At 36.3% G+C, this 110,123-nt stretch carries 98 protein-coding genes and 5 tRNA genes (1 of these 103 cut by a window edge); 58 read left to right on the forward strand and 45 right to left on the reverse strand.

What is annotated here, in order from left to right; all coding sequences use genetic code 11:
• The 11 genes from ODR02_RS06315 to ODR02_RS06365 all read left to right on the forward strand — a co-directional run.
• Positions 1 to 1,039, forward strand: the 3' portion of a protein-coding gene (locus tag ODR02_RS06315) for an adenylosuccinate synthetase (protein ID WP_309511864.1). 32 nt of this gene lie to the left of the window's left edge; only the last 1,039 of its 1,071 coding nucleotides appear in the window; the start codon falls outside the window, past its left edge; the stop codon is at positions 1,037 to 1,039.
• 74 nt (positions 1,040 to 1,113) lie between these two features.
• Positions 1,114 to 1,587 (forward strand): macro domain-containing protein, encoded by a 474-nt coding sequence (locus ODR02_RS06320; protein WP_309511865.1) that lies wholly within the window; start codon positions 1,114 to 1,116, stop codon positions 1,585 to 1,587.
• Positions 1,588 to 1,600: 13 nt separating this feature from the next.
• Positions 1,601 to 2,194, forward strand: a complete 594-nt coding sequence (locus ODR02_RS06325) for a DUF4291 domain-containing protein (RefSeq protein ID WP_309511866.1) — start codon at positions 1,601 to 1,603, stop codon at positions 2,192 to 2,194.
• A 20-nt stretch (positions 2,195 to 2,214) separates the two neighbouring features.
• On the forward strand, positions 2,215 to 2,628 hold the full coding sequence (locus tag ODR02_RS06330; RefSeq protein WP_309511867.1) for an ADP-ribosylation/crystallin J1: 414 nt from the start codon (positions 2,215 to 2,217) through the stop codon (positions 2,626 to 2,628).
• 2 nt (positions 2,629 to 2,630) lie between these two features.
• Positions 2,631 to 3,446, forward strand: coding sequence for a TIGR02452 family protein (locus tag ODR02_RS06335; RefSeq protein WP_309511868.1), 816 nt, complete (start codon positions 2,631 to 2,633; stop codon positions 3,444 to 3,446).
• Positions 3,443 to 3,949 carry an O-acetyl-ADP-ribose deacetylase gene (locus ODR02_RS06340; protein WP_309511869.1) on the forward strand — a complete coding sequence of 169 codons (507 nt, stop codon included), beginning with the start codon at positions 3,443 to 3,445 and terminating at the stop codon, positions 3,947 to 3,949. The genes ODR02_RS06335 and ODR02_RS06340 overlap by 4 nt, the downstream gene beginning before the upstream one ends.
• 4 nt (positions 3,950 to 3,953) lie before the next feature.
• Positions 3,954 to 4,640: an SIR2 family NAD-dependent protein deacylase gene (locus tag ODR02_RS06345; protein WP_309511870.1), complete on the forward strand. Its 687-nt coding sequence runs from the start codon at positions 3,954 to 3,956 to the stop codon at positions 4,638 to 4,640.
• Positions 4,640 to 5,605: an ADP-ribosylglycohydrolase family protein gene (locus ODR02_RS06350; RefSeq protein ID WP_309511871.1), complete on the forward strand. Its 966-nt coding sequence runs from the start codon at positions 4,640 to 4,642 to the stop codon at positions 5,603 to 5,605. Before ODR02_RS06345 ends, ODR02_RS06350 begins: the two co-directional genes overlap by 1 nt.
• Before the next feature lie 10 nt (positions 5,606 to 5,615).
• Positions 5,616 to 6,158, forward strand: coding sequence for an RNA 2'-phosphotransferase (locus ODR02_RS06355; RefSeq protein ID WP_309511872.1), 543 nt, complete (start codon positions 5,616 to 5,618; stop codon positions 6,156 to 6,158).
• Between the two features lies 1 nt (position 6,159).
• Positions 6,160 to 6,888 carry a metallophosphoesterase family protein gene (locus ODR02_RS06360; RefSeq protein WP_309511873.1) on the forward strand — a complete coding sequence of 243 codons (729 nt, stop codon included), beginning with the start codon at positions 6,160 to 6,162 and terminating at the stop codon, positions 6,886 to 6,888.
• A gap of 123 nt (positions 6,889 to 7,011) precedes the next feature.
• On the forward strand, positions 7,012 to 8,736 hold the full coding sequence (locus ODR02_RS06365) for a hypothetical protein (RefSeq protein WP_309511874.1): 1,725 nt from the start codon (positions 7,012 to 7,014) through the stop codon (positions 8,734 to 8,736).
• A 59-nt stretch (positions 8,737 to 8,795) separates the two neighbouring features.
• Here ODR02_RS06365 and ODR02_RS06370 read toward each other — a convergent pair whose 3' ends face one another.
• Positions 8,796 to 9,677: a cupin-like domain-containing protein gene (locus tag ODR02_RS06370; RefSeq protein WP_209786552.1), complete on the reverse strand. Its 882-nt coding sequence runs from the start codon at positions 9,675 to 9,677 to the stop codon at positions 8,796 to 8,798.
• A 451-nt stretch (positions 9,678 to 10,128) separates the two neighbouring features.
• On the opposite strand from ODR02_RS06370, the gene ODR02_RS06375 reads away from it, so the two are divergent.
• A complete protein-coding gene (locus ODR02_RS06375) occupies positions 10,129 to 12,840 on the forward strand; it encodes a hypothetical protein (RefSeq protein ID WP_209786553.1) in 2,712 nt (903 codons plus the stop codon).
• A 56-nt stretch (positions 12,841 to 12,896) separates the two neighbouring features.
• Here the strand turns inward: ODR02_RS06375 and ODR02_RS06380 are convergent, their stop codons facing one another.
• Entirely contained in the window at positions 12,897 to 13,394 is a 498-nt protein-coding gene (locus ODR02_RS06380; protein ID WP_309511875.1) for a DinB family protein, read from the reverse strand.
• Positions 13,395 to 13,574: 180 nt separating this feature from the next.
• Between ODR02_RS06380 and ODR02_RS06385 the strand changes: the two genes are divergently transcribed.
• The 11 genes from ODR02_RS06385 (at position 13,575) to ODR02_RS06435 (ending at position 24,315) form a co-directional block, all read left to right on the forward strand.
• Complete coding sequence (locus ODR02_RS06385) at positions 13,575 to 14,474, forward strand: GLPGLI family protein (RefSeq protein ID WP_105682887.1); 900 nt, start codon at positions 13,575 to 13,577, stop codon at positions 14,472 to 14,474.
• A 182-nt stretch (positions 14,475 to 14,656) separates the two neighbouring features.
• Positions 14,657 to 14,944: a hypothetical protein gene (locus ODR02_RS06390; RefSeq protein ID WP_309511876.1), complete on the forward strand. Its 288-nt coding sequence runs from the start codon at positions 14,657 to 14,659 to the stop codon at positions 14,942 to 14,944.
• An 83-nt stretch (positions 14,945 to 15,027) separates the two neighbouring features.
• Positions 15,028 to 15,318: a hypothetical protein gene (locus tag ODR02_RS06395; protein ID WP_209786556.1), complete on the forward strand. Its 291-nt coding sequence runs from the start codon at positions 15,028 to 15,030 to the stop codon at positions 15,316 to 15,318.
• An 81-nt stretch (positions 15,319 to 15,399) separates the two neighbouring features.
• Positions 15,400 to 15,711 (forward strand): hypothetical protein, encoded by a 312-nt coding sequence (locus tag ODR02_RS06400; protein WP_309511877.1) that lies wholly within the window; start codon positions 15,400 to 15,402, stop codon positions 15,709 to 15,711.
• 104 nt (positions 15,712 to 15,815) lie between these two features.
• Positions 15,816 to 16,070, forward strand: coding sequence for a FeoA family protein (locus tag ODR02_RS06405; RefSeq protein WP_105682883.1), 255 nt, complete (start codon positions 15,816 to 15,818; stop codon positions 16,068 to 16,070).
• Positions 16,070 to 18,103, forward strand: a complete 2,034-nt coding sequence (feoB, locus tag ODR02_RS06410; RefSeq protein WP_309511878.1) for a ferrous iron transport protein B — start codon at positions 16,070 to 16,072, stop codon at positions 18,101 to 18,103. Before ODR02_RS06405 ends, feoB begins: the two co-directional genes overlap by 1 nt.
• Before the next feature lie 218 nt (positions 18,104 to 18,321).
• Positions 18,322 to 19,338, forward strand: coding sequence for a DUF4421 family protein (locus ODR02_RS06415; protein WP_309511879.1), 1,017 nt, complete (start codon positions 18,322 to 18,324; stop codon positions 19,336 to 19,338).
• 69 nt (positions 19,339 to 19,407) lie between these two features.
• Entirely contained in the window at positions 19,408 to 20,790 is a 1,383-nt protein-coding gene (gene glmM / locus ODR02_RS06420; RefSeq protein ID WP_309511880.1) for a phosphoglucosamine mutase, read from the forward strand.
• A gap of 46 nt (positions 20,791 to 20,836) precedes the next feature.
• The gene (locus tag ODR02_RS06425; protein ID WP_309511881.1) at positions 20,837 to 21,418 is read left to right on the forward strand and encodes a Crp/Fnr family transcriptional regulator; all 582 of its coding nucleotides are present in this window, start codon (positions 20,837 to 20,839) and stop codon (positions 21,416 to 21,418) included.
• Between the two features lie 335 nt (positions 21,419 to 21,753).
• A complete protein-coding gene (locus ODR02_RS06430) occupies positions 21,754 to 22,725 on the forward strand; it encodes a quinone oxidoreductase family protein (protein ID WP_209786562.1) in 972 nt (323 codons plus the stop codon).
• Between the two features lie 207 nt (positions 22,726 to 22,932).
• Positions 22,933 to 24,315 carry a tetratricopeptide repeat protein gene (locus ODR02_RS06435; RefSeq protein ID WP_209786563.1) on the forward strand — a complete coding sequence of 461 codons (1,383 nt, stop codon included), beginning with the start codon at positions 22,933 to 22,935 and terminating at the stop codon, positions 24,313 to 24,315.
• Between the two features lie 42 nt (positions 24,316 to 24,357).
• Here the strand turns inward: ODR02_RS06435 and ODR02_RS06440 are convergent, their stop codons facing one another.
• From ODR02_RS06440 to ODR02_RS06455, 4 genes are read right to left on the reverse strand one after another with little or no spacing between them, the layout of a single operon-like run.
• The gene (locus ODR02_RS06440; RefSeq protein ID WP_309511882.1) at positions 24,358 to 25,215 is read right to left on the reverse strand and encodes a hypothetical protein; all 858 of its coding nucleotides are present in this window, start codon (positions 25,213 to 25,215) and stop codon (positions 24,358 to 24,360) included.
• Between the two features lie 47 nt (positions 25,216 to 25,262).
• A complete protein-coding gene (locus ODR02_RS06445) occupies positions 25,263 to 26,141 on the reverse strand; it encodes a DMT family transporter (protein WP_209786565.1) in 879 nt (292 codons plus the stop codon).
• Positions 26,128 to 26,781, reverse strand: coding sequence for a leucyl/phenylalanyl-tRNA--protein transferase (gene aat, locus ODR02_RS06450; protein WP_309511883.1), 654 nt, complete (start codon positions 26,779 to 26,781; stop codon positions 26,128 to 26,130). The genes ODR02_RS06445 and aat overlap by 14 nt, the downstream gene beginning before the upstream one ends.
• 58 nt (positions 26,782 to 26,839) lie before the next feature.
• Positions 26,840 to 27,217, reverse strand: a complete 378-nt coding sequence (locus ODR02_RS06455; protein ID WP_105682873.1) for a DUF3127 domain-containing protein — start codon at positions 27,215 to 27,217, stop codon at positions 26,840 to 26,842.
• Positions 27,218 to 27,396: 179 nt separating this feature from the next.
• On the opposite strand from ODR02_RS06455, the gene ODR02_RS06460 reads away from it, so the two are divergent.
• From ODR02_RS06460 to ODR02_RS06510, 11 genes are all read left to right on the forward strand, one after another.
• A tRNA-Leu gene (locus ODR02_RS06460) sits at positions 27,397 to 27,478 on the forward strand.
• Between the two features lie 4 nt (positions 27,479 to 27,482).
• Positions 27,483 to 27,558 (forward strand) — tRNA-Gly (locus ODR02_RS06465).
• Positions 27,559 to 27,564: 6 nt separating this feature from the next.
• Positions 27,565 to 27,648, forward strand: a tRNA-Leu gene (locus ODR02_RS06470).
• Positions 27,649 to 27,770: 122 nt separating this feature from the next.
• A tRNA-Leu gene (locus ODR02_RS06475) sits at positions 27,771 to 27,852 on the forward strand.
• Positions 27,853 to 27,930: 78 nt separating this feature from the next.
• A tRNA-Leu gene (locus tag ODR02_RS06480) sits at positions 27,931 to 28,014 on the forward strand.
• A 400-nt stretch (positions 28,015 to 28,414) separates the two neighbouring features.
• On the forward strand, positions 28,415 to 30,910 hold the full coding sequence (locus ODR02_RS06485) for a hypothetical protein (RefSeq protein ID WP_309511884.1): 2,496 nt from the start codon (positions 28,415 to 28,417) through the stop codon (positions 30,908 to 30,910).
• A 22-nt stretch (positions 30,911 to 30,932) separates the two neighbouring features.
• Positions 30,933 to 31,268, forward strand: coding sequence for a hypothetical protein (locus tag ODR02_RS06490; protein ID WP_309511885.1), 336 nt, complete (start codon positions 30,933 to 30,935; stop codon positions 31,266 to 31,268).
• A 1-nt stretch (position 31,269) separates the two neighbouring features.
• Positions 31,270 to 31,692, forward strand: a complete 423-nt coding sequence (locus ODR02_RS06495) for a hypothetical protein (RefSeq protein ID WP_309511886.1) — start codon at positions 31,270 to 31,272, stop codon at positions 31,690 to 31,692.
• Positions 31,693 to 31,775: 83 nt separating this feature from the next.
• Positions 31,776 to 32,123 (forward strand): YrhB domain-containing protein, encoded by a 348-nt coding sequence (locus ODR02_RS06500; RefSeq protein ID WP_309511887.1) that lies wholly within the window; start codon positions 31,776 to 31,778, stop codon positions 32,121 to 32,123.
• Positions 32,124 to 32,205: 82 nt separating this feature from the next.
• Positions 32,206 to 32,556, forward strand: coding sequence for a YrhB domain-containing protein (locus ODR02_RS06505; protein WP_309511888.1), 351 nt, complete (start codon positions 32,206 to 32,208; stop codon positions 32,554 to 32,556).
• 79 nt (positions 32,557 to 32,635) lie between these two features.
• The gene (locus ODR02_RS06510; RefSeq protein WP_309511889.1) at positions 32,636 to 32,974 is read left to right on the forward strand and encodes a hypothetical protein; all 339 of its coding nucleotides are present in this window, start codon (positions 32,636 to 32,638) and stop codon (positions 32,972 to 32,974) included.
• A gap of 52 nt (positions 32,975 to 33,026) precedes the next feature.
• On the opposite strand, the gene ODR02_RS06515 is transcribed toward ODR02_RS06510, so the two are convergent.
• Complete coding sequence (locus ODR02_RS06515; protein ID WP_309511890.1) at positions 33,027 to 33,647, reverse strand: helix-turn-helix domain-containing protein; 621 nt, start codon at positions 33,645 to 33,647, stop codon at positions 33,027 to 33,029.
• A 166-nt stretch (positions 33,648 to 33,813) separates the two neighbouring features.
• Between ODR02_RS06515 and ODR02_RS06520 the strand changes: the two genes are divergently transcribed.
• Genes ODR02_RS06520 through ODR02_RS06530 form a run of 3 tightly spaced genes read left to right on the forward strand, consistent with a single transcriptional unit; the run spans position 33,814 to position 36,138 of the window.
• Positions 33,814 to 34,182: a hypothetical protein gene (locus ODR02_RS06520; protein ID WP_209786568.1), complete on the forward strand. Its 369-nt coding sequence runs from the start codon at positions 33,814 to 33,816 to the stop codon at positions 34,180 to 34,182.
• 40 nt (positions 34,183 to 34,222) lie between these two features.
• Positions 34,223 to 35,638 carry an aminotransferase-like domain-containing protein gene (locus ODR02_RS06525; protein WP_309511891.1) on the forward strand — a complete coding sequence of 472 codons (1,416 nt, stop codon included), beginning with the start codon at positions 34,223 to 34,225 and terminating at the stop codon, positions 35,636 to 35,638.
• Between the two features lie 14 nt (positions 35,639 to 35,652).
• Positions 35,653 to 36,138 (forward strand): GNAT family N-acetyltransferase, encoded by a 486-nt coding sequence (locus tag ODR02_RS06530; protein ID WP_309511892.1) that lies wholly within the window; start codon positions 35,653 to 35,655, stop codon positions 36,136 to 36,138.
• Between the two features lie 77 nt (positions 36,139 to 36,215).
• Here the strand turns inward: ODR02_RS06530 and ODR02_RS06535 are convergent, their stop codons facing one another.
• The 6 genes from ODR02_RS06535 to ODR02_RS06560 form a co-directional block, all read right to left on the reverse strand.
• Positions 36,216 to 38,069 (reverse strand): LamG-like jellyroll fold domain-containing protein, encoded by a 1,854-nt coding sequence (locus ODR02_RS06535; RefSeq protein WP_309511893.1) that lies wholly within the window; start codon positions 38,067 to 38,069, stop codon positions 36,216 to 36,218.
• 411 nt (positions 38,070 to 38,480) lie between these two features.
• Positions 38,481 to 39,149 (reverse strand): HAD-IA family hydrolase, encoded by a 669-nt coding sequence (locus ODR02_RS06540; RefSeq protein ID WP_309511894.1) that lies wholly within the window; start codon positions 39,147 to 39,149, stop codon positions 38,481 to 38,483.
• Positions 39,150 to 39,156: 7 nt separating this feature from the next.
• Positions 39,157 to 40,311, reverse strand: coding sequence for a TIGR03364 family FAD-dependent oxidoreductase (locus ODR02_RS06545; RefSeq protein ID WP_309511895.1), 1,155 nt, complete (start codon positions 40,309 to 40,311; stop codon positions 39,157 to 39,159).
• 11 nt (positions 40,312 to 40,322) lie between these two features.
• Positions 40,323 to 41,621: a DUF5690 family protein gene (locus ODR02_RS06550; RefSeq protein WP_309511896.1), complete on the reverse strand. Its 1,299-nt coding sequence runs from the start codon at positions 41,619 to 41,621 to the stop codon at positions 40,323 to 40,325.
• Positions 41,622 to 41,630: 9 nt separating this feature from the next.
• A complete protein-coding gene (locus tag ODR02_RS06555; RefSeq protein WP_309511897.1) occupies positions 41,631 to 44,456 on the reverse strand; it encodes a TonB-dependent receptor in 2,826 nt (941 codons plus the stop codon).
• A 552-nt stretch (positions 44,457 to 45,008) separates the two neighbouring features.
• Complete coding sequence (locus ODR02_RS06560; RefSeq protein ID WP_047380002.1) at positions 45,009 to 45,578, reverse strand: helix-turn-helix domain-containing protein; 570 nt, start codon at positions 45,576 to 45,578, stop codon at positions 45,009 to 45,011.
• A 414-nt stretch (positions 45,579 to 45,992) separates the two neighbouring features.
• On the opposite strand from ODR02_RS06560, the gene ODR02_RS06565 reads away from it, so the two are divergent.
• The 10 genes from ODR02_RS06565 (at position 45,993) to ODR02_RS06610 (ending at position 55,414) form a co-directional block, all read left to right on the forward strand.
• Positions 45,993 to 46,700, forward strand: a complete 708-nt coding sequence (locus ODR02_RS06565) for a response regulator transcription factor (protein WP_309511898.1) — start codon at positions 45,993 to 45,995, stop codon at positions 46,698 to 46,700.
• 3 nt (positions 46,701 to 46,703) lie between these two features.
• The gene (locus ODR02_RS06570; RefSeq protein WP_309511899.1) at positions 46,704 to 48,119 is read left to right on the forward strand and encodes a sensor histidine kinase; all 1,416 of its coding nucleotides are present in this window, start codon (positions 46,704 to 46,706) and stop codon (positions 48,117 to 48,119) included.
• 246 nt (positions 48,120 to 48,365) lie between these two features.
• Complete coding sequence (locus ODR02_RS06575) at positions 48,366 to 48,860, forward strand: hypothetical protein (protein WP_209786577.1); 495 nt, start codon at positions 48,366 to 48,368, stop codon at positions 48,858 to 48,860.
• Between the two features lie 32 nt (positions 48,861 to 48,892).
• On the forward strand, positions 48,893 to 49,720 hold the full coding sequence (locus ODR02_RS06580; RefSeq protein ID WP_309511900.1) for a YoaK family protein: 828 nt from the start codon (positions 48,893 to 48,895) through the stop codon (positions 49,718 to 49,720).
• Positions 49,721 to 50,035: 315 nt separating this feature from the next.
• Positions 50,036 to 51,832: a DNA mismatch repair endonuclease MutL gene (mutL, locus tag ODR02_RS06585; RefSeq protein ID WP_309511901.1), complete on the forward strand. Its 1,797-nt coding sequence runs from the start codon at positions 50,036 to 50,038 to the stop codon at positions 51,830 to 51,832.
• 6 nt (positions 51,833 to 51,838) lie between these two features.
• Positions 51,839 to 52,567: a rhomboid family intramembrane serine protease gene (locus tag ODR02_RS06590; protein ID WP_209786580.1), complete on the forward strand. Its 729-nt coding sequence runs from the start codon at positions 51,839 to 51,841 to the stop codon at positions 52,565 to 52,567.
• A gap of 63 nt (positions 52,568 to 52,630) precedes the next feature.
• A complete protein-coding gene (locus tag ODR02_RS06595) occupies positions 52,631 to 53,560 on the forward strand; it encodes an endonuclease/exonuclease/phosphatase family protein (protein ID WP_309511902.1) in 930 nt (309 codons plus the stop codon).
• Between the two features lie 73 nt (positions 53,561 to 53,633).
• Positions 53,634 to 54,605 (forward strand): endonuclease/exonuclease/phosphatase family protein, encoded by a 972-nt coding sequence (locus ODR02_RS06600; RefSeq protein WP_209786581.1) that lies wholly within the window; start codon positions 53,634 to 53,636, stop codon positions 54,603 to 54,605.
• A 4-nt stretch (positions 54,606 to 54,609) separates the two neighbouring features.
• Positions 54,610 to 54,972: a hypothetical protein gene (locus ODR02_RS06605; RefSeq protein WP_209786582.1), complete on the forward strand. Its 363-nt coding sequence runs from the start codon at positions 54,610 to 54,612 to the stop codon at positions 54,970 to 54,972.
• A 31-nt stretch (positions 54,973 to 55,003) separates the two neighbouring features.
• The gene (locus tag ODR02_RS06610) at positions 55,004 to 55,414 is read left to right on the forward strand and encodes a hypothetical protein (RefSeq protein WP_309511903.1); all 411 of its coding nucleotides are present in this window, start codon (positions 55,004 to 55,006) and stop codon (positions 55,412 to 55,414) included.
• Positions 55,415 to 55,484: 70 nt separating this feature from the next.
• Here the strand turns inward: ODR02_RS06610 and ODR02_RS06615 are convergent, their stop codons facing one another.
• From ODR02_RS06615 to mraZ, 16 genes are all read right to left on the reverse strand, one after another.
• Positions 55,485 to 56,999, reverse strand: coding sequence for a GH3 auxin-responsive promoter family protein (locus ODR02_RS06615; RefSeq protein WP_209786584.1), 1,515 nt, complete (start codon positions 56,997 to 56,999; stop codon positions 55,485 to 55,487).
• 105 nt (positions 57,000 to 57,104) lie between these two features.
• Positions 57,105 to 57,515, reverse strand: coding sequence for a BrxA/BrxB family bacilliredoxin (locus ODR02_RS06620; protein ID WP_079243608.1), 411 nt, complete (start codon positions 57,513 to 57,515; stop codon positions 57,105 to 57,107).
• Positions 57,516 to 57,967: 452 nt separating this feature from the next.
• The gene (locus tag ODR02_RS06625) at positions 57,968 to 58,414 is read right to left on the reverse strand and encodes a GatB/YqeY domain-containing protein (RefSeq protein ID WP_209786585.1); all 447 of its coding nucleotides are present in this window, start codon (positions 58,412 to 58,414) and stop codon (positions 57,968 to 57,970) included.
• A gap of 90 nt (positions 58,415 to 58,504) precedes the next feature.
• On the reverse strand, positions 58,505 to 60,415 hold the full coding sequence (ftsZ, locus tag ODR02_RS06630) for a cell division protein FtsZ (RefSeq protein ID WP_309511904.1): 1,911 nt from the start codon (positions 60,413 to 60,415) through the stop codon (positions 58,505 to 58,507).
• Between the two features lie 121 nt (positions 60,416 to 60,536).
• Complete coding sequence (ftsA, locus tag ODR02_RS06635; protein WP_309511905.1) at positions 60,537 to 61,922, reverse strand: cell division protein FtsA; 1,386 nt, start codon at positions 61,920 to 61,922, stop codon at positions 60,537 to 60,539.
• 79 nt (positions 61,923 to 62,001) lie between these two features.
• The gene (locus ODR02_RS06640; protein ID WP_309511906.1) at positions 62,002 to 62,967 is read right to left on the reverse strand and encodes a cell division protein FtsQ/DivIB; all 966 of its coding nucleotides are present in this window, start codon (positions 62,965 to 62,967) and stop codon (positions 62,002 to 62,004) included.
• Between the two features lie 78 nt (positions 62,968 to 63,045).
• A complete protein-coding gene (gene murC, locus ODR02_RS06645; RefSeq protein ID WP_309511907.1) occupies positions 63,046 to 64,416 on the reverse strand; it encodes a UDP-N-acetylmuramate--L-alanine ligase in 1,371 nt (456 codons plus the stop codon).
• 71 nt (positions 64,417 to 64,487) lie between these two features.
• Complete coding sequence (gene murG / locus ODR02_RS06650; protein WP_309511908.1) at positions 64,488 to 65,579, reverse strand: undecaprenyldiphospho-muramoylpentapeptide beta-N-acetylglucosaminyltransferase; 1,092 nt, start codon at positions 65,577 to 65,579, stop codon at positions 64,488 to 64,490.
• Position 65,580: 1 nt separating this feature from the next.
• Positions 65,581 to 66,819 carry an FtsW/RodA/SpoVE family cell cycle protein gene (locus ODR02_RS06655; RefSeq protein ID WP_034694212.1) on the reverse strand — a complete coding sequence of 413 codons (1,239 nt, stop codon included), beginning with the start codon at positions 66,817 to 66,819 and terminating at the stop codon, positions 65,581 to 65,583.
• A gap of 64 nt (positions 66,820 to 66,883) precedes the next feature.
• Positions 66,884 to 68,209: a UDP-N-acetylmuramoyl-L-alanine--D-glutamate ligase gene (gene murD, locus ODR02_RS06660; protein ID WP_209786591.1), complete on the reverse strand. Its 1,326-nt coding sequence runs from the start codon at positions 68,207 to 68,209 to the stop codon at positions 66,884 to 66,886.
• 86 nt (positions 68,210 to 68,295) lie between these two features.
• Complete coding sequence (gene mraY / locus ODR02_RS06665; protein WP_209786592.1) at positions 68,296 to 69,537, reverse strand: phospho-N-acetylmuramoyl-pentapeptide-transferase; 1,242 nt, start codon at positions 69,535 to 69,537, stop codon at positions 68,296 to 68,298.
• 80 nt (positions 69,538 to 69,617) lie between these two features.
• The gene (locus ODR02_RS06670) at positions 69,618 to 71,078 is read right to left on the reverse strand and encodes a UDP-N-acetylmuramoyl-L-alanyl-D-glutamate--2,6-diaminopimelate ligase (protein ID WP_209786594.1); all 1,461 of its coding nucleotides are present in this window, start codon (positions 71,076 to 71,078) and stop codon (positions 69,618 to 69,620) included.
• Between the two features lie 44 nt (positions 71,079 to 71,122).
• The gene (locus ODR02_RS06675; RefSeq protein WP_209786595.1) at positions 71,123 to 73,114 is read right to left on the reverse strand and encodes a penicillin-binding transpeptidase domain-containing protein; all 1,992 of its coding nucleotides are present in this window, start codon (positions 73,112 to 73,114) and stop codon (positions 71,123 to 71,125) included.
• Positions 73,098 to 73,463 (reverse strand): FtsL-like putative cell division protein, encoded by a 366-nt coding sequence (locus ODR02_RS06680; protein ID WP_034693891.1) that lies wholly within the window; start codon positions 73,461 to 73,463, stop codon positions 73,098 to 73,100. The genes ODR02_RS06675 and ODR02_RS06680 overlap by 17 nt, the downstream gene beginning before the upstream one ends.
• 99 nt (positions 73,464 to 73,562) lie before the next feature.
• Positions 73,563 to 74,456, reverse strand: coding sequence for a 16S rRNA (cytosine(1402)-N(4))-methyltransferase RsmH (gene rsmH, locus ODR02_RS06685; protein WP_309511909.1), 894 nt, complete (start codon positions 74,454 to 74,456; stop codon positions 73,563 to 73,565).
• 48 nt (positions 74,457 to 74,504) lie between these two features.
• A complete protein-coding gene (gene mraZ, locus ODR02_RS06690; protein ID WP_209786597.1) occupies positions 74,505 to 74,963 on the reverse strand; it encodes a division/cell wall cluster transcriptional repressor MraZ in 459 nt (152 codons plus the stop codon).
• A gap of 272 nt (positions 74,964 to 75,235) precedes the next feature.
• Here mraZ and ODR02_RS06695 point away from each other — a divergent pair, with 272 nt between their 5' ends.
• The 3 genes from ODR02_RS06695 (at position 75,236) to ODR02_RS06705 (ending at position 77,125) form a co-directional block, all read left to right on the forward strand.
• Positions 75,236 to 75,997, forward strand: a complete 762-nt coding sequence (locus tag ODR02_RS06695) for an alpha/beta fold hydrolase (RefSeq protein WP_209786598.1) — start codon at positions 75,236 to 75,238, stop codon at positions 75,995 to 75,997.
• A 62-nt stretch (positions 75,998 to 76,059) separates the two neighbouring features.
• Positions 76,060 to 76,683, forward strand: coding sequence for a ribosome biogenesis GTP-binding protein YihA/YsxC (gene yihA / locus ODR02_RS06700; protein ID WP_105683392.1), 624 nt, complete (start codon positions 76,060 to 76,062; stop codon positions 76,681 to 76,683).
• Positions 76,676 to 77,125: a GNAT family N-acetyltransferase gene (locus ODR02_RS06705; RefSeq protein ID WP_105682839.1), complete on the forward strand. Its 450-nt coding sequence runs from the start codon at positions 76,676 to 76,678 to the stop codon at positions 77,123 to 77,125. Before yihA ends, ODR02_RS06705 begins: the two co-directional genes overlap by 8 nt.
• 234 nt (positions 77,126 to 77,359) lie before the next feature.
• Here ODR02_RS06705 and ODR02_RS23570 read toward each other — a convergent pair whose 3' ends face one another.
• From ODR02_RS23570 to ODR02_RS06725, 5 genes are all read right to left on the reverse strand, one after another.
• Positions 77,360 to 77,635, reverse strand: a complete 276-nt coding sequence (locus ODR02_RS23570) for a DUF6232 family protein (RefSeq protein WP_408915155.1) — start codon at positions 77,633 to 77,635, stop codon at positions 77,360 to 77,362.
• 171 nt (positions 77,636 to 77,806) lie between these two features.
• Complete coding sequence (locus ODR02_RS06710) at positions 77,807 to 77,971, reverse strand: YegP family protein (RefSeq protein ID WP_309511910.1); 165 nt, start codon at positions 77,969 to 77,971, stop codon at positions 77,807 to 77,809.
• A gap of 127 nt (positions 77,972 to 78,098) precedes the next feature.
• The gene (locus ODR02_RS06715) at positions 78,099 to 78,764 is read right to left on the reverse strand and encodes a response regulator (RefSeq protein WP_309511911.1); all 666 of its coding nucleotides are present in this window, start codon (positions 78,762 to 78,764) and stop codon (positions 78,099 to 78,101) included.
• Between the two features lie 12 nt (positions 78,765 to 78,776).
• Positions 78,777 to 80,462 (reverse strand): tetratricopeptide repeat-containing sensor histidine kinase, encoded by a 1,686-nt coding sequence (locus tag ODR02_RS06720; RefSeq protein WP_309511912.1) that lies wholly within the window; start codon positions 80,460 to 80,462, stop codon positions 78,777 to 78,779.
• Between the two features lie 64 nt (positions 80,463 to 80,526).
• Complete coding sequence (locus ODR02_RS06725) at positions 80,527 to 80,691, reverse strand: hypothetical protein (RefSeq protein ID WP_309511913.1); 165 nt, start codon at positions 80,689 to 80,691, stop codon at positions 80,527 to 80,529.
• A gap of 364 nt (positions 80,692 to 81,055) precedes the next feature.
• Between ODR02_RS06725 and ODR02_RS06730 the strand changes: the two genes are divergently transcribed.
• Entirely contained in the window at positions 81,056 to 81,895 is an 840-nt protein-coding gene (locus tag ODR02_RS06730) for a hypothetical protein (protein WP_309511914.1), read from the forward strand.
• 74 nt (positions 81,896 to 81,969) lie between these two features.
• The gene (locus ODR02_RS06735) at positions 81,970 to 83,760 is read left to right on the forward strand and encodes a metallophosphoesterase family protein (protein ID WP_309511915.1); all 1,791 of its coding nucleotides are present in this window, start codon (positions 81,970 to 81,972) and stop codon (positions 83,758 to 83,760) included.
• A gap of 149 nt (positions 83,761 to 83,909) precedes the next feature.
• Here ODR02_RS06735 and ODR02_RS06740 read toward each other — a convergent pair whose 3' ends face one another.
• On the reverse strand, positions 83,910 to 84,986 hold the full coding sequence (locus ODR02_RS06740) for a phosphatidylinositol-specific phospholipase C1-like protein (RefSeq protein WP_309511916.1): 1,077 nt from the start codon (positions 84,984 to 84,986) through the stop codon (positions 83,910 to 83,912).
• A 330-nt stretch (positions 84,987 to 85,316) separates the two neighbouring features.
• Between ODR02_RS06740 and ODR02_RS06745 the strand changes: the two genes are divergently transcribed.
• Positions 85,317 to 88,361, forward strand: coding sequence for a SusC/RagA family TonB-linked outer membrane protein (locus tag ODR02_RS06745; protein ID WP_309511917.1), 3,045 nt, complete (start codon positions 85,317 to 85,319; stop codon positions 88,359 to 88,361).
• Positions 88,362 to 88,374: 13 nt separating this feature from the next.
• A complete protein-coding gene (locus ODR02_RS06750; RefSeq protein WP_309511918.1) occupies positions 88,375 to 90,135 on the forward strand; it encodes a RagB/SusD family nutrient uptake outer membrane protein in 1,761 nt (586 codons plus the stop codon).
• Between the two features lie 196 nt (positions 90,136 to 90,331).
• On the opposite strand, the gene msrA is transcribed toward ODR02_RS06750, so the two are convergent.
• The 9 genes from msrA to ODR02_RS06795 all read right to left on the reverse strand — a co-directional run bounded on the left by msrA (position 90,332) and on the right by ODR02_RS06795 (position 104,006).
• Positions 90,332 to 90,886 carry a peptide-methionine (S)-S-oxide reductase MsrA gene (msrA, locus tag ODR02_RS06755; RefSeq protein WP_309511919.1) on the reverse strand — a complete coding sequence of 185 codons (555 nt, stop codon included), beginning with the start codon at positions 90,884 to 90,886 and terminating at the stop codon, positions 90,332 to 90,334.
• A 540-nt stretch (positions 90,887 to 91,426) separates the two neighbouring features.
• Positions 91,427 to 92,395, reverse strand: coding sequence for an ROK family protein (locus tag ODR02_RS06760; protein WP_105682818.1), 969 nt, complete (start codon positions 92,393 to 92,395; stop codon positions 91,427 to 91,429).
• 79 nt (positions 92,396 to 92,474) lie between these two features.
• A complete protein-coding gene (locus ODR02_RS06765) occupies positions 92,475 to 93,686 on the reverse strand; it encodes a PepSY-associated TM helix domain-containing protein (protein WP_209786614.1) in 1,212 nt (403 codons plus the stop codon).
• Positions 93,687 to 93,737: 51 nt separating this feature from the next.
• Positions 93,738 to 95,852 carry a TonB-dependent receptor gene (locus ODR02_RS06770; RefSeq protein ID WP_309511920.1) on the reverse strand — a complete coding sequence of 705 codons (2,115 nt, stop codon included), beginning with the start codon at positions 95,850 to 95,852 and terminating at the stop codon, positions 93,738 to 93,740.
• Entirely contained in the window at positions 95,852 to 97,051 is a 1,200-nt protein-coding gene (locus tag ODR02_RS06775) for a PepSY-associated TM helix domain-containing protein (protein WP_309511921.1), read from the reverse strand. The genes ODR02_RS06770 and ODR02_RS06775 overlap by 1 nt, the downstream gene beginning before the upstream one ends.
• Before the next feature lie 41 nt (positions 97,052 to 97,092).
• Entirely contained in the window at positions 97,093 to 99,270 is a 2,178-nt protein-coding gene (locus tag ODR02_RS06780; protein WP_309511922.1) for a TonB-dependent siderophore receptor, read from the reverse strand.
• 151 nt (positions 99,271 to 99,421) lie between these two features.
• Positions 99,422 to 102,496: a preprotein translocase subunit SecA gene (gene secA / locus ODR02_RS06785; RefSeq protein ID WP_209786618.1), complete on the reverse strand. Its 3,075-nt coding sequence runs from the start codon at positions 102,494 to 102,496 to the stop codon at positions 99,422 to 99,424.
• A 123-nt stretch (positions 102,497 to 102,619) separates the two neighbouring features.
• Complete coding sequence (locus ODR02_RS06790) at positions 102,620 to 102,841, reverse strand: DUF2795 domain-containing protein (RefSeq protein ID WP_002662059.1); 222 nt, start codon at positions 102,839 to 102,841, stop codon at positions 102,620 to 102,622.
• Positions 102,842 to 102,977: 136 nt separating this feature from the next.
• Complete coding sequence (locus ODR02_RS06795; RefSeq protein ID WP_309511923.1) at positions 102,978 to 104,006, reverse strand: GDP-mannose 4,6-dehydratase; 1,029 nt, start codon at positions 104,004 to 104,006, stop codon at positions 102,978 to 102,980.
• An 89-nt stretch (positions 104,007 to 104,095) separates the two neighbouring features.
• Here ODR02_RS06795 and ODR02_RS06800 point away from each other — a divergent pair, with 89 nt between their 5' ends.
• Both ODR02_RS06800 and ODR02_RS06805 read left to right on the forward strand, forming a co-directional pair.
• Positions 104,096 to 104,893, forward strand: coding sequence for a DUF2797 domain-containing protein (locus ODR02_RS06800; RefSeq protein WP_209786620.1), 798 nt, complete (start codon positions 104,096 to 104,098; stop codon positions 104,891 to 104,893).
• A gap of 33 nt (positions 104,894 to 104,926) precedes the next feature.
• Positions 104,927 to 107,575, forward strand: a complete 2,649-nt coding sequence (locus tag ODR02_RS06805) for a hypothetical protein (protein ID WP_209786621.1) — start codon at positions 104,927 to 104,929, stop codon at positions 107,573 to 107,575.
• Positions 107,576 to 107,677: 102 nt separating this feature from the next.
• On the opposite strand, the gene ODR02_RS06810 is transcribed toward ODR02_RS06805, so the two are convergent.
• On the reverse strand, positions 107,678 to 108,028 hold the full coding sequence (locus tag ODR02_RS06810; RefSeq protein ID WP_209786622.1) for a hypothetical protein: 351 nt from the start codon (positions 108,026 to 108,028) through the stop codon (positions 107,678 to 107,680).
• Between the two features lie 175 nt (positions 108,029 to 108,203).
• Here ODR02_RS06810 and ODR02_RS06815 point away from each other — a divergent pair, with 175 nt between their 5' ends.
• A complete protein-coding gene (locus ODR02_RS06815; RefSeq protein ID WP_066691102.1) occupies positions 108,204 to 108,398 on the forward strand; it encodes a hypothetical protein in 195 nt (64 codons plus the stop codon).
• A gap of 122 nt (positions 108,399 to 108,520) precedes the next feature.
• Entirely contained in the window at positions 108,521 to 109,567 is a 1,047-nt protein-coding gene (locus ODR02_RS06820; RefSeq protein ID WP_209786624.1) for a PA0069 family radical SAM protein, read from the forward strand.
• The last annotated feature ends 556 nt before the right edge of the window (positions 109,568 to 110,123 follow it).

Genomic DNA, 110,123 nt, shown 5'->3' on the forward strand with positions numbered 1-110,123 from the left:
TTTTGGTGATGAAGGGAAAGGAATTACCACAGATTTTCTGGCTTCTCAGAATCCTGAGGCTGTTGTGATCAGATTCTCAGGAGGTCAGCAGGCAGCACATACCGTAATGATGGATGAAAGAAAACATGTACATTCCAGTTTTGCAAGTGGAGCACTCAGAGGGCTGCCTTCTTACTTCACCGAGCACTGTACGATACATCCTGTTTTTCTCTTCAATGAAAGAGAAGAATTAAAAGCAAAGAATGGAAATATTGAACTGCATATTCATCCATTGGCGAAAGTGACCACTCCTTTTGATGTATGGCAGAACAGAACCAATACCAGAAATCTGGAACACGGAACTTGCGGAAAAGGAATAGGAGCAACGATGAAAAGAAACGAAAGCCCTTATAAACTGTTTGCCATAGACCTGATTGGACCCAGAGAAATGCTGATGGAAAAACTAAAAGGAATCGCTTATTATTATGGCTTTGTCGAAGAGAATGAGATCAGAGAACTTTTGAACCCTTTCTTAGAAGCTATTGATGGGATGGATTGGAAAATAAATGATTATACCTGGCTGGCTTCATTCAACCACGTTATTTTTGAAGGAAGCCAGGGTATTTTACTCGATATGGATCATGGTGTTTTTCCCAATGTGACCTATGCTCATACCACTTCAAAAAATGCATACGAAATCTGTAAGCTTTTAAAAATTGAAGACATTGAAATGTATTATGTCACCAGAAGCTATTCAACCCGTCACGGAAACGGCTGGATGAGCAATGAAAAACAAATGAACCTGAGAAATAATGAAGAAGAAACCTGTACATTTAATGAATACCAGAAAGAATTAAGAACAGGAGAAATAGATTACAGCCTCTTGAATTATGCTTTGAAGTTAGATGGAGCTTATGTATTTCCGGCTAAAAAGAACCTTGTGATTACCTGTTTGGATCAGATGGATGAGAAATTTAAGCTGGAAAACCTGGATATAGAATTTGATGCTGTCTACGGATCTTATTCTCCTTATTCAAAAGATTTTAAGCAGATTTTTTAAATTTTGACGATACAAGTATTAATTTTATACGGGTTCAGAGCCAGGATATTGATAATGAATAAAAGTAAATAACCATGAAAACGATACAATATTTAAAAGGAGATGCTACAGTGCCAGAGGCAAAAGGGATAAAAATTATTGCCCATATCTGTAATGATGTAGGAGGTTGGGGAAAAGGTTTTGTACTGGCAGTTTCCAGAAGATGGGAAGAACCGGAAAAAGAATACAGAAACTGGCACCACTTCAGAAGTAAAAATAATTTTGCTTTAGGAGAAATTCAGTTGGTTCAGGTTGAAAGATATATTTATGTAGCCAATATGGTTGGGCAAAAAGGAATAAAAACCGGAAGTAAAGGGGTTCCTGTTCGTTATGATGCCATTGAAAAAGGTTTGGAAAAACTTGCCAATGAAGCTTTGGAGCTCAATGCAAGTGTTCACATGCCGAGAATCGGGTGCGGACTGGCAGGAGGAAAATGGGAAGAAATAGAACCTATTATTGAAAGAACACTGCTTGCAAAAAATGTAGAGGTGTATGTGTATGATTTTTAATAAATTAACAGTGATGAAAGAATTTGAAATAAGAGCAGATTATAAAAATGATACTCTGGTAGTATACCAGGCTTATAATAAAACAATTGCAAAAGCAGCTATAGAGAATCAGAAGTTTATGGCACCGTTTTCATTGAACAGAATGACCTGGATAAAGCCTTCTTTTCTTTGGATGATGGAACGCAGCAACTATGGACAGAAATCCAATCAGGAATGTACGCTGGCAATTCACATTAAAAGAGAGGCCTGGGAGAAGGCTTTAAGCAAAGCAATACTTACTTCACCAGAAAAAAGAGTCTATCCTGATCCCCGAAATTGGGAAAAAGACTTTGAAAATGCTGAAATTTATGTGCAATGGGATCCTGAAAGAAATATTAAGGGAACGAAACTTAATTACCGTTCCATCCAGGTTGGGATCAGCAGATCACTGATTGAGGAATTTAATGAAGAATGGATTGTGAAAATAGAGGATTACAGCCCTTTGGTTAAGAAGATTTTTACCCTTACCAAATCAGGGGAATTCGATAAGGCAAAGAAACTGCTGCCTGTAGAAAAGAATTATCCCTTATCAGATGAACTGGCCCACAAAATTGGAGCCACAGCGTAATAATAATTAAAAGAAATGCCATGAAAACAAGAACATTATACAGACCAGTAGGAGAAAAAGAAATGATATTGATTATAGAAAGTGGATTTAAAAAATTTCCTCCAAGATTGGATTGGCAGCCCATTTTCTATCCTGTACTTAATGAAGAATATGCTTCCGAGATTGCTGAAAAATGGAACACCAGAGATGAAGCCGGAAACTATCTTGGTTTTGTAACCCAGTTTGATGTATTGGAAGAAGTAGCAGATCAATATCCTGCACAGAATGTAGGGGCAAGAAACCATAATGAACTTTGGGTTCCTTCAGAAGAACTGGAGAACTTTAATAAAGCTATTGTAGGCAACATTAAAATAACCAAAGTATTTATTGGAGATGATTTTGAAAAGACACAAAATGCTGAACTGGAAGAGCTGATGATTAACATTAAAAACTAACCATGACAAATAAAGGAATGGCAAAAGATACCTTAGATATCCTGGCCAAAAAATATTATATCAACGAACACAACGAAAAAATAAATATAGAAAACGAACTGGAAATCAGTAAAAAAGAAACCGTTCTTTTCACTCCGGAACAACTTTCTGAAATGAAAGAATCCCCAATGCCAGAGACAGGTTTTGAAACTCAATTTGAAACCTGGAAATGCAGTTCTTTAAAAGCAATTCTACAATTAGCCGAAGAAGAAAATCAGGAAAAACTCATGTGTCTGAATTTTGCATCAGCAAAAAATCCCGGAGGTGGATTTATCAACGGAGCGGAAGCACAGGAAGAAAGTCTGGCAAGAACTTCCGGATTGTATGAAAGTCTACTTCAGGCTTGGAGCTATTACACGGTTCATCGCGCGATGGAATCCTGTTTTTATACTGATACAATGATTTACAGTCCCAAAGTTCCGGTTTTCAGGAAAGATAAAGGAGAATTGCTTCCTAAGCCTGTGCTGTGTAACTTCATTACCTCTCCGGCAGTTAATGCAGGCGTGGTAAAACGTCAGGAACCGGAAAGAGAACATGAAATCCTTGAGGCAATGGATCTAAGAATGGATAAAATGCTTTCGCTGGCTTTACAGCAAGGAAATGAGGTCTTGATTTTAGGAGCCTGGGGATGTGGCGTTTTCAAAAATGATCCAAAAGAAATTGCAGGATTATTCAGGAAGCATCTTCAAGGAAAATATAAAAATAAATTTAAAAGAGTGGTTTTTGCAGTGCTTAGCAGGAAAGAAGAAATGCTGAAACCGTTTGAAGAGATACAATGAAAATTGAATTAATAAAAGGAGACATCACAAAAATCCAAGCCGATGCAATTGTCAACGCAGCCAATTCATCCTTACTTGGTGGAGGCGGAGTAGATGGAGCTATCCACAGAGCAGGAGGTCCAGTGATATTAGAAGAATGTAGAGAGATTAGAAACAGACAAGGTAAATGCAATACAGGAGAAGCTGTCGTAACAACAGCAGGAAATCTTCCCGCGAAATATGTTATTCATACTGTAGGTCCGGTTTGGAACGGTTATGCAGAAAAAGAATCAAAACTTCTGGCAGACTGTTATCATAATTCCTTAAAATTGGCAGAAAGTCTTGGTGTGGAAACCATTGCTTTTCCTAATATCAGTACAGGTGTTTACCGATTTCCAAAAGAACTGGCAGGAAAAATTGCTGTAGATGAGGTCAGAAACTTTAAGTCAGATGTCATTAAGAAAGTTATTTTTGTTTGCTTTGATGATGAAAATGAATTGATTTACAAAAAACTATTAGATTAAGCCCATGAAAAAACTAACCATATTAAGCGGCGCAGGAATCAGTGCCGAAAGCGGAATAAAAACCTTCAGAGACGGAGACGGTCTCTGGGAAAATCATAATGTAACAGATGTGGCAAGCCCGGAAGGATGGCGAAAAGACAGAGCTTTGGTGCTGGAATTTTACAACCAGAGAAGACGCCAGCTGCACGAAGTACAGCCCAACGAAGCCCATCACTTACTGGCAGAACTGGAAAAACATTTTGATGTTCAGATTATTACCCAGAATATTGATGATCTTCACGAAAGAGCAGGATCTACCAATATCCTTCATATTCACGGAGAATTGTTCAAATCATGCTCATGCAACAATAAAAGTCTGATTTATGAACAAAAAGAAGATATCAAAATTGGGGACAAAGCCGAAGATGGAGCACAATTAAGACCATTTATCGTTTGGTTTGGAGAAGATGTTCCTTTGTATCAGAACGCAAGAGAAATCGTGAAAGAATCAGATATTTTACTGGTTATCGGGACATCTTTACAGGTATATCCTGCAGCCGGACTGATTCATGATATCAAAGATGAATGTCTTTTAATCGTCATCAATCCCAATGAAACAGGATTTGGATACGGACAGAGAGCGGTTGTAATGAAAGAAACAGCAACCCAGGGAATGAAACTGTTGTTTGATAAACTGATCAATCTTGCCTGATGGAAAATAAAATAAAAGCCGGAATCATGGGCGTTTGCATAGGAGACGCGCTTGGTGTTCCGGTAGAATTCAGGAGTAGAGAACAACTTAAGCGCTCACCAGTTACTAAAATGCGTGCTTTAGGAACCCATCACCAACCTGCAGGAACATGGAGTGATGATGGTTCTTTGACACTGTGTCTTGCAGATAGTTTGTGTAAAGGATATAATCTCGAAGACATTGCAATGAAATTTTTGCAATGGTATAATGCAGAAATATGGACTCCTCATGGGCGTGTTTTTGACATAGGTATCGCAACTTCACAAGCTATTTTTAGAATTGGAAAAGGGGTTTCTCCTACTTTATGTGGTGGGAATTCTGAGTTCGACAATGGAAACGGCTCTTTAATGAGGATTATGCCACTCGTATTTTACATCAAGGATTTTCCTATCGAGAAACGTTTTGATATTATAAAAGACGTTTCCTCTATTACACACAGACACATCCGTTCAGTTTTGGCCTGTTTTATTTATTTGGAATTTGCGTTGGAGATTCTAAAAGGGAAAGAAAAGTGGGAAGCATATAGAACAATGCAAAAAACAGTGAGAGAATTTTTGGATTATAATCTTATTTGTTCGCAAAGTGAAATGGATAAATTTCACCGGATTTTAGAATTAAAAGTAGGTGAATATGACTTGGCTCCCCTGCATACTTTACAGGAAGAGGAAATAAGCTCTTCTGGCTATGTTCTTCACAGCCTGGAAGCTTCTCTATGGTGTTTTCTCAACTCAGAAAGCTATTCTGAAGCAGTTTTGAAAGCGGTAAACCTCGGGGAAGATACCGATACCACCGGAGCAATCACAGGAGGTATTGCGGGTATTTATTATGGATTTGAAAATATTCCGGAAGATTGGATTTCAGAGCTGGTGAGAAAGGATGATATTGAGAAATTGTGTGAGAAATTACACCAAAAATTAATGAACTAAAACACAAACGATGAACGAAATAGAAAAGAAAAAAATAAGTAAATTTTTAAGCCTGATCCTACGTCATCAGCCGGAAAGCATAGGACTAAAGCTCGATGAAAATGGTTGGGCAGACATAGAAGAGCTGAGAGGAAAATCAGCCAACAGACGAGTGTATTTCACTCCCGAAGAACTGGATGAGGTGGTAGAAACCAATAACAAAAAGCGTTTTGCTTTTAACGAAAATAAAACCATGATCAGAGCAAGTCAGGGCCATTCTATTGATATAGATCTGGCGTTGGAAACAAAGCAACCCCCTGAATTTCTTTATCATGGAACTGCTGAAGCCAATATCTCTTCCATTTTGGGAAAAGGAATTGAAAAAAGAACCCGTCAGCATGTACACTTAAGTGCTGATAAAGAGACCGCTACAAAGGTCGGAATGAGACATGGTAAACCTGTGATTCTTACCATCAGAACCGGAACAATGTATCAGGATGGATTATCTTTCTACCAGTCTGCAAACGGAGTCTGGCTTACGGATTTTGTAGATGCAAAATACATTTCGAAGTAAAATGAAAAGAACATTAGTAATAGGAGACATTCACGGAGGATTTAAAGCCTTACAGCAGGTTCTTGAAAGAGCAGGAGTGACCCAAAATGATACACTAATCTTCCTCGGAGATTATGTGGATGGATGGAGCGAGTCTTCCGAAATTATTAAATTTTTAATGGAACTTTCCGAAAAACAGGAATGTATTTTCATCAAAGGAAATCATGATGCCTGGTGTGAAGATTGGTTAGCTTTGGGACAAACCCCCGATGTATGGCTTTTCAATGGCGGAAAAAGTACCGTAGAAAGCTACAAAGATTATCTCCCGGAAGATATGGATATCCATCTGGAATTTTTTCAAAGGATGAATAATTATCACATTGATGATCAGAACCGCTTGTTTATTCATGCAGGATATGCTTCCATGCATGGCCCTGAAAGAGAAGTCTATTCCAGCAATTACCGTTGGGACAGAACCCTATGGGAAACAGCCGTAGCAATGGATAAAAAACTGGAAAAGAATTCAGAGTTGTATCCCAAAAGACTGCTTTTATACAAAGAAATATTTATCGGACATACGCCCACTATTGACATTGGAATGACAACGCCCGCCAACAAAGCCAATATCTGGAATATGGACACCGGAGCAGCCTATACCGGATCTTTATCCATCATGGATATTGATTCCAAACAATTCTGGCAAAGTGATCCGCTTCCTGCCTTGTACCCCAATGAAAAAGGAAGAAATTAAGATTATTAGAGAAATAGCCCTCATAGATTTCAAAACCTTTGAGGGTTTTAATTTAAAAACAATTTCGCTTATTCGTCCATTTATAAAAGATGATTAATTTTAAAGTCTGAAAATACGACTTCAATGAAACTGAAATATCTTTTATTCACCCTGAGTTCTACTTTGTTTTTTGCTCAAAAATCATTTCAGACCCCTTTTGAAAAAGGAAATGGCAACCAGACCGTTACCTATGACGAAATGAATAACTACTATCAGGATCTGGCTAAAAACTTCAATACCATTCAGTACCTTAAAAAAGGAGAAGATGACAACGGAAAACCTATTTATGTGGTAGTTTACAATCCTTTTCCTGAAAAAGATCTTGAAAAATTAAGAAAAGATAAAGCCATTCTCTTCTTCAACAACGGCATTCACCCGGGAGAACCGGACGGAATAGATGCTACCATGATGCTCATGAGAGATCTTGCAACCCAAAAGATCAAAACACCACAGAACTTTATCATTGCCGCTATTTCTGCTTATAATGTGAGTGGAATGTTCAACAGAGGATCTTATTCCAGAGCCAACCAAAATGGCCCGGAGCAGTATGGTTTCAGAGGAAATGCTAGGAATTATGACCTGAACAGAGATTTTATTAAAGCAGATTCTAAAAATGCCAGAAGCTTTCAGGAAATCTATCAATGGTTAAAACCAGATGTTTTTATAGATAACCATGTCAGCAACGGAGCAGATTATCAATATACATTCACTTATATTTCAACCTTTAAAGAACGTCTGGGAAATACCCTTGGAGCTTATTTCTATAACGATTATCAGGCTAAAAATCTTGAGGACATGAAAAAATTGGGCTATGAAAGTACACCTTATGTCAATATTCACGGAGATGTTCCTGAAGTGGGATTTGCTTCATTTGAAGACTCTCCGAGATATTCCACAGGATATACTTCCCTTTTCAATTCTTTAGGAACAGTCCCTGAAACTCATATGTTAAAACCTTATGACAAAAGAGTGGATGCTACTTACAAATATATGTGGGTCAACCTGCAGAATTTAGATAAAGATTATCACAAAATAAAACAGCTCCGTATTGAAAACCTGAAACAATATCAGGCTGGGAAACAGTATGGCATCCGTTGGAAAATAGATTCCACCAGGTTTTCTACCATGGATTTTAAAGGCTACGAAGGAAAATACAAACCCAGTGAGGTTTCCGGGAAACCAAGGCTGTATTATGACAGAAACAAGCCGTTTACAAAGAACATAAAACTCTTTACTACAGCTGTTCCAACGGGATATATTACCATTCCAAAATATTACGTGATTCCGCAGTCACAGTATCGGGTTCTTGAAGAATTTAAAAGAAATAACATTCAGATGAAACCGATTCAGAAAGACAGTACTCTGGCGGTTGAGTCCTATAAAATTAAAGATTTTAAAACCGTTAAAAACCCTTATGAAGGGCATTATCTGCATTTTGAAACTACCGTCGACAAGTCCAATAAAAGTATGATGTTTTCCGCCGGAGATTATCTGGTTTCTACCAATCAGTCTGGGGTAAAATATATCATAGAAACCCTCGAGCCTGAAGCACTGGATTCATTCTTCAACTGGAATTTCTTCGATGGGATTCTAGCACAGAAAGAATATTATTCTGCTTACATTTTCGAAGATACTGCTGCTGAATTGCTTAAAAAAGATAAAAAACTGAAAGAAGCCTTTGAATCCGCCAAAGCATTGGATAAAAAATTGTCTGAAGATGGAACTGCACAACTGGATTGGATTTACAGACATTCCCCTTATTTTGAAGAAAAAACATTTAGACAGTATCCTGTTTACAGAGTCTTGTAAAATATTGATTATGAATATTTAAACTAAAAAAAAGACGTTTCAAACGAAACGTCTTTTAGTTATCTTGGTAAGCCTCTTTTCAAGGCCATTTCTGCTCTTTTAATTGCCATTTTCTCTTTCCAGTCCATGTAATTCTTTTTGAAATTGGACTTCATAATGTCGTCAAATTTACGCTGTACTGTAAGATTCCATAAAGAATGAGCCTTTACCGCCCATGATTTGTCCCAGGCCCTTAAAGAAATTGAGAAACTTCCATCCAGATATTTCATCCAGTGCCACCATCCTGTAGGCATGAACAATGTATCTCCATGTTCAAGGTAACATTCAATTCCTTCTACACCATCCAGTGCCGGGAATTTTGTGAAATCCGGGTTTTCAATATCGTAATCTTCCAGCGCATAGGTTGCATAAGGAATCTGATAAAGTCTTTCCCTCCATTTATAGTCAAAAAGAAGAATATGTTTTCTTCCATTGAAGTGAGTATGGAAAATATGAGCCATATCAATATCAAAGTGAAGGAACGTTACAGATCCTTTACCTCCAAAGAACATATTAGGATACTTATCAAGGAAACCTCCCATGAGTTCTTTAGGAGAAATATAATCTTCCAAAAGTTTAGGAGCAAATTTTATAGGATCAAAAAGGAATATTCTGAGATCAGTAGGCTCTCGCTGGATGAGATCTATATAATCTCCAAATTTCATTTTTGCGGCTGAAGAATTAATGGGAGCAGAAGGATCTGCCTTTGAGCTGTCATATAGCGGAACCTCTACATCTCCTACAACTTCCTTCATATATTCCATCGTCCATTTTTGATAAGCAGGCCATTTTTTTGCCATATTCTTGATGACAACGGGCCTTCTTGGCTTCAGATATTTTTCGTAGAATTCTTCTTTCGAAATGTCATCTACAACATCTATAGGCTTTAAAATTATTCCCATTTTGTAAATTTTATGTTACAAAATTATTAAATATATGTTGATGTACTAGTCTTTAATTTTTTTTTAATCTATGATTCAAATCAGATTTTCCTATGTAAAATAATAATCCCCAATAAAATTTTCACTTCTCGTAATATTTGCCCTTTTTCTATTAAATAAGTCAATCTGTATCAGGATTTTGTTACTAATTTTTCAATAGTCAATAATCAGGTTTTTTTAATGAATTTGTATACTCAATATCGTTTTCAAAAATATTTTGAGAGAGATAGTATGAATTGTAAACCACATTAAAATTGATTCAAAATGAACCTGCTTTAAAAATAATTCAAAGGTTAAAAAAAATATCACTATGTTTGTAGTGATAAAAATTTAACTTTTTCCTGTAAAATTCATCTTTATAAAAAGTGTAACAAAAAACTACAATGGTTAACTAATTGAGCAAATAATAAGTATGAAAAAAAATATTTCTTTATTTCTGATGCTTTTCTTTACTGTGCTTACGTTTGCACAGAAAACGGTTTCGGGAAAGATTACGGATGATGATGGGGTAGCCATACCAAGCGCCAGTGTGACCATAGAAGAGCCCGGTAAAGATGCTATTCTGGCTTATGCCATTACCAATTCCAAAGGAGAATATAAAGTAATTTTCACTTCCGCCGAATCTAACGTGGATCTAAAAGTGAAAGCATTCAATCAAAAACCACTTACGAAGCAGATTAATAACAGCGATCAGACGCTGAATTTTAAAATGCAGTCTGAGGCCACAGAAATTAAAGAAGTACAGCTGAAAACAAAAATGATTACCGCAAGAGGGGATACCATTTCTTATGACCTTAAAGCTTTTAACAGCAAAAACGACAGAACCCTGGCGGATGTGATGAAGAAGATTCCGGGAATTGAGGTGAATAATGATGGTACGATTCTATATCAGGGTAATGCGATCAATAAATTCTATGTGAACGGAAAAGACCTTATGGAAGGAGGTTATGGAACCATCAACAACTCTCTTCCAAAAGATGCTGTACAAAAAGTAGAAGTTCTTGAAAACCACCAGCCGGTAAAAATTCTTCAGGACAAAGTGCCTTCAGATCAGGCAGCGATTAATATCAAGCTTAAAAACTCTGTAACGATGACAGGTAGAGGAGAAGTAGGAACCGGTTTCGGAGATCCATGGCTTTGGAATGTAAAACTGACTCCCATGTTTTTTGGACAGAAAAGCCAATGGGTAGTCAATTATAAAACCAATAATATGGGTGAGCAGGTAGAAAATGAAGGGAATATCCTTGCTTTCGGAAGCGCGTGGGAAGGTAGAAGAAGTAATATTTCACAAAACAATTGGTTAAATGTTGAAAATGCTACTGTACCGGATCTTCCGGTAAAGAGATATTTGATGAACAGTGTTCACTATCTTTCAGCCAATTACCTTACCAATATTGATAAAAAGAAAGAATGGGAGCTTAAAGCCAATGCCAATTATACTAATAATGCAGTGGAAAGAGAGTCTAACAGTATTACCAGAGACATTCAGCAGGGAACACAATATAATACAAGGTTCCTGAATAACTTCTATACAGATAAATTAAAAGGGGAATTAATTTTTACTAAAAATGCTAAAAAGGGATTCTTCAAAAACACAACAACATTCTCTCAATTCTGGAATGCTGACAGGGCATTGGCAGAAAGAAATGATAAACAAGGATACAGAATAGGAAACGAAGCTTTAGAATCACCTACAACATCTTTCCAGAACTCTTTAAGCACGATTATTCCTTGGAAAGAAAAGATGGTGAATTTCAAATCCTATATTAGTTATCAGAATGACAAGCAGATCTTAGAAATTTCTCCTGCAAACTATTTACAGTTCCCATACAAAGAACCGGGAAGCAAAGATTTTACAACGATAAACTTTACCCCAGGAAGTACGGCTTTGCAGTATTTCAGAATCAAATCTTTAGATACCTCACATTCTGCAAATATCAGTTTTTCTACGAAAGGATGGACGTTTACCCCACAAGTAGGATTTGACCTTTCAACGGATAAGCTGACAACAAATTTTGATGGAAGTACAGTCGGAAATAAACCGGATTTTGCAAGCTTAGCCTATGAAAATGATTTGAAATTTACGAGAATCAATCCATCTGCCTCAGTGGGAATTAATTATAAATCAGAAGCATGGAGTTTATTCTCAAGCTTCCCTGTTAATTTTAATAATATCAAAGCTGAAGATGCTTTTAGAAATGTTTCCAAATCTTTGAGTAAAGTAACATTTACACCCAATATTTTTGCTCAGTATTCATTCGCTTCGTTTTTCAAAGCAAGTTTGAATGGAGGAATCAGCAATAATTTCGGAGATATTCAGACTGCCTATGCGGGGTATATTCTGACAAGTCCGGCAGGATTTAATGTGATGAATCCTAACAACCCGATTCCTGAAACCAATACTAAAAATGTAGGGACAAGATTGGAATACAGAAATCCGTTAAATAACCTTTTCTTCAATGTAGGCTATAGAATAAGTGATGCTAAAAATAACCTTATTGCCTCAAGTATCGTTAATGAATCCGGATTCAGAGTAACAGAATACCTGGAAAGAGAGAATAAAAGAACCAGCAATACCTATTATGCGGAAATAGGAAAATATTTTCCTAAGTTTAAAACCAACGCATCATTAAGCTATAACAATACAATCTCTAAATCTCAATCTATTAGAAATACCGATGATATTGATAATAAAACGAACGGGAATACTTTTGGAGTTAAATTTAACAACACCTATTTCTCATGGATGAGCGTAGACTTTAACGCCTCTAAAACCTGGAATAAGACCTCTAATATTTATCTTACAGGTAACAAAGGAAAATCTGAAGGATACAGTCACAACCTTAACGTATTTTTCTATCCGTTAGAAAACCATACCATAGGATTTTATTGGGATCAGATCAATTCAAAATCTGCAGATGTAAAATATAACAACGGTTTCTTTGACCTTTCTTATCAGTTCTCATGGGCTAAAAAGAAAGTTGATTTTGAACTGAAGTGGATGAATATCGCAAACAAGAAAGTATTTGAAAGAATAGATATTGATAATACAACGATTACTCAGACGACCATGCAGCTCCGTCCAAGCCAGGTCATGTTAAGTGTGAAATTCAACTTTAAATAAAATAAAAACCAATCCATCCGGATTGGTTTTTTGTTGAGATATACTATATATTAAAATTAAAAACTTTGCTGGTCTGCTGAAGGCCCATAGCTTCCCGGCAAAGGAATATTGTTCAGTCTGTAATATACTCCCAGTTGCGCTCTGTGATGCGTGATCTGGTTTAATGCATGACGGATTGCTCCGTACTTACTCCAGCTTGCCAGTTCATGGCCGTCATTTTTAATCGTCCAGCTGGGATTCAGATCCTCTTCTTTACTGTTTTCTAATGCTTTTATGCCAGCCTGATAATCTTCTTCCAGCTTTTTAAGAAGGTCTTCTTTTGTAGAAAGAACGGTAGGTTTGTAGTCTCCTTTTCCAAAATCAAGTTCAGAAGTGTTTAAAATGGTGTTCGGCCATTCAAAAACTTCTACAAGATGAGTGGCAAGCGGCATCATCTTCATGCTTTTTTCATGCGGAGCAAAGTCGTTTTTACCTTCAGGGAATCGTTCAATAAATTTTTTTGTGGTTTGGAATTCTCCCTCCAGTTCGGATTTTAATTGAGATAAGGTATCCATAATATTTTGTTTTTTAGAAACTTAAAGGTAAGCGTTTTAAAAATGAAACTGTTTTAAGAGAATCATAATTTTTTAATCTGGAAAGACTTGAAAGCAAAGAATACTTTTCCTGAAAATAAAATTTGAAAAAAACTGTAACAAAAGAATAGATATCATTACTAATTATATAAACTTGCTACAATGAAAAAGTTATTCTCCGTATTTCTTATCGCTCTATTTGCTTTTGCAGGAGCTCAGGAGTCAAAGGAAACCGCGAATCGTTTCTTTTATGAACTGACTTTTAAACCGAAGAAAGATTCAGCGAAGCTGGATAAAGTGATTACCATTTTGGATATTACTCCTAAAAAATCTATCTACCAGGATTATACAATGCCTGCCCAGGATTCAATTATTAAAGTTCAGGTAGAAGAGATGGAAAAAACCAAATCCTTTAAGGATATGAGTAAAATGATAAGATGGCCTAAGTTTTCATACAAGATTCTTAAAAACTATCCGGAAATGAAAGTGCAATATGTAGATAAGATTAGTAGAAACTTTTTCTCTTATGATGATGATGTGAAATTGCAGTGGAATATTTTACCAGAAAAACAAAAAATAGGAACTTATAATACACAAAAAGCTACCACTGAATTTGGAGGAAGAACATGGACGGCATGGTTCAGCTCGGATATTCCTTTTCAGGATGGACCTTATAAATTTTATGGACTGCCAGGTTTGATTGTAAAAATTGAAGACGCGGATAAAAATTATTCATGGCTGTTAAGTGGGAATAAAAAAATAGAAAATTACGACGAAGTGTCTTATGCAGATAAGATTAATGCAAAGATGGGAATGTCTAGCAATACGGTAACTCCAACTACAAAAGAAAAATTCAAGAAGTCATTTGATGCCTTTAAAGCAGATCCATTTGCTGAATCTCGTCCCTATATGACTGCTGAGACGATGAGCAAACCAATGCCCGGAACAGATGGAACCATTGGTGATTTTATGAAAAGGATGGAAAAACAGGTGAAAGATTTCTTCGGATCCAATGACAACCCAATAGAAAAAGAACAGGCTTCTGACAAGAAGAAAAAATAAGCTTCATATCAACTAAATTATATTTTGAATCAACCCAGATACAGCAATGTATTTGGGTTGATTTCTTTTTATTAGATAAATTCTATACTTGATTCGTAGAAATTTTTAAATTTTTTCAAAAAATATTTGATTTTGTTTTTTTATTCTCATATGTTTGTTAAAACTAATTTAAAAATTATACCATGAAAAAAACTTTTGTCGCAGTTTTAGTGACAACATCTGCCCTATTGTTTGCAAAAACAGAATCTCCAAAAACTGAGAATCCAAAAACTGCAACAGAAACTGTTTTAGTCGCTAAGAAGACTATCGAAAATACAGATCAACTACAAAAACCTATTACATTATCCACCACCGCAAGAAAGAAGGAATTGACTACAGCAGAAAAATGTGCTATTGAACTTGCTGTAGGTCCTATAATTGCCGGACCTCCTGTTCATTGCTTCCAGCTTGGCGCAGAAGGAATTTCTTAATAAGATTTACCATCAATCCAACTACATTGCGTGTCTGGGCTGATTTCTTTTTTTTGTTAAAAACTAATTTAAAATATTATACCATGAAAAAAATTATTATTGCATCATTATTGATGACATCAGCAGTTGCATTTGCAAAAACAGAATCTCCAAATAAAATTGAGGAGCCTAAAAATACCACAGAAACTGTTTTAGTTGCTAAGAAGACTATCGAAAATACAAATCAACTACAAAAGCCTATTGCATTATCTACAACGGCAAAAGAGAGGGAATTGACTAATGAAGAAAAATGTATTATTGAACTTGCTTTAGGGCCTATTTTCGTAGGACCTGCTGTTCATTGCTTCCAGCTTGAGTCAGAAGGAGTTTCATAATAAGATTTACCATCAACCCAAATACATTGTGTGTCTGGGTTGATTTCTTTTTTGTTAAAAACTAATTTAAAATACCATACCATGAAAAAAATTATTATTGCATCATTATTGATGACATCAGCCGTTGTATTTGCAAAAACAGAAGAACCAAAAGCAAATACAATCGAAACCCCAAAAACGGAAACTGTTCTTATAGCTAAAAAGAATTTTAAGGATGAAAAAGGGGTAATAAAAATGGCAACAGCAAAAAGATTGAATCCTTTCCAAAAATGTGTTTTCAACAATTCAATATCTCTTTCTTTAATGTACATATCCATGGGAATACCTACTGAAGAAGGCTTTGTTGAGGCAGCAGCAACAGCCAGTTGTATAGCTAGTTTTGGAGGTCTATAACTAAATAGTAAAAAAAATTATAAGGTTCAGGAAGTTTTCTTTCTGAACCTTGTTATTTAGATTAAATTTAAATAGCGTATATTTGCAGGACTAAAAATTAGGCTTTGAAAGAGAAAGGATTACATAAATTAAGTGGATTCCCTAAAAACAAAATGGGGAAGATATTGGGGTATGATAACGACCATCTTAAAATGCCCAATAAAATTATTGAAATGGGGCTTCTTCCGGAAACCTCTTTCAGAATTTTGTATCAGGCACCATTCAATGGGCCTATGTATGTGGAGTTTGGAGCAGAAAAAAGCCGGATTGCTCTTCGTGAGGAAGAAGGAGATTACATCATTGTTGAAGAATTGAATTAATGCAGGAAAACAAGAAAAAACAGATACTTTTAGTCGGAAATCCTAATGTAGGAAAGTCAACGGTTTTTAATACGCTTTGTAACAAAAAGCAGAAAACCGGAAACTATGCCGGCGTTACCGTGGCTAGTCATTCGGGGAACTATACGTATAAAAGCGAAGAAGTGGAAGTCATTGATCTTCCTGGTTCTTACAGTGTTTACCCAAGCTCAGAAGATGAAGCTATTTTTTCCAAATACCTTATCGACGAGCAGAAAAACTACGCAGGAGTTGTTTATATTCTTGAAGCATTAAGTTTAAAAAGAGGATTGCTTCTATTTCAGCAGATTCAGGATCTTGGGATTCCAATGATTCTGATTGTCAACCAGATTGACCAGGCGGAAAGAAGAGGAATCACCATAGATATTCAAAAATTTTCCGAAGCATTAGGAATTCGGATTATTCAGACCAACGCCAAAGAGCAGATTGGAATTGATACCGTGAGAGAAGCTGTTTACAACAATGAATTTGTAAAAACAAATACAGTTTCTTTTGAAACCCCCAACGAACACAGAGATTTTATTCAGAAACTGGCAGCACATAAAGGTTTCGATAATGAATATAAAGCCTGGATGAGCCTTTCACTGGGAACAGATCTTGGAAGAATAAGCTCAGTAATGGAACAGCTCAATGAATCTGATTCTAAAAGTCTGGTTCCGAAAAGATTACAGGTTCAGGAAACCGTAAGAAGATATCAGAATGTAGACAAAATACTGGCTGATGTTATTTCTAAAAAAGCTCAGTTCAAAGAATTACTGACCGAAAAACTGGATAAAGTTTTAGTCCATAAATTCTGGGGTTATGTAGTCTTTTTGCTCATCCTGCTGGTTATTTTCCAAAGCGTTTTCTTCCTTGCGGAATATCCTATGAACTGGATCGAAGAAACATTTTCCTGGCTTGCTGCATTTACAAGCGAACATCTTCCGGAAGGACCAATTAATTCACTGATTTCTAACGGAATTGTTCCGGGAATTGGAGGAATTGTAGTTTTTGCTCCACAGATCGGAATCCTGTTGTATTTCCTTTACCTGCTGGAAGATTCAGGATATATGGCAAGAGTCGTATTCCTGATGGACAGATTACTTCGTCCGTTCGGGCTTAACGGGAAAAGTATAGTGCCGCTTGTATCAGGTACAGCCTGCGCTATTCCTGCTGTGATTTCTACAAGAAATATTGAAAACGTAAAAGAAAGACTGCTTACGATACTGGTAACCCCATTTATGACATGTTCTGCAAGACTTCCGGTATACAGTATTATCATCGGACTGATTATCTCAGAAGGAACATTTTTAGGAATAAAATATAAGGCGCTGGTCTTGATGGGAATGTACCTTCTTGGCTTCTTAGTCGCTTTATTCTCAGCAGCAATCCTTAAAAGATTTATTAAAAGTAAAGGAAAAACGTACCTTGTAATGGACCTTCCCGCTTATAAAAAACCACTTTTCGGATATGACTTTAAAATGGTTCTGGGAAAAGTATGGGATTTCATTACCGGAGCAGGAAAAATAATTTTCATCGTAAGTATCATCATCTGGTTTCTGAGTTACTTTGGACCCAGCCAGAAAACCAATGAACTTGTAGCTACAGATGTTCACCTTGACCATTCTTACCTTGCGAAAATGGGTAAAGGAATAGAACCCGTGATTGCTCCGCTTGGCTACGACTGGAAAATGGGAGTGGGAATTCTTACCAGCTTCGTCGCAAGAGAAGTTTTCGTAGGAACAATGTCTACACTTTACAGTTTGGAAGATGATGCTCCCGAAGTAAAAGTAATTGATAAAATGAGAAGAGATGTGAAGCCCAACGGAGAAAAAATCTTCAGTTTTGCTACCGGAATCTCAGTTCTTCTTTTCTATGCATTTGCAATGCAGTGTGTTTCTACACTTGCAGTAGTCTACAGAGAAACCAAAAGTTGGAAATGGACCTGCTTTCAGGTAGTCATGATGACAGGTTTGGCATATTTTGTGTCGATGATAGCATATCAGATTTTAAAGTAATGGATTCATCATTAATTATTCAGTACGTACTTATTGTATTAATTGTAGCATTCGCTTGTTACTCTTTATTTAAAGTACTTAAAAAGAATTTTGCACCTAAAAAATTCAGCTCCAAAAGAACCAACTGCGATAAAGATTGCGGCTGTTCTTAATACTGGGTTGATCGGATAATTGAAAAAAATGTAGTAATTTCATTTTTCTAATGTAAATTATTCGGTTTGAATTTTTTTAAGACAGGATTATTCCTATTATTTTCTTTATCAGCCTTTCAGGTAAAAGCACAGGCAGATACCGCAAATACCAAGTCTTATGCAGACCAGGTAATGATTCGTGTGAATCTTGATACCAATATCGAGAACTATGTTTTTTCTGCAGGAGAAGGTAAGGACGCATTCGAGATGGACTTGTCAATCAACAATAAAACCAAAACATCCTTTTCAGTCGATTATAGAATAATAAGTGCAACAGTATCATTTGCCCCCAGATTTTTAGATGGAAACAATGATGACGAAATGAAAGGGAAAAGCTCCTATACTGATTTAAGCTTCAGGTTTTTTCCGGGAAGATTCATACAGAATGTTTATTATAAAAATGTGAAAGGCTTCTATGTAGAAAACATGAAAGACCTGTGGCCTGAATGGCAGGAAGGAAGAGATCCATACATTCAGTTCCCGGATTTAAGAGTACAAACCTTTGGTGGATCCACTTCCTATATTCTCAATAAAAATTTTTCAGCAAGAAGTATTTATACACAGGGAGAATGGCAGTATAAAAGCAGCGGAAGCTGGGTGCCATTTCTGGATTATGACCTTACTGTTTTCAGAAACACAATTGATGGAGTGAAAAGCAAGGAAACTCAATATAATATTGGTGGAAACATAGGGTATTTCTATAATTGGGTCATTGGAAAGAATGTCAACATCTCACCTTACCTTGCTATTGGAATCGGAGGGAAATTTTCCAGTTACAGAGATTTTGATAATGGAGGAGTAAAAGAAAATGCCCAGTATGCAACCATAAGAATGCATGGTGGGCTTCATATAGGATACAATACTGACCGGTTTTTATTTGGAGGAAAAATGAATTTTAAGACCTATGCTTATGATCAGAAAAATAATCAGACAGTAGAAAATAATAATCTCTATGGATTGTTATATATAGGGTATCGTTTTGCACCGCCGAAAGTTGTAAAAAATACCTATGATAAAGTCCAAAAAAAGATTCCGGTTCTATAAGTTGAAGGCTCTTTTAAGTATCTTTGCGTTGGAAAATTTAGAAAGAACAAAATAAAAGTAAAAAACATCATGTCATTAATAAAATCTATTTCCGGAATTCGCGGAACCATTGGTGGAAAAGTAAATGATAACTTAACACCGCTGGATGTGGTAAAATTCGCTTCAGCATTCGGAACCTGGCTTCAAAATAATAAAAATAAAAAAGATCTTACCCTTGTCATCGGAAGAGATGCCAGAATTTCTGGTCAGATGGTTTCCTCTTTGGTAACTGCTACATTGCAGGGATTGGGAATTAATGTGATAGACCTTGGACTTTCTACCACACCTACAGTAGAAATAATGGTTCCTGAACTTAATGCTGACGGAGGAATCATCCTTACCGCTTCCCATAATCCAAAACAATGGAATGCCCTTAAATTATTAAACGAAAAAGGAGAATTCATCACTGGTGAAAACGGTGCGGAAGTACTGGCTTTGGCAGAAAGTGAAGATTTCAACTATGCAGAAGTTGACGATCTTGGAAAATACGAAACAAGAAATGATGCTTTTGATATCCATATTCAGCAGATCCTGGATTTACCAATGGTAGATGTGGAAGCCATCAGAGCAAAAAACTTTAAGGTGGTTCTGGATGCGGTAAACTCTACAGGAGGAATTGCAATTCCTATGCTTTTGGATAAATTAGGCTGTGAAACAGTCAAATTATACTGTGAGCCTACAGGACATTTTCCACACAATCCTGAACCCTTGAAAGAACATTTGGGAGACATCTGCGAATTGGTGAAAAAAGAAAACGCTGATTTGGGAGTTGTCGTAGATCCGGATGTAGACAGACTGGCGCTGATTGACGAAAAAGGAGAAATGTTCGGCGAAGAATATACACTGGTAGCCGTTGCAGATTACCTGTTGAAACACCAGAATGGGGTGGCAATCTCTAACCTTTCTTCAAGCCGTGCTTTGAGAGATGTAGCACATACCCACAACTCAGAATATTTTGCCAGTGCCGTGGGAGAAGTAAACGTTGTTACTTTGATGAAAGAGAAAAATGCTGTCATCGGAGGAGAAGGAAACGGAGGAATTATCTATCCTGAATTGCATTACGGAAGAGATTCTTTGGTAGGTGTAGCCCTATTTTTAACGCATTTAGCCAAAGAAAACAAAACGGTTTCTGAACTAAGAGCAGGATATCCAAGCTATTTTATGGGTAAAAAGAAAATAGAACTGACTCCGGAGATTGATGTAGATGCTATCTTAAGCAAGATGGAACAGGAATATCAGAATGAAGAAGTTTCCACTGTAGATGGCGTTAAAATAGACTTTGAAAACAATTGGGTTCACCTTAGAAAATCCAATACAGAACCCATCATCAGAATTTATACAGAAGCTCATTCTCAGGAAGAAGCTGATCAGTTAGGTGATTATATCATTGCTAAAATTAAGAGTTTAATCTAAAAATATTTGAAGAACGGACAATGAGTCCGTTCTTTTTTTATCAGGAATGTTTGAACATATCAAAAACAGATTTCCCTTTCCTAAAGAAAAGTGGAGAAAATTTCTGGGCAGCTTTGAACGAATGGAAGTCCCGGCTAAAACTTTGCTTTTAAAAGAAGGAGAGGTTTCCTACAATGCCTATTACATTGAAAAAGGTATGGTAAGAGCCTGGTATAATAATGACGGAAAAGACGTAACATTTCAGTTTTTCCTTGAAAATACAATGTTTTCATCCCTTGAAAGTTTTAAAAAAGGCTTGCCAAGTATGGTTTCATTTGAGACGATAGAACCCTGTATTTTATATAAAATCAACAAGCCCGATGTAGAAGCTTTTCTGGAAGAAGTATATGAAAATCGTGAGCTCAGAAATCTCTTTATGGATGCCCTTTTTGAAAGAGTATTCGATTATATGAAGCATTTCTTTTCATTCATTAAAGATACACCCCAGCAGCGGTACATCAATCTTGCTAAAACCAAACCGGAGATTATTAAAAGAGTTCCCCAGCATTATATTGCTTCTTATCTGGGGATTACGACGGTACATCTTAGCAGAATCAAAAGCAAAATATTGAAAGAGAGACTGGGATAGGCTGGAAGATGGAAGTCAGAAGTTTAAAAAGAAACTGTATAAATTCTGACTCATCTTAAACGTGATGTCCGCAAAGAATAATATGTATTGTTGAAAATGTCCACAAAGGCGTTTCACTCAGCGATTATAACCGTTCTTTGCTAAACGGAGTGCCTTTGCGCCCAAATAATGCATAATATTGTGTCACCTAGCACTCTCTGCGTTTCAAATATATTTCGGGTTTTATAAACGTCCGGCTTCCCTCCTTCCTTTCCCAAACAAATTCCCAAATTCATAACAAATGTTATCGCCCAACAGCATTCATCCTCAATAATTTTGCTTAAAAATTAAAAAGAATGAAAGCAGCAGTAGTATTTGAAAAAGGAAGCATTCCTCAATACTCAGATTTTCCGGCACCTGAAATTATGAATGAAAATGAAATTCTGGTTTCAGTAAAAGCCGCGTCTATTAAAAATCTTGACAGAGCCAGAGCTGGAGGAAATCATTATTCCACAGAAAATCAGGAACATCAACCCACTATTATCGGGACAGATGGAGTAGGATATCTGGAAAATGGAAATAAAGTTTATTTCTTCAGTAAAAAAGGAACGGTAGCTGAAAAAGCTGTAGCAGATAAAAAAATGATCATTCCAATTCCTGAACAACTGGATTTTTCTGTAGCCGCCGCACTGCCAAATGCCATTATGGGATCTGCAATGGCCTTAAAGTTTAAAGCCGGAATACAAAAAGGAAATACCGTTCTGATTAACGGAGCAACCGGAATTACAGGCAGAATTGCTGTTCAGATCGCCCAATTATATAATGCCGGTAAAATCATTGTTACAGGAAGAAATGAAGAATCTCTGCAGTCTTTACGTGAGCTGGGAGCTGATGAAGTTGTTTCACTCAAATTAGCAGATCATGATTTTAAACAAAAAATAAAAGAAATTCATGAAGAAACTCCTATTGATATTGTTTTGGATTATATCTGGGGACATTCTATAGAAATGATATTGTCCGCTTTTAAAGGAGACGGAACCTTTTCCCATAAAACAAAACTGGTAACCATAGGAGGAATGAGCGGAGATACCATCCAGCTGTCTTCACAGATCCTCAGAGGAACAGATATTCAGATCTCAGGATCCGGATTGGGAAGTTGGACAAAAGAAGAATCAGCCCTTCTTTTTTCAGAAATTATTCCTGAAATGTTTCAGGCAGCTGTAGACGGAAAGATTAAAATGGAAACACAGGACGTTGATATTAAAAATATCGAAACTATATGGAATGCTGAGATACAAAGTGGAAAACGTCTTGTAATAAGAATTTAACCCCAATTTCCGTTTTTTTATCCACAATCCTTTTATTGGTTTTCTTTTTTTACTATTTTTATAATAGAAATTTATGAAATGGAAAATTCAAAAAAAAGTTGCAACTTTGCATAAATATTTGAATATCAGTTTCAGATGTATTATTAACTAATCGTTTGCCGAGGTTTGTAAGCAAATTCAGACATCAGGCCGACAAAGAGGACACTATTGGAAGAGTATTTTGGAAATGAACTTGTAAAAAAGTTCGAGGAAATGATGGAAAACAATGACGAATTCTACTTCGATACAGAAGAGTTAGAAGACATTATTGTTTATTATTTGGAGCTTGGTGATTTTAATTACGCTGACATGGCTGTTAATTATGGACTAAAGCTTCACCCTAATTCGTTGGATATTAAGATCAAAAGACTTGAGATCCTTCTGGAGTGGGAAGAGTATAATACGGCGAAAGAACTTATCGATGAATTGAAAGGTGCCTCTATGGAAAGCACTGACTTTTTGGTTTGTTATGCCAAGTATTATTCGAACCTAGGAAATCCCAGAAAATCCATTGAAATCTGTAAAAAAGCTTTGACATTAGAGGAAGAAGAAAACTTTCTCCACAACTTTATTGCGGATGAATATGTGAATCTCGGAGATCCTTTTAACGCTCTTAAACATTATAGAAAAGCACTGAAAGAAGATCCGTTGGATGAATATTCACTGGAAAACTGTATGGTGTGTTTCAGTGATTTGAATAAGAGCGAGGAGGCTATTGCCTTTCTTAATGAATATTTAGATGAATTCTCTTATTCAGAAACCGCATGGTTTGAATACGGACAATTCTATTTCAACAGAAAAAATTATGATGAAGCGATAAGAGGCTACGATTATTTGTTGGCAATCAACTCAAACTCTGTAGGAGTATATGCCAATAAAGCAGCCTGTTATGAAGCTTTGGGACAATACCAAAAAGCAATTGAGACCTATGAAGAAATGCTGGAACTGGAATACACAAAAGCATTTACTTTTTATAAAATCGGATTGTGTAATAAAGCATTAAAACAGCCCATTATAGCGTTAAATGCATTTCAGAAATCATTAAGAGAAGACCCTCAGTTTTATCTTGCAATGATGGAACAGTCTTATCTTTACGAAGAAATGGGCGGGATGTCTGAAGCATTGTATTATGCCAAAGAAGCTACCCAGCTGAATGAAAACAATCTTGATTATCAAAAAAGACTGGCTTTCCTGTTCATTGATTCAGGGAAGTTTGAAGAAAGTCTTACCTGTCTTAAAAAGCTTGTGGATGCAGAACCATCAAGATTCTACAACTGGTATGCCTATTCAGAAGTTTTGATGTTGGTAGGAGAGTATGAAGATGCGGTAACCGTTCTAAATAAAGCGTTAAAAAATCACCACAGAGCAGAACTGTTTTATCAGTTAAGCAATTGTTTTTTTAACCTGAAAGACCAGGATAAGGGAATGGAAGCTCTTCAGAAAGCATTAGATTTGGATCCTTCTTTAGTTAAGGATATGCAGAAAAAATATCCTTTCATTAAAGATGAGGTGAAAAAAGCTAAAGCAAGTAGAGTGAGAAAAAAGAATTAAATTAATTTAAAAACAATAAAACCTGCATTTTTGCAGGTTTTTTTATTGGAAGTTATATTCATAGAAAAATTTATCCGGAGCATTGCTGGTTGCATTTCCATTCATATCAAGAGACTGCCTGCTTTCTTCAGACGGATAGCCTGCAGCATTGAAAGTGGTTGTATACTTATGAGCGGTAGTTCCGGTTGTTGTTCCTCCTCCGGTATTGGTGAATTGCCCTTTATAGGTGCTTAAACTGTTCTTTATATTCGAAAACAGCATGCTTACGCCATCGCTCTCATTTCCGTTAAATATGATTTTGTCGAAACCCTTTACATTTTTAAAAGGATAGTTTTTATCCGTATAAGTGTAGGTCTCATTCTCTGTGTAATTAACCGTATTGCCATTTACGGTTCCGGTTCCTGAACCTATATTACTTACCATATTTCCATTGCTGTAAGTAAGTATACTGTTGATCTTGGATGAACCGGCAGCTCCCGAAGTTGTCTGTTTTTTTACGCTGATTTCTGTATTACTTGTGTAGGTATAAGCAAATGCGACTGTATTCTGTACTGTACCTGTAGTAGAATATTCCTTAGTAACAGCAGACGCCATACGTCCGTTATTATAGCCGTATTCAACCGTACTTTCAAGAATATTATTTTCGTAATGTTTAATATCGGTGACATAGTCGTCCGTATAGGTGAATTCAATTCTTTGCCCATGATTAATATTGTTAATCATACTGATGATTTTAGTTCCGTTGTAATTGATTTTCATTACAATGCCATCCATCGTCATTCTCGTAGGAAGAATTACGCTTTGAGCAGATGGATCGCTGTTGTCAAAAGGAGTGTCATCAGAATTATAGCATGAAATGGTAGATAAGGCCAATAAGCCCAAAAGTAGATTTTTTTTCATAGTTATAAATTAAATCAGCCAAATATAATTTAATTTATAATGTAATTTTATTTTTTTTGATTTGTTCTCAAAAAGATCAGTCCTCCAATGATAATTCCTGCTCCTATAAATTGTAAATACGTTAGTTTTTCGCCATCTAAAATTCCCCAGATAATAGCAACAATAGGCATTACTAAAGTAACTGTGGAGGCAAAAAGAGGAGAAGAAACTTTCAGCAAACGATAATTCATGGTCATTGCCAGACCCGTTCCGAAGATCGATAAGAGGCTGACAAACATAAGCCCCAGCAGATTATCCTTCGAAAAGCTAAATTCCGAAAAGAATCCAGTGGAGGTTAGGGCTATAATGGAGGGGAATAATAACACAAATGAGAACACAAAAGCCGATAAAACAGTAGACGAAACTTCCATAAGCTTCGATTTTACCGTTGTTGTACTCAGTGCATAACATAAAGTGGCCAATAATAACAACAGGATGGGAATCATTTTCAAATCTCCGCTGTCACCACCTCCAAATGCAAGAATACAGACTCCGGTGAAGCTTATTAACGTTCCTATAATCTGCTTTTTTGTCGTTTCGAATTTCCATACCAGTGCACCTACAATAATGACGAAAATAGGCATCATTGAATTGATAATCCCCGCAATACTACTGCTTACTTCTGTTTCTGCAATCGGAAACAAAAACATAGGAATAAAATTCCCTGTAAAAGCTGCTAAAATTAGCCATTTCAGATGTTTTTTAGGAAAGAGCTTATAATTGGAAATAGCAACAGGAAGCAAAATAATCCCTGCAATAAGAACCCTTAAAGATCCTACCTGATACGGATTAAAATGTTCCAGCGATTTTTTAATTAAAATAAAGGATGATCCCCAGATAATACTCAGGATAACCAGAAGAACCCATTTTTCTTTATCTGCGTTCATTATTTTCGTGTAAGATTTTTAGAAATTCTTTTTTAGGAATCATTTTTGCTCCTAAACTTTCAAGATGTTCTGTATGGGATTGACAGTCAATTAATTCTATCTTGTCTTTATTGTTTTCTACGAAGTGGATAAATCCAGCTTTGGATGCATTGCTTACTTTTGCAAACATGCTTTCACCACAAAAGACGTTTCCAATCTGTAATCCGTAAAAGCCGCCTACAAGTTCTCCTTCCTGCCAGACTTCAATACTTTTGGCCAGACCATATTCGTGAAGCTTGATAAAAGAATTCATCAGTTCTTCGGAAAGCCATGTTCCTGACTGTCCTTTGCGGGTCGCCTGCTGACAGTTTCTGATCACTTCCCTGAAACTCTGATTCTCTGAGAAAGTAAAAACATTTCTGTTCAGGATCTTTCTCATTGATTTTGAAACCTTTAACTCTTCCGGAACCAGAACAAATCTCGGATCAGGGCACCACCAGAGGATTTCTTCTCCGGGATTGTACCAGGGAAAAATACCCAGTTGATAAGCAAACCAAATGCGTTCTACAGATAGGTCGCCTCCAAAAGCAACCACTCCTTCATGACCCTCATACAGCTCAGGGTCAGGAAATGAAATCTCGTTTTCGTCTAATCGGACCATTTTTAGAAAAAAAATCCCACTTCAAAAAGCAGGATTTATATTTGATCTTATTCTTTAATTAAAAAGGTAAATCATCATCATCGTCTCCGGCAAAAGGATTCTCGTTAGAAACGGGAGATGCTGATTGTTGAGGCATTGCCTGAGTAGGTTCTGAAGCGTTTTCAAAAACTTTCTCTACTCTCCAGCCTGTAATAGAGTTGAAGTATTTAGTTTCACCTTGAGGAGAAACCCATTCTCTCCCTCTGATGTTGATTCCTACTTTTACGTTTTCTCCTTCTTTAAGGTTATCTAATAAACTGATTTTATCAGATAAAAATTCTATGTTTATCGGCTGTGGATACTGTTCCTGGGTCAAAATAACCATTTCTCTTTTTTGAAACCCGCTCGCAAATGTTTGAGCATCAAAAAGTTTCTTTACCGTTCCTTGTAATTCCATATTGTAAATATTAACGATGTAAAAATAAGAAAATGAAATGTAATAAAAGGTGACGTGAAAAAAAAATATGGAAAATTTAATTTTTTTTCCTGAAAAGTTTGGTAGTAAAGGAAATTGTCCTATATTTGCACTCACAAAAACGAAGCAAGCTCTTTAAAACTTACAGTATAAAAAAACCAGCGGATGTGGTGTAATTGGTAGCCACGCCAGACTTAGGATCTGGTGCCGTGAGGCGTGGGGGTTCGAGTCCCTTCATCCGCACTATGCGAAAATAGCTCAGCTGGTAGAGCACAACCTTGCCAAGGTTGGGGTCGCGGGTTCGAATCCCGTTTTTCGCTCCACACCATGCCCTGGTGGTGGAACTGGTAGACACGCAGGACTTAAAATCCTGTGTCCGCAAGGACGTACGGGTTCAAGTCCCGTCTGGGGTACAAGACCCTCTGTAATATCTTACGGAGGGTTTTTTGTTTTAATTAGAGAGTGTTCTTTAAATAAAATATTTTATATTTGTAAGAAATAAGGTTGAATCTGAAATTCAGATCAGTAAAAATCAGCGGATGTGGTGTAATTGGTAGCCACGCCAGACTTAGGATCTGGTGCCGTGAGGCGTGGGGGTTCGAGTCCCTTCATCCGCACTATGCGAAAAGGCTCTTCACAGAGTCACAGAAAAGGTTGGAACCCTTGGTTCGGATCTTTTTTTTTGCCCACACCATGCCCTGGTGGTGGAACTGGTAGACACGCAGGACTTAAAATCCTGTGTCCGCAAGGACGTACGGGTTCAAGTCCCGTCTGGGGTACAATTCCCTCTGTAATTTGATTACGGAGGGATTTTTGTTTCTGTTAATCACGTAAAATACTAGGAAATCCATAGATATTCCGTTCCATTATTATAAGATAGATATCTTTAAATCATAGTCAAATTAGTTTGTTTCCATTAATATAGTCATCGTTTCAAAATGAAATCCTATTCAATTTAAATTTTAATACGTCAAGTTCTGTCGCTTTCCGCATTGATATTTGTAATAATAAAACACAAATATGAAATTTAATAGCAATGTTTAAGGCGGATATCTGTATCGTATATTTCCTTAAGAATGAGACTTAAATTTTAAGGAACTCTTGACAAAAATTTAAATCCGTACCTGAACCTTGTTTAGATTTTCATGCTGAATTTTTATCAACCTAAAATTTTAAGCAATGAATTATGACAATTATTTTAAAGATTTTGACGACTTAGATGAAACGAGCAAAAGAACCCTGCAGTCTTTATCAAATCATTTGCTGTCCACTGAATCTATTTTTAGCAAAACATTAAAACAACCCACAGATTTACAAAAAGAAACCTCTTTACCAGCTTCGTCTCCAGCTTCAGACATTACAGACTGGCAGACGGATGAATATATCAATCTGGAACTTTTGGTTTCAAAAATTAAATATGCCAACAGTGGTATGAAAGATTATATTCTGGAATATAATCCGATTGACTATCATGCTAATACCCCAAACAAAAGTCTTTCTCTTCCGGGCAGAAATTTCATCAGACTGAAAGCTTATCTGAACTCAAAAGTAGAAAATGTCCCAGTAAAATGGAACCAGACCCAAATAACCCAGGAAATAGACGTTGGCAACGAGAAAATCTATTACAGGATCAATTTTTTCTATGGTCAAAGCGCCGAAAAAGCAATTATTTTGGAAACCTGTTCTTATCAGGAATTCAGAGATTTAAATATCGTATTAGGCTATGGTGATATTGATAACTATGATGATGATTATAAATACTTTCTGAAAAACTTCGCAGATGCGCTCAAAAAGTATGAAAATTCTGAATCCCTGAAATTCATCTACGGAAACATTCCTGAAACTATTTTGTCTGGGCTTTCTGTGCATATTGACAATCTGACGTTTTTTAATCATCTTGAAATTCTTTCAAATGGTGATGATTCGGATATTTTCAAAGATAGCAGTTCGGCAGTGATACAGATTTTCAAAGCCATTGGAGATCCGGTTCCTGTTCTTAAGTACTTCCGAGAAAATCCGGATAAGCTGAACAGGATCTATTACAATTTAGACGGGAGCACGGAGTATGATGGTAAGATGCAAACCAACCGGATGATTCTGGCCAATATCATGATGCTGTTTTCAATGTTTGCCAACAATGACAAGCGGAAAAAAGAAGCAAAATCTTTTACCATTGGGAAAGAGTATACAATAAACAGTGATATTCTGGAAATGGGCATTTTCCAGGGCAGTAATGATCAGTACAGGGATACTTTTTTCTTACAGCAACAAAAAGAGGTACAGCGAAATGTAAAAATTGTCCCGAAAGAAGGAGATCCCAATGCAACAGAGACCGTAAAGGAAGATCTGGATGAAGGGGCACAATTTCATCCTTTAGATATGGTGTATCTTACAGATATCAGCGGAGAAAAGGAAGAAGTATATCTGGTGCCGGCTATTTATCTGAAAGCACTGGCAGACGCAGAAGAATGGACTGTGGTACAGCAGAATATCCGTATTGTAGCTAATCTCCTTGCCATTGTAATTGGTGTTGCCTCGTTAGCAGCCGGAAACCCCTATTTTATTCTACTGGCAGCCGCCGATATCTCTTTGGCGGGAGCTGACCTTACCGTACAGGCGTTTAAGGAAGAAATTGCTAAATGTGAAGGAGGACCAGAATTTCTGGCAGCCTGGGAAGAGATTTATATGGTAGGAGGTGTTGCATTGGCGGGTTTAACTGTTGTAGGCGGTTTTTATACCGGAGCAGCCAAGCTGATCGCAAAAATGGCAGACGGTAGTGCAAAGAATTACCTTAAAACTCTAGTACTAAAAGCAGCTCTGGAAACCAATATTACCAACTTCCAAAGGAATACGATAAAAGTATTGGAACCCAAGGAAATTTTTCACGGCGCAGAATACAGAGCTCTTGGTAATACAATGGCAGAAAACGGAGTCGTTTTTTTATATGGACAAAGGGAAGGGAAATTTTTAAATGCTTATGCTCTTGTGTACAAAGGCGAAGTGATAGAAGAGTTTACCAAAGCAGAAATGCATATGTTCTACAAAAAATGGCGTAATTTACGGGGAGAAAAGTTAGTAGAAGAGCTGGAACATTTGGGCGGGCATGTGCCGCCAGGGAGTTCTATTGTAGAAACAACCGTTGAAGCAGAGGTAAAAGTATTTGAAGAAGGGTTAAAACAATTTTCAAATACCATAATTGAAAATCCTTTTGAAAAAATGAGAGAAGCAATGCCTTATTTTAATCATAAATCGGTAGGCGATGCTGTAAAACAAGTGAGTATGACCAATTGTGGTAATACTGCAGAAGTTATTGTGGAGTTTTTGAGAACAGGAAAGCTACGTTTGGCAGAACCTTCAAGAATGCAAGGAAAAGAATTAGTTGCTGTAAAATGTGGTGGTGGAAGTTTTCAACCTTCAACAATCCCAAGAATAAAAGAATTAATGACAGAAGGAGATGTTGTGGTGATTTATGGCGTTAAAGAAAAATATCGCATAAAAGGAACTTTTGAAGATTCCACAATAGGGCATTATTTTATAGGGATGAAAAAAGGTGGAGAATTGCATTTATTTGATGGTCAAACTGGTGAATATGTGATATATGTAAATAACGAAAAAGCCCGTAACTTTCTTCAAAGAAATTACTTAGAATTTCAATATACAAAAGTAAGAAAATAATAATTTTATAAAATTTGATAACATGTTAACAGATAAAGAAATGCTTATAATAGCAGAAAAATTCATAAGAAGAGTAGTAGATGAAAATATAGAACCAATGTTATATGACGACATTATTAAAAAATCATATGGAAATATTTATTTTTTTAATTCTAAAGAAGCCATTTTAACAGGAAATGATAATAAATCTTTAGTAGGTGCAGGTCCTTTTTTGGTAGAAAAAAAAAATGGAAAAGTGGTTACCTTTGGTACTTCGGGGATATTAGAAAGACAACTAAAAGCCTATGAAAATGGAACGATGACTACAGCTTTAGATACTTATTGGTATCCTGATGAAGATCGATTTGATTACAAATAAAATGAAAATAGAAACAGCAGTGCAATTACTGCTGTTTTTTTATTATTTTTCATACTTCAAAATCACAAAACTGAAAAAAATGATGTTAACAGATAAAGAAATACGAGTTATAGCAGAACATTATTTAGAGAAGCGAAGAGGAAAAAGTAGTATAGAACCAATGATATATGAAGATGAAATTATTAAAAAGCCATATGGTAATATCTACTTTTACGACTCTAAAGAATATATATTAACAGGCAATTTAAATAAATCACTGGCTGGTAATGCTCCATTTTTAGTGGAGAAAAAAACAGGAAGGGTAGTTCAATTTAGCACAGCAGGTATATTAGAAAATGATATTAAAGCCTATGAAAATGGGACATTATCTACATCTTTGCATACTTATTGGTATCCAGACGAAGATCGGTTTGATTACAAATAAAATGAAAATAAAAACAGCAGTAATTTCACTGCTGTTTTTTATTATTTTCAACAACTTAAAAACAACAACACAAAATTGAAAAAATGATGTTAACAGACAAAGAAACTTTAGTAATAGCAGAACGTTATTTACAAAGATTAAGCAAACGAGGTAAGGATATTGAGGTTATGATATACTTAGATGAAATTATTAAAAAGCCTTATGGCAATATTTATTTTTATAATTCAAAAGAATATATATTAACCGGAAATTTTAATAAATCATTAGTAGGGAATGCTCCATTTTTAGTAGAAAAAAAAACAGGGAGAGTGGTTGGTTTCGGTACTTCAGGAAGGTTAGAAGATTATATAACATCTTATGAAAATGGAACATTACCAACGGCTTTAGACACATACTGGTATCCCGACGAAGATCGATTTGATTACAAATAAAATGAAAATAAAAACAGCAGTAATTTCACTGCTGTTTTTATTATTTTCAACAACTTAAAAACAACAACACAAAATTGAAAAAATGATGTTAAAAGATAAAGAAATGCTGCAAATAGCAGAACGCTACTTAAAAAGATTAGGAGAACTGGGGGGAGAAAGTATTGAAGTAATGATACGTTTAGATGATATAATTAAAAAGACTTATGGTAATATTTATCGTTATAATTCTAAAGAATATCTTTTAACAGGAGATTTTAATAAATCTTTAATAGGTAATGCTCCATTTTTAGTGGAAAAAAAAGACGGCAGGGTAGTTACTTTTGGTACGGCAGCAAGATTAGAAGATTATATAAGATCCTATGAAAATGGTACTATGACTCCAAGTTTAGACCTTTACTGGTATCCGGACGAAGATAGATTTGATTACAAATAAAATGAAAATAAAAACAGCAGTGCAATTACTGCTGTTTTTTATTATTTTTAATACTTCAAAATCACAAAACTGAAAAAATATGTTAACAGATAAGGAAATGTTAGAAGTAGCAGACTATTTTATAAATAGAATGGTAAAAAAAGGTATTGAGACAATGATATATACTGATGCTATTATTAAAAAACCGTATGGTAATATTTACCGCTACAATACCAAAGAATTCATTTTAACAGGCGATTTTAATAAATCTTTGGCGGGTGGTGGACCTTTTTTAGTAGAAAAAGAAACAGGAAGAGTGGTTAGTTTGGGCACCATGTCCAGCTTAGAAGATCGTATAAAAGCTTATGAAAATGGAACGATGAATACAGCTTTAGATATTTATTGGTATCCAGATGAAGATCGGTTTGATTACAAATAATAAAAAAATGAAGTGTCATTTAGTGCATTTATTTCTTGCGAACTTAATTAAACTATCCCTTACTTTCCAGCCTCTCCAATCTCTCAAAGATGCCTCTAAATATATTTTGTTCAGCCATTGAAATGTATCCAACAATCTTATAATATTCCTGAGTATTTCTGTTTAGTGTTTGATTATCAATTGTATACTGAAGGTTTCCATTGGTGTGAACTAATAAATTGTTGAAGGGCTCTGTATGTATATCAGCCTTATTTAAAAATAAAACATCGCCGTATTGATAGTGGGCAAGCAGGTGTTTTTCAGGAGTGAATTCATATACGAGATCAACGGATGCTAATATTTTTTGCAGTATTGAGGAGTTGGGATTATTTTTCTCTGTTTTTGTCTGTTCTTCTTTGTTATTCAGGATCTCTAATTCCGGAAAAAGCATAAGCTGATCCGTGTCAGAAACACTTACTAATTGCCCTGCCTGTAAAGATTCAGTCAGTAATTGATCAAGAGTAAGGTTAAAATGATGGGCAACTTTTAATATTGTTTCAATCTTAGGTTCGGCACGGCCTTCTTCATAAGAGCTTATCACACCTCTGTTCAGATCAAGAAGGTCTGCAAATGCTTTTTGGCTTATTCCTTTTACCTGTCTTATTTTCTTAATATTCGTTCCAAAGAAGCTCATTTTGTCTAATACTTTTTGCAAAGATAAAACAGAGAATACAATTTTAGCTAAATATATTTGCATATTGGATCCGGAACGTAAAAATCTGTACCCGTAATATTGTTTAGTTCTGTATCTGTATCCAAAATTAAATACTCCATAATTTTGTTTAGCTAAAGAAGAAAATATGGAAACAACCATTCAACAGCAGAAGCCGTTTCAATATGCTGAAGCGTATATCTCAGATATGGGGATGCTTAAAACTATTTTTCTGGAGATCCAGAATGTGAAAAAAGCAGATCAGAATTTCGGACTTCCTTTTCTTTTGGCTAAAAACGGAAATATAGTAGTTGCTTTTGCCAGCCTTATCATTAATGAAAAAAATGAAATCTCTTTCAAAGTTTATGATAAAAACAAAATGCCAGAAGTAGAGAAAAGAAACTTTTTTTCCCGTGCTGAAAGATATTTAAAAAATAATAATACGCCGAATTTCAAAGATCCGGAACAGTTAAAAAGCAGTATCAGCAGTGTGATTAGCTGGCTGAACCCTGAATAAAGCAGGATAAAATTGTACATTTACTTAAAACCCTGATTCAATGCCTAAAGATGTTCTGTACCTTAAAATAGCCAATTCTGTCACAGAGCAGATTAAAAGTGAAACCCTGCAGTTTGGAGACAGGCTGCCTTCACTGAGGAGTGCCCAAAAATTATACAACGTGAGCCTGAATACAATAAAGCAAGCGTATATGGAGCTGGAAAGCCGTTCTCTTGTAGAATCGCGTCCGAAATACGGATATTATGTAAGCCAGACTTCCCAAAGAAAACTGGCATTGCCTTCTGTAGCACAGATGAAAGTTTCTGAAGGAAAAAATACACCCCAGGATCTTATTGATAAAGTATTTGGGAGTATCGGAGGTACTGATGTGACACAGTTTGCTCTAGGGATTCCAGGGAAAAGTCTCCTTCCGGTTGCCAAAATGAAGAAATGTATGATTGATGTGATGAAAAGGAAGAGTGACAGCGGAACCAATTATGAACCTGTGCAGGGAAGCGAAATTCTGCGTAGAGAAATCGCCAAATGGTCTATGGTAATGGAGGGGAAAATTACAGAAGATGATCTGGTCATTACTTCCGGAGCGATGAATGCCGTTTATAACTGCTTAATGGCAGTGACCAAGCCAGGAGATTCTGTGGCGGTGGAAAGTCCTGTATATTTCGGAATTCTTCAGGCCATTCAGTTATTGGGGCTTAAAGCTGTAGAAATTCCTACGCATCCCATTACAGGAGTGGATCTTGATGATTTAAAAAAGGTACTTCCGAAGCTTTCTGCATGTTGTTTTGTAGTGAATTATAACAATCCGTTAGGGTTTCAAATGCCTGATGAGAACAAAAAAGAACTGGTGAAAATGCTTACCGAGTACAATGTTCCTTTGGTGGAAGATGATGTGTACGGAAACATTTACTTCGGAGCGGGAAGACCAAAGCCGTGTAAGTTTTATGATGAAGCAGGAATTGTAATGTGGGTAGGTTCGGTTTCCAAAACGCTGGCTCCGGGTTTTAGGGTAGGATGGGTGGCTCCGGGAAAATTTAAGGAAAAAATTATCCGTCAGAAACTGGTTCAGACGGTGAGTGGACCTTCTTTGTTTTCAGATGTAATTGCGGATTTCCTTGCGCACGGACGGTATGATCATCATTTGAGAATGTTCAGAAAAAAACTATATGCGAACTACCTTCAGATCCAGAAGTCGGTGATTGAGTATTTTCCTGATAATACAAAGATTTCAGAACCCAAAGGAGGCTTTATGCTCTGGCTGGAACTTGATAAGAGAATTTGTACAGAAGATCTTTATGATATCGCTGTCAGCCAAAAAGTGAACTTTGCTCCGGGAAGAATGTTTTCACAATACAATCAGTATCAGAACTGTATGCGGCTGAACTATGCTCTGGAATGGACTGATAGGGTGGAAAGCGACCTGGAGAAGTTGGGAAAAATGATAAAAAACAGAATTTAATAAACCTTATAGCGATGAATGATATTAAGAATGAAGTAAAAATTACAGCGTATGAACCTCAGTATAAAGAAGCTTTCAAAGCTTTGAATGAAGAGTGGATCAAGACTTTTTTTGTAATGGAATCGGGAGATTATAAACTTCTGGATCATCCGGAAGAAGAGATTTTAAATAAAGGCGGACACATTGCCTTTGCTTTGCTGAATGGAGAAGTGGTAGGAACCTGTGCATTAGTAAAAACGGAGAACAATCTTCTTACTTTTGAACTGTCAAAGATGGCCGTAAGTCCTAAAGCTCAGGGGAAAAAATTAGGATATCTGTTGGGAAATGCCTTGGTGGAAAAAGCGAAAGAATTGAACGCAGAAAAAGTCTTTTTAGTTACCAATTCTATTTTGGTTCCTGCTATTAAACTTTATGAAAAACTGGGCTTTATCCATACACCTATCGGTCATGCTGAGTACGACCGTGCAGATGTGAGAATGGAATTGATTTTCAATAAATAAGCAAAAAAAAATATTAGAACTCGGATAGGAATATCCTTGTTCTAATATCAAAATTTAAATCTAATTGCTTTACTGTTTTATTTCTTGATGAAAGTCTTGGTCAATGATTTTTTACTTCCGTTAATTTTAATATAATATACACCTGCCGGAAGATTTCCAATATTGATTTTTTCATCGTAATATCCTCTTGAAGACTGTAAATGTGATGCTGAAACAATTGCTCCCTTACTGTCGATGATTTCTGCTTTAATATCCTTATCTTCAGATTGATACTGAACTCCGATGAATGTTGAAACAGGATTGGGATAAATTTTAAAATCATCAGCAATTACCTTGGGATCTTTTGCTGCTAATATTTCTTTAGAACATGCCGGAATTCTGTTGACTCCATCAATTCCCCATGAAGCCTGTACCGGAATACAAAGCCAGTTCAGTACGGTAGGAAAGTGATCTGTTTCTCTTGTTGTAGCTGTATAATCATACACTTTAAAATTGTTGACGGTATTGGCATTATAAGTCGGAGAACCTGTAACAGTCATGTTATTGGTGTTTGGACTTGAATCTGCCAATGTATTTCCGGAAGTTCCATTGCATTTCCAATTGGCCACTAACTGAGCATAATAAGGATGTGAAGGTGTAATATCCTGATTAGCCCAATTCACGATAACATCATTGGGAAGAGCAGATTTCCAGATTCTTACATCTTTATAAGAAGCCGCCAGATTGATTCCGTAAGCATTGGTTCCATCCTGATTTAAGGTTAAAGGAAGCCCGGAATCAATATTTCCGATGGAATTCATTTTCGCAAAAGTTACCGGAACACCGTCTTCATACAATGTGACAAGACCATCTCTGTCAAAGCTGGCAGCAATATGTTTCCATTTATTCGTTTCCACTTTTCCTCCAACAAGATCAATTCTGTTGGTTCCATCGCCAATATTCATTTTAAAAGTCTGTCCGGAATACCCTGAAAAAACAAATCCTTTATTTTTTCCGTTAGCCCAGTTTTTATTACTGATCATTACCGGATCACTGGAGTAGGCAGCATTAGGTTTTACCCAAAACTCAATCGTAAAATCCTGATTTGCTCCAAAATTGAAAGGAGTCTGGTTAGATGGTTTTGCATAGGTTCCTGCAGGGAAATTCAACTGATTGAATGTCTTATTGGATTCAAGGATTGTTTTGCTGATTTGCTGAGGAATAAATCCCGGATTGGAATATACCGTAAAAATGTTTCTTTCAGAAAGATTTCCTCCACCATGAGAGCTTTCTATTGCTCCGTGGTCTGTAGTGAGTACTACCAGCCAGTCTTCATTGCTGTAAGAAGGTCTGTTCTTCATAGCAGTGACAATTTCTCCGATATAAGTATCTGTTGTTTTAATTGAAGATACATACTGAGGAATGCTAGATGAAAATCCATAAGAATGTCCTGCATGATCTACATCATCGAAATCTACAAAGAGAATATCAGGGTTGTCATTCTGCAAAGCGGTTATAGCTGCATTTTTCACGGCAAGATCTGTTGCCAGATTGGTTTTTACATCCGCATTCTGTACAATCTTATCGTTAATAGGTGACCAATGTGCCAGAGAAACTGTTCTCAGGCTGGGATTGTAAGTTTCTGCTCTGGTTAAAAAATCAGGATAATTGATGTAGTTTGGACTGGTAAAATTATTGTCCTGAACATTATGCTTGGTATGCCACACGCCGGTAAGCATAGTGCTCCATCCGTTTCCGCTCCAGGTAGTGGCAGCGCAAAGCCCATCAATAGAATAAATCGACTGACTGATAAGATTTTGAATGTTTGGAGTGGGAGTAGACATCATGACATCTGCACGACATCCGTCAATACCGATAAAAAGAACTTTTTTGGTCTGAGCTCCAAGGAAACAGCTCATTACAACAGCCATTGGGAATAGTTTTGTTTTCATAAGGAAAAAAAGTTTTTAAAATAGAAAAGTTTACAAATAGTAATTTATTTTTGACTATTGTAAAATTAGTTTACTATTTGTAAACATGTGTGAACTGTAAATTAATTAATTGATAATTAAAAAGTTCCAGAAAAAAGAATGAAATGGTTAACCACAAAAGTCAGAAAAGTGATTAGCACTGCTTATTTTAAGTTACAAGCTTTATGAATAAAAAATTCACAAAAGATTCCGAAAATTTCCGGTTTTGATCAATATTCAATCGAATGTACGATATTCCCCTCCTCCGGAGGGGTGGCGAAAATTCAAAGAATTTTTGACGGGGTGGTTCAAAAAACACAAACATTTTCAATGGATTAGCATGAAAACATTTGTGTCAAGAAGTAGTAAAAAAAAGTTTTTGAAAAGAAGTTGTTAAAGAATACCTTCTGCTTCAGAAATGGTGTTCAGAATATAATCGGGCGCTGCTTTTTCAAGCTCTGCTTTGCCTTGTGCTCCGGAGAGAACGGCTACTGTAAGTCCGCAACCTGCATTTTTGCCCTCTTCGATATCAATAACAGAGTCACCTGCCTTTAAAACCTTATTGGCTTCCGTGATATTGAATTTCTTCATCGCAAGATGGATCATTTCCGGGCTTGGGCGGCTTTCTGAAACATCATCTGCCGTAATTAAGGCATCAAAATGAATATTTTCTTTCCAGTTGAGTTTATTCAGAAGCTGATGAGCAATTTCAGAAGTATATCCTGTATTCAACACGATCTTTTTGTTTTGAGACTTCATACGGAGCAGGAAGTTTTCCGTTCCGTTAATGGGTTTTACTTCAAGGTTTTGGTAAGACTCTTTAAGCTGATCAGAGAAATTCTCAAAAATAGCAGGAGCATCTTCCTCATTGCCATTGATTTCCCTTAAAAGACTTGTGATGGCTTCCAGTTTTTCCATTCCGGCACAGCTGGATAATACTTTTTCAAGGCTTACCACATAGCCATAATCATTTACAGCGCTGGTAAGTGTTTTATAGACTACATTATCCTCGTCAATTGTTGTTCCGGCCATATCCAGAACTAATAATTCTATATTTTTCATTTCAATTTTATGCGTAAATTTTTTCAATAGTAAACTTGGAGAAGCCACCACTTCCCGTCATTCCTTTCCCTCCGATACCTGTTATGATATGAATATTGGTAGATGGGCTATGTTCAAAAATATCTTTGGTTTTGCACTGGGAATAGATTCCGAACCATCTTCTCTGGATTTCATACGTAGGAAGATCAATAATTTTCTTTGCCTCATGGATCATAAATTCATCGATCTCCATATTAAGATCATAGCCAAGGTCATCAGCATTTTTAGCATCAGCATATTCATGAGAATCTCCTATGATGACAGAACCGTCCAGCGCCTGCTTGAATAAAATATGAACCCCGTATTTCTTTTCAAACGAGTTGGGGTCTTCTAAAGCCTTGATTTTCTGAAAAGAAGGGCACTCACCGAATGATTCATATCTTCTGACCGAAAGGCCAGTAAGAATATTTCCCTGAAGTGAATAAATTCCCTGGGGTTTGGTTTGAAGCATCTGAAGCTTACTGACTTCCAGATCGCTGTTATTGAATACATTAGGGTACAACGTTTTGAACTCATGACCACCACAGATAATGATTTTAGAAGCATTGAATTCTGTTCCCTCTGCGGTTACAGCCGTACATTTCTGATCATCTTCTCTGGTTTCTAAAACGGTTGTATTATAGAAAATCTGCAATCCCATTTTTTCCTGCAGCAGTTTGTGAAGCTTTACAATCATATCAGCAGAGTCTACAGACAGTTCCTGAGGGAAAAATAATCCTCCTTTACAATAATCAGAACGAAGGCCGTCAAACTTTTTGATACAGTCGCCTTTTGATAATAAAACAGATTCATAATCATTGTTTCTGTTGATTTCATAAAGTTCTTCAATCAACTGAAGCTCTTCATCATTGGAAGCGATGTAAACAGATCCGTTTTGTCTGATGGTAAGATCTGCCTGGGTATGAAGTTCGTTATATATTGCAAGACTTTCTCTTCCGAAATTCTGCCATTTAAGATCCATTCCGGAAGGCACTACCTGTCCGAAATTCCTTACTGTAGCTCCCTGAGGAATTGAATTTCTTTCCAGTAAAGCTACCTTAAGATTTTTTTTTAACGCATGATAAGCGTGGAATGTTCCTAAAATTCCACCTCCTACAACGAGTAAATCAAATTTTGTTGTCATTTTACGAGTATTTATAAAATTTTCGACGTATCGAAATTGATGAATTGATTAGAATTAGATTTGGGTTTTGACTTATTTCTGAAAGCCATAAAAGCAATCACTGAAAGGATGAAAACCGCAACGGTGATGATATAATTTAAGTTGATATAAAAATGTAACCATGAAGTTTGAGCCGAACCGAAGTTTTTATACAAAAGAATCAAGACACTTCCAAGGTACCCGAATGAATCTACAATATAAATCAGAAAACCTACATTTCCTTTGATTTCAAAAGCGGCAATCATCCGGTCAAAATAAATTCCGTTGAAAGGAATATAACAGATATACATTCCGAAACCTGAAATCGTCATCCATAAAAAGGGAGATAAAGAACCCTGCTGAAACAGATAAGTAGAAAGTCCTACAGTAATAATCCCGGCAAAAAGAATATAGTGATAATAAGCAAATGCCTTTTTATTGTTCTTTACTTTTACCATAAAGCTTAAGATCAAAAGTACCATTATGGCAATAGGAATTTCTGTTAAGGTGAAAATAGAACTGTCAAAACTAAAATTCAGTCCGTCCCAGATTTCACGGTTGAAATTATCTCTGAAATCCCTTAAAACGGTTAAACAGATGTACAAAAATATAATACATACAATGGGAACAAAGAATTGCTGGATGAGCGCTTTTCTTTCCTTACCATTCAACGGTTCTCTTTTGTTTTTAAGCAAAATATCTTCTTCTGTAGGTTGCGGAATCTTTTCAAGAAGCAATCCGAAAAGAATCAGAGGAATAACGAAAATAAGTCCGGCAGAAAATGGCATCCAGAATTCTGAAATGGAGAAAGTATCCATCAGAAATTTCCCTACAGATTTGGTAAATCCTGAAGAAACCACAAAGCTTGAGCATAAAAACAGACCGATAATTTCCGTGGTCTTCCGTCCCTCAATGTAAGAGAAAACAATTCCCCAGATCATTCCTAACGGAATCCCGTTGATGAACATAAATATAATATTGTATGGAGCAGGAACGGCAGCAAACCCCAGCAAAGCAAGCTCTGCAATAACAATAAAAACAAACAGATAGGTGAGTCTTTTCTGAGGTTTCAGTTCAGAGATAAATTTAATCCCGATAAATTTTGAGATAAAATACCCTACTGCCTGAGCAATGATAATCAGGATCTTATAATCAACTCCCCAATAGGAAAGTCCTTCGAAAGAAGCTACAGTAAAAGGTTTTCGAAAACCGTACATGCAGAAGTAAACACCAAAAGCAGCAAAAGCGGCTTTCAGTGTTACGAGTGTTTTTTTATTGATGGTTCTGGCCATGGTATTGGTTTAGAAGTTCAGTTTTACTCCAAGGTTGAATCGTACTCCATAATATTCTACCTGCTCTGGGCGGTCTTCATTTTTACCAAAGTGATAGATCAGAGGTTTATTCAGAATATTGTTCACATCCGCATATAAAGTCAGGTATTTGGTAAATTGATAAGAACCTCCGAAATCAAGATTGCTGTATTTGCCATAATAAGAATCATTGATGTCTTCTTCAGCATATTCTACCGCATACTTTCCTTTGTAGTTGTAAGCCAGTCTGGCATTGAATCCTTTTTTCTCAAAGAAAAGCTGTGCATTGTACAATTCCTTTGCCTGGTAAGGAAGTGCTACTTTTCTTCCGCTTGGCTTTTCCATTTCAGAAGTCATGAAGGTGGCGTTCAATTGTACTCCAAAGTATTGTAAGAATCCTGGAAGGAAGTCAAAGCGTTTGTTGATTCCCAGTTCAATTCCTCCTAACCATGCTGCTTTTCCGTTGTTGGGAGCTGTAAACTGTACGCCATTCATTCCGTTGTAGCTTCCGATAAAAGAATCCTGAAAAATAGGATCTGTAATTGATTTATAGAAAACGCCACCACTCAGAATCCCTACGTTGGAGAAATAATATTCTCCCATTAAATCAAAATTCAGAGAATAGGTAGGATTAAGATTTGGGTTTCCGCCTTTGAACTCGTTGTCTGCCTCAATATACGTTCCTCCTGGGGTCAAATCTCCAAAATTGGGTCTTGAGAACGTTCTTGTAGCAGCAAAACGAAGATTGGTTTTATCATTCAGCGTATATTTCAAATGAACCATTGGAAGAACAGCCAGATAGTTTTTGGTATTTTCTACCGGAGTAAGTACATTATCATTCACACTGTACCCTCTTACCTTAGTATTGGTATTGGATAATCTGATTCCTCCTAAAATGGTGATCTTGTCATTCAGCTTATACGTTGCCATTCCGTAAGCATCTGCATGTTTTTCAAACACATCAAAGTTTCTTCCTAATGCTTTGTTATACTCCAGGGCTTCGGAATCAGCAGTATTGATCTTTAGATTTCCCTGATTCTGATACCAAAACTGATTCATTCCTGTTGTAGAAAGTACGGGGCCAAAAGTATTGCCGATATGAGCATTCATTTCACTTAAATATTTCGGTCCATTGGGCTGTGTTGTGATATATTGTGAATACTCAGACAGTAGAGGGGCAGTACCAGTGTTCCAGTTGTAGAAAATATCAGAGAACTTTGCATTACGCTCCTTATCCCGGTATTTAAAACCATATTTTAAAATCAACTTATCAGAAGCATTGATCTCATGATTGAATGTGGCTACAATCTTATCTTTTTCCTCCACAAAAACTTTATAGAATTCAAGATCTGTAAATCTCATCTGGGAAGCATCCATTTTAAAGTTGGGATCGCTGTAGAAACCGAACAAAGCGTCAGGGTTTTTATAATCTAATTTACCACCATCAGCTTTCCAGTAAGCTCTGGGGCCATTTCCATGATTGGAAATATAATCTGGATTGATGCCTACACCGGATTGTGTGTATTTGATGACATAGTAAGAATTGTTTTGCTTATCAGGAATATTTCCATACTTGAATTTATTGTCGTAGTAAGATAAATCCCAGTCGATTTTTCCCTTATTTAATTGATGAACGGCTCCCAACGAAACAGAAGTAAGCTCTGTGATCAGTAAGTTGTGGATATTCTGAAGCTCAACTCTTGCTGTATTGTTGGTGCTGCTGAATTTATCAAATCGTATTCTATGTTTGTAGTGGGTTTCATCATCTGATAATGTACCATACATTCCTTTTAAATAGAAGGTTGTTTTTGGTGACAGCACATATTCAAAAGCGGTATTGATTCCCGTTGTCTTTCTAACTCCGTTATAATCACGAAGCTCCAGTCTGAAAACACCTTCGTCACCACTTCTTCTGGCTTCAAAATTATCTGTAGACCAGTTTCTGATGAAGTGAGCAAAATTGAATAAATACCCGAATTTCTTATCCTTTGTTCTTCCTCCATATAAAAATCCAAGGTTGTAAACGCCTTTGTCAGATTTTGCATTATAACCACTTCCTACAGTAGCTTTGAACTCTGTTTTCATTGGTGGTGTTTTGGTAATAAAGTTAACACCACCACCAATTCCGTCTGCTTCCATATCTGGGGTAAATGATTTATTTACATGTACATAGGAGATCAGTTCCGTAGGAAAGAAATCGAAAGCTGTTGCTCTGGAAGTTGTTTCCTCTTCAGCGGTGGGAAGCCTGTTTCCATTGATGGTGGTGGAAGCCCAGAATGGCGGAAGTCCTCTCAGAGAAACAAATCTTCCTTCTCCCTGGTCTCTTTCAATAGAAACTCCCTGTACACGCTGTACGGTCTCTGCAGCATTTCTGTCCGGTAGTTTTCCAATTCCGTCAGAGGCAATGACATTGGTGATATTGATTGCATTTTTCTGAAGGTTTAAAGCTCTTGCTTCTGTATTTTTCAACGTTCCTGTAACTACTACTTCATCAATATTTTTTCGGGGCTGGGAAAGTTTGATGATTCCTAGATCAACAGTTTGGTCTGATTTCAGATCAATAGTAATCTCCGAAGATTCATATCCTATATAGCTGATTTGTAATGTATATTGGCCTTCTTTGATATCATTGATGGTAAATTTTCCTTCAATATCTGTAGTTATATTCTTAGATAAGCCTTTTATTTTGACTGTTGCTCCGGGGAGAGCTTGGCTGTCGTCAAGAACAGTTCCTATAATTAACTGCTTTTGCGCTGAAACAAAGACCATAAAGCAGACAAAAAAAAGGGTAAGTAATTTCTCTAAATTTGTTTTCATTTTTACATATATTAAATTTTTTATGCAAATCACGCCAATAATTTTAATATATATAAATATTTTGTATTAAGTATTGATTAACAAATACGTCTGATTTGTTACGCTATTTTTACTTTAAAAAGTATAAAACCTATCCTTTGAAAATTTAATAAAATGGGTTTTGAAGTACCTGCTTCAACGTTTTTTGTAAATATTTCAAGGGAATAAAAAGAATAGAAACCTGCCGAAAATAGCCGTATTTTTGTTCATATTTCGTTCATTTAGAAAGAAAATGAAAAAACAAAAGTTGCATATTTGTAAACTTTTGTAAAGATTTGGAAATAAAAAATTGAGGAATGATTTATAAAATAGATAAATAAGCGATTATTATTTAAATGCAAAGTTTAATAAGTTAAGTGATATATTTTAAGAGAGCAAAGGCTGCGACTTTGTCGCTGAAGAAACATTTTCATTTGCATACGCTTAGAAAGAATCAATGAAATTGATTCCACTCTTTGCTCGCTTAAAGGTATTAAGGCTTAGTAATAAAGCTTTGCGTTAAAAAAGGTGTTATTATGCAGTATAAAAATAAAGAACAAGCATCACACAGCTTTCATCACTGATGCTTACCGGAACGTGAGGAAATTTTCCATTGAAATATAAAGAATCTCCCTCTTTTAAGATAATTTCTTCATTATCAATCACATATTTCACTTCTCCTTTCAGAATGTATTTGAATTCCCAGGCATCCGTAATTACCTTTTCTCTTTTAGAATTGGGTTCGAGCGTTAACAATACCGCTTCAAAACCCAAAGAATGAAGACTCTTGCTAAAAATATGCATATACTTGAATCCTTCAGCTTCTACCTCTTTTTCTATAACCTGTTGGCTCTCTTTCGGAACATAGATGAATTTGGCATTGGATTTTTTCTCAACACCCTCAAAAAAATAACTGGCATCAATCTCAAGAGACTGTATCAGATCCAGTAAAACCGGAAGGGAAGGAATTGTTCTTCCGTTTTCAATTCTGGAAACAAGACCGTTACTCACATTTGCTTTGAAAGCCAGATCATTAATGGTTAAATTATTCTTTTTTCTAATATCCTTTAATCTCTTGCCGATACCTATTAAAAAGTCGTTCATACGCTATGCAATTTAACCTGAATTATTTATTCATCATTCTATTAAAAACAAAGGTAATATTATTCTATATAGGTTGTATGGTAAAAAGAGGAATTCATAAAAAGGTTAAGTGATACAAAAGTGGAAAAATGAAAACGCAAAGCTAGTAAGTTTATTATACTGTTTTATTTTCGATCGCGAGGGCACTTCGTTCAGCTAAGAATGCGATCATTGCATAGTGAAACGCCCTTGCGATCATTTTATAATTTTATGTTGAAATTCATTGCGGATTTTGCGTTAAATCTAATTCATCTGAACCGAATCATAAAAAGGTCGTAATAGACTCCCATCTTCTAGCCTCCTTTCCTTTCTCTGTTCCAGGTTTGCCCATCCCAGGAAAAATTCCCTATTTTTGTAAAACTCCTTATTTCATTTATGAAAAAAATTATTCTTATCGAAGACGAAACAAGCGTGGTATCCTTTATTAAAAAAGGACTTCAGGAAAACGGATATGAAATTTCTGTGGCTTTTGACGGACGCACAGGAATACAGCTGGTACAGGCTAACGATTTCGATCTTGTTATTTTAGATATCATGCTTCCGGAAATGAATGGTTTGGATGTGTGTAAAGAGATAAGAAAAACCAATCAGAGTGTTCCGATTTTATTTCTGACGGCTTTGGGAACTTCTGAAAATATCGTTCTCGGACTGGAAAGTGGTGGAGATGATTATCTGGTAAAACCTTTTAAATTCATTGAACTGGTTGCCCGTGTGAAATCTCTGCTAAGAAGAAGCAATAACAACGGCCCGCAGGAAGTTACTGAACCAGAACCGGATAATGAACATGTATTTCAGTTTTCTGATCTGATGGTGAATGATTATACAAAGAAGGTAACCCGTTCGGGAGAAGACATTTCCCTGACTTCCACGGAATATAAACTCCTGCTGTATTTCCTGAATAATCCGGAAAAAGTAATTTCCAGAGCAGAAATTCTGGACGCAGTGTGGGGAGTAAACTATGAGTTGGGAACCAATGTAGTAGATGTATATGTAAACTATTTAAGAAAAAAACTGGATAGCCAGGATGATAATAAATTGATTCATACCGTGATAGGAATGGGGTATGTGTTGAAAAAAACATAATGAATGTTTAATAAAGTGATTACAAATCAAACCAAAACGATGGTACTTTTAATGCTGGTTTTTACCGCCATCATTTTGCTGTTCAGTGGTTTGGTGTACTTTTCAATCGTTAATTTTTCACATCAGAGGTTTTATGAACTGCTGAAGATCAGAACAGCTACTATTGTTCAGATTGAAAAGAGCAAAGACCATCTTGACCTTCCGGAAAACTATGTTCTCAGCAGCCTGAATGATGAAGAGCTTCCGATGGAAAAAGACTATGTTTTTGCGGTTCCTACAGACTCCAATTTCAAAAAAATATCCCAGGAAGTCCATATTCCAGCTTACTTCTTTAAAAATATCATCAAAGAAGGGGAATCCAATTATAATGATCAGGAATTCTATTACATAGGGCAGAGTTTCAGATATGATAATAAAGATTATATTGCGATAGCTTCTGCCAAAAACCACTATGTTGTTTACTATCTTGGTTTTTTAAAAAGAACACTGCTTACCTGTATCGTACTATCGCTGTTCTTTAGTATGATCTTTTCGTTTTATCTTTCAAAAACGTTATTCAGGCCAATATTAAAAATTACCGGAAAAGTAAAGGAGATCAGTTCAGAAAACCTTCACTTAAGATTGGAAGCACAGCCTGATAATAAGGAGCTGAATGAGTTGGTAGATACTTTCAACGATATGCTCAACCGTATTGAAACGTCTTTCGAAACCCAGAATCACCTGATCGGAAATGTTTCCCACGAATTGAGAACTCCTTTAACTTCCATTATGGGAGAAGCGGATGTCGCGCTTTCCATCAGCAGAACAGCCGAAGAGTATAAAGAAACTCTGGGGATTATTCTGGATGAAGCTGAAAAACTGGATAAAAAGATCAAAGCGCTCTTAATGATTGCCCAAACCGGATTCGATGGAAAGATCCAGAAGATGGATAAGGTGAGAATTGACCAGCTGCTTTGGGATGTCATTGAAACCCTCAGAAGGATCGATTCCAGAAATAATATTTATCTGGATATCAGTATGCTTCCCGATAATCCGAAAAAATTAAAAGTACAGGGGAATGAACAGCTATTGCATCTTGCAGTGGCTAATATCATCAGTAATGGATGTAAATACTCTAATTTCCAGCAGGTTAAAGTTTCATTAGGCGCTACCAATACAGACGTTTATATTATTGTAAAAGATAATGGAATCGGAATTCCGGAGGTCGAAATGAATAAAATCTACGATCCGTTCTTCAGAGCTTCCAATACCAATAATTACGAAGGCTACGGAATCGGGCTTCCATTGGCCAGAAATATCGTAAGAATGCATCACGGTGAACTGATTGTAAGCTCCCATGAGAATCAGGGAACCACTGTACAGATGCGTTTTCCAAATTTCTATAGTATGATGCAGAAAGGAGAAGAGATCAACAAATAAATATCTTTATCCTGAACTTTATTAAACTGTTTTTACCTTGTTTGTTTTGATAATCAGTGTGTTGTGTAGGTGTGTTCGCTCTTTTCCGATTTTGATTTTTCGTTATATTAACTCCACTTAACAATTTTCTAATCTCATTTTAATCTCTTTAATCACATTTTAATTCTATTCCAAAGACCTTCTAATATGGTCGTTCTAGTTTTGTATCATCAAAAAAGATAAACACGATACAAAATAATAAAGAACATGGCTAAAACAATTTTAATTGCAACAGATTACTCTCTTGAGTCATTGAACATATTGAAAAAAGTACTTAAAGAGAAAGAGGCATCAGAAGATCAGAACCAATATAATATCCTTTTGACTTCCGGGTATGATTCCGGAGATTCTATCAGAGATCTTTTGTTCAGTACCAAAACATCTATTTTCAATAAAATCAGGCCTTCGGAATTCTGTGATGCCTTCGGAATTATCAGTAATAAATATCCTCACCTGGTTAACAAAATCATCTGTGATGTCTTTACAGGAAGTTTCCAAAGAACATTTAACCAGTATGTAAAGGCAGAAAATATTGAGGAAGCCTATTATTCTCCATCTATTAAAAGCAAAGGAAAAGGCAAATTCGATCTGATTCCTTATATCAAAAAATGCAAAGAACTTCAATCTCACGAAATTACAGTTGAGGTAAGAGAAAGGCTTCCGGAAAGAGGAAGACTGGCGGAGATCTTTGTAGAGGTCTAAAAAGAATTAAACACTATTTAAAAAGATAAAAAATGTTAAGAAATTATAGTAACAGCAGGACACTGGGAGACAATATCAGGTTGGGGACGCTGACTGCCTTTACGGCAGGTACTATAAATATTGCTTCCCTATTGATATTTCTCTCTTTTACATCAAACGTAACGGGCCACTACGCTATTTTGGCGGCAGAAATCAGTAAAGGAAACTGGACGCAGGTAGGAGTAGTAGGAGGATGGATCTTTTTGTTCTTCTTCGGAAGCTTTCTGTCCAACTTTATTGTTATCAATTTTAATAAAAAAAGTAAATATTTTGCCCATTCTATGCCTATTGCGCTGGAAATTTTATGTCTTCTTTTTGTAGGAATATACGGGCAGTTTTATTATCAGAAAACATTAGAAGAAACAGAATATTTAGTAGCATTGATGCTTTTCGCTACTGGATTGCAAAACGGATTAACGGCAAGTATCTCCAACTTCTCCGTGAAAACAACCCACCTTACCGGAACAACCACCGACCTGGGAATCCTGGTATCCATGTTTACACAGAAAAAGTACAGAAGAAATGGAGAACTGATTGGCAGAGCAAAACTTCTGATGAGTATCATGCTTGCCTATGTGATGGGAGCAGTATTCTCAGGGTTAACTTACTACTATCTTGAATTCAGAGTCTTCTATGTAATCAGTATATGTCTATTGATTGTAATTGGGTATGATGCCTATAAAATCCATATTCGACATTTCAACACCAAGTACAGATACAGCAGGATTTATAAAAAACCGAATCTTTTTGCTTACCTGTACGATAAAATCCATGGAATTCCTAAAAGAGAGAGGAAAAGAAAACTTGTCTTTGAGGATTAAAATGTAAAACACACTATTATTTTTTTGTATAAACTAGCTGTAAACGCCCTTATTTTATGATGGAATAGGGGCGTTTTTCTGAAAAACTAACTTCATTATTGGTATTTTTATTGTTTTTTGTCCTCTTTCCATGGTCGGTGAAATGAAAGTTTCCGGATGAGACGGATCAACTTGCTAACGCCCTTCATTACAAACATTAAAAAAATCAGTTGGGGATAAATAGGCAAAAATGTTGATAATTAAATATTAAATCACGATTTTAGTATTTTAATTCCCGTTTCCATTGACTATTTTTGTAAGTTGATTTACGTTTTTATGTCAGATATTATTCAGCTTTTACCGGATCATGTAGCCAACCAAATTGCAGCAGGAGAGGTGGTGCAGAGGCCTGCATCCATCGTGAAAGAACTTTTGGAAAATGCTATAGATGCAGATGCAACGAAGATTGAATTGATCATCAGAGATGCCGGGAAAAACCTTATTCAGGTGGTAGACGACGGAAAAGGAATGTCTGAAACAGATGCACGGATGGCCTTTGAAAGACACGCTACCTCCAAAATCAAAAGAACAGAAGATATCTTTAAGATTGCCACAAAAGGATTCCGGGGAGAAGCTTTGGCTTCCATTGCTGCGGTTTCTCAGGTGGAGCTCAGAACAAAACAAAAAGATACTTCCATCGGAACCAATATTTACATTGAAGGTGGGGTTTTCCAATTTCAGGACCCGATTCAGACAGCAGACGGATCAAACTTTTTAGTAAAAAATCTTTTTTATAACGTTCCTGCAAGAAGGAAGTTTTTGAAAAATAATAATGTTGAATTCAGACATGTTATTGATGAGTTTCAGCGGGTTGCATTAGCTCATGAGAATCTGGAATTTTCTCTGTTTCATGATGATGAAGCTGTTTTCAGACTGAGAAAAGGAAGCCAGATGCAGCGTATTGTAGATGTTTTCGGAAGAAAGCTTCAGCCGCTGTTGATACCCATTAAAGAAGATATTATCTGGTGTAAGCTTCACGGTTTTGTTGCTAAACCCGAAGGCGCTAAGAAAGCAAGAGGAGAGCAGTTTCTTTTTGTAAACGGCAGATATTTCAGAAGTCCGTACTTCAATAAAGCGGTTCAGGAAGCTTTTGAAGGATTGCTTCAACCTGGATATGTACCTTCGTTTTTCCTTTTCCTGGAGCTTGATCCGGAGAAAATAGACGTCAATATCCATCCACAGAAAACAGAAGTAAAATTTGAGGATGAGCACCTTATTTTTGCTTTACTGCGTTCAACGATTAAAAGATCTTTAGGAATTTATAACGTGTCTCCAAGCCTTGATTTTGACAGAGATCCTGAATTGGATGAAATGATGAATAAGCCAATTCCAAGTAAAGGAAATGGCGGCGGAACAAGTGGAGGCATTATCAAAATGCCTGAAATTATTGTAGATAAAGACTATAATCCTTTCCTTGAAGAAAAAAATGTAGTGCATCCTGAAGAAATTCAGAACCTTACAGAAATGTATCATCAGAACATAACGGCAGAGCCTTCGAAGATCAACTTGTTTGAAGATGAAGATTTTGACGAAGACCTTATGAGACTTCCCAATGGTTACTGGCTTTTCAATAAAGGAGATGTTACTTTAATGCTGGATTTGGGAAGAATGCACAGGCTTTTGGTTTCTGAGGGAAATAAATCTACCAGAAAATCAAATACAAACAGCCATGCTCTTCTTTTCTCTCTGGAGTACCACATGAATGAAATCGAGAAGACAAAATACAATTCGATCAAAAAATATCTTCCGGAATTAGGGTTTGACATGAAAATTGCTCATGAAAGTGTACTTCGAATAGATTCACTTCCCGAAGGTCTGAAAGAAACCCAGGCTATGAAGTTTCTGGAAAACCTTTTTGAAATCCTGGAATACAAGACAGAAGAAGAATTCATGCTGTATTACCATAACCAATGGAACAAGATGCAGTCGAAGTCAAGATTTGACTTTATTTATAAAAAAGATGCGGAACAGCTTATCAAAGACTTTACAGCATTAGGCTTCCCGGAATTTTTACCGGACGGCAAAAGATGTTTTTATGAAGTTCCGTTTAATGACTTTAAAAACAAATTTTAAAAAATTATGTTTGACAATATACCGCCAATTACAAGGAATATTATTATAATCAATGTTATAGTATTTATTGTTACTTACTTTATGGGAAACCAGATTATTGGTTATCTCGCCGGCTTTTATCCGTTCTCTCCCTTTTTCCATTCATGGCAGGTTATTACCCATATGTTTATGCATGGAAGTATTATGCATATTTTATTTAATATGATGACACTCTTTAGTTTTGGTCCTATTCTGGAACAGACTTTAGGTGACAAAAAGTATTTGATTTTATACTTTGCAAGTGGCTTGGGAGCATTTTTCCTTTTTAATTTATGGAACTTTGTAGAAGTTCAGCAACTTTCCCGCGAATTGGAGCAGCTAGGATTTAATGTCAATGCCTATTTATCTGGTGCAAGTGTTGAATTTGCAGGAAATACAACTTCCGTTCTTAAACAAAAAGAGTTACTTGAAAGTTTAAAAGGTATTGTGGCCACACCAATGGTGGGTGCCTCTGGAGCTATTTTCGGAGTAGTAGCGGCATTTGCAACATTATATCCGGATTCTAAAATTGGTATTATGTTTATTCCGGTTCCGATTAAAGTAAAGTATTTGTTACCCATTATTGTGGTAATTTCAATATATCTTGGATTATCAGGAAACGGAGGAGGAATTGCACATCTTGCCCACGTAGGCGGCGCTTTGGTGGGTTGGCTGCTGGCAAGAATTTGGAAGAAACATTTGTACCGATTCAATTAAAATAATCTTGTGAAAATTTTCCGTCTCATATTATTCATTCTACATCTTGGAATTTTATTTTTGATGCTAGGTACATTATTAAATGCCTATGTTCCCCCAAAGATTTTTCCGTGGTTTAATTTACTGTCGCTGGGATTCCCGATTTTAGTCATTTTATATATTGTGCTAACTATCTTCTGGGTATTCAGCTGGAAAAAGTGGGCTTTTGTATTTATGTTTGCTGGGTTGGCGTTTATAAATCCTGTAAAACGGTGGGTGAATTATTCTGATCAAAAAGGGAATTCTGAAATAAAAGTAGTTTCTTTCAATACCAGAGGTGGAGGAAATAAAGATATTGGGCCTTATCTTAGAACTCAGAATGCAGATGTTCTGCTTTTACAAGAGGACTCGGGTAGAAAATATCAATTTGAAGGGTATCAGAAAACAAACCCTGGCAAAGGTTTAATGCTTTTGACTAAGCATAAAATCATTAAACAACAGATCATAGATCCACAGGATGATAATGTAAGGGTTCCTGGTTTACTGGTTGATATAGAAATTAATGGCAGGGTATATCGGTTTATTGATGTTTATCTTCATCCTTTCCGCTTCGAAAAAGATATGGTGAAGCTTAACGGAAATACAGATACTAATGAACAAAAGTTAAAAGATATTATAAAAAGACTCATTCCAACTTTTAAAAAACATCAGGAACAAGTGGCTCTCATTCGGGAAGTCATTGATAATTCTCCATATCCGGTAATTTTAGCAGGAGACTTCAATTCTGTGCCCAATTCTTATGAGTATTATCATTTATCAGAAGGTCTTGAAGATGCATTTTTAACTGCGGGGAAAGGAAGTGCAACCAGTTTTCACGACTATAAATTTCCAATCAGGATAGACTATGTGTTTTCTTCAAAATCATTAAAGGCAATATCTTATCAAGTTGACCGTTCTGTAAGTATTTCAGATCATTATCCTGTCACAGTTAAGTTTTCTACGGAGGACAAATAATCATAAAAAGAGTTAAAATTGTCTGCTTGGTAGGATTTTTGTTGAAAGAAAACCGTACCAAGACCGTTTTTTCATGAAGTCGAACCAGATATTACTATTTATACATATCGTTGTTGCTGTTTTGCTGTTATGCACATTGGGGAATGCATGGATTCCACCCAATATTTTAGGCAACCTGAATCTTCTGTCTCTTGGTTTTCCTTATCTGATTCTGGCACATGTGATTCTTACGCTGGTATGGATCTTCAAAAAAGAAAAAATTGCGATTGCTTTTGCCTTAGGTACTCTTATTTTCTACAACCCAATCAGACGATGGGTCAATTTTTCTCCTAAAACTGAAAATTTAAAAACAATACGGGATATTAAAGTACTGACTTTTAATGTGAAATACGGAGAATATGGCTGGGATAAAGTAAAAGATTATATCATGGCACAGGATGCGGATATTATTCTTGTACAGGAAAAAGATACAAATCGTGTTATAAAACGTGATCTTATAAAATATCCGTCAGTTATTCTTAAAACTAAACATAAAATTGTAAGACAGGCAGAACTTATTGATGAAAAAGCACGTGGAAATTCATTTTATGCTGATATAGACATCAATGGAAAAGTAATCAGAATTATTAATATTTATCTTGAACCTTTCAGGCTTAATAAATCTATGTTTACGAAACTTGATGGATTAGGTTTTGGAAATATTTCTACATTGCTTTCCCATATGACTCCAACATTCCAGGCTCATGAAGATCAGGTAAAAAGAATCAGAAAAATGGTTGATTTATCACCTTACCCTGTGATTTTGGCCGGAGATTTTAATTCCGTTCCCAATTCATATGAATATTATAATCTTGGAAAGGATCTTCAGGATGCGTTTTTAGTGGCCGGAAAGGGAAGTGCCAGTAGTTTTCATGATTATAAAGTTCCTTTGAGAATTGACTATATCTTTACATCGAAATCAATCATTCCGCTAAGCTATAAAGTAGATCAATCTGTGAAATTATCGGATCACTATCCTGTAATTGCAGAATTTCGATTAAATTAGTTCCATGAAAAATTTACTGTCTGCGATTTTTATTTTTATTATCCTTTTTACTGCCTGTTCCAAGAAAGAATCTCCAGGTTTCGGAGCTGAACAGGAAGTGAAAGTTCGGTATGATACCACGGCTATTGATTCCTTTTCTACAGGAGCTGTTTCAGTGGATATCGCCCGAAAAATAAGAATGTCTTCTCCTCAGTATATTGATTCTGTAAAACAGGCTAAAAAGCTTCAGGAAGAAGAAAATAAGCTAAAAGCAGAGCTGGAAAAAGAAAACAAAGCAAAACAGGAAGAGGAAAAAAAGAAGGTTGAAGCAGAAAAGAAACAAAAAGCTTCAGAAACACCTCCTGCTCAGGACACGAAGGCACAATAAACACTACAAACATCATTAAACAATATACAATATGAAAAAACAAATCTTGGCTGCAGTAACAATCTCAGTATTCACTGTAGCATGCACAAAATCAACAACAAAAACAGAACAGGTAGAAAACCCTGACGGATCTGTTACCACTACCACGACTACTGTTTCAGAGACGCCAAACACCGTTGATACAGCAAAGATCAACAATGCAAAAGAAGATGTGAAAGCAAAAGTAGATGAAGCGGGGAATAAAATTGACAATGCTGCTCAGAAAGCAAAAGATAAAATTGATGCGACAGCTGATAAAACAAAACAGGATCTTCACAAAGCGGGACAGGATATTAAAACTGAAGCGAATAAAGTAGGGCAGGATGCAAAAGAAGCTGCGAAAAAAGGAGCTTCGAAAGTAGAGGAAGCCGCGAAGAAAGTAAAAGAAGATTTAAGCAAATAAATGAAAAAGCCGTAATTCTATTGAACTACGGCTTTTTAGTATACAATTGAGAGTCGGGAATCTTTCTCTCTTATTTATTCATTTCCAGCAAAGGATCAATGTATTCTCTGTCATTGCTTAATCTGGGCACTTTATTTTGTCCGCCAAGTTTTCCTTTAGCTTCCAGCCAATGATAAAACAGATTGCTTTTAGCGATATGTACAATAGGTCTTTTAAGCGTTATATTGTTGTATCTCTTTGCTTCATAGTCTGAATTGATGGTCTTTAAATGCTTGTCAAAAGCATCAATAAAGCTGTCCAGATCATCCGGATGCTGGCTGAATTCAAAAATCCATTCATGAGCACCTCCTTCATTTCCGTTCATAAATACAGGAGCTCCTGTAAAATCCGTGATTTGGGCACCCGTTGCTTCACAAGCCTTTGAAAGGGCTGATTCTACGTTGGTAATCATCAGTTCCTCCCCAAAAGCATTGATGTAATGTTTGGTTCTTCCCGTTATTTTTATTCTGAAAGGATTAACTGAAGTAAAAACAACAGTGTCTCCAATCAGGTATCTCCAAAGTCCTCCGTTGGTTGTGATGACCATTGCATAATTTTTTCCTACTTCCACATCTTCCAGGCTTACGACCTTAGGATTTGAAAAATGGAACTGATCCATTGGGATAAACTCATAAAATATCCCATAATCCAGCATCAGAAGCATCTCATCACTGTCCGGTCTGTCCTGTATCCCGAAGAACCCTTCGGAAGCATTATAAATTTCGTAGTAATTGATGTTTTTTCCGATGATCTGCCTGAATTGTTCCCGATAGGGTTTAAAGCTTATTCCGCCGTGAAAAAACACCTCTAAATTAGGCCACAGTTCAGAAATACTTTCTACATTGGTTTCTTTTAATACTCTCTGCAAAAGAACCATCATCCAGCTGGGTACTCCAAGGATACTTCCTACATCTTCATTCTTTACTTCGGAAGTGATTGCTTTCAGCTTGCTTTCCCATTCACCCATCAAAGAAACTTTCTTGCTTGGTGTGGTGGTAATTTCTACCCAAAACGGAAGATTGTCAATCAAAATAGCTGATAAATCGCCAAATTTTGTATTAAAATCAGCATACAATTCGGAGCTTCCTCCTAAACGTAAGTTTTTATAATTAAAAAGCTGGTTTTCAGGATGGTTGTTGGCGTAGATGGAAACCATATCCTTTCCTGCTTTCATGTGGCAGTATTCAAGGCTTTCTGCAGAGATGGGAATAAATTTGCTTTTCGCATTGGTGGTTCCCGATGATTTGGCAAAATGTTTAATGAGACCGGGCCAGCTTACATCTTTATATCCCTGTCTTGCTTTTTCAATAAAAGGTTCCATTTCTTCATAGGTGACAATAGGAACTTTGTTTTTAAAATCCTGATAACTTGATATAGAATTGAATCCGTATAGTTTGCCATATTCTGTATCCTCCGCATGAAACAATTGAGAAAAGAGTATACCTTTCTGGGTTTCAATGGGATGATCCATGAAATTCTGTATCTGATCAATCCTTTGACGGATGAACCAGTTGACTACGGTATTGAAAAGTGCTTTGGTTGCCATTTCAACAAATATAATGATATTTGAATTTTCAGAAAATTTTTTACGTGATTAAATAAAAAAACCGTTACAAATTTTGTAACGGTTTGATATCTAGTTTGTTGTTTATTAACAATACTCATCGTATGCAGCCTGAAGGTTTGCGGCAATAGCACCTGCCGGGTTCCCTTCGATGTGGTGTCTTTCCAGCATGTGAACCAATTCACCATCTTTGAAAAGTGCTACACATGGAGAACTTGGAGGGAATGGAGCAAGGTGTTTTCTTGCTTCTACCACAGCCTCAGTATCAAATCCTGCAAATACAGTTGTTAAATGATCTGGTTTTTTGTCTCCTGTTAAAGAGTATACTACTCCTGGTCTTGCAGCACCTGCAGCACAACCACATACGGAGTTGATTACCAATAGGGTAGTTCCGGATTGCTTTAAAGCATCTTCTACCTGAGTGGGAGTTGTTAAATCCTGAAAACCTTTATCTGTAAGCTCTGCCTTCATAGGCATTACTAAATCTGTTGGATACATATATTTTGTTTTTTATCTCTACAAAGTTAAGCAATTCTTTGCGTTTGTTCAATATATAAAAACTATCAATTGATTAGTCATATAAAATTAACCAAGTATTAATATTGTAATAATATTCTAAAAAATGTGAATTAAAATTAGGAATAATAAAATATTATTATTAAATTTGAAATGATTCTGAAAAACAAACGACCATGAAAAAAACATTTAAGGCTTTCCCTCAAGCAATCAATCACTTAAATACTCTCTGAAATATGGTAGTAGCTTAATTCTTTTTTCAGTTTAGAATCAAACTGATTAACAAACTTTAATATCCAAAGAAATGAAGCCCGGAACTGAAGAGTTCCGGGCTTCTTTAATCAAATCGATATGCAAAGGTTGTATATCCTATAGTTATGGGTGACACGTGTTTTCAGGCTTTGAAATTACTCTAAGCTTAAACACGGATCACATTAAGAAAGGAGCTTTTTAGCCATCTCGGAAATACTTTTTCCGTCAGATTTTCCGGCTAATGTTTTTGATGCAACTCCCATTACCTTCCCTAAATCTTTAATAGATTCAGCACCGGCTTCAGAAATAATATTTTTAATTTCTGTTTCTAATTCTTCAGCAGAAAGCTGTTTGGGTAAAAACTGCTCAATAATTTTCATCTGAGCGTCTTCTACTTCTGCAAGATCATTTCTTCCCTGTGCAGTAAACTGTTCGTAAGAATCTTTACGCTGTTTTACCATTCTCTGAAGAATAGCAATTTCCTGTTCTGCGCTTACTTCGGCTCCAACGGCTTCAGTTTTAATCAGTAATATCTGTGATTTTACAGCGCGTAGAGAATCCAAAGCCACTTTGTCTTTAGCTCTCATTGCTGTTTTTATAGCTTCGGTTATTATATTTTCTAAGCTCATGTTTATATATTTGGGGCTTTAGGCAATAAGCAGTAAGCTTTTTGATTGGGCTGGAATGGCCTATGGCTTACTGCATACTGCTTATAGCATTTAATCAACGTCTTTATTTAAAAATCTGTTCTCTCTGATCTGCATAGACCCATTGTTATCAGACAAATAAGTGTTGATATTCTGGTCTGATGCATTGTTTCCGTCGATAGAAATATTTTTTCTTTTAAAAGCAGGAATAGATTCGAATTCACTGGTACTGTCAAAATTTTGGTAGCGTGAGTTGAATTCTTTTAATTTATTTCTTCTTTCAATGACTCTGTCCTGATCAATCGTTTTATTCACGAAAGTGAATTCTGATTCTTCAGTTTTTGGAGTTTCAATTTCTGTTTTGTTTTGAAAAGCTGATCTTGTTTCCGCTTTTGGTTCTTCCTGTTTTTGGTAGAATGTTTCAATCTTTTGAGCGGGTTCAGCTACGGCAGCATTTGTAGGTGTATTAAATTCTGCTTTTGGCTGTCCAAAATCTGTATTCGGTTCATTTCTGATAGGCTCGTTTACAAAAAAGCTGAATTCAACAGGTTTTTCATTAGAAAACGAGTTGTTGAATTGAGTTCCGGCTTGCGGCTCATCTTTTTTATTTTCAAAATCAAATGAGAAAGACTGGATCTCAAGATCGTTAGGATCTTCATTCTCCTCATCAATAGAGAGCAAGCTGTATTCCTCTTCTCCTTCTTCTTCGTTTCTCCAGCTTTGTTCAGGTGTATTTATAGCATCTTCCTCTTTATCAAAGAATTTTATTTCAGTTCTTGGCTGCTCTTCTTCAATAATCATTTTTTTTTCGGTAGATGTCACATTGAAAGAAGTATCATGGTCATCATCAAGTCTGAAAAGGTTTTTACCTCCAAAATCATGTGTTGTTTCAGGAGCTACCTCTCTTTCCTCTCTTGTTTTGAAAGGAGAATTTTTGGGAGCTTCAAAACTGTCGTTAAGGCTGATTCTGATTTTCTCTGTAGGCCCTGCAAACTTCTTATTATCGTTAGAGAATCCCGTTGCGATAACAAGAACGCTTACTGCATCTCCTAATTCTTCATCAGCACCCACCCCGAAAATAATATCCGCAGTGTTTCCAGCTTCTTTCTGAATGTGGTCCATGATGATACCGATCTCGTCCATAGTAACTTCTTCAGCACCACTTCTGATCAATAACAGAACGTTCTTAGCACCTGTAATCTTATTATCATTCAATAATGGGGAATCAAGTGCCTTTCTTACGGCTTCTTCTGCTTTATTTTCACCTGAAGCAGTTCCTGTGGACATCAACGCTGTACCTGAATTCTGAAGCACAGATTTAGCATCTCTAAAGTCAATGTTTACATCAAAGTAACCTGTAATAACTTCTGCCATCCCTTTCGCAGCATTAGCTAAAACTTCATCGGCTTTTGAGAATCCCTGCTTGAATCCAAGGTTTCCGAACTGCTGTCTTAGTTTATCGTTATTGATCACAATTAATGAATCAACATTATTTTTTAGTTTATCAAGACCATTTTCAGCCTGATCAAGTCTTCTTTTACCTTCAAAACTGAAAGGAACGGTAACAATACCTACAGTAAGAATTCCCATGTCTTTTGCTACTTTAGCAATGACAGGAGCTGCTCCGGTACCGGTACCACCACCCATTCCCGCAGTGATAAACACCATTTTGGTGTTTTGTCCCATAGCTGCTTTAATATCTTCAATACTTTCGATTGCAGATTTTTCACCAACCTCAGGGTCTGCACCTGCTCCAAGACCTTCTGTGATTGTTGTTCCTAACTGAACTTTATTAGCAACCGGGTTATTATCAAGAGTCTGAGCATCTGTATTACAAATCACGAAATCAACTCCGTGAATTCCTTTCTCGTACATGTGCTTTAGAGCGTTGTTTCCGCCGCCCCCTACACCGATTACTTTTATGATGGATGAATTTCCTTTTGGCAAATCAAATGAAAATCCTTGTGTACCTATATTTTCCATAACTATACTTTTAATAATTGATAAGCGATAGATGATAATTGATGAATGATATTCGTTATTAAATTAATAAATATTAATCTATTTCAGGTATCATTGATCATTAATCTTTTATCATTTATATTTATTCTACTTCTTCAAAGAATTTTTTTACTTTTTCCATAAGCGACTGCCCGAAGGTTAATTTCGCTTTTCTGTTCTCTTGCCTTTCATTTTCGAAAAACTGCTGATCCTGAACTGGCGCTGCCTGCTGTACGGGTTGCACGGTTTCAGGTTGTGCTGCTGCAGTTTCCTGCTTTGGTTGTTCAGCAACAATTTCTATTATTTCATCAGCATTGTGTTTTTTGTCTCTGATTTTCAAACTCTCCATCAGTAACCCGATAGAGGTAGCAAATTCAGGGCCTTTCAGGTACTGATTTTTATCGTTGGCAATATATTCATTCGCAAAACCGATTCTGCTGTCAAAACCAGTGGTATAATTGGCCAGCTGACGAAGGTGTTTCAGGTTTGAACCTCCACCCGTAAGAACGATTCCTGCAATAAGTTTTTTCTTTTGTTCGAAAGCACCGTACGCTTTCAGCTCTGTATTCACCATTTCCAGAACTTCTTCTACTCTCGCATTGATGATCTGGGCTAACGTTTTTAAAGAGATTTCTTTGTCCGGTCTTCCGTGAAGTCCGGGAATAGTTACAAAAGTACTGTCTTTTTCTAATTCAGGAACAGCCGAACCAAATTTTACTTTAAGTTGTTCTGCATGTTTCTCTATGATGGAACAGCCTTCTTTGATATCTTCGGTAATAATTCCGCCTCCGTATGGAATCACACAGGTATGACGGATGATATTATCTTTAAAGATGGCAATATCGGTAGTACCACCACCAATGTCAACAATAGCGACACCAGCTTCTTTTTCTTCTTTTGTAAGAACAGCTTCTGAAGATGCCAATGGCTCTAAAGTAAGGGCTTCCATTTCTAGTCCGGCTTCACGAACACATCTTGCAATATTTCTGATGCTGCCCATTTGGCCTACTACAACGTGGAAGTTTGCTTCTAAACGCTTTCCATGCATTCCGACAGGTTCCTGAATTTCACCCTCGGAATCCACTTTATATTCTTGAGGAAGTACGTGGATAATTTCTTCTCCGGGAAGCATAACCAGTTTTTTCACCTGATCTTTTAATGCTTCGATGTCGTCGTCTGTAATAAATTTATCAGGATGTTCACGCATAATATAATCGGAGTGCTGCAGAGAACGAATGTGTTTTCCTGCAATACCTACCGTAACTTTGCGGATAGGAACACCGGCACTGGATTGTGCTTCGGATACTGCAGCCTTGATTGAATTAATAGTTTGTGAAATATTATTCACAATACCTTTATGAACACCAAGACTTTTAGCTTTTCCTACACCGAGAACTTCTATTTTCCCGTGTGCATTCCTTCTTCCGACAATCGCGACTATCTTCGTTGTCCCGATGTCCAGACCTACTGAATACTCTTGATTTTCCATTTTTATATCGATTTGATTTTTTCTACTTTTTTCTTTGAAAGGATAATATCCTATTTGTGTATTAAATGCCCTGAAGGACTTATTCTATTTTTACTTTTGCCTTAGGCTTGGACTGCGCCTTGACGGGGGGCTTTTTCTCTGCTTTTTTTGTTTCTTTTGTATGTGTTTTCGTCTTTGTATCCTCTTTCGGTTTGGGCGGAGTGGAATTTGCTTTTTTTACTTCTGCCGTCTTGGGCTTAGATTCCGTCTTTTTAGCTGCAGGAGAAGGTACTTTTGCCAGCTCCATTTTCCCTGCTTTTAAAATACTGTCATTTTCTTTAAAATAAGGGTTTAAAGTCGTGACAATCTGATTCTGATATTTCACGGAAACCATACTGTATTTTTGAGGGTCCTGATACACCAGATATTTTTCAACGAAAGTTTTAAATCCTTTTACTTTAAAATCAATATTATCAAGGTCTCCGATCTCTACTCTGTAGTTTCCTTCGCTCGTAAGAAGACTATAGCTTTCTTTGCTTTTGGAGATTCCTATAAAATATTTTTTACTGAAATCATCTTTATCGATCTTTTCTACCAGTTCTGCCAGCTTTTCGTATTCATCGGGCTGTACATTTCCGGTTACCAGCATACATGGATGTGAGTAGGTTCTTGAAATTGGGAATTCAATTCCTTTTTCATCCACATAGAAATCTCTGCCGTCTTTATTTAATCTGAAAACAGGAACTCTTTGCTTGATATCCAGATTCAGCTTTCCATTCAGGTTCAAATAGACGTTGGCACTGTCTACCGCCGGAAGAGAATTTATTCTTTTTTCTAAAGAAGGAATATTAAGATCTCCCACTTTTCCTGAAGGATTTTCTTTTTTTACAATCTCTCTAATATCTTTTTCATCAACAAAATAAACCGGAGTTTTCTCACTCATTTTTACAGAAATCTTATTGTCTGTAATCTGTTGGTGGCTGAATCTCTTCAATGAGAAACTCAGTAACAATCCAAGGATGATTACCGTGACAACAATTTTTAATATTCTGTATTTATTTTTCATATTTTCTGTACAATGTAAAAAGTACAATGTACTTATGTATTTTTATATTAATTTCTTTTCAACTTTACATTGTACATCTTACATTGTACTTTGTATTGTGCTAATCCACTCACAAATAGGATCATACAGGGTATCTATATTTCCTGCTCCCACGGTAAGAAGGATGTCAAAATTTTTTTCTTTTATTTTTTCAAAAGCATCAGATAATGTTGATACTTCTTTTTTATCTAATGTTACTTTTTCCAACAGCCAGCTTGAGGTAACCCCTTCAAAGTTTTCCTGAAGTTCTCTTGCAGGGTAAATATCAAGAAGGATCAGTTCATCAGCCTTGCTTAAACTTTCTGCAAAACCATCTGCGAAATCTCTTGTTCTGCTGAAAAGATGGGGCTGGAAAGCTACCAATAGTTTTTTATCAGGGTAAAATGTTTTGATTGAGCCCATTACAGCATTAATTTCTGTAGGGTGGTGGGCATAGTCATCAATATAAATTTTACCATTCTGATAAATATGTTTTGTGTATCTTCTTTTAATTCCTTTAAAATTAGCAATTGCCTTTTTCAGCGTATCAAAATCTGCGCCTAAATTATGCAGAATAGCCAGTGCTACAGTGGCATTTTCCACATTGTGAATTCCTGGAATTTCCCAGACAAAATCTTTTATCGTTTCAGTAGGGGTATGAAAATCAAAATAGATTTTATCATGATCCATACGGAGATTATCCGAATAGTAGTCTGCGGGCTCATTTACGGCATAAGTTTGATGTCCTCTGCCTATTTCCAGTCCTTTTCTTACAAAAAGCTGTTTGTCCTGAGGTACTAAAGCTGCAAACTGTCTGAATCCTTCTTCAATATGGCTTTTATCTCCATAAATATCCAGGTGGTCAGCATCGGTAGAAGTTACTACTGCCCAGTCTGGCGACAGGTTCAGGAAGCTTCTGTCATATTCATCAGCTTCTACTACAGAATACTTAGAACCATTATACAGGAAGTTGGATTTAAAGTTTTCAGAAATTCCTCCTAAAAAGCATGAGAAAGGAAGATTTGCCTCTTTGCACAGGTGAGCCACGAGAGTAGACGTTGTTGTCTTCCCATGAGTTCCTGCAATAGCGATGCAGTCTGTATTTTCTGTAATTAATCCTAAGACTTTAGCTCTCTTTAAAACTTCAAACTGATTTTGATTGAAATAATCTAAGATTCCAAGCGTTTTGATAGCCGGGGTATAGATTACCAATGTATTTTCTTTCTGAAGGGAAGTTATCTTTTCATCAATAAGGTCTTCAAAAACAATATCAATACCTTCGTTCATCAGATTCTGAGTTAATTTTGTATTGGTTTTATCGTAGCCCAATACTTTTTTCCCGGATGCATTGAAATAGCGTGCTAATGCACTCATTCCGATACCTCCGATTCCAACGAAGTAAAAAGTCTGATATGTTTGTAAATTATTCATTTTTTTGTCTTAATGTATTATGTACAAAGTATAATGTATTTTCTTACTCTTTACATTGTACCTTTTACTTTTTACAGTTTATTAAAAATTTCGTCTACGATCTCTTTTGCGGCATTCGGCTTGGCAAAATAGTTAAGATTGTCAGACATCTCTTTTCTTACATTTTCATTTTCGCAGATTTCTGATAATGTATTCCAGAATTTTTCCTGCATTTCAGAGTCTTTTACCATTCTTGCTGCATTTTTTTCCACCAGGTTCATGGCATTTTTGGTTTGATGATCTTCCGCTGCAAAAGGGAAAGGAACCAAAAGAACCGGCTTTTGGGCTACAGCCAACTCTGAAATGGCAATTGCTCCAGCTCTTGAAACAATGACATCAGCAGCAGAATAAGCCAGTTCCATATCTTTGATAAATTCTTTCAAATGAATGGAAGCTGGAAGCTGGAGGCTGGAAGACAACTCGTTGTAATCCAACTTTCCTGTTTGCCAAATTAACTGATACCCTTTTTCTTTAAGATTTTCAAGATTTTCTTTCCATGCATTATTCAATGTTCTGGAGCCTAAAGAACCTCCTACAGAAAGAATTGTAAGTTTGTCTTTATTTAATCCCATTTTTTCTTTTGCCTGAGCGGTATCCTGCATTCCTGAAATAATATTTTCACGAATCGGGTTTCCCAGAAATTTTATTTTTTCTGCCGGAAAACCTTCTACTTTTGGGTAAGCGGTGAAGACAGCTTTCGCTTTTTTGCTTAAAATTTTATTTGTTACTCCTGCATGAGCATTTTGTTCCTGTATGAAAATAGGAATTCCCATTTTGCTTGCTTCATAAAGAGCGGGCCCGCTGGCAAATCCTCCTGTTCCTACTGCGAAATCGGGAGCGAAGTTTTTAATAATCCTTTTGGATTTTGATAAGCTTTTCAGAATCTTAAAAGGCAGTCCCAGATTGGATAAAAGATTTCCTCTATCGATTCCGGCAATATCAATTCCTTCAATTTTATAGCCTGCCTGAGGAACTTTTTCCATTTCCATTTTCCCATTGGCCCCAATGAACAAAAATTCTGCATCAGGAAATCTCTTTCTGATTTCATCAGCAATAGCGATGGCTGGGAAGATGTGTCCTCCTGTTCCTCCGCCTGATAATAGTATTTTCAATTTTTTGTCCATGTTAAGCGATATCGTTTATTTCTGCTATACTTTGTTTTTTACCCATTCCTTCTTCATCATAAATCTGAATCCTTGAGCTTATATTTAAAATAATACCTAACTGCAAATAGGTTACCAGCATTGAGGTTCCTCCATAGCTGATCAAAGGCAGCGGCTGTCCAGTTACCGGGATCAGATTCACCGCAACGGCTATGTTTACCGAGAGCTGAATAAAGATCATTACCCCGAGGCTGAGCACGAGCAACGATCCGAAAAATGCTGGCATCTTGCTGGCAATCATTACGATCCTTATCATCATGATCAGATATAAACTGATCAGAAAAGCGGCTCCAATCACTCCGTATTCTTCTACGATAACCGCAAAAATAAAGTCGGAGGCAGACTGTGGCAGCATTTGTTTCAATGCACTTTTTCCTGGTCCCATTCCGGTAATCCCGCCATGTACAATGGCTGCTTTGGCCTGCATTACCTGATAGTTTTTCGCTTTTACACTTTCATCATCCACATCAGCTGATTTTGCTTTGCTGGAAGTAAATGTTTCTACACGGCTCATCCATGTGTGAACACGGTTACCACCAATCATATTGGTATTCAGCGCTATTAATAAAAATAGAACAATGGCTACAAATGATGCTGAGATAAACCCTGCAATGTATTTCCAGTGAAGCTGTCCTATGATAAGTACCACTACGGATACCATTAAAATCATTAATGCCGTAGAACCGTTATCTTTGGCTACCAGTACAAAAACAAGAAGGATAGGCCCGAAAATATACATGATATTCTCTATCGGAAGCCTTTCTCTGGTAATTTTTTTGGTTAAATATCTACAGAGATAGATGATTAACATTAAGAAAGCAAATGATGAAGGCTGGAAAGAGATAGGTGTTCCCGGGATTTTTAACCATCTGGAAGCACTGGCTCCATCAATGGTTTGTCCGGTAAACATGGTAACGATCAATAAAACAATCATAAGGCCGAGCAGAATACTACTGAGCTTTCCGATGTATTCATATTTTATTGTTCCTACCAGTCTCATAATGGCTAAACCTAAGACTACAAAGAACATATGCTTGATAACGTGACCTGTTGTAGTTCCGTTATTGACAATATATTCAAGATTTGAACTTGCAGAGTATACGGGGAAAATAGAGAAAATGGAGATCACAAGGATGACCATCCAAAGTACTTTATCGCCCTTTAGAAATTCAAATCTGCTTTCTGTGTTCTGTTCGTCCATAATTTTGTATTGATGTATGATGTACAAAGTAAAATGTACTTTTTACATCTGACATGTTACATTTTTACTTTAATACCTGCTCTTTAAACTGGCGTCCTCTGTCTTCATAGCTTTTGAACAAGTCAAAGCTTGCACAGCACGGAGATAATAGGACGGTATCGCCTTTTTTAGCCAATGATTTTGAAATTCTCACCGCTTCTTCCATGCTTGAAGTATCATAAATAACTTCTTTTTTGTCTTTAAAGAAATCTATGATCTTCTTATTATCTACCCCAAGGCAAACAATTGCCTTTACTTTTCTTTTGACTAAATCTTCAATTTCAGTATAGTCATTTCCTTTATCCAGTCCACCAACAATCCATACGGTTGGTGTTTTCATACTTTCTAAGGCATAGTACGTAGCGTTCACATTGGTAGCCTTACTGTCATTGATGTATTTTACGCTATCAATTTCAGTAACAAACTCCAATCTGTGTTCTACTGCCTGAAATGTCATCAATGAATGTCTGATGCTTTCATTGTTGATTTGTAATATTTTACCGGCAATAGAGGCGGCTAAGCTGTTGGCAACGTTGTGATTTCCCAATAGAGACAATTCATCAACTTTCATTGCGAATTCGTCTTTCATTTTCACCACAATTTCATCTTCATTAATGAAACCTCCTTCAGGTAGTTTCTCTTTGGTAGAGAAAGGAATCATTTTAGCTTTTATTTCAAGCTTTTCAAGAAGGCTTTTGCTCATTTCATCATCCTTATTGTAGATGAAGAAATTATCATTTTCCTGATTTTCCGTGATTCTGAATTTTGCCAACGCATATTCTTCATAGTTGTAGTTGTACTGATCCAGGTGATCCTGAGACAGATTCAACAATAAAGAAATATAGGGTCTGAAGTTCTGAATATCATCTAACTGGAAAGAACTTACTTCCAGTACATAATATTCATGGTTTTCATCTGCAACCTGTTTGGCAAAGCTGTATCCTATGTTTCCTCCCAAACCTACATTCAATCCGTCATTTTTCAGGATGTAATAGATCAGGGAAGTAGTGGTTGTTTTTCCGTTGCTTCCGGTAATGGCAATGATCTTTGCATCTGTAAATTCAGAGGCAAATTCAATTTCAGAGGAAAGTCTGATTCCTTTGTCATGAATTTTGTTGATGATGTCTGCTTTTTTCGGAATTCCCGGGCTTTTTACGATCCAGTCAGCATTTAAAATCCTTTCTTCGTCGTGATTTCCTTCTTCAAATTCAATTTCATTATCGATAAGAAACTGCTTATAGTTATCCTTAATAGCTCCTTTATCTGAAAGAAATACTTCCAGACCTTTCTTTTTAGCCAAATATGCAGCACCACATCCGCTTTCTCCACCTCCTAAAACAACTATTTTCATATTTATTCTTTTGTAAAATGTAAAATGTAAAACGTACAATGTATCTGGTGTCTTTTTACATTAATACTTTTTACTTTTTACAAAATTTATCTCATTTTTAGTGTGATCAGACATACAATAGCCAATATTACTCCGATGATGATCATTCTGTTCACGATTTTACTTTCGTGGAATCCGTCTTTCTGATAATGATGATGTAATGGTGACATTTTGAATAGTCTATTGTTTTGGGCATATTCCAGCCCGTATTTTCTTTTTCTGTATTTGAAAACAACTACCTGAAGCATTACAGACAGGTTTTCAATTAAGAAGATTCCGCATAATACAGGAATCAGCAATTCTTTTCTTAAAATAATAGCTAAAACAGCAATTACTCCTCCCAGCATCAGACTTCCGGTATCTCCCATGAAAACCTGTGCAGGATAGGTATTGTACCAGAAGAACCCGATCACGGCACCTACCATTGCCACGGCAAAAATGGTGGTTTCTCCCATATTGGGAAGGAACATGATATTGAGATAATCTGCAAAGATGATATTCCCTGATAGGTAGGCGAAAAGAGCTAGTGTGAGCAGTATAATGGCACTTGTTCCTGCGGCGAGGCCGTCAATTCCATCTGTGATATTGGCTCCGTTAGAAACAGCGGTTACAATGAAGATCACAATGGGAATAAAGACAATCCATGCCCACTCATGGGCATCTTTATCATTCATCCAGAATAAAATTCCACTATAATCGAATTCGTTATTCTTTGCAAAAGGTACAGTGGAAACGGTGATTTTTTCTGTAGGCATAAAGTTTTGCTCTACATTGTTTCTGTTCACCACTTTAGCATCTGCATATTTTCTTTTAACAGTAATATCCGGGTGGAAATACATTGTAATTCCGACGATTAGCCCTAAACCAACCTGTCCTACAATTTTGAATTTACCACTTAAACCGTCTTTATTTTTTTTGATTTTCTTTAAATAATCATCAAGGAAACCAATTGCACCCATCCAAAACATTGAAACCAGCAGCAGAACAATATACACATTGGTAATTCTTGTAAACAGCAATACCGGGATGATGGTTGCCAAAATAATGATAAGTCCTCCCATAGTAGGAGTGCCTTCTTTTTGTTTCTGCCCATCCAATCCAAGATCACGTACCAATTCTCCCATTTGTTTTGTTCTCAGGTAATTGATTACTCTTTTTCCGTAGACAAGAGCAATAATAAGGGAGAATAATACAGCCATTCCGGCACGGAAGGAAATGTATTTCAACAATCCTAATCCCGGAACGTGAATTCCATGGTTGGTTAGATATTCGTATAGATAGTATAGCATAGTTTCAATTGTTAATAAATAATCATTGATAATTGATGAATGATAAAATCAGTTATTATTAATCAACTATCGTTTATAATTTACTTGCTCATTAATTTCCAGAGCTCATTAATGACTTCTTTGTCATCAAAATGATGTTTCACACCATTAATTTCCTGATAGGTCTCGTGGCCTTTTCCGGCAACTAAGATGATATCTTTAGGTTCTGCAAATTTTATTGCCATCTTTATGGCTTCTCTTCTGTCCGGAATTGAAGTGTATTTGCTGAAGTTTTGAGGTTCAACGCCTGCTTCAATTTCTTTGATGATCTGTGCAGGATCTTCTGTTCTCGGATTATCCGAAGTGATGATTGCCAATGTTGATTTTTTTGTGGCAATATTCCCCATTTCAGGTCTTTTGGAATGATCTCTGTCTCCTCCGCAGCCGAATACGGTGATTAATCTTTCGTTTTTGGTTCTGATATCGTTGATGCTGTCCAGAATGTTTTCCAATGCATCCGGAGTGTGCGCATAATCTACGATAAAGAAAATTCCCCCATCGGATTTGAATGTTTCAAATCTTCCGGAAACTCTTTTTAATTTGCTGATGGCCTGAAGAATTTCATTTTGTTGAAAACCTAGTTCTTCAGCAATTCCGAATACAAGCAACAAGTTGTATACGTTGAATTTCCCTGTCAGTGTCGTCCAGAATTCTTTTCCGTTGAAGTTCAACAGCATTCCGTTGAAATCTACTTCTAAAAGTTTTCCGTGGTAGTCTGCCATAGTTTTCAAAGCATAAGACTTCTTTTTAGCCTTAGTATTCTGAAGCATGACATTCCCGTTCTTGTCATCCACATTGGTGATGGCAATAGCTGTATCTTCCAATTCGTCAAAGAATCTTTTCTTGGTTTTTAAATATTCTTCGAACGTTTTATGATAGTCTAAATGATCATGAGTAAGATTGGTGAACCCTGCAATTTTGAAGTGTAATCCTTCAATTCTGTTTTGGGCAATTCCGTGTGAGCTTACTTCCATGAAAGCAAATTCACATCCTTTTTCCACTGCTTCAGCTAAAATCCTGTTGATCGTAATCACATCAGGTGTTGTGTGAGTAGCAGGGATAATTTCTTCACCAATTCTGATTTCAACAGTGGAAAGTAAAACTGCCGGATAGCCCAGGTTTTTGAAAACGTCAAAAAGAAGGGTTGAAACAGATGTTTTTCCATTAGTTCCTGTAACCCCTATCAGTTTCAGTTTATGAGAAGGGTTTCCGTAGAAATTAGAAGCAAGGTGACCTAAGGCTTTAGATGAATCTTTTACCTTAACATACGTTACATTCTCCGCCAATGTTTCAGGGAATTCTTCGCAAACGATTGCGGAAGCCCCTTTTTCAATAGCAGATGCAATGAATGAATGCCCATCCACTACTGTTCCCCTCATCGCAATGTAAAGAGAGTTTTCTGTAACTTTTCTGCTGTCGATCACCAACTCAGTAACCTCACGGTTGTTGTCACCATGGATTTCCAATACTGGGATTCTGTTTACTAATTCTGTTATAATCATCTTTATCAATAAGGCGTTGCCTTATTTTTGTTTTAAATCCTTATTTAATTTTGCAGAGACAAATAAATTCTCTGGTTCTTACTGATCGTTGTGCCTTCCAGAGGGAATTGTTCTTTAATTCTTCCTACTCCTTTATAATCGACACGGTAGCCTAAATTTTCCAATTGTGGGATAACGTTTTTACCAATTAATCCTACTACATTGGGCATTTGCTTATCATTTACTGCTACTTTGACATTAGGTTCAACCATTTTGTTTAGGTTTACCTTTTTGTCTACAAGCATTTCTTTTTCAATATTTTGAGGTGTTTTCAGGAATGTTTTTCCTGCAATTTCCTTAAACACCGGTGCTGAAACGGAACCTCCATAAAAACCTTTTGCGGTGTTGGGCTCACTAATCATTACATAGCATGTATATTTTGGAGCGTCTGCTGGATAGAATCCTGCAAATGAGGCACGGTACTTCATCGGGCCAGGCAGCCAGTATTCAAATCTTGCGGTACCTGTTTTTCCTGCCATTTTCAGGTTAGGGGTAAAAATGCTTCGTCCGGTTCCTTTTTCCACGGCTTTGGTTAAAGCACTGGTCATCATTTTAATTGCTTTTTCAGATGCCATTTTGTTTACCATGATTTCAGGCTTGGCATTGTACATTACCTTTCCGTCTTTCATGATTTTATCAATGAATAAAGGCTTAAGCATTTTTCCTCCGTTAGCCACTCCGTTGTAGAAGGTGGTCAGCTGCAGCAGGTTGATGTTAGAAGAATATCCGTAAGAAATAGAAGCCAGTGTAGCGGCATTCCATCTTTTATTTTGTGGAGTTACAATTTTCGGTTTTGTGATTCCCGGAAGTTCTATATCCATCTTGTCGAATAATTTCCAACGTTTCAGGTGGTCAAGGAAGATCTGTGGTTTTTCTGCATAATACTTTGTGATCAGTTTTGATGTTCCTACGTTACTGGATTTTGCCAATACATCACTGATATCGTAAGTTCCACCTCCATGGCCATCAGAGATTCTCTGTTTTGCATAGACCCAAACTCCGTTTCCGACGTTTACTGTCGTATTTTCATCGATGAATCCATCGTCCATTGCCGCCAGAAGGGAAATGGTTTTAAAAGTAGATCCAGGCTCGATATTATCTTTCAGAGCATAGTTGTAAGAGTCTTCGTATTCTCCTTCTTCTGTTCTTCTTAAATTAACAAGAGCACGTACTTTTCCGGTTTCAACTTCCATGACAATTACGGTACCATGTTTGGCTTCGAAATTAATCAGTTGCTTCTCGAGAGCAGAGTGTGCAATGTCTTGAATTCTAAGGTCTAAGGTGGTATATACATCTTCTCCGTCTACGGGTTCCTGCACTTTCCAGAAGTCAATAGGTTTCCATTGGGAAGAATTGATTCTCTGTTCTAATCTTTTACCATCAGTTCCGGTTAAATATTTTGAGAAAGCACCTTCCAGTCCGGATTTAAGCTCACCGTTATCCATACCGATGGTTCCTGCCCCGATTTCTGAGGTGGCCAATTCTCTTTTATAGTTTCGGTCAACAATAAATCCTCCTTTATTTTTCCCTTTTTTGAAGATTGGGAATTTTCTGATTCTGTCGTATTGATCGAAATCCAGTCCTTTTACCAAAGTGTAGTACTGGTTTTTCTTTTTCTTCTGCTCGTCAAACTTCTGTCTGAATTCTCCTCTGGATTTTCCAAACATCTTGCTTAGAGAATCTGTCAGTGCACCAATGTTGTTGGAGTACACCGTATCTTTCATGGTTTTGAAATCAAGATAGATGTCATACCGCATTACTGTGGTTGCGAGAATAGAACCGTCAGATGCAAAAAGATTACCTCGGGCAGCCTTTAAAGTGGCTTCACGATAGTTTTTATTAATGTAATCATCTTTAATTTCCTGGACATTGGTATTCTGAAGGATAACAATCCTTGCCAAGAACATTACAAACACGCACAAAGCTACCACTGCAAAGAGGTAGCCCCATCGTAACGTTTTCTTACGTTTATTGTCGTATTCATTTTGCTTTTGCATCTGTACTATCCAGTTTTATTAGCAATTTGTGAGGGTGGTTTTCCAGGGTCATTAATGAATCCCGGGCAACCTCTTTCCCCAGCTCTGATTCCATTTTCACTTTGATCAGCTTACTCTGGGCGTAAGCATTTCTCGATTTGTATTCCTCTGTTTCTTCCTTTAAGGCGTTTACAATTTTTATTTTTTTATTGACGAGATGGTTGGTATAAATCATGGCCATCATTAGAACAAACAATAGGAGAAAATACCTGTAATGTATTTTGATCTCATCACGATTCAGAAAGTTTCCTTTTATAATGTCTATAAAAGTGAGTCTTTTCTGGGGGCGATTTGTTGTTCTTTTTGCCAATTTATTATGTCAATTTGCTTCGCAGTGAATTTACTTCATGTCAATGGTCAATTTTATTTTGTTAAATGATTCACTATTGACGATTCACTCATTCACATTTTATACTTTAATTCCTGTTCTCATCTTGGCACTTCTTGCTCTTGAGTTTTCTTCAATTTCCTTGTCATCAGGAATGATTGCTTTACTCTTTATCAATTCGAATGCCTTTTTATAATTTCCGTAGATATCTCTTGCCGGTTCTCCTTCGAACATTCCGTTTTTCAGGAATCTCTTTACCAAACGGTCTTCCAGAGAGTGGTAAGAAATAACGACCAATCTTCCTTCTGGTTTTAAGACATTGAATGCCTGAACCAGCATTTCTTTTAATACCTCAAGTTCCTGGTTGACCTCAATTCTTATCGCCTGAAAAAGTTGAGCATAGAACTTATTAACCTTGTGAGGCGGGATATAGCTGAACATTTTTTTCAGATCTTCCGTAGTTTCTATACTTTTTGTTTTTCTGTGGTGAACAATTTCTCTTGCCAGCTTTCTCGCTTCTCTTAATTCTCCGTAATGATAGAAAAGGTCTGCAAGTTCTTCCTCTCCATATTCATTGATCACTCTCTTAGCGTCCAGATTCTGCATTACATTCATCCTCATATCCAAAGGAGCATTGCTTCTTGTGGAGAATCCTCTGTCTGCTTCGTCAAACTGATGAGATGACACACCTAAGTCTGCCAAAACACCATCCACCTGCGAAATTCCATACATCAGCAATGAGTTTTCCAGAAATCTGAAATTCTGATTAACCAATGTAAAACGTGGATCATCAATTGTATTTTTAAGTGCATCCAGGTCCTGATCAAAACTGAACAATCTCCCTTTATCGGAAAGTCTGCTCAAGATTTCTCTTGAATGGCCTCCGCCTCCAAAGGTGCAGTCCACATATATTCCGTCAGGATTCGTTACCAAATCATCAACACTCTGCTTCAACAAAACGGGGTTATGATACATGCTTAATTGTGTTTTTTATTTACTATATAATCAATTAATAACCTACAGTTATTCTTCATCGAAAGAGCCCATCACATCTTCGGCAAGGCTTGCAAAATCAGCTTCATTAGTAGCAATTACCTTTTCATAGGCTTCTTTGTCCCAAATCTCGAAGAGTTCTCCTGCACTGGTGATCACAATCTCTTTCTGGAGATTTGCGAAAACCGTCAGGTCTTTAGAGATCTGTAGTCTTCCTGCATTGTCCAATTCTACTGTTTTTACTCCTGCCGTAAACATTCGTATGAAATCAGCATTCTTTTTTATGAATCTGTTCAGTTTATTAATTTTGCCCATCAGTTTGTCCCATGCATTCATAGGATAAACTTCCAGACAAGGTTGGAACACAGATCTTTTGACTACAAACGCCTTATCATCGAAGTCTTCCATCTGTTTGATTAAAGATGAAGGAACTTTTAAGCGGCCTTTGTCGTCAATTTTACACTCATATGTCCCAATGAAATTTTTCATTTGGGACAAATTTATATAATAATTTCCAAAATTTCCCACTTTTTCCCACTTTTTGACTCAATGTTAATAAGTTTTATTAAAGATTGAATTTCAATAATGTAAAATACTGATATGAAGGGACTTGTTGAAAGTGCTATTTATGCCATAATAAAGCCGTTTTGAAAAAAAAAGTTAAAAAGGAGAATATTATATTATTTTTATCTTAAATTAGGATAATCAAAATTTTTTTGAGGTTTAATTTGTATTTTTGCAGGGCTTTATTAAGGCGTTTTATGATATTTAGTACAAAAAAAGAAAAGAAATATTCCTATGTAGAAGCGGGAGAAGGACATCCATTAGTGCTGTTGCACGGGTTAATGGGTGGTTTGAGTAATTTCGATAAAATGGTAGATTTTTTTTCGGATAGAGGCTTCAAAGTATATGTTCCTCAGTTGCCGATCTATGATCTGCCGGTACTCAATACGAATCTTACCACTATCGCAAAATATATTATCAAGTTTATAGAGAGCCATATTTCCGGTCCTGTTACTATTGTAGGAAACTCAATGGGAGGACATGTAGGGCTTATTCTGACTTTGGCAAGACCTGATCTGGTAAAAAATCTGGTTCTTACAGGAAGCTCCGGACTATATGAAAGAACTTTCGGGGACAGTTTTCCGAGAAAGAACGACCGTTCTTACATCAGAAAGAAGACGGAAGAAGTTTTCTATGATCCTACGGTGGCAACAGAAGATCTTGTAGATGAAGTTTTTGCAGTAGTGAATGACAGAATGAAAGGAATCAAGACCGTAATGCTGGCAAGAAGTGCCATCAAACACAATATGCTGAACGATCTTCCGAAGATTGTGACACCTACCTGCCTGATATGGGGTAAACAGGATAATGTAACACCTCCGGAAGTGGCAGAAGATATGCACAAGTTTATTCCTAATTCTGATTTATTCTGGATTGATAAATGCGGGCATGCCGCGATGATGGAAAAACCAGAAGAGTTCAATGAAATCCTATACAACTGGGTAAAAGATAAAGTTTAAAACATATAAATAACCATTAAGAGCTTTTCTTAATGGTTTATTTTTCTAAAATACATTCAAAAATGATTATTAAAACAGCAGCTTTTGTAAAGAGTAGTGGAAAATGGCAGGAATGCCCTGAACCCAATATTCCTGAATATGCTTTTATCGGAAGGTCAAACGTGGGAAAATCATCACTCATCAATGCGATGATGAACCATAAAGATTTGGCTAAAACTTCGGGAACTCCGGGAAAAACTCAGCTGATCAATCATTTTTTGGTGAATGAGAACTGGTATCTTACGGATTTACCAGGATATGGGTATGCAAAGGTTTCAAAAGTTCAGCGAAAGGATTTTGAAAAACTGATCACGAACTATATTCTGAACAGAAGAAACCTTGTCAATCTTTTTGTATTGGTAGATATAAGACACACTCCACAGAAAATAGACCTGGAATTTATCCAATGGTGTGGGGAAAGTGGAATCCCGTTTTCCATTGTATTTACAAAGGCTGATAAGCTAAAGCCGAATGTTGCCGTTAAAAATGTTGAAGATTATAAAACTGAACTTCATAAGAGCTGGGAAGATCTTCCTGAACTGTATATTACCTCAGCAGAAAAGAAAGAAGGAGGAGACAACATTCTTAATTTTATACAAAAGACCAATGAATTTCTAACGAATAATAATATAAGTTTCGATGAGTAATATGGTCTGGAAAATCAAAACGTTTGATGAGTTCACTGTTCCGGAATTGTATTCGGTACTGAAGGCACGTATTGATGTTTTCGTTATTGAGCAGAACTGTCCTTATCCTGATTTGGATAATTATGATCAGAAAGCCGTTCACATCTGGGCAGAAGAAGACGGACAGGTACTGGCATACTGCCGTGTCTTTGACAAAGGAATAAAGTATGATGAAACTTCCTTCGGCAGGGTGCTGACTACAGAGCAGGCGAGAGGAAAAAGCCTGGGAAAACAGTTAATACAATATGCTGTAGAAACCATAGAAAATCGTTTTCATACTTCTGAAATCAAAATATCTGCACAGGATTATCTGTTAAGATTTTATAGTGGATTCGGATTTGTGGATACAGGGAAAAAATATCTGGAAGATGATATTCCCCATACGGAAATGATAAGAAAATAAAAGGTATCTCATTTGAGATACCTTTTTTCGAACTGTATAAAATTATATTGGGTGTTATTAGTTTTTTTTCATCATTTCTTTACTCCAAAAGTAAACCTATTATGAAAATTAGCCTTACGGAAAACCGTAATGGATTAAATAATTCCTTAATTTTTATAAAAAAGGACATAGTGTTACCAAGACTAAAAGTCCTATAAGAAATAGTTTTTTTTAAGGTATTTATTTAATTTTTGTTTATCCTCGATGAATAATTGCCTCATTTAATGCGTTTACAATTTTTTGAATATAATCTCTGTCTTTTGATACGATACTATTAACTTCTCCAGCATTTGTGCTTATTCGGACTGCATATTGATTTTTAATAGTGAAAAACCACCAGAAAGCTAGAATTAAAATTATTATTCCCATCCATAAAAACTCTTTTGAGAAAAGGAGAATAAAACCTATAACAATCAGTAGAAGGGCTTTGTTTTTACTTTTAATAATCTCAAAAATATAAACCGAAGAGATATTCCTTCATAGTATATGTTTTTGAATTTGTTATAAACCTTGACTGTGTAACTTTTATAGAACTGTCATGGTAGAATATCGTTTCATTTTGGGAGTGAGTTTCCATTATTTAATACTTTTAATTATTGTAAGGTTTAAACGAAAGTCTCAATTTTGAGACTTTCGAAAATGCTATCCTGTATATCCATTCAGTCTTGCATTAGCAATACAATCGGATTTATTCACATAGCCTTGGGTTGAAGCTCCAACAATTCTTCCATTAGAAGCTGTTCTTCTCCATCTCCATTTACTTTCGGGATCTTGATAAAATTCCCATTTGTCATTTTGTGAACTCATAAAAAATATTTATTGATTAGCATTCCAAAAGTACCATCCTTTAAAACTCAATCCTTACGGAAAGCCGTAAAACAAAAAAACCTTTCATTTTGAAAGGTTTACATATAAGGGAGATTATAGTAAAGGATTAAATAATTCCCAAATCTTTACAAAAAGCAACAAGCTGTTCATTGCTTGTTATCTGAAGATCTTCCTTCATGCTGTTCAGTTTTTTTTCTACACTGCTTAAGCTATTGGGTTTAATATCATTGTTTTGAAGATAAACAGGTATGTTTTTCTGTAAAACACCCTGAGACAAAAGAGAGACTAAGGTGATATCATAGGTAGAGAATTCATAATTGTTGAGTTTCTTTACCTCCTGTTTAAGATCAAGGGAAAGATAGTTTTCGTCTACATAGGTGGAAGCAATTGCTTTTTTCAGTTCTTTTGAATCATTACGGGCCTTACGAACAAAACCATTAATTCCATATTCATTAAAAAGACTGTCTATTACTCCGGATCTATGTTCCGCAGAAAAGACAATGATTTTCAAAGAAGGATGAAGTTTTTTAATGGTCTTAATGAGTTCTTTTCCATCTTTAAGATTTTGTATATTGTGGTCTTCTTCAAAAGAAAGATCTGTAATTAACAAATCGTAAAGGTCATTTTCACGAATGGATTTTTGAATTTTAGCTAATGCATCATCACAATAATAAACATAATCTGTGTGTGAAATACTAAGGTCTTCCAATGTTTTCTGTACAGAAATACTGCTGCTTTCGTGATCTTCCGCTATTAAAATTTTTTTGAACATTCTTTTTCTTTTTTAAGAAGCAGGAAATGAAATATAAATTTTCAATCCCTTTTCGGTTTCCGTGTCAAAAATAATTTCTCCATGGATAGCTTCAATACGGGAATCCGTATTTGTTAAACCATTTTTATAGATAATTCCTCCCGGAATACCAATTCCATTGTCTGTATACTGAATTTGTATCGTGTTATTTTTTCTTTCAAATTTAAAAGCAACGAGAGTGGCCTGACTGTGTTTTTTCATATTGACCAAAAGTTCCCGCATCACCTGATAAATTTCTTCCCGGGTAAATTCTTTCAGTGAATTCCATATATTTTCGTCGTTTCCGGCAAGATAAGTTTTTACATTTTCATTGTTAAACGAAGCGATAAGGGTAGATACTCTCTGACTGAACTCCGGTTTATTTTCAAGAGCTGTCTTCTCATAGGAAATATCTCTGGACTTTTCATAGACGAACTCCAGCTCATCAAGTACCTTTTCTTTATCAAAGTCCTCCTGGTTTTCAATCTTGGTCATGACCTGATAAATACCGTTGGCTACCACATCGTGTACTTTTTTGGAAAGATGAAGCTGATTCTCCTTTATTCTTAATTCATTTTCCTGCTGCAGTATTTTTTTTCTCCGTTTGTATAGTATCCATCCGCCAATCAGGCTTAAAGACAGTATTCCTAAAACAACATTCTGTTTCAGAATTCTGTTCTGCTTTTGAACTGTAATGATCTTGAGCTTTTGGTTTTCTGCATTCTTTTTTTCTACATCAAACTCTATCAAAGCAAATCTGTTTTTTGCTTTATCCCTTGATAATTGAATGCTGTCATTCAGGTGCTGATATTCTGCAAAATAGTTTTGTAAATGATTTCCGGTTTCATTTTTTACCAGAAATTCGATTGCCTCTAATCTGTCATTGGGATTTTTAATGGCTTTTGCTAAACGATATTTTTCATTATTATGATACAAAGCTTTCGTTTTATCCGTATGTGAATAATACTCAGACAGATGAGAATGACTGGATATGAGACCCGATTTATCGTTGATCTTTTGTCTTAAAGAACAAGCTGCCAGTAAACCATGTTCTGCTTTATAACTGTTGTTTTCAAGCCAGCTGATATAATTATAATTATCTAAAATTCTGGCATAATCAATCTCATGGCGCTGTAAGTTTTTATCTTTAAGCAGAGATTGGTAGATACGGATTCCCTGCGAATAATTTTTCAGTTTTCCGTAGGTGTCTGCAATATTGTTTTTAATAGTGACTTTCTGAGAATGATCTGAACTTACCTGTAGAGCTTTATGATACCAGTTGAGAGCTTCAGTATAATGCTTGAGATTTTTTTCAGATATCGCAAGGTTATTATAAATTGAGGTAAGGTAAGCAGAATCTCTGGGTAGTTGTAAAAAAGACAATGCATCAATGGCTCTTTCATTACTGCTGAGATAATCTCCAATATCATTCAGGATAATAGCCTTGGTGATTAAGCAAGATGCAATATTTGCTGAATCATTCTTCAGTTTATAGATGCTTTCGGCTTTTGAAAGAAGGGTAAATGCCTTTTCATTATCATTATTATACAGAGCAGCAGCATCATTATACATTTTGTCCGCTTCAGTTGAAGGGGCTTTTACCGGAGGATTCCTGTTTTCAGAAAAATTGCAGCTAATGAATAAAAGAAAAATTCCTAGAAATTTAAAACCGGTATCCATGATTGTAATTGATAGCAACTAAAGGTATTAAAAAAAGGACAATTTTCATCGTCCTTTTGTTTAATTATTTTTTTGGTGGCAAAATCTGTCCTGTTTCACCACTTGTATCTTCTGGTGCGGTAGAATAGCTCACCGTTGTGGATGGATAATTATGGTTATCAGTTGCTGAAGTATTGGCATTATTATCTGAAAATGCTAATCCTAATAGCATCATTATAATTTGGATCATTTCCTTTAAAATTTTCGAAGTTGAAACTGTATTTCTTCCTCTCACGAAGTATTTATCGTAAGCTGTACACTGTTAAAATTTCGAAGCGCTTCTTAATTTTTTAGGGAAGTGAACCTTTAAAAACGGAGACGAAACATCTGCTTCCCAATCCGGAGTTTGATCTCTGTTTTCTCTGGTTTTTTTGAAATCAGTTTTTTGTAATGTTTTTCTTGATTTCTAAAGCAAATTTGCGGCAAAACAGAATAGGTTTGTTAGACAAAACACAGACATCAATAGACAGTAAGTGAGCGTGGAGTTATTACGGAAATCCGTAATGTGGTGTGATTGAAATTCATCTACTTTGTAATGCCCGAAAACACTGCTTATGTCCAAGAAAAAACTGCTGATTAATGAAGTATTTGAGCAGGCAAGAAGAGAGTCAGAGAAAACCACAAAAAGTGGATTGGCCTCTTACCTGCATCTTTGTTTTATTGATAACCTGAAATGCTATGATATTTCAGAGAAAACATTCATACGATATTATGAAGACTTTGTAGAAGGCAATAGCAGCAGGAATATTGAGCCTGAGAGACTCAATAAAATGTGCCAGTACATCGGCTATAAAGATTTCACCGATTTTTCAAGAACTTTTATCAGGAATGATGAAAAAAAAAATCTGACCACGGTAAAAATCAGTGTGGATCAGGATGAGGAGATTATATCGGAAAGGCTGTCTAAGATCAACATTAATATCATCAACGAACAGCATTTTAAAATGCCGGAGTTTGTGAGACAAAATAGTTTTGGTCTCGTGGGGATATTTTTGCTCGGAGGATTTTTGATTGGTAATTATTATTGCTCCTCCGGAAACAGAAATGTTAATGAACCATTTAATTTTTTGACTCTGCCTGCGATTGAAAAGAATTGTATGTACTGGGATCAGAATGAATATAAACTGACAGACTGTAATGAAGACAATCCTGTATTGAATGTTGTTCCTAAAGATAATATTCAGATTAAATATTTTAAACGTATTACAAGGAAAGATACCCTTACAGTAGATAATGCCCTGGGAAAAGCATGGTATTCAAAGGTCAATGGAAAAGTTGAATTTTTTACAATGGATGGGATTGATCCGGAAAATAAAAGAGAATTAAAACGGGCTACTGAATATATCATTAGAAAATATTCCGGAAAAAAGCCCGATATGATACAGGCAGATTAGATTTCTTTCACAATTATTTAAAATACAATTAAAACAAATCCTTATCTATTCCTGTAATTTCGTCTTATTTTAAGATGAATAAAATACTATTTTCCGTTTTACTTTTTATATCTGCTCTTTTCTCAGCCCAGAAACCTGTACAGATTGCATTTCTTTCCGATGTGCATTTCCAGGATCTGTATGCAAGTTTTTCGGATCATGATTTTAAAGGAATTATAAATCCTAAAACAGGAAAATCCACCATTTTGAGAACCATGGATTCTCAACTGCATTCTACAAGAATTTTTAATGAAAATTATTTTGCCTTTCTCAAAGCGCTGGATGATATTGCTGCAAAAGGAATTAAGATTGTAGCAATGCCCGGTGATTTCTCAGATGACGGACAGGTTTATAACCTTCGTGGTCTTCATAGAATATTACAAAAATATCATGAAACGTATGGGATTAATTTTTATTTAACTACAGGAAATCATGATCCGGTGGGACCATTTCGGAATGATGGAGGGAAAAGTGATTTTCTTGGAGAGAAGGGAAAGCCGCTAGGAATTTACAGCAAAGAAAATATTGGGATCTCAGCAGATAAGGTGATTACAAATGATATTGCAGAATCCGGATATCTCGAAATTTTGAATGAGTTAAAAGATTTTGGCTTCTCCCCAAAAAAAGAAGATCTGTTTTGGAGTACTCCTTTTGATGATAATTCATTTAAAAATTACTCTTGCAAAAAAGGATTACAGTCTGCAGAGTATTACAAAAGAATGTATGAAGTGACTAAAGGTTTTTCTGTTCCGGATTTGAGTTATGTTGTTGAACCTGTTAAAGATGTGTGGTTGATTGCTATTGATGGTAATACTTATATCCCGAAAAATATCAATGAAAGTTTTGAAAATCCTGCTAACTATAAAGGAGCAAGTATTGGCTATAATAATGTTCTGACCAACAAACAACATTTAATTCAATGGGTTAAAAAACTGGCCGCCGAAGCAAAGAAAAATAATAAAACCCTCATCGCATTTACACATTATCCTATGATTGATTTCAATGATGGGGCAACCAACGAAATTAAAAACCTGTTGGGTGAAAAAAAGTGGCAGCTGGAGCGTGTTCCTCAGGAAGAAGTTGCTAGGGTATTTGCTGAAGCAGGACTGCAGATTCATTTTGCGGGGCATATGCATATTAATGATACGGGAATAAGGAAAACAGGAGACCATATTTTAGTGAATGTTCAGGTGCCCTCATTGGCGGCTTATCTGCCTGCGTATAAAATTCTGACCATACAATCGCCTGATAAGATGGACGTTCAAACCCAGGTTCTAAATGAGGTTCCGAATTTCGATGAGTTATTTCCTTTATATGAGAAAGAATATAATGCTTTACAACATGATACCACCCAAATACTTTGGAATAAAGACATTTTAAAAACAAAATCATATCACGATTTTATGCTTTTTCATTTAAAAGAACAGGTTCGTTTAAGAATGATTCCTGATGACTGGCCAAAAGATTTTATTGAGAAAACCAAGAACCTTAATGGTGAAGATCTTTTGTTGCTGATTCAAAATAAAGATCAGCTGAAAGAGAAAGCAATCAGGTCTGAAGACTTTAAAAAATGGTCTTTTGATGATCTGTTATTGGACGTGTATAAATTTCAATCGGCGGATGAACTGGCAAAAAATGATATTCCTGAGGAAAGGCTGAAGCAGTATGAGATATTGGAAAAACTATACAAAATGCATGACCCGAAAGGGGATTCATTGATTCAGCAATTAAAATCTGTTTTCAAAATTCTTTCATTACTTTCCCATGGAGATCCCACAGACCATTTCGAAATAGATTTGAAAAGAAAAGAAATAATAAAGCTGTAAATTATTATGCTTCATCAACACTCAACTTATGTTCAATAAAATAGTTGTGCTTATTAGTGAAAAGCATTAGTGTTATTTGTGTTTAAACAAAAAGAAAGACTGCCCATAAGACAGCCTCCTCAATTATAAATCTAATAGCAAAAACAGGACTATTTTCCTATTACAGGATTCTTTCTTTCATAGGTATTGTTTCCAAAACTTACCTTATAATTGGATTTGAATAGCTTGCTGGGATAATAATAGTCTGTTGTAATGATTTGGGCACCACTTTCTTTGGCTTTCTCAAACCTTGAATAGTCTTCATTTCGGGCTTCCATGGTATCAGCATCAGCTCGGGTGCGGATGATATACCCTTTTTTTACCAGATCTTTTATCATGGCATCATCCTTCTTGGGTTCATTCATAAACAAAACTGCAGCCTCAGGAGTTCCCGGAACAGAATTCGTAAAAATCATTCTTCCTTTCAATGAAGGATGATCTTTAGCATATAAGTCTCTGTTTTCTACATTATTATCCAGTACGAAAAGAAATTTCCCTTTTACCTCTTTTACTTTTGGCCAGTGTTTGTTTAGAACAGCTTCGTTCAATGTTGTATAAGAGCCTCGGATATCATCCGGTGTAATTATCTTGTCTTTTCCCAGATACTTTTTCAGTTCATGATCCAGATCGTCAAAGAGCTTCGAGGTGTAATGTTCCGGTTCGGTCCCAAATTGATTTGCTTTTCCATCTTTGGGCTCAAGCGTTATAAAAACAGGATCGTGATCAGGATGTTGATCAGACCATTTTTTCAAATCCTTTAAACAGTCTTCTAAGGTATAATACCACGTCTGATAATCAATATCTGTCACATGAATCATTTTGTAACCTGGTTTTTTCATTTTGCCTTCCGGATCAAATGGTTCATAGGTTTTTACCAGATTCAGAATTTTCGGATGGGCATATTTTCCTCCCTGGCTGTCTGCATATACATCAATTTCCAGATTTCTAAGTCCCAGATCCAGTTGCTGGGGAATAGGGATATGCTCATACTGAATCCTTGGTAAAACGTTCAGCGTATCTTTTTGAGATAAATAATGATACACTTCGGGAAGAATGGCTTTTTTATAAGAATTATGAGAGCCAATAACCTGAATTTCATTGATTTTTAACTCATCGAGATGCTGTGATTGTGCCCAAAATAAATTGAAAGAAGATAAACAGATGCCAAGGAAAACAGCCTTTTTCATTTCGATACATTTTGAATACGAAATTACTCACTCTTTGCAGGAGATGATTTATATATTATGTTAAGTAATTTTTAAAATTCTGTGAATGTTGGAAAAATATACGTGTATAAACAGCTGATATTTAGCTTATTTCTATTCTCTCAAATTGAGATATTTATATTTTGTTGACTTTAAGATAATATTATGTTAAAATAGATTTGTGGGAGATCCTTTTACTTTGTATGCCGAAATAAAAACTAACCGTTGCCTGAAAAGAAAACCACTGTTGCGGGAACAACAGCGGCTTTTTGATAAGCAATGTAACGTCTTGCAATTACTTTACTTATTGATATGTACCACAAAATTAATTTTTTTAAGTTTAAAAAGCTAATTCCGATTGCATTAATTTTTTTGGTGACAAGCCAAGCTGATGCCAAAGGATTTACTTCAAACTATCCTGTCTTTTCGCAGGCAAACGAAACCATTTCCGGAACGGTGAAGGATCAGAAAGGAGCTGCTGTTGAAGGCGCCAAAATCACGGTTGTAGAAACCGGAGAAACGGCTTCTACTGACGCTTCGGGAAACTTTACCATTTCAGCCAGTATCGGACAAACCTTGTCTGTTTCTTATGAAGGATATGGAATCCAGATGGTGAAAATCTCCAGTACTTCAGTTACTGTACAATTAGAAACTAAAAAAGAATCAACATCCATCGAAGAAGTAACACTGATAGGATATGGTTCCCAGAAGAAATCTGATTTAACGGGAGCCGTAAGTCAGCTAAAAGCTGAGAATTTTAAAGAAGGAATGAACATTTCCGTTGACAACCTGATGCAGGGGAAAATTGCGGGTGTCCGTATTGTCCAGTCGAGTGGAGAGCCGGGAGCCGGAGTAAATGTGTCCATCAGAGGGATCGGTTCTATCCGAAGCGGGAGTACTCCTTTATTCGTTGTAGATGGAGTTCCTTTGAGTAACGATGCCGTAAGTGCTACAGGCCCGAATATCGGGTTAGGAAATGCACAGGCCAAGAACCCGTTAAACTTTTTAAATACCAGTGATATTGAATCTATTACGGTTTTGAAAGATGCTTCCGCTGCTGCAATCTACGGTGCAAGAGGTTCAAACGGTGTTGTTTTGGTAACAACGAAAAGAGGAAGAAAAGGAGAACCATTGTTTACCTATGATACGTATTTAGGCTTTTCTTCAGTGATTAAAAAATTAGACCTGATGACTGCTGATGAATATAGGTCTGCAGGAATCAACAAATTATATGACCATGGGGGAAATACAGACTGGCAGGATGAAATCTTCAGAAATGCAGTCTCTTCCAATCATTCAGTATCTTTTTCAAAATCTACGGAAACCGGAAATTATTTTGCGTCCATTTCTCACATGGATCAGGATGGTATCATTCTGAATAGTGGTTTTAAAAGAACAACGGCCCGTTTGAATGCAGAAGAATCATTTTTTGATAATAAAAGATTAAAAATTAAACTTAACCTTACGGCAAGTGACATCAAAGAAACCGGAATTCCGAACGGAGCCAATGCAGGTTCTGACGGTCAGGTGATTATCCATGCTTTGATGGCGAATCCTACGCGTTCCGTGTATGATCAAAACGGAAATTATACCAACTTTAATATGAATGCTCATTACAATCCTTTGTATCTGCTGAGTGTTTATAATGATAAAACCAATACTTTCAGAGTATTAGGAAATACAGAAGCTACATTGAGAATCTTACCCGGATTGAATTATAAGTTCAACTTAGGGATTGATAAAACAATGTCTGAGAGAAATACAACGATGTACCCAAACATTACAGACAGAACTCCGAAAGGAATGTATGTTCAGGCAAACCTTGATTCTTATAATGTACTTTTGGAACATTACTTAACCTACGATCTTAGTTTAAATAAACATAATTTCAGCTTGCTAGGAGGTTTCTCTTATCAGAAATTCAAAACTACAGGAACGTATTTCGGGGTGAAAAATATTGCGAATCAGGGAGCGGGAATTCCCCCTGAAATTAATCCCGGATATTCTGGTGAAGCCTTTATTCCGGCAGCAGGATATGCTCAGGAGAATGAATTACAATCTTATTTCGGAAGAGTAAACTATAATTTTGATAAAAAATACTTACTAACGGCTTCATTAAGAGCTGATGGTTCTACCCGTTTTGGTCAAAACAACAAATACGGGTATTTCCCTTCTGTTGCAGTAGGCTGGACGGTTTCTAATGAAAATTTCCTGAAAGATTCTCAGATCATCAATGAATTAAAATTAAGAGGAAGCTGGGGACAAACCGGTAATCAGGAAGTTCCGAATAAAATCACTCAGGCAAGCTCTTCACTGTCACCATCCGGAGGATATTATTTGTATGATAATCTGAACCTGATCAATGGAGTAGTGATCAACAGAACCCCTAATCCTGACCTGAAATGGGAAGTGGTGGAGCAGACTAATATTGGAGCAGACTTTAGTTTATGGAGAAACAAGTTGTACGGATCATTGGAATATTACAACAAAATAACCAAAGACCCGATTCTGAATATTCCTTCCAGACCGTTAAGCCCTACAAGTACAGTATGGAAAAATGTAGATGCAAAGATTGTAAACAAAGGATTTGAATTTTCGTTAGGTTCAGAAATCATCAAAACACAAAACTTTACCTGGAACTTTGATGTCAATGGAGCGACAGTGAATAACGTGGTAAAAGATCTTCCGGTTTCTGCTATCTATTCGGGGGAAGTATCCGGGCCCGGACTTTCAGGAGTTACGGCCAATATTTACAGAAACGGCTATGAAGCAGGATCTTTCTATATGTTGAATTATTTGGGAGTGGATGCCAACGGAAAATATATCTATGAAGATGTAAATGCAGATGGAAGAATTGATCAGAATGACAGAAAGATCTTTGAAGGAGCGATTCCGAATTTCACTTTCGGGATTAATTCATACATGAAGTACAAGAAGTTTGATTTCTCATTCTCTTTCATTGGGCAAACGGGTGGTTACCTGGTGAATAATACGGCATTGGATTTAAATATCAACAACTTAGCGTCAGACAGAAACGTATTGAAAAACTTCTACGAATCCGGAGCCAACTTTACCAATCAGCCTCAATTGTCATCCCTTTATCTTGAAAAATCAGATTTTATACGATTGAATAATGTAAGATTGGGATACACTTTCGATACCAGCCAGTTGAAGTTTTTGAGAAGTATCAATCTTTATGTAAGCGCACAAAACCTGTTGACCCTTACAAGCTATTCCGGTTATGATCCATTGGTGGATACGAACAAACAGGTGAGTGGAAATCAGTCTCTGGGAATCGACTATACAACCTATCCGTCTGCCAAGACTTTCATTTTGGGAGCTACTGTTAAATTTTAATTGAAAAGAAATCATGAAATCTAAATTTTTAAATATAAATACCATTATTTTATCCTTTGCTGTACTGTCTTTAGTGGGATGTACCAATCTGGATGAAAAAGTAATTGATGAGGTTTTGGGCTCTGAAACAGCAGATCCTGAAGCGGCTCTTGCTGCTGCTTACGGACAGCTGGGAGACGGAACTTTTGTAGATCACGGAAATGTTTTTGCTTTACAGGAATATTCTACTGATGAAGCTTTATTACCCACAAGAGGAAGTGACTGGGGGGATGGGGGAAAATGGAGAGCTATGCACGAATTCACATGGGATGCAAGCAATGATGTGGTAAAAACAACCTGGAATTCTCTGAACTTCGGGATTACAAAGTCCCTGACGGCCATCTCAAGTATTGAAAAAAGCAACAGTACAAACAGAGCCTTATTTTTGGCAGAAGCAAAAGGATTATTAGCCTATTATACTTATACCACAATTGATCTTTTCGGGCAGGCTCCTTACAGAGATCCGGGTAATATAAATGCTCCTATTCAAATCCGAAAAGCAGAAACTACCATTGATGCTTTGATTACTGAAGTAGAAGGACTTATTCCCAATCTGGCAGATATTAAGACCCAGAATACCCACGCCGGAAGATTTACCAAACAGGCTGCTTATGCATTTCTTGCTGATATGTACCTGAACAGAGCGGTTTTGAAGAATAAAACGGCAGGATCATTCAACTTTTTGGAGCAGGCGGTGAGTGGTTCAGGAACAGATATGGATAAAGTAATTGAATATTCCAATCTATTGATTAACAATCCGAATTTCAGTCTGGAATCCAATTATTTCCACAATTTTGATATCAATAATGATACAAGCAAGGAGATGATCTTCTCCATCGTTCAGAAAAAAAATACAGATAAAGCTTCAGATAATGACCTGGCGTATATGTCTATGGAAAGAATTCAGAAGCCATCCCCTGATAACAGAGGAACCAATGCATCGTGTATTACCCCGGAATTCTATTATTCCTGGAACGGGAATCATGATGACCCACGCTTTCAGAGATCTTATCAGTATACGGATGGAACATGGTTCAGAAATGACGGAACAGATGTAAGTGTACCTTCATCCAGTAAAGTGGAAGGTACAGGAAAACCATGGTTTCATTTCAACAGAGGGCTGCAGGTGGGACAGCAATATGGGCCTAAGATTCTTGCAGACGGAAATTTTGATATGACTTCAGACGGAAGAATTAAAGTGTATAAATTATTTACAGAAAAAAATACAACACTTGCCGCAGACTTCACTCCTGAGCTGAATTTTGATAACCCTTCTGAATCTGTATTTACTCAGGCTCAGATCAACAGAGGAGTAAGAAACTTTAAGTTTGAATTCGATCCGGGATATGGAAATAACGGAACAAGCGGAATGGATGTACCCTTGTACAGATTAGGAACCATCTATATGATGAGAGCAGAAGCGTATTTAAGAAGTGGAAATATATCTGCTGCCTTGGCGGATGTGAATAAGCTGAGAACAAGCAGAACGAATGATGCTTTAAAGAACAATGCTCCGGGAGTTGCCATTGCTTCTTTGGATGAAAATACACTGTTTAAAGAATCAGGATATGAACTGTATTGGGAAATGTACAGAAGAAAGGCCATGATCCGATTCAAAAAGTTTGATTTACCGGGAACAGCCAAATCTGCTTCTCTTCCTTACAGAAGGATTTTTCCGATTCCTCAGGCAACCATTGATGCCTCAAAAGATTTTACCCAAAATCCAGGATACTAGTTTCTTTATATAAACAATTTTTGTGCAAACAAGAAGCGAAGAGATTTTCTCTTCGCTTCTGTTATTTTATATGGGTTTGTAAATATCCTGCTAAAATTCTGATAATGATATTAACCATCAATAGGAACGGGCTTTAGCCCGTTTAACAAAATATCGAACATTCATCTGGCTTTAGCCAAAACTTAAATATTACGTTTTACTCTGTATTCAACATCCCCAATTCCCCGAAATGCTTTTTGAATTTCTGGATTTTAGGTCCTACCACGGCACTGCAATAAGGCTGTGTTGGGTTTTCATTGTAATATCCCTGATGATATTGTTCTGCCGGCCAGAATTTGTCGAATTGGGTTAATTCAGTTACATACGTTCCAGCCCATCTTCCTGATTCCTGAGATACTTTAATAGCTTCCTCAGCCTTTGCTTTCTCCGCATCATCTTTATAATAAATTACAGAACGGTATTGGGTTCCGATATCATTTCCCTGTCTGTTTAATTGGGTAGGATCATGTAAAAAGAAAAATACATCCATCAACTGTTCATAAGAAATAATTGCCGGATCATACGTGATTTGTACCACTTCTGCATGTCCTGTTTCTCCTGTACAAACTTCCTGATAAGTAGGATTGTCTTTATGCCCTCCTGAATATCCTGAAATAGCAGACTGTATCCCTTTCAGCATATTGAAACAGCTTTCTACACACCAGAAACATCCGCCACCGAAAGTAATCTGGTCTAAATTATTGTTGTCCATTTTTGGTAATTATATTGTTTTATTATTTTTTCCAGATTCGGAAAAGCTGATCAAAAATATGAAAAACTTTTTCATTTGAACATGATTTTACCGCTTAAACTCAAATTACAATGATAGATGTGACAAATGATTTTAAACACGATTATTAACCATTTTATGAATACATATAGGATAAAACCAAAGAGATAATCTCCGTAAAATATTTTAAAGAGGTCAGTATTAGCAATGTCATACTGGGTGGAGTCGAAGCACTTTAATTTTAAACACGAATAGCACCAATGTTTTCACAAATAAGCACAAGGAAAATAGAATGCAATTTCTCTCATTTAATCTCCACAAAATATTTTAAAGCGGTTAGTATTAGCAATGTCATGCTGAGCGGAGTCTAAGCACTTTAATTTTAAACACGAATAGCACAAATGTTTTCACGAATAAACACAATAAAAATACATCCCAATCCTCTGTGAAATCTGCGTAATCTGTGGGAAAAACAAAAGCACCCTAAAAAAGGATGCTCTATATTATTAAAAAAGATTTCAGTTATTTTTCCCAAACCAAAGCACTTGCACCAAGAATAGCTGCGTCTGCTTCGTCAAGTTCACTGAATACCAGTTTTACTTTATTTCTGAAAATCGGAAGAAGGTTTCTTTCCATATGAAGCTTAGCTGGCTTTAAGATAAAGTCTCCCGCTTTGATCACTCCTCCAAATAGAAGAATAGCTTCAGGGGAAGAGAACATTACAAAATTGGCTATTGCCTCACCCAGCTTCTGACCTGTATATCTGAAAACCTCAATCGCAATCGGGTCTTCTTTGATCGCACATTCATATACTGTTTTAGAATTGATCTCGTCTTCAGGATATTGGTTTAGCATAGATTCCGGAAATTCGGCTCTCATTTTCTTTGCTGTAATGGTAATTCCTGTGGCAGATGCATAAGCTTCCAGACTTCCTTCAGAACCTGTGCTCCAGTGCTTTCTTCCGCCTGGTTTTACAATCGTATGTCCTAATTCTCCGGCAAACCCGTCATGTCCATAGATTAAGCTTCCATTAGCGATAATTCCACTGCCTACTCCTGTTCCCAGGGTAATCATGATAAAATCTTTCATTCCTCTTGCTGCTCCGAAAAGCATTTCTCCCAGCGCTGCAGCATTGGCATCATTGGTCACTGTACAAGGCAGATTGAATTTTGCCGTCATCAGCTCAGCGAAAGGAATTACGCCTTTCCATGGAAGGTTAGGGGCAAGCTCTATGGTTCCCTTGTAATAGTTTGCATTGGGAGCGCCTACTCCGATTCCGTCAAAGTGTGCTTCAGTACCATACTTTTCCATCATTGGACGAACATGTTCATATAAAGCATCGATGAAATCTTCTACTTTTTCATAGGCATCAGTTCTCAGATTTCCTTTATCCAGAACTTCCCCACGGTGGTTTACGATTCCGAATTTAGTATTGGTTCCGCCGATGTCAACTCCAAGGGCAACTTGTTTTGATAAATCTATTAATGACATTTCTATTATTAAATTCTAAGGGCTAAAATTATAAAAAAGATTGTATTAATGGATTATTAACTGGGTTTTATTTAATACTTTAAGCTGTTTTTATTGGTTTTTTCTTTTTTCTTCCCCACCAGATCATAAATCCGGTAACCGGAAGAGAGGCGCAGATAATACTTACAATAAAAGCAATAATCTTGGTAGGAAGTCCTAAAATAGCTCCTACGTGGATATCATAATTGGCACTTACTACTTTTTCCCCAAAGTTTTTATCTTTTGGATCATGAGTGTGCAGCAATTCTCCGGAGTTTTCATCAAAGATTAAGCTGCTGCTTTTATGATAAGAATAAGAAAGATGTTTCACGTACACCTCAAAGTTAGGATGTTCGTGGTCATCCATGTGTGGGTGGCCTAAATCTATGGCAAAACCATAGGAGTCAGGATATTTTTCCGTTACGGTATTGATGATTTTATCCAGTGTCCCTTCTGTTCTGAGCTCGATAGGAGCTTTTGTTTTAATGTGGGAAAAATCCGGATACTTTGTTTCCCCACCGGAAAATATCACGTAGATCATGGCCTGTACCACAAAGAATGCATAGAATAATCCGGTAATAGAGAAGATTAAAGCAAATATGGATGCATAAAATCCTAAGACATTATGAAGGTCATAATTTTTTCGTTTCCAGCTTTTGATATTTTTCCATTTGAAGGCAAAACGTTGTTTTCTTGCTGCTTTGTTCTTTGGCCACCATAGAATAATCCCGGAGATCAGCATAATGATAAAAATGATAACAGGAATTCCTACTACATAAGTTCCCCAGTCCTGTTTCAAAAGGTAGCTCCAGTGGATCATTTTTACAATATTGAAGAATCCGTTTTTCTCATCATAAACTCTCAGTACTTTCCCTGTGTATGGGTTTACATAAGCTTGTTTATAGATAGGGAACTCATCAAAATAGTTCCAGGCATCTGTATTATGCTCATACCAGAAGAACATATAGGACATCTTTTTGTCAATAGGAACATTTACCCAGTGAATCGGATATTTTTCCTTCACCTGTTCTGCGACAGCTTTTTCCATCACTCTGATGGGAAGTACCTGTTTGTGTTCAATATTTTGCTCCTGATGGTAGATGACATCTTTTCGGGTGATGTTTTCCACTTCATCCTTAAAAACGTACAATGCTCCGGTAATAGAGATAATAAAGATCAGAAATCCTATTCCCAATCCGAACCAAAGATGCAGTTTGGCAGACCATTTTTTGATAAAGCCCGGTTTCTTTTTATGATGATGGTTTTTCTTCATATAGCAGTAAAAAGTAAAGCAAAGATATGCTTTACTTTTTATTTAGTTTAATTAAAATTTATACTCAATCATGAATGTTCCTCTCAATCCAAGAGCATTCGTGAAGTCACTGTCTCTTGCTGTCCACCATGAAATGGCAGGCTGGTACACCTTGTTGAATAGGTTTTCAATACCTAATGACAGCCTCCAGTTGTTGCTTACCTCATAACTTGATTTGAAGTTGAAAACAGTATATTCAGGAACATATCCTTCACCATACGCAAACAATCCTGTTTTAGCATTAGGCTCGAATCTGTTTTGCTGGAAAGAGTGAAGCATATCAAGACCAATTGATAGAGTAGGGATAGGTTTCGCCTGAACATATGCTAATACTTTAGGGGCAGAAATTCTGCTGTTGTTGATCTTTGCAGAATAATCACCGTCATCTTTTATGGAAGTAATCCCTTCCATCCAGCTGTAGCTTCCCCCAAACTGAATCCATTTTGTGGGGGTGAAATGTAAAAATCCTTCAACACCATATACAATTTCAGGAGATCTCTGAATCATCAATGCTCTGTCCGGACTTTGTACGAATGATGCGCCCAGTTTAGAGGTACTCACGTAAGAAGTTAATTCATAGTTAAGCCAGCTGGAAAGCTGTCCTGTGGCACCTAATTCGTAATTGTTTACAATAATGGGTTTTGTTTCCAGATTTTTGATGGTCTCGGAAGTTGAGGTTCTCAGAATTCTTCCTAATTCATTGATAGAGTAGGCCTGAGAGAAGCTTCCGAAAAGGTTGATATAAGGCTCAATATTATAACGGACACCAATATTTCCTACCAAAGCATTATAGCTCAGTTTTCCGCCGGCTACAGGAATACTTTTGGTGAAAGTTCCGTCACTTTTAAGAGTAGAAAGGGTATTGAAATCATCTACATTTACTTTGATGTTTTCATAACGAAGCCCTCCTTTGATGGTTAATTTTTTGAACAGATCAATTTTTGCCAAGACGAAAGGGGCAATATTGGTCATATTCATATTGGGAGTCCAGAAACGTCCGTCTTCCAGTTTTTGTACGGTTTCATCATTCAGAATATCAGCTCCGTAGATAATTTCTCCCTGAGAGTTGGCTGAGTTCCAAAGTTGGGTATCCAAATTGATTCTGGCTCCTGCTTTTTTTGAAATCACATTAGACTGTCCGCCATTGAAAAAGGTATCGCTATATCCGTAAACAGTTTTGAAATCCTGATAATAAAGATTGATATTTAACGAGGTTCCTGCAAACAGGTTTTTATTGTCATAGCTCACTCTGATGTTATGGTTTTTCGGAGTTCCCTGAGGCGTTGTTTCCAGCCCTTTTCCAATTCCTTCACCAATGGTAGGGGTGATGCCGTATTTTCCTGTTTTAAGTCCTACATTCAGGTCTGATCTTGAAGAATAACCAATGTAAGATGCCTCAATTCTTTGATTCTCGTTGATATCATACCCTACTTTCAATAATCCATTATAGTTGTCCATTTTGGCAATGCTATAAGTAGGGCTTATTAAAACGCCGTCTCCGTCTTTTGTATATCCTGTTCTTTCATAGGCTAGTGAAAGGGTATAATCAAATTTCTTGATTTTCCCGGTTAAAAGCTGGCTGGCTCTTACTCCTAACGTACCACCGTAAGGCTGTCCCGTAAAACCAATCTGAGAAATTCCTGAGATCTTTTTATCTGTTTTGTTTCTTTTTGTAATATAATTGATAATCCCACCATCTGCTCCGTTTCCATAGATGGAAGATGCTCCTTTGATGACTTCAATTCTTTCGATGGCCGAAGGATCAATAGTCCTTAAGTCTCTGGCTCCGTTACGAAGTGGAGTAGACTGTGGAATTCCATCAATCAAAACCAGAACCTGACGACCTCTTAACGTCTGTCCCGTGTTGGAAGTCTGTCCTGAATTGGTTCCTAAACTGGGAACCGTATACTGCAGGATGCTTGTAATGTCTGAGTTAACAGTAAGCTGAGACTGAATCTGCTTTTCTCCTACCACTGTGATAGAGCTTGGAACTTCTTTGATGTTTTCCTTTTTTCGGGAGGCAGTCATAACAACCTCGTCCACATTTTTGGTTTGTAAAGAATCTTTTACCTGGGCAAAAACGGTAGTAGTTCCTAAGCAGGCAGCTGATAAAAGCGCTTTTTTCATTATATTTTCTTTCCTTTTTTCTTTCTTTTTCCCCACCAAACCAGGAATCCGGTTACAGGGAGTGATGTACACATAAGGCCGGCAATAAACCAAATGATCTTTCCAATGATTCCGAAGTAGGATCCGGTATGGATATCATAATTGGCGTTGGAATATTTCTCGGCGGTATTGAGTTTGTGATGAGGTTTGTTGGCCAGTAGTTTTCCGGAGTATTTGTCGAAATTCAGGATGTTTCTTTCACTGTATCTTCCATCCAGTCCGTAAACTGTTACCGGAAGGTTTTTCAGTTCTTTTCCTTTTTTATTCTTTCCATTTAAAGTAATTCTGAAGCTGGATGATTTTGCATACAGTTTTTCAGTCTGTGCTGCAGCGAGATCAAAAACAGCTTCATTCTTTGCCATCAGAGAGTCCGGGGATTTTCTTTCCTTTTCTTTTGGAAGTTCCCATGATCCGGATAAGGCGAAAGTAAACGTGTTTTTTACATAGGGATAGGCAAAATAAAGCCCCGTTACACTTAGAAGAAGAGCAATAAATGATGCATAGAATCCCAGAATATTATGAAGATCGTAGTTTTTACGTTTCCAGTTTTTTACATTTTCCCAATTGAACCAGAAACGTCCTTTTCTGGCGTTTTTATTTTTAGGCCACCATAAAATGATTCCTGTAATCAGCATAATGATAAAAAGAACGGTTGGAATTCCTACCGTATACGGTCCCCACTCTGAGTTGAGCAGAAGTCCCCAATGGAGATATTTCAGAATACTGAATACATCATATTTCTCATTATATACCGCAAGGATTTCTCCGGTATACTGATTTACATAAACCAGTTTATTGATGCGCACCTGCTGAAAATAGTTCCATCCTTTTTTGCTTTTGTCATAATATTCAAACTGATAGGACTTTGTTTTGTCCAAAGGAATTTCTACAGCGCTTACAGGATATTTTTCATTAAGTTCTAAGGATACTTTTTCACGAAGCAGATTGATATACAATGGTTTTTTCCCAATATCCTCTTTCTTCAGGTAAATAGCTTCTTTACGCAGGCTGTTTTGTATTTCATCCTTAAAAACATATAAAGTCCCAGAAAGAGAGACTATAAATACAATGATGCCAACAGACAGGCCAAACCACAAATGGAGTTTTGCGGACCATTTTTTTGAAGGAGCTTTCTTTTTATGGTGATGCTTTTTTCTCATACCAAAAAGTTAACCCCGTGAGGGGCTAACCTTTGATTTTTTTAAAATTTATATCCTATTGATAATCTCCAGTTACGTGGAGCATTGTAGATCCAGGCATATTCGCCGGCATCTCCTCTGTAACCGCTGTAAAGCTTTTTGTTAAGGACATTATTCAACATTAGATTGACATCGAATTTTTTAGCAACATAGGAAACCCCGAAGTTGGTATCAAAATAATCCGGAAGGCTTTGATCTTTCGTGGCATTTACTCCAAACCAGGATTGTCTTCCTCCCTGATACTGGTAGCCTGCTGAAATTCCGAACCCTTTCATAAGACCATTTTCAAATCTGTAGTTTACCCAGGTATTTTGTACATTTTTTGCATTCCCCGGAGACTGAATTCCAATTCTTGTAGGATCTGTGTCTTTGATGGTTTTTGCATCTGTATAAGCATAGTTGATAATAATGTTCAACCCTTTGATGATTTCTCCTTTGATATCGGTTTCAAAACCTCTTGCTCTTTGCTCACCTGAAGCAATCTGAAATGGAACCCCTCCATTTTGTTCTTTAAGTCCTGCTACAAGAATATTTTGTCTTCTGATTTCGTATACTGAGAAAGTAGAGTTCCATTTTCCTCCAAACCAGTCTTTCTTTAAACCGAATTCGATATTCTGTCCTCTGAAAGGATCCGTAATTTTGGTTTTGTTAATTCCTGTTCCGGATTGTGGTACGAAGGTTTTATCATAGATCCCGTAAGCAGAGAAGTTTTCATTAATAGAATAGCTCACTCCAACTCTTGGTGTAAACTCACCAGCTGTATCAGGTACGATAGGAGTACCAGGGCTTAGATTAGGATATGCAGAGTATGTTTTTCCGCTTGTATATCTTCCTGCTAATGTTATTCTTAACTTATTGTTAAACATTTCAATCTGATCTTGAGCGTAATAAGAAGTATATTTTACTCCCTGGTCATTATAAAATGGAGCAGAAGTGTTTAAGCTATAAAAATCAGAAGAAGGAAGTTTTGATGGATCCACTCCATAATTCACATTATAAATGTCAATTGGGAATAGTAAGGTTTCTTTGCCATCTACGATTTTTGAATAAGAAGAAAAGTCAGCAGTGTATTTTCTATCTCCGTAATCAAATCCTGCAATTATTTTATGAACAATGTTTCCTGTATTTAATGTTCCTCTAACATAGGTCTGGAAAATATGATTTTTTCCTTTGGCCTGCCAGTTGCTTAATGTTCTGTTTAAAATATTTTTATTGTTCGGGTCAAAAGTTCCCCACCATGAACCTCCGTCATAGTTCAGATCCATGTAAGCATACTGTGTGCTCCAAACCCAGTCTTTGAATAATTTCTGGTCTAGACTTAAGAATAAACTCTGATCTTTTACCTCTGTTTTTTTGAAATTAGGATCATTAAAGTTGGTATGGACATTCAATGAAGCATATCCGTCATTAGACATCAGATAAGCTCCCGGCTGATTGAATTTTAAATACTGATAGTTATATTGAGCGGTAAATGTAGTGGTCTTTGTAGGTCTGAAAGTAATGGAAGGAGCAACAATAATTTTGCTTGTTTTATCATTTTCAACCCATGAATTATTAGAACTACCCATTAAATTAATACGGTAGTCTAAAACACCGTCTTTTACAAGTACTCCATCCAGATCTGCTTCTCCTCTGAAAAGGTTATAACTTCCCGTAGTGAAACGTACACTGTTGGCAAACTTTCCGGTAGGCTTTTTAGTTACCACATTATAAAACCCGGCTGGATCTCCCATAGAACCCATAAATCCGGCTGGTCCTTTTAGAAACTCTATTCTGTCAATAATAGAGGCATCAGGATTGATTGGCCCCCAGGTTGAAGATACATTCATCCCGTTCATAAAAGTAGCAATACTGGCTCCTCTCATGAAAACATTGGAGTATACATTATCCCAGTGTTCCACCTTTCTTGCTCCACTTACGTTACGGACAATTCCTTCCGACATGTTCAAGGTAATCTGATCAGCAAGAACCTGAGAACTTACAGATTGCACATTTTGAGGAAGTTCAAGAATCGGAGTCTGAATTCTCAATGAACCTGAAACTTCATTCAGTTTGTATTTCTGATAATATCTTCCGTTAACAACTACTTCTTCAATATCGTTGGATTTGATGGTGTCTTTTTTTTGGGCAGAAACCAGCATTGTTCCCAGTGCGGAAGCACAGATCAGTACATTTTTCATGAAAGTCAAATTTTCTGCAAATATATTATTTTTAACTGTTCTAAATAAATAATGAGGTTGATATTTATCATAAAATTATTATATAGTGAATAATAAAAAACCGCTCTAGCCAATGCCAGAGCGGTTTTTGTATGATATTATTAAATTTTTCTTACGCTGGAATTTCTCCTTTGTATAAGAAAGAAATAATTTCTTTGTTTAGTTTGTCAATCATTTCACTGAATAAGTGGAAAGATTCCTGCTTATAGATTACCAATGGATCTTTCTGCTCATAAACAGCTCCTTGTGAAGATCTTCTCAAGTCGTCCATCTCACGAAGGTGAAGCTTCCAGTTTTCATCAATAATTGATAACGTGATGTTCTTTTCGAAATCGTTCACTAAACTTTCACAATGCGTATCGTAAGCTTCTTTAAGGTCAGCTACAATAGTCATTGTTTTGTGCCCGTCTGTGAAAGGAACCTGGATCATTTTGAACATTGAACCTTGATTTTGGTACACATTCTCAATGATTGGGAATGATTTTTCTTTCAATAAGTTCAGCTTCATTGCGTAATCTTCCTGAGCGGCCTTGAATAAGATATTGGTCAGATCCGGAATGGTTTTATTATTAAAATCATTTTGGGAAACCGGAGATTCCATGGTGAATGTTTTAATAATTTCATATTCAAAATCCTTATAACTTCCAGAAGCTTTTCCTTTCGCAACGATAGAATTAGCAACATCGAAAATCATATTCGTAATGTCATATTTCAAGTGGTCTCCGAATAGAGCGTTCTTTCTTCTCTTATAGATTACGTCACGTTGCTTATTCATTACGTCATCATACTCAAGAAGTCTCTTTCTTGTTCCGAAGTTATTTTCTTCTACTTTCTTTTGAGCTCTTTCAATAGACTTGCTGATCATAGAGTGCTGAATAACTTCACCTTCTTTATGACCCATTCTGTCCATCATTTTAGCGATTCTCTCAGAACCGAACAAACGCATCAAGTTATCTTCAAGTGATACATAGAACTGTGAACTTCCCGGATCTCCCTGACGTCCTGCTCTACCTCTCAACTGTCTGTCAACACGTCTTGAATCGTGTCTTTCAGTACCAATAATGGCTAAACCTCCGGCTTCTTTTACTTCTTTAGAAAGCTTAATGTCCGTACCACGACCTGCCATGTTGGTTGCGATTGTTACAACTCCCGGCTGTCCTGCACCTGCTACAATTTCCGCTTCTTTCTTGTGAAGCTTCGCATTCAATACCTGGTGTGGAATTTTTCTTAATTGAAGTGCCTTTGATAATAATTGAGAAATCTCAACAGAAGTTGTACCTACCAAGACAGGTCTTCTTGCTGCTGTTAGTTTTTCAATTTCTTCAATTACGGCGTTATATTTTTCTCTGTTAGTTTTGAAAACTAAATCTTGTTTGTCATGTCTCAAAATAGGACGGTTGGTAGGAATTACCACAACGTCTAATTTATAGATCTCCCAAAGTTCTCCAGCTTCAGTTTCAGCAGTACCGGTCATCCCCGCAAGTTTGTTGTACATACGGAAATAGTTCTGAAGTGTAACCGTTGCAAAAGTTTGAGTCGCTGCCTCAATTTTTACATTCTCTTTCGCTTCAATCGCCTGGTGAAGACCGTCTGAATAACGTCTTCCTTCCATGATACGACCTGTCTGCTCGTCAACGATTTTTACTTCACCATCAATCACTACATATTCATCATCTTTTTCAAATAATGTGTAAGCTTTCAATAGCTGGCTCATCGTGTGAACTCGCTCAGATTTTTCAGCAAAATCAGAGAAAAGTTTTTCTTTAGCTTCAAACTCTTCTTCTTTAGATAAATTTTTAGCTTCTACTTCAGCAATCTCAGTTCCTATATCCGGAAGTACGAAGAAGTTAGCATCAGAGTTTCCTTGAGACATGTATTCAACACCTTTATCTGTAAGGTCTACCTGATTGTTTTTCTCCTCGATGACGAAGTAAAGATCTTTATCTACGATCGGCATATCACGGTTGTTGTCCTGCATATATTGCGCTTCAACTTTCTGAAGCAATGCTCTGTTTCCGCTTTCCGATAAGAATTTGATTAATTGTCTGTTTTTTGGAAGACCTCTGTATGCCTGAAGTAATTTGAATCCTCCTTCTTTTGTATTTCCAGCAGCGATTAATTTTTTCGCTTCATTGAAAATAGCAGAAACCGTTTTCTTTTGTACTTCAACGATTCTGTCTATAGAAGGCTTAAGAACATCAAATTCTTGTCTGTCTCCCTGAGGAACCGGACCAGAAATGATTAATGGTGTTCTTGCATCATCTACCAATACAGAGTCAACTTCATCCACGATCGCAAAGTTTAATTCTCTTTGTACCAGTTCTGAAGGTGATGTCACCATGTTATCTCTCAGGTAATCGAAACCGAATTCGTTATTCGTTCCGTAGGTAATATCTGAGTTATATGCTTTTCTTCTTCCGTCAGAGTTCGGTTGGTGGTTATCGATACAGTCGATAGACATACCATGGAACTGATAAAGAGGACCCATCCATGCGGAGTCTCTTTTTGCAAGGTAGTCGTTCACGGTTACAACATGTACCCCTCTTTCAGGAAGTGAATTTAAATAAATAGGTAATGTTCCTACCAAAGTTTTACCTTCACCGGTTGCCATCTCGGCAATTTTACCGCTGTGAAGAATAACTCCTCCGATAAACTGAACATCATAGTGGACCATATCCCAAACTACAGGAGTTCCGGCAGCGTCCCATGAGTTTTTCCAAACAGCTGTGTCTCCCTGAATGCTCACGAAATCTTTTCCTGCATCAGCCAGTTCTCTATCCCAGTCACTAGCCGTTACACGGATCTCTCCATTCTGAGCCCATCTTCTTGCCGTTTCTTTGATCAATGCAAAAGCTTCGGGAAGAACCTGAATCAGAACTTTTTCTTCAATTTCGTATGATTCTTTCTTTAAAGACTCAATTTTTGAGAAAAGAGCTTCTTTTTCGTCAACGTTTGTTGAATTTTTTATCTGCTCTTTTATCTGTTCTATTTGAGCTGTAATCTTGCTGGTTGCAGATTTTATATTCTCTTTAAACTCAGCCGTTTTTTGTCTCAACCCATCATCTGACAATTGTTGAATGTTAGGTTCTACAGCTCTGATTTTTGTTACAACTTTTTTTACTTCTTTTAGGTCCTGCGCTTTTTTGTCTCCCAAAAACCCTTTAAGAACTTTGTTTAAAAAACTCATAAATTTTTTGCTTTATGCTTAATGCAAAATGCTTTAAGCGTTTTAAATAACACTTATCGTGTAAATTAATATATAAAAAGGGCAAAAAAGCTCTAAGCACGCAGCCTAAAGCTCATCGCTTTATTAATATTCGTCCTCGTTCCAAAGGAAATCCTCGTCAGTAGGATAGTCACTCCATACTTCTTCGATAGATTCATAAATTTCTCCTTCGTCTTCGATTGCCTGAAGGTTTTCTACTACTTCCATAGGTGCACCAGTTCTGATTGCGTAGTCAATAAGCTCTGCTTTTGTCATTGGCCAAGGTGCGTCACTTAAATATGAAGCTAATTCTAATGTCCAGTACATAATTTTCTAATTTTTTGCAAAAGTATAAAAATAGGTTGTATAATAAACTTTTTTATACTTGATTTTCAATTCTTTTTATAATTTTTTCTTATAAATGGCTGTCACAAACTAACTGGCAGCTGTGTCAGCAATTTACTTATTGTCGTTTTCTCAAAAACCATTCCACAAATTTTTTTATGCCATTTTGGAAGTTTGTGGCCGGTTTATAGCCTATTAAATCCTTCGCTTTGGTAATATCGGCATTCGTTTTTGTGACATCTCCCGGCTGCATTGGCAGAATTTTTTTGATGGCAGTTTTTCCAAGTGCTGTTTCTATAGTTTCCACCATCTCAGATAAAGTGATTACCTGGTTTTCTCCGAGGTTAAGTATTTCATAAACTCCGGAATGGTGTTCAAGATAAAGGATTGATTTGGTAATCCCATCAATGATGTCATCAATATAGGTGTAATCTCTGGCAGTATTTCCATGACCGTAAAAAGGGATTTCCTGATCTTCTGAAATAAGTTTTACAAACTTGTGTATGGCAAGATCTGGCCTTTGTCTTGGTCCATATACTGTAAAGAACCTAAGCTGGATCATATCTATATGGTATAGATTATGGTAAACATGACCTATAATTTCTCCACTTTTTTTTGTCGCTGCATAGGGTGAAATCGGATTGTCTACATTATCTGTTTCTGAAAAAGGAATTTTTTCATTATTTCCATACACACTTGAAGAGGAGGCACAAATGAATTTTTTAATATTGAAATCCTTACACAGTTCCCAAAGATTCATAGTACCTCGTACGTTCACTTCTTCGTATTCAAGAGGTCGTTTAATAGAGGGCCGTACTCCGGCAAGAGCTGCCAGGTGAACGACCATATCAATATGATGATTTTTAAAGATGTTTTCAAGGCCTTTTTTATCCCTGATATCCTGCCAATAGAGGGAATATTGCTCAGAATGGGTGAGGGAAACTAAACGCTGGATATCGGTCTCTTTATCTGAGAATTCAAAATCCGAATTTTTACCAATTGACTCTAAAGTATTTTTAATTTTTACCTGATAGTCATAGAAATCATCAAAATTGTCAATGTTTATGACAGAATGTCCATTTCCTAATAATCGTTCAACTAAATGGGAACCGATGAACCCACTACCGCCTGTTACAAGATAAACCATTTGTATTTTTTATTAGCACAAAAATATAAATTTTACTTTTTGAAAAATATAATCATTAAATTTACTTAAAAAAGTAATATAAATATAATATGCAGTTTCAAGGGCAAATTTTAAAAATGACAAGCTATGATGCTAAGCCAATCCAATACTACCTCAATCTTTCAGGAGATCTAATCCACATGAATGAGCTGTTTGGGAAGGAGTTAAGCATAAAACATACAGGATTCCAATGTGTAAATTGTGGGGAAAATAAACCGATTTACAGAATGGGATTCTGCAAAAGTTGTTTTTTTGAAAGTCCTTATGCCAGTGATACCATTATCCGACCGGAGCTTTCTACCGCACATTTAGGAGTTGCAGAACGTGATCTTGAGGTTGAAAAACAAATTCAGCTTCAGCCGCACACTGTTTATCTGGCATATACCGGAGATGTAAAAGTAGGGGTTACCAGAAATACTCAGATTCCTACAAGATGGATTGATCAGGGTGCAACTTTTGCATTACCTATTGCGAGAACGGAGAACCGTTATGAGGCGGGAATGATAGAAGTTGCCTTGAAAGAGCATCTTGCAGATAAAACCAATTGGAGGAAAATGCTGCAGGATGATTTTGAAGGAGAAGTAGATCTTGCGGATTTCCGTCAGAAAATAAAAGAATATTTTCCTGATGACTTCCAGAGATTTTATAGTGAAGGTGAAGAATTATGGAGTTTTGATTACCCTTTTGAAAAGCCGGAAAAAGTTTCTTCGTTTACTTTAGATAAAAAACCTGAGTTTACAGGAAGATTAACAGGAATTAAAGGACAATACCTTGGATTTGAAGGAGGAAACTTTATCAATGTAAGAGGGCATGAAGGCTATGTTATTGAACTGGAAATAAAGAACTGATCTGTATAACAGGAAAAAATCAAATCACAAAATATGAAAAAATGGGTTAAAAGACTATTAATAAGTTTCGGAATCCTGGCAGGAATTCTTCTTGCTGCGAATTTCGGGCTGAATGTATGGCTTAAAACCCAGCTTCCGGAATACATTAAAAAGAATACAGACTATAAAGTTTCCTATAAAACCCTGGATGTTGATCTGGGAACAGGAAATATTTTAGCGACGGGAATTTCAGTTAACAGTAAAGATCCTCAAAACACAGACGTTATCGGCTTGCAGGGAACAATTGATACTTTGAAGATAAGCCGTTTTGGAATTTATGATGCTATTTTTAATAAAAGAATCAGCTCGTCCGATTTGTTGCTGGCAAAACCTGTTTTAAATATCATTCTTGCAAAACCTATTGATCGCAAAACCGGAAAGAAAAGAAATCCGGTTTTATTTGAAAATATCAGAATCAACGAAGGTAAAATTGCTGTTTTCCGACATACCAAACAAAAATTTCTATCAGTACAGCAATTGGATCTGTTTGTAGAAAATTTACAGATGACGGAAGAATCTGTAGAAAATAAACTACCCATCGTTTTTGATAAATACAGCATTAAAGGAGAAAAATTCTTTCTCCGTCCAGATGAAACATATGCTGCTACCATCAGTACTATAAATACAAGCAATGGCCAGATGTCTGTTGAGAATTTCAGGCTGACTCCGCTGCTTTCTTTAGCTCAGTTTAAAAAGTTTTATCCTAAAAAAGCCCAATTATTTGACTTTGTAGTTCCTAAAATGGATTTTACAGATGTCATTTTAAACAAAAATAAAATTTCACTTACGAATGCAGGCTTCCAGAATCCTGTTCTGAAAGTTTATAATACAGGAGTAAAAAGTAAAAAAGCTGAAAAAAAGTCAAATTTTGAGGTAGATTTAAAAAATATTAAGCTGAATAATGCCATAGTAAAGGTTACTAAACCTGATGGAAACAACCTTCTGTCTGTAGGGAGTCTTACAGTAAATATCAATCAGATGATGTTTAATAAAGAAACTTCTGAACAGGTCATTCCTATAGGATACAAAGATTTTACTATTGCGGGGAAAAATATTGAATACTCCAATGCTGAGAATATCACAGTAAGAAGCTTTGCGTTGAAACCTGCCAATGGTGAGATCTGGGACGTTGTATTGAGGTCAGGTCATTCTGAAACAGGAAAAGCCGCGGAAGATTTAAAAACAAATCATATTGCTTTTAATATCAATAAACTGGAATTTGTTGATAAAAAACTGAATGTGGATCTTAAAGATCTTCTCGTAGAAAATGTAAATGGCACTTTTAGAGCAGGTGAAAAAACAAATAATAAATCTGCTGGACCCGGTATTATTAATTCTGTTATCATAAGAAAAACATCCTTAAAAAACTCAAACATTACTTATGATAAAGGAAAACAGCCTTTGACTTTCCATGATCTTAATGCAACGGTAAATAATATTGAACTATTACCTAAGCCTAATCAAACCGGGCTGTCCGTCAAAGTGAAAGACTATTACATTACCACCAGAAACCTGGCTTATAAAACACAGTTTTACAACATGAGCCTTGGACTTCTTAAACTGAATAAGAATAAAATACAGATTACCAATTTTGCCATGAAACCTCTCGTTTCAAGAGCGCAGTTTATCAAAATGATACCCGTTGAGAGAGATCTGTATGATTTAAAAGCCGGACAAATTACCGCAGAAGGAGAGTGGGATCTGTTTTCTCACAATAAAATGGTAAGCGCTTCCCATGTAGGGATTGAGTCTGCAAATGCCAATATTTTCAGGAGTAAAATCCCGAAAGATGATCCGAAAGTAAAAGCATTGTATTCAAAAATGCTGCGTTCCATTAAAATCCCTATGACGATTAATACTCTTGACCTGAAAAACTCAGTATTGGTATATGAAGAAGATACTCCGGAAAGTATGGGGCCGGGAAAACTGACATTCAGTAACTTTAATATGAATGTCAAAAACCTGAATTCAGCTAAAATAAAAGGAAAACCTACTAAAGTGGATATTAAGATCAATTGCTCTTTCATGAACCTCTCACCACTTTCCGTAAACTGGAGCTTTGATGTGGCAGATCAGAAAGATGCCTTTGCTATCTCAGGAAAAACAACCAATCTTCCTGCCAGCGGAATCAATCCATTTATCAGACCTTATCTTCATGTGACAGCAACTGCGGGAACCATTCAGGAGATGCTCTTTAATTTTAAAGGAAACCCTGCCGGATTACACGGAACTTTTAATATGAAACATAAAGATTTGAAAATTGCAGTCCTGAATAAGAATAATCATGAGAAAAAAGGTTTCCTGACTGCTGTTGCCAATGTTTTTCTGAAATCAAATTCAGGAAGTTTTCCGGAAGCGGTTACTGTAGAAAATGTAGAACGTGATCCTACAAAATCTTTCTTTAATCTCTTCTGGAGAGGAATTGAACAAGGGCTCAAGAAAACACTGATTGGTAAAAGTGTAGAAAAAACAGAAAAGACCGTGAAAAATGCCGTTTCATCTGTAAAAGAAATGAAACAATCCGTAAAAGAAATAAAGCAGGAAATTAAAAATAAAAAAGAAACACCCCAACCTGAAGAAAAAAAGGAAAAGAAAGGTTTTCTGAACAATATGTTTAGAAAAAAAGAGAAAACCGAAGGGTAATTCTTTAAACCATTAAGATAGAATTGTTGACTGCTAGAGAAACTCACAATCTTTTAATTAAAAACAACCTTAATGGTTTGAAAAATTAATATGATAGAGTGGTTAAAAATTGAATTCGTCACTTTCCTGAATAGGAATGTCTCTTAGAAATTTATCAAACTCTTGACCAGGATAATTGCTGTCTGCACCATACGAATCTATAATCATTCCACGGTTTCCGGCATTATCTTTTACCACATACAGTACCGCATTATCATCAGGATTGCTGTCGCCTTCAAAACGATATGTTTTTAAAATCACCAACTCAGCAGGCTGATAAACTTTCTCAGAATTTTCAAACTTCATTTCGCACTTGTCATTCATTCTGAATTCTCTCTGAATTCCTCTCTCAGAAAGCGTTTTCATAACTTCACTTAAAGTTGTCATTCTATCAAAGTTCTCTGAATTTCCCATAATACTATTTTTGTTGTTAAGTACAATAATTAAACCATTGCAATCCCTAAATATAAGAAAAATAGCAGATTGTAATTTCCTTAAAAATAAAGTTTAATGTTAACAAAATTTATAATTTAAAAAAATAAAATAGGTATACTTTTTGCAATGGTATCAATAATAAATCAGAGAAAATATGAAAAAAGAAGTTGGAGTTTTACTGGCAGGAGGAGTTGGTCTTTTGGCAGTATTAAGTTTAATCAGCATAAAAAAAATATTGACAAAAAAAGATAAAAAATATAGTGATTCCTATTCGGATTATCACAGACACTTTGATGAAAAGAACCACGACGATGAAACTCACGGAGTGGAATTTTACGCACTGAAGTAGTAAAAAAATATATTTAATTATGTTTAAATCCAACGCTTTTGAAAGTGTTGGATTTTTTTGTGGAAAACTTTAATGTTAAAACTCATTATTTTATAAAAATTCCATTCTAATTTTACACCATAATGCAAAACGAAAATTTCATAAAAGGTCAGGGTGCTCAGCGGAATGTGGTCAATCGTTTCGACAGGTATACCTATGAGCCGGAAGATGAAGATTTCGAAACTGTAAAAACCTCTTTCACGGAAGTGTTTCCCAAAACCATTGTAAATCAGGTGAAAAGCGAAGATCTTCCGATGGAATATTCTATGAATCCTTATCAGGGGTGTGAACATGGCTGCTCTTACTGCTTTGCAAGACCTACCCATGAATATTGGGGATACAGCGCCGGAATTGACTTTGAAAGAAAAATCATGGTGAAAAAAAATGCACCCGAATTACTGGAAAAGTTTTTTCAGAAAAGAGGGTATAAAGTTGCCCCGATTTTGCTGTCCGGAAATACCGACTGTTACCAGCCAGCCGAAAGACAGTTTGAAATTACCAGAAAATTACTGCAGGTTTGTCTCGATTACAGACACCCTGTCAATATTCTGACAAAAAATGCACTGGTGCTGAGAGATCTTGATATTTTAAAACCCATGGCAGAACAGAATCTGGTTTCCGTTTCCTTAAGCATTCCCACAATCAACGAAGAACTGAGACGTAAAATGGAGCCAAGAACAAGCTCTGCGAAAAATAAATTAAAAGCCATCGAAATTCTTTCCGAAAACAACATTCCTGTACATGTAATGGTGGCGCCTATCATTCCCGGACTCAATAGTGATGAGCCTCTGAATATATTAAAAGCAATTTCTGATGCCGGAGCTTCCGGGTTCGGATATACGCTGGTCAGATTAAATGATACCGTAGAACCGGTTTTTGTGAACTGGATTGAAGCCCATTTTCCCGACAGAGCACAAAAAGTCCTCAATCTCATCCGCTCCATGCGAGGTGGGAAACTGGGAGATAAAAGATATTTTGAAAGACAAAGAGGTGAGGGGAATATCGCAGAAATGATTCACACTACCTTTAAGATTGGCAGAAAGAAGTTTTTTGACGGGAAAGAATTTCCCAAACTGTCCACCACTAACTTTACCGGAACCAGGGATCAGCAACTGAGATTGTTTGATTGATCATCACTTTTGAAACATCCTCCTGTTATTTATAGGATAAATAAAGTTTCTTTCCGGTATTATTCCAATAAATATTCTTTCGAAATCAGTTTGCTATCAATATATCATCATATATAATATATATAGTATAGCATTCGTTTTTCAGGAGCTATTTCCTGCTATCCATTCATACTCCTCGCGCCTGCGCGCTCCCACGCTCAGACCCATCCACTCTCCAACCCCATGCTGCGGGGTAACCATTTCTATCAGGGCTAGGGGAGAAGAGTGTTAATTATAAATTATAAATGATGAATGATAAATGATGAATTCAGTGTTTGGGTCTTGAGTTACGTGTTTCGAGTTTCGCCTTCTGTTTTTTAATATTTGAGTTTTTGTTTATTACTATCCCTATTATATATCATCATCAGTATTTATATTCCATAAGAACAAGCTTTATCCCGTTTTCATTACACACTTTTTTTGTATATCTATATTATATCCATCATCCTCTGTGCAAATCTGTGCCCTCTGTGAAAAATCACAATGTACCCCACGCTTTATTCATTCCCGCAACGAT

It is taken from the genome of Chryseobacterium sp. CFS2 (genome assembly GCF_036543225.1).
Taxonomy (GTDB): domain Bacteria; phylum Bacteroidota; class Bacteroidia; order Flavobacteriales; family Weeksellaceae; genus Chryseobacterium; species Chryseobacterium culicis_A.

What these genes read in the sequence shown, in the direction of transcription:
- ODR02_RS06320 (WP_309511865.1), top strand. Translation starts at nt 1,114, where the DNA reads ATGAAAACGATACAATATTTAAAAGGAGATGCTACAGTGCCAGAGGCA.
- ODR02_RS06325 (WP_309511866.1), top strand. Translation starts at nt 1,601, where the DNA reads ATGAAAGAATTTGAAATAAGAGCAGATTATAAAAATGATACTCTGGTA.
- ODR02_RS06330 (WP_309511867.1), top strand. Translation starts at nt 2,215, where the DNA reads ATGAAAACAAGAACATTATACAGACCAGTAGGAGAAAAAGAAATGATA.
- ODR02_RS06335 (WP_309511868.1), top strand. Translation starts at nt 2,631, where the DNA reads ATGACAAATAAAGGAATGGCAAAAGATACCTTAGATATCCTGGCCAAA.
- ODR02_RS06340 (WP_309511869.1), top strand. Translation starts at nt 3,443, where the DNA reads ATGAAAATTGAATTAATAAAAGGAGACATCACAAAAATCCAAGCCGAT.
- ODR02_RS06345 (WP_309511870.1), top strand. Translation starts at nt 3,954, where the DNA reads ATGAAAAAACTAACCATATTAAGCGGCGCAGGAATCAGTGCCGAAAGC.
- ODR02_RS06350 (WP_309511871.1), top strand. Translation starts at nt 4,640, where the DNA reads ATGGAAAATAAAATAAAAGCCGGAATCATGGGCGTTTGCATAGGAGAC.
- ODR02_RS06355 (WP_309511872.1), top strand. Translation starts at nt 5,616, where the DNA reads ATGAACGAAATAGAAAAGAAAAAAATAAGTAAATTTTTAAGCCTGATC.
- ODR02_RS06360 (WP_309511873.1), top strand. Translation starts at nt 6,160, where the DNA reads ATGAAAAGAACATTAGTAATAGGAGACATTCACGGAGGATTTAAAGCC.
- ODR02_RS06365 (WP_309511874.1), top strand. Translation starts at nt 7,012, where the DNA reads ATGAAACTGAAATATCTTTTATTCACCCTGAGTTCTACTTTGTTTTTT.
- ODR02_RS06370 (WP_209786552.1), bottom strand. Translation starts at nt 9,677, where the DNA reads ATGGGAATAATTTTAAAGCCTATAGATGTTGTAGATGACATTTCGAAA.
- ODR02_RS06375 (WP_209786553.1), top strand. Translation starts at nt 10,129, where the DNA reads ATGAAAAAAAATATTTCTTTATTTCTGATGCTTTTCTTTACTGTGCTT.
- ODR02_RS06380 (WP_309511875.1), bottom strand. Translation starts at nt 13,394, where the DNA reads ATGGATACCTTATCTCAATTAAAATCCGAACTGGAGGGAGAATTCCAA.
- ODR02_RS06385 (WP_105682887.1), top strand. Translation starts at nt 13,575, where the DNA reads ATGAAAAAGTTATTCTCCGTATTTCTTATCGCTCTATTTGCTTTTGCA.
- ODR02_RS06390 (WP_309511876.1), top strand. Translation starts at nt 14,657, where the DNA reads ATGAAAAAAACTTTTGTCGCAGTTTTAGTGACAACATCTGCCCTATTG.
- ODR02_RS06395 (WP_209786556.1), top strand. Translation starts at nt 15,028, where the DNA reads ATGAAAAAAATTATTATTGCATCATTATTGATGACATCAGCAGTTGCA.
- ODR02_RS06400 (WP_309511877.1), top strand. Translation starts at nt 15,400, where the DNA reads ATGAAAAAAATTATTATTGCATCATTATTGATGACATCAGCCGTTGTA.
- feoB (WP_309511878.1), top strand. Translation starts at nt 16,070, where the DNA reads ATGCAGGAAAACAAGAAAAAACAGATACTTTTAGTCGGAAATCCTAAT.
- glmM (WP_309511880.1), top strand. Translation starts at nt 19,408, where the DNA reads ATGTCATTAATAAAATCTATTTCCGGAATTCGCGGAACCATTGGTGGA.
- ODR02_RS06425 (WP_309511881.1), top strand. Translation starts at nt 20,837, where the DNA reads ATGTTTGAACATATCAAAAACAGATTTCCCTTTCCTAAAGAAAAGTGG.
- ODR02_RS06430 (WP_209786562.1), top strand. Translation starts at nt 21,754, where the DNA reads ATGAAAGCAGCAGTAGTATTTGAAAAAGGAAGCATTCCTCAATACTCA.
- ODR02_RS06440 (WP_309511882.1), bottom strand. Translation starts at nt 25,215, where the DNA reads ATGAAAAAAAATCTACTTTTGGGCTTATTGGCCTTATCTACCATTTCA.
- ODR02_RS06445 (WP_209786565.1), bottom strand. Translation starts at nt 26,141, where the DNA reads ATGAACGCAGATAAAGAAAAATGGGTTCTTCTGGTTATCCTGAGTATT.
- aat (WP_309511883.1), bottom strand. Translation starts at nt 26,781, where the DNA reads ATGGTCCGATTAGACGAAAACGAGATTTCATTTCCTGACCCTGAGCTG.
- ODR02_RS06455 (WP_105682873.1), bottom strand. Translation starts at nt 27,217, where the DNA reads ATGGAATTACAAGGAACGGTAAAGAAACTTTTTGATGCTCAAACATTT.
- ODR02_RS06485 (WP_309511884.1), top strand. Translation starts at nt 28,415, where the DNA reads ATGAATTATGACAATTATTTTAAAGATTTTGACGACTTAGATGAAACG.
- ODR02_RS06490 (WP_309511885.1), top strand. Translation starts at nt 30,933, where the DNA reads ATGTTAACAGATAAAGAAATGCTTATAATAGCAGAAAAATTCATAAGA.
- ODR02_RS06495 (WP_309511886.1), top strand. Translation starts at nt 31,270, where the DNA reads ATGAAAATAGAAACAGCAGTGCAATTACTGCTGTTTTTTTATTATTTT.
- ODR02_RS06500 (WP_309511887.1), top strand. Translation starts at nt 31,776, where the DNA reads ATGATGTTAACAGACAAAGAAACTTTAGTAATAGCAGAACGTTATTTA.
- ODR02_RS06505 (WP_309511888.1), top strand. Translation starts at nt 32,206, where the DNA reads ATGATGTTAAAAGATAAAGAAATGCTGCAAATAGCAGAACGCTACTTA.
- ODR02_RS06510 (WP_309511889.1), top strand. Translation starts at nt 32,636, where the DNA reads ATGTTAACAGATAAGGAAATGTTAGAAGTAGCAGACTATTTTATAAAT.
- ODR02_RS06515 (WP_309511890.1), bottom strand. Translation starts at nt 33,647, where the DNA reads ATGAGCTTCTTTGGAACGAATATTAAGAAAATAAGACAGGTAAAAGGA.
- ODR02_RS06520 (WP_209786568.1), top strand. Translation starts at nt 33,814, where the DNA reads ATGGAAACAACCATTCAACAGCAGAAGCCGTTTCAATATGCTGAAGCG.
- ODR02_RS06525 (WP_309511891.1), top strand. Translation starts at nt 34,223, where the DNA reads ATGCCTAAAGATGTTCTGTACCTTAAAATAGCCAATTCTGTCACAGAG.
- ODR02_RS06530 (WP_309511892.1), top strand. Translation starts at nt 35,653, where the DNA reads ATGAATGATATTAAGAATGAAGTAAAAATTACAGCGTATGAACCTCAG.
- ODR02_RS06535 (WP_309511893.1), bottom strand. Translation starts at nt 38,069, where the DNA reads ATGAAAACAAAACTATTCCCAATGGCTGTTGTAATGAGCTGTTTCCTT.
- ODR02_RS06540 (WP_309511894.1), bottom strand. Translation starts at nt 39,149, where the DNA reads ATGAAAAATATAGAATTATTAGTTCTGGATATGGCCGGAACAACAATT.
- ODR02_RS06545 (WP_309511895.1), bottom strand. Translation starts at nt 40,311, where the DNA reads ATGACAACAAAATTTGATTTACTCGTTGTAGGAGGTGGAATTTTAGGA.
- ODR02_RS06550 (WP_309511896.1), bottom strand. Translation starts at nt 41,621, where the DNA reads ATGGCCAGAACCATCAATAAAAAAACACTCGTAACACTGAAAGCCGCT.
- ODR02_RS06555 (WP_309511897.1), bottom strand. Translation starts at nt 44,456, where the DNA reads ATGAAAACAAATTTAGAGAAATTACTTACCCTTTTTTTTGTCTGCTTT.
- ODR02_RS06560 (WP_047380002.1), bottom strand. Translation starts at nt 45,578, where the DNA reads ATGAACGACTTTTTAATAGGTATCGGCAAGAGATTAAAGGATATTAGA.
- ODR02_RS06565 (WP_309511898.1), top strand. Translation starts at nt 45,993, where the DNA reads ATGAAAAAAATTATTCTTATCGAAGACGAAACAAGCGTGGTATCCTTT.
- ODR02_RS06570 (WP_309511899.1), top strand. Translation starts at nt 46,704, where the DNA reads ATGTTTAATAAAGTGATTACAAATCAAACCAAAACGATGGTACTTTTA.
- ODR02_RS06575 (WP_209786577.1), top strand. Translation starts at nt 48,366, where the DNA reads ATGGCTAAAACAATTTTAATTGCAACAGATTACTCTCTTGAGTCATTG.
- ODR02_RS06580 (WP_309511900.1), top strand. Translation starts at nt 48,893, where the DNA reads ATGTTAAGAAATTATAGTAACAGCAGGACACTGGGAGACAATATCAGG.
- mutL (WP_309511901.1), top strand. Translation starts at nt 50,036, where the DNA reads ATGTCAGATATTATTCAGCTTTTACCGGATCATGTAGCCAACCAAATT.
- ODR02_RS06590 (WP_209786580.1), top strand. Translation starts at nt 51,839, where the DNA reads ATGTTTGACAATATACCGCCAATTACAAGGAATATTATTATAATCAAT.
- ODR02_RS06595 (WP_309511902.1), top strand. Translation starts at nt 52,631, where the DNA reads ATGCTAGGTACATTATTAAATGCCTATGTTCCCCCAAAGATTTTTCCG.
- ODR02_RS06600 (WP_209786581.1), top strand. Translation starts at nt 53,634, where the DNA reads ATGAAGTCGAACCAGATATTACTATTTATACATATCGTTGTTGCTGTT.
- ODR02_RS06605 (WP_209786582.1), top strand. Translation starts at nt 54,610, where the DNA reads ATGAAAAATTTACTGTCTGCGATTTTTATTTTTATTATCCTTTTTACT.
- ODR02_RS06610 (WP_309511903.1), top strand. Translation starts at nt 55,004, where the DNA reads ATGAAAAAACAAATCTTGGCTGCAGTAACAATCTCAGTATTCACTGTA.
- ODR02_RS06615 (WP_209786584.1), bottom strand. Translation starts at nt 56,999, where the DNA reads ATGGCAACCAAAGCACTTTTCAATACCGTAGTCAACTGGTTCATCCGT.
- ODR02_RS06620 (WP_079243608.1), bottom strand. Translation starts at nt 57,515, where the DNA reads ATGTATCCAACAGATTTAGTAATGCCTATGAAGGCAGAGCTTACAGAT.
- ODR02_RS06625 (WP_209786585.1), bottom strand. Translation starts at nt 58,414, where the DNA reads ATGAGCTTAGAAAATATAATAACCGAAGCTATAAAAACAGCAATGAGA.
- ftsZ (WP_309511904.1), bottom strand. Translation starts at nt 60,415, where the DNA reads ATGGAAAATATAGGTACACAAGGATTTTCATTTGATTTGCCAAAAGGA.
- ftsA (WP_309511905.1), bottom strand. Translation starts at nt 61,922, where the DNA reads ATGGAAAATCAAGAGTATTCAGTAGGTCTGGACATCGGGACAACGAAG.
- ODR02_RS06640 (WP_309511906.1), bottom strand. Translation starts at nt 62,967, where the DNA reads ATGAAAAATAAATACAGAATATTAAAAATTGTTGTCACGGTAATCATC.
- murC (WP_309511907.1), bottom strand. Translation starts at nt 64,416, where the DNA reads ATGAATAATTTACAAACATATCAGACTTTTTACTTCGTTGGAATCGGA.
- murG (WP_309511908.1), bottom strand. Translation starts at nt 65,579, where the DNA reads ATGGACAAAAAATTGAAAATACTATTATCAGGCGGAGGAACAGGAGGA.
- ODR02_RS06655 (WP_034694212.1), bottom strand. Translation starts at nt 66,819, where the DNA reads ATGGACGAACAGAACACAGAAAGCAGATTTGAATTTCTAAAGGGCGAT.
- murD (WP_209786591.1), bottom strand. Translation starts at nt 68,209, where the DNA reads ATGAAAATAGTTGTTTTAGGAGGTGGAGAAAGCGGATGTGGTGCTGCA.
- mraY (WP_209786592.1), bottom strand. Translation starts at nt 69,537, where the DNA reads ATGCTATACTATCTATACGAATATCTAACCAACCATGGAATTCACGTT.
- ODR02_RS06670 (WP_209786594.1), bottom strand. Translation starts at nt 71,078, where the DNA reads ATGATTATAACAGAATTAGTAAACAGAATCCCAGTATTGGAAATCCAT.
- ODR02_RS06675 (WP_209786595.1), bottom strand. Translation starts at nt 73,114, where the DNA reads ATGCAAAAGCAAAATGAATACGACAATAAACGTAAGAAAACGTTACGA.
- rsmH (WP_309511909.1), bottom strand. Translation starts at nt 74,456, where the DNA reads ATGTATCATAACCCCGTTTTGTTGAAGCAGAGTGTTGATGATTTGGTA.
- mraZ (WP_209786597.1), bottom strand. Translation starts at nt 74,963, where the DNA reads ATGAAAAATTTCATTGGGACATATGAGTGTAAAATTGACGACAAAGGC.
- ODR02_RS06695 (WP_209786598.1), top strand. Translation starts at nt 75,236, where the DNA reads ATGATATTTAGTACAAAAAAAGAAAAGAAATATTCCTATGTAGAAGCG.
- yihA (WP_105683392.1), top strand. Translation starts at nt 76,060, where the DNA reads ATGATTATTAAAACAGCAGCTTTTGTAAAGAGTAGTGGAAAATGGCAG.
- ODR02_RS06705 (WP_105682839.1), top strand. Translation starts at nt 76,676, where the DNA reads ATGAGTAATATGGTCTGGAAAATCAAAACGTTTGATGAGTTCACTGTT.
- ODR02_RS06710 (WP_309511910.1), bottom strand. Translation starts at nt 77,971, where the DNA reads ATGAGTTCACAAAATGACAAATGGGAATTTTATCAAGATCCCGAAAGT.
- ODR02_RS06715 (WP_309511911.1), bottom strand. Translation starts at nt 78,764, where the DNA reads ATGTTCAAAAAAATTTTAATAGCGGAAGATCACGAAAGCAGCAGTATT.
- ODR02_RS06720 (WP_309511912.1), bottom strand. Translation starts at nt 80,462, where the DNA reads ATGGATACCGGTTTTAAATTTCTAGGAATTTTTCTTTTATTCATTAGC.
- ODR02_RS06725 (WP_309511913.1), bottom strand. Translation starts at nt 80,691, where the DNA reads ATGATCCAAATTATAATGATGCTATTAGGATTAGCATTTTCAGATAAT.
- ODR02_RS06730 (WP_309511914.1), top strand. Translation starts at nt 81,056, where the DNA reads ATGTCCAAGAAAAAACTGCTGATTAATGAAGTATTTGAGCAGGCAAGA.
- ODR02_RS06735 (WP_309511915.1), top strand. Translation starts at nt 81,970, where the DNA reads ATGAATAAAATACTATTTTCCGTTTTACTTTTTATATCTGCTCTTTTC.
- ODR02_RS06740 (WP_309511916.1), bottom strand. Translation starts at nt 84,986, where the DNA reads ATGAAAAAGGCTGTTTTCCTTGGCATCTGTTTATCTTCTTTCAATTTA.
- ODR02_RS06745 (WP_309511917.1), top strand. Translation starts at nt 85,317, where the DNA reads ATGTACCACAAAATTAATTTTTTTAAGTTTAAAAAGCTAATTCCGATT.
- ODR02_RS06750 (WP_309511918.1), top strand. Translation starts at nt 88,375, where the DNA reads ATGAAATCTAAATTTTTAAATATAAATACCATTATTTTATCCTTTGCT.
- msrA (WP_309511919.1), bottom strand. Translation starts at nt 90,886, where the DNA reads ATGGACAACAATAATTTAGACCAGATTACTTTCGGTGGCGGATGTTTC.
- ODR02_RS06760 (WP_105682818.1), bottom strand. Translation starts at nt 92,395, where the DNA reads ATGTCATTAATAGATTTATCAAAACAAGTTGCCCTTGGAGTTGACATC.
- ODR02_RS06765 (WP_209786614.1), bottom strand. Translation starts at nt 93,686, where the DNA reads ATGAAGAAAAACCATCATCATAAAAAGAAACCGGGCTTTATCAAAAAA.
- ODR02_RS06770 (WP_309511920.1), bottom strand. Translation starts at nt 95,852, where the DNA reads ATGAAAAAAGCGCTTTTATCAGCTGCCTGCTTAGGAACTACTACCGTT.
- ODR02_RS06775 (WP_309511921.1), bottom strand. Translation starts at nt 97,051, where the DNA reads ATGAGAAAAAAGCATCACCATAAAAAGAAAGCTCCTTCAAAAAAATGG.
- ODR02_RS06780 (WP_309511922.1), bottom strand. Translation starts at nt 99,270, where the DNA reads ATGAAAAATGTACTGATCTGTGCTTCCGCACTGGGAACAATGCTGGTT.
- secA (WP_209786618.1), bottom strand. Translation starts at nt 102,496, where the DNA reads ATGAGTTTTTTAAACAAAGTTCTTAAAGGGTTTTTGGGAGACAAAAAA.
- ODR02_RS06790 (WP_002662059.1), bottom strand. Translation starts at nt 102,841, where the DNA reads ATGTACTGGACATTAGAATTAGCTTCATATTTAAGTGACGCACCTTGG.
- ODR02_RS06795 (WP_309511923.1), bottom strand. Translation starts at nt 104,006, where the DNA reads ATGGTTTATCTTGTAACAGGCGGTAGTGGGTTCATCGGTTCCCATTTA.
- ODR02_RS06800 (WP_209786620.1), top strand. Translation starts at nt 104,096, where the DNA reads ATGCAGTTTCAAGGGCAAATTTTAAAAATGACAAGCTATGATGCTAAG.
- ODR02_RS06805 (WP_209786621.1), top strand. Translation starts at nt 104,927, where the DNA reads ATGAAAAAATGGGTTAAAAGACTATTAATAAGTTTCGGAATCCTGGCA.
- ODR02_RS06810 (WP_209786622.1), bottom strand. Translation starts at nt 108,028, where the DNA reads ATGGGAAATTCAGAGAACTTTGATAGAATGACAACTTTAAGTGAAGTT.
- ODR02_RS06815 (WP_066691102.1), top strand. Translation starts at nt 108,204, where the DNA reads ATGAAAAAAGAAGTTGGAGTTTTACTGGCAGGAGGAGTTGGTCTTTTG.
- ODR02_RS06820 (WP_209786624.1), top strand. Translation starts at nt 108,521, where the DNA reads ATGCAAAACGAAAATTTCATAAAAGGTCAGGGTGCTCAGCGGAATGTG.